The organism is Ruegeria sp. BG8 (genome assembly GCF_056538325.1).
The window spans coordinates 1-113,801 of the sequence record NZ_JBQFSZ010000008.1 but is presented as its reverse complement, the minus strand read 5'-3'; the positions used below and the strand labels follow the sequence as shown (position 1 = coordinate 113,801).

Genomic DNA, 113,801 nt, shown 5'->3' with positions numbered 1-113,801 from the left:
AAGATCAGTAAGGGAACCAGAAAACGCAGTGCCACAAACATCTAACTTCTCCCAACCGCGCCCCAAGGACCAACGCGCGCGATAATGTCGTCGCTGACCCGGTCGCCGCTCATATCGGGTTCATGACCATAAAGAGCCGCGCGCGCACCTGCTTTGTCTACCTGATACTCACGCGCAAGGAAGTCGGCAACATAAGCTTTCTTGCTGTCTGACCAGGTTTTGTACGTACTGTAAAACAGCTCTTTGTGGCAGATGAACATCTGACGCGGGTCAAGCGGAGCAAGCTCGGCCAAAAGCATGTTCACCAAATCGCGGTTCGGTGTATCCGCCGCACGCAATGTATAGAAATAAGCCGGATGATCCGAGGTGATACGCGGCCACGGCCCGCCATCACTTGCCCAGCGCAACAATTCAGCAAGACCCTGGTAAGCCTCTGGCAGTTGATCGGCATGGTTGCGGGCCAGCCGCCGCATATCGCTGCGATCCAGCCCCGTCAGATCGACACCCGCGTCGGCCGCCGCATGGATGGTCAGAAAATCCATCTTTTGCTGTAGAACGGCAGCCGAATTCACACCGCGCGCCTCAATGATCGTTTCAACCAGACCGTTGTCGTTCAGGAAGGCCGCAATTCGGTGCCGTTGCGAAAGGTCAAAAACATGGTCGATCGGCAGTTTTTCTGGCCGATCACTCATACAAATCGCGGCCGGGTAATCCAGATCAGGAAAAAGATAGAGCCCGCCGAAATGCGCCGTCCAGAAATTACACTGTTCAAACGTTGTGTGGCGCAGGCGAACCGGGTTGCGGGTCACGTCGCCCGTTTCCTGCGCCGTTTTGATCATCTTTGCGATCAGCACGTCGTCAAACCAGGCGTCCTCTTCGGTTTTGAAGCGTTCGACCATGCCCGCCAGTTGCTCGGCTTTGCGGAGGGTACCGCCGACGGTGTCCGCCTCAATCTCAATCTTTCGCAAACTCAACAGCTCGGCGGGTGTCGTGAGTTTGAAGACCGAGTTCACCAGCTCTCCGGCAACTGCATCCGTGGCGGTAAGGGCGAACAGTTGCGCCTCGTTCATCTCGATGAATTCGCGCAAAATATCGCGCGAGGTCGAGAATTTGACGTTCAGCAGCGGCGCGCGTTTCTGCTCGGTCGTCAGCAGAATGAACTGCCGGTTGACCCCATTGGGATTGAGGTAGAGCGGATCCTCCAACTCCTGACCGATCTCAGGGGAATAGCCCGAGATATCGACATGAAAATCCGTCAGCTGAGTGGTCTTACCAGCCAGATGCTGCAACGCGCGGTTATACCGCTCGACCAAGGCCGGGCTGGAGATGTGGACGAGGTTTCCGAACATCAGGCCTTTTTCGATGAGGCGGATCATCTTCCCGTTTCCTGTCGTGCGTTCTTTTCCTCAACGCTCCAGAGAAATTCTTCCTGTTGAGCCATTCGGACCAATTGATGTTCTGAGAACAAATCTCCGTTACCAGAATTACGCCGACTGATTGAAAGCGTTGCGAGACAAAACAAGACGCTTAAGAGCAATATTGCCCAAACGAAAACACTTCCGGACAGTGTAATAACAAGAACAATGTATATCGAAAGTGCCCAGATGCTTAGAAAGTAGTCAAAGCTTTTTACACCTCCCGTCAAAACGATTGATACGGCTACTGGAGCGAGGGGGACGAGTGTGAAAAACAAAGCCACAGTAATCAATATTGCGCGAAGCCTAAGTCGTTTTAGTTTTTTTGATGTTATTTTTCCTATATGCCAGCCAACAAGGCAGGACACCGCCATGCTGGATAAGACGAAGATAAGAACTTCCAGACCGCCGCTCACCCCTTCCCCTCCAAATACCGCCGCTTGGTCTCCTTAATTCTACCCATCTCACACGCCACGTTTTCGATATGCGACGCCGTCGCTATCATCGGCATAGCGGAACTCGGCGTCGAGTTGGTTTTTCGTACTTTGCGCCACGTGTTTCATCCACTCCTCTGGAACCGAGCAACAACCACGACCGCCAATACCAACAGCGGCAACGCAAATGCCCGTGCTGTAATCTGCAGGTTGAACCCGATGTAAGACACCACGCTGCCTTCAAACAGGATCAGCGACTCTTCCCACGATGTCCCCTCGAACCCACTGCCTGCGTTCACGCCAAACTGAGTGAGAAACAGTACCGCCACGGCGGCCAAAAATCCGAATACGCCCCAACGCAAAGGCAGAATCAGACCCAAAACAAGGGCCAAACCAGTGATTGCGAGTGTTAATGTCATGTCGTTGCCTCCTTTGACTGACAGAGCGCATCGGTGTGCGCTCTGACGCTCAAAGTCTGCGTGATCACATGCGGTAACAACGACCGACCAAGAAAACGTGAAGGCATATCAGCTAACTGATCTAAACAGTTTGTTTGCAGGACCAGAGCAACCGTCACCCCTTGCCCTCCAGATACCGTCGCTTAGCCTCTTCCATCCGGCCCATCTCACGCACGGCGTTTTCGATGGCGACCTCGTCGCTCTTGTCGGCATAGCGGAATTCGCTGTCGGCGTAGCGGTTGATCTCTTGAATAACCATCTCGACCGTGATCGGCTGGCGCAGGTCCTCGATCAAGGCCTTCTTGGTGTCGTAATCGCGGAACAGGAACAGGTCAGGGTTCTCCATCCATTCGTCGGGCAGTTCGAAATCCATCGCGCGGACCTTGACCGCGTCGGTGATGTTCTTGATCGCGCGGCCGGTGAAACGTTCATCCGCCTGTTGGATCGCCTTGAGGTAGGTACCCAGCTTGGCGATCGTGTCCATCTGGCCGATCTCACCAGAAACACGGTCATAGACCTGCAACAAGGCATCCTCATGCGGGCGGGAATGGCTTTCGAAACTGGCGGCGACGGCCTTCTTGATCTCCTGCGCGGCATAGGCGTCGTGTTCCCCCAAGGGTATGTCGTGGTTGCGGCCCATCAGCAGGTGCAGGATGTCGATGTAATCCTCGCGCGTCTGCGGCCCGTCCACCAGGAACCGCGCGCCCGCCCGTTGGCGCAGGGCGTCGTCCACGTTCTCGGGGTAGTTCGAGAACATGCCAAAGGTGCAGTTGCCGCGCACGACGGTGTTGGCACCCGCAAAGCTCTCCATCAGCACGGCGGTGATTTCCAGTTGCCCGGCTGAGGACTGCCGGTCACCGCGCTTGCCCGCAAGCTGGTCGATATCATCGATGGTGCCGAACCCGATGAGCGAGGGATCAATGATCGTGTTGATAAACGCCTTAGCGTTCTGACCGGACTTGCCCTGATAGCTGTCGATATTGTCGGTGCTCAAGTTCTGATAGCGGAACGGGTAGCCCGCGTTTTGGCAGTAGTCGTTAATCAGCCCCGCCATCATCTGGATCAGTGTGGTCTTGCCGGTGCCCGGTTTGCCGTCGCCCATGAAGGTGAAGATGAACCCGCCGAGTTCCGCAAACGGGTTCAGGCGGCGGTCGAAATCATAGGCCATCAGCATCTTGGCCAGCTTCATCGCCTGATACTTGGCGATATGGTTGCCCACCACTTCTTTCGGTTTCTTGAACGTCATGGTAAGGGTGGTGGATTTGGCCTTTGAGGCCGGTTCAAACCCCCGGATCGTCAGATCGTCGGCCTCGATATGCCAGGCGGCGTTCTGGAACGGGGCCAGACGGCCGGCGGACTGCGCGCGCAGGGCCGCCTTATCCATCAGTTGCTCGGCATAGGCGCTGGTGGCCGCAATCAAATGCGCATCATCGGGGGCGTGCTTGGCCAACATCTGATCCAGTTCCCACAGCGCGCCGTGCAGCGCAAGTTGGCCATTGTCGGTCAGAACCTCCTCAATTTCGCCGATATCGACGGTAGTCTCGCCTAAATGCGAGGACATCAAATAGGCCAATGCGTTGCCGAATGTATGCGAGGTGATCAATGCCTCGGCCGTCAGCAGTTCCGAAAACTCGGTCTTGCGCGCGGCAGGTAAATCTCCGGCCAGATTGGCCCGTTTCAGGTCGGCCAGCGGAGTTTGCTCGGCATAAGCTTCGGCAACAGCAAAGGCGATGGAAATCGCGCGACGCACGGCTTGCTGGGTGACTGCCTGCGGCGGCGAAACCAGCGTATCGCCCTCGTCCGATGCCTCAATCCGATCAACCAGATGCACCCCATCAGCGCGCGCCGTGCGCCGGGTCACCAAGCCCGGCGTTGTCGAGCGAAACCGCCGCCCCGTCGATACTCCGGGTGAACGCTCGACCGCTGCTTCAACCGGTTTCGCAATCCGAGGCGCGTGTTCAAAGCCGTTCAGCAAGGCGGTCGCAGCAGGATAGTGCTTGCGAATATCGTCTTCGCGCAATTCCATTTGGTCTGACGTCAAACTCATTTCAAAATCGCCTTTGATTTGCTCAATACCTCAAAACCTGCCCGGTTTTGCTGACCACAAACTTGCGCACGTCCACGAACCCCGGCGGGTTGCGCTCGGCCAGCACTTGAAACGGGCGTTGGGGCAGAATGATCGACCTTTGGGTCCGGGTTGCCCCCGTCTCGGCCCCTTGTCCTCCGAACGGGTCCAACGCGAATATCTCGCGGTCGACAGTTGAAAACCACCCGGCACGTTCCTGGGTCACGTCTTCGCTTTCTAGCTCCTCCAGGGTCCAGGCCAAGGCCCAGTCCTGCCCCACCGGTGCCTGTGCGTCGCCCAACACCTGCCGCAGCGGGCCGGATTGCTCAGTGTAGGCCGAGGAATACATCGGCCCCACATGGATGCGGCGCAAATGCTTCGGGTGCAGGTCGTCGAAGTCCTGATCGAACCCCTTGGCAATCGTCACCAGCTTTAACCCGCCCAAGGACTGCGCCATAAGATGTGCCTGCACGGCGGGCCAGCGGCGCTGGTCTTTGGGCAGGGCAGTTTTGCCGCTATCCTCCAACTGCATCAGGTAGATGACCGGCAGGTTGATCTGGCTGTCATAGACCGCCCAGTGGATCAGGAATTTGCGCCTTTCCCCTTCGTTGCCGATCCAATGACATTCGGGATCGTTGCGGGCCCAGAACAGTTGCCCTTTCAGCAATTCCTCGTAATAGAGCCGTTGGGACAGCGCGAATTGCAGCTTGGTGGGGATTTCCTGATCCCCGATAATCGTGCGCACCATATCGGTTTTCAGGTCATCGACCGAGGGCATATTCGCCAGATGCACCTGCGCCTGTTGCGCGTCATTGGCCATGGTCAGCAGCTCAGCCGCCACCGGAAACCCGCTGTCGCGCTTGTCCATGGCAAGGCTGCCAAAGAACCGCCCCGTATCACGCCCAACCAGCAGGTATTTCATGGACAGTGCCCGGAACGTATAGAGCAACCCCGAGAGGTAGCGCGACACGATCCGCACCTCTTGCTTGCTGATTGCGCCTTCGGCCTCCATCGTCGCGGCCACGCGCAGGAGGTGGACGGTGATCACCTCAAATTTGCGGAAATAGCGGCGCGAGGCGAAGGTGTCGGTTAGGCCGACATGATCTTGGGTGGGGTTAGTCATTGGCAGATTTATTACACCCGTTTGTGCGGCATTGATGAAGCCGCCAAGGCAAGAGAAGAACTTCCGAGATCAGGTACAATGCGAAGATGATAAGCCCGAAGATTACACTACCCGGCCCGACATATAGAGTGAGGAAGCCGAGCAGCTTATAAGCTCCGCCATCGACACCGATTTCATGCAGAAGGGCCGTTAGGCCATAGACAGGGAACGGCCAAACCACGAAAAAGACGCCAATTCTGAGCAGCCTAAAGTCTTTTTGGCTAAACCGCTTCATCCGCCATACAAATTCTTATCATGCTTCTCGACAATCGAGGCAAAGCGGCGAGCAAAGCGTTCATCCGCCTTGGCCTTTTTCTCCAGCACGTCGCGGGCAAAGACCATGTGGTCCTCATGCGCCTCAAGCATGTCGGCCATTTTCTGGTTGGTCGCGGTGCCGATGGCGGCCATGGCGGTTTGCGCCTCTTGATCCGTTTGCACTCCGATCTCGTTGATGCGGTGGGCGACGTCCTGCTGCTGCGCGGTTTTCAGCGATTTGGTCAGGGCGTCATACAGCACCACGCGCTGTTGCGTGTCTGTCTGCAACTTGTTGATCAGCACCATCTGCGTCGCCGCCTGGTTCTGTAGTGAGTCGACCCAGGTTTTGCCCTTTTCGATATAGCGCTCCAGCGTTTGCGATTTGGCCAGCTTGACCTGTTCTTCCTGAACCTTGGAGTTGTATTGCTTGTTCAGTTCGGCCAATTCAGTCTCTAACTGGGTCCGAGCAGCAGCATCCTGTTCGACGCTGATCTTGTTTTCCAGTGTGATGATTGTCGGATCCATGCCTTGGATCTCGGTACGCAGTGCTTCCAATTCGGCCACTGTCGCCTCACGGTCGTCCAGCGTGCCGGTCAGGTTTTCCTCGACCTTGACGCGCTGTTCTTCCAGCACGGACAGTTGGCCCTCCAGCAGCTTCACGATCACATCGGATTTGGCGATCAGATCCTGCAATTTGTCGTCGATATTGGCGGTGCGCATCCGTTCCTGCCGCATCGACTCGGATTTGCCTTTGGCAAAGATGCCAACAAACGACTCCCACCCGGTTTTCGAGCGCATCTCGTCAAAGTCTTTGGAGAACGCGTTGGTGACGTCGTCCAGCCCCATGATCAGCTCGGCGATATTGGCGTTCATCACCTCGGTATGGGCGTGTACATCTTCGAGGGTGGCGTTTTCAATGTCGATATCAGCTTCGGCGGTGCCGATCTTGGCCCGTGCCGCGTCAATCCGCGAGGTCAGGCTTTCGATCTGCGACTGGCTTTCGCGGACTTTGGTCTGCGTTTCTTCAATCAAGGCGTCAAATTGATGGTTCGACATCTGCACTATCCCCTTTTTTATTCAATTACCCAATAACATAGGGAATGTTACGACTATTTACATCCCCTGAAGCCCAAAATTCCCCAGAACTGTGGCAAACTCTGCTTGAAAAAGATAGGCGCGATCTGCCCGTCAAAGTTGTGGCTTATGATCAAATCTGGATTGATCTGCTGCGAACAGTGGACATAGACATTCCACACCCCACCTGTTTGTGTGCGCGAGATACAATTCCTGCCGGAGGCTGACCCATGCTGGACGCAACAACCGACCTGAAATCCATCCTCAAGAACCCCGACCTGCTGGCGACCAATGCCTATATCGGCGGGCAATGGGTCGAGGGCGAGAATGGCACCTTTGCCGTCACGAACCCGGCACGCGGTGACGTGGTCGCCGAAGTGGCAGACCTGAGCCGCGCTCAGGTTGCCGGCGCGATTGCGCAGGCCGAAACGGCGCAAAAAGAATGGGCCAAGCTGACCGGCAAGGAACGTGCAGCGATCCTGCGCCGCTGGTTTGATCTGATGATGGAAAACGCCGAGGATCTGGGCAAGATCCTGACTGCAGAACAGGGCAAACCGCTGGCCGAGGCGATTGGAGAGATCGGCTATGGCGCATCGTTCATCGAGTTCTTCGGCGAAGAGGCCAAGCGCGTCTATGGTGAGACGATTCCGGGCCATCAGCGGGACAAACGGATCATGGTCCTGAAGCAGCCGATCGGCGTGGCTGCTTCGATCACGCCATGGAATTTTCCCAACGCAATGATTACCCGCAAGGCCGCACCAGCGCTGGCTGCCGGATGTGCCTTCGTGGCCCGTCCGTCCGAGGAAACACCGCTGTCTGCACTGGCACTGGCTGTTCTGGCCGATCAGGCGGGCATCCCGGCTGGTGTTTTCAACGTCCTGCCATCCTTGAATGCCAGCGAAATCGGCAAAGAATTCTGCGAAAACCCCGGCGTTCGAAAACTGACTTTCACCGGGTCAACTCAGGTTGGTCGCATCCTGCTGCGGCAAGCTGCAGATCAGGTCATGAAATGCTCGATGGAGTTGGGGGGCAATGCCCCGTTCATCGTGTTCGACGATGCCGATCTGGATGCCGCGGTCGAAGGCGCGATGATGTGCAAATTCCGCAACAACGGTCAGACCTGCGTCTGTGCAAACCGCATCTATGTTCAGGCGGGGGTTTACGATGCCTTCGCAGCAAAACTGAAAGCCGCGACCGAGGCGCTTTCGGTCGGTGATGGGTTGTCTGACGGAGTCACAACCGGCCCGCTGATCAATGCCAAGGCGGTTGCCAAGGTTCAGGACCACATCGAGGACGCAACAGCCAAGGGCGGGTCTGTTCTGACCGGTGGATTGCCCCATGATTTGGGCGGTACGTTCTTTCAGCCCACGATTGTCACAGGCGTCACACAAGACATGAAAGTCGCGCAGGAAGAAACCTTTGGACCGCTTGCGCCGCTCTTCAAGTTTGAGGACGAAGACGACGTGATCGCAATGGCAAATGACACGATCTTTGGTCTTGCCTCCTATTTCTATGCCAAGGATCTCAGCCGCGTCTACAAAGTGGCCGAGGCGCTGGAATATGGCATCGTCGGCGTGAACACAGGCATTATCTCATCCGAGCTGGGACCGTTTGGTGGCGTTAAGCAATCCGGCCTCGGGCGCGAAGGCAGCCACCACGGAATGGAAGACTATCTTGAGATGAAATACGTCTGTCTCTCGGTCTGATCCGTTTTGGTCCCGGTTTAAAAACCGGGACCTTTTGGTTTGTCACAAAACTGCAAACAAACTGTCACATCCCTGCAATGACCCGCGGTCATCCCCCTTTCATCCAACTGAGAGAGGATAGAACCCGATGTCATTGCGCTTTGTCTGCCTGACATCTGCCCTTGCCCTGACAGCTGGTCAGGCCATGGCAGAGATGAATTTCAACCGAATTGCATCCTTCCCCGTCGTCAAGAACATGGCCGAGGGCGCGGATACCAACCGTGAGACCTCGCCCGAGATCATCGCGGCTACCGCAGATGGCATGACGCTGGTTTACACCGACAGCCCGCTGGGTGTGATTGGCATGATCGACATCACCGACCCCGCAAAACCCGCGCCTCTGGGAGCGATGGAGGTGGGTGGTGAACCGACATCCGTTGGGATCGTTGGCGCGACCGCTTTTGTTGGCGTGAACACCTCGGAAAGCTATACTGCCCCATCGGGTAAGCTGATCTCCGTCGATATCGCGGGCAAGACACAGACCGGTGCCTGTGATCTGGGCGGTCAGCCCGACAGCGTCGCCATCGCCCCTGATGCCAGCTTTGTCGCCGTAGCGATCGAGAATGAGCGCGACGAAGACCTGAACGACGGCATTATCCCGCAACTGCCCGCAGGTGAGCTGGCACTGGTACCGCTGAAAGACGGTGCGCTGGATTGTTCCGGCATGAAGATGGCCTCACTAACCGGCTTGGCCGAGGTTGCTCCGACCGACCCCGAGCCGGAGTTCGTGGATATCAACAGCCTTGGTGAGACCGTCGTTACCCTGCAGGAAAACAACCACATCGCGGTTGTTGCCAAAGACGGCACCGTCATCAGCCATTTCTCGGCAGGTAGCGTGGATCTGGAGGGCATCGATGCCACGGATGAGCGCGGCGCGCTGATCTTCAGCGAAAGCCAGCCGGGCCGCCTGCGCGAGCCTGACGCGGTGAAATGGATCGACGACAACCACTTTGCCACCGCCAACGAAGGCGACTATGAAGGTGGCTCGCGAGGTTGGACGATCTTCCACAAAGACGGCACCGTTGTTTACGAGAACGGCACCGATTTCGAGAAAGCCATCATCCAGATCGGCCACTACCCCGACAAACGCTCGGACAGCAAAGGGGTTGAGCCCGAAAGCGTGACCGCAGCCACCTTCGGCGGCACACCGATGATCTTTGTGGGTGCCGAGCGTGCCTCGGTCGTGGGTGTATACGACGCCACCGACCCGGCGAACCCGGTTCTGAAACAACTGCTACCCTCAGGCGTCGGCCCGGAAGGCTATGTAGCGATCCCCGAGCGGAACCTGCTGATCTCGGCCAATGAAAAAGACCTAATCGAAGATGGCGGCCCGCGGGCGCATGTGTCGATCTTCGCGTATCAGGAGGCCCCCGCCACCTATCCCCACCTGACCTCGGCAGGCGCGGATGAGCTGATCGGATGGGGTGCTCTGTCCGGTCTGGTCGCGGATGAGGACGGCATGATCTATGCGGTCAATGACAGCTTCTACGGCTTCCAGCCCTCGATCTTCAAGATCGACCCCAGCCAGCAACCCGCCCGCATCGTGGACGTGATCCGCATCCACCGTCAGGACGGCAACCCTGCGCAAAAGCTGGACCTTGAGGGCATCACGCTGGACGGCAAAGGTGGTTTCTACGTCGCCTCCGAAGGCCGTACCGACCGTGTGATCCCACACGCGATCTACCATGTCTCCGCCGAGGGCAAGATCAAGGACCGCAAAGGCGAGATCGGCCTGCCTGCCGAGTTGATGGCGGTCGAGAAACGCTTTGGCTTTGAAGGCATCACCAAGGTCGGCGACACCCTATGGATGGCGGTTCAGCGCGAATGGAAGGACGACCCTGAAAACCACGTGAAACTGGTGGCCTATAACCTTGAAACCAAGGAATGGGGTGCAGTGCACTATCCCAAAGCAGACCCGGACACAGGCTGGGTCGGTCTGTCCGAGATTGTGGCCTTCAGTGACCATGTTTACGTGATCGAGCGCGACAACCAGCACGACCACCGTGCGGTGACCAAAAAGGTCTACCGCATCCCTCTGTCAGAAATGACCCCGGCCCCTCTGGGCGGCGACCTGCCCGTGGTCAGCAAGGAAGAGGTCCGCGACCTGCTGCCCGACCTGACCTCGACCGGAGGCTATGTTCTGGACAAGATCGAAGGTCTGGCCATCCTGCCCTCGGGCGAGGCGTTCGTGATGACCGACAATGACGGCGTCGACGATGCCTCGGGCGAGACGATGTTCTGGTCGATCGGATCGGTTTCAGCTGGGAATTAAGCCATTTGCCAAACATTGAACGACCCCGCACGTAATTGTGCGGGGTCTTTGCATTGTAGCTCCTGCTTTGTGCCTATGTTGACCGCATCCTGCAGCCGTTTTCGGCTTAGAAAAAGCCCGCCATACAATTGTCCAAAAACGCATTTTTATTGGCGAATCTTGAGGGACGGTGAAGTCTATTGTGAGACAGGAACAGTTGAAAACATGAAAAAGATGGACGCACTTTTTAAGTACTGGGAAGATCCAAACTACGTGGTCTTAGAGGCTGGGCAGCCTGAAAAAACCATTGATTGGTTATCCCAGCAGACGCCCGATACGTGGCATCGTGTCGTCATGACATGGAACTATGACTATGAGGATATAGTTCTGTCTTGGGTTCTGCAGCAGGAGAACTGCGACAAAGGAACCGCCGCTCGCGTCTTTGATATCGAGGGTATGGGGCACTGGCTTGGGAATGCAGAACTTGCAAAGAACGAAAGTTACTTGTGTTCGATCATTCTAAAGAACTGGAAGCGGTACAAGTCGGGTGATTTCCTTCACACACCCCAAAATAATAATTTACTGCTAGAAAAGGTGCGCATGCACATGGAGAGTGGGTTATATGCCGACACTCCAATTTTGGACGTAGCTCAATACTCAGGTTCTCGCGACGCACAGTCAGAGTTCGAATCTCAAGATGGAAAGATAGTAGTCGCCTTCGACCATTGGTTAAGGACGAATGGCATCGAACTCACAGAATGAGGATCCTTAAAGCGGAGATCATAAAAATTCCAACAAACCTCAGATCTCCGCATAGCTGACATCCCGACAATACAAAAAACAACGCCCCGCGTCTGGAGGAACGCGGGGCGTGCAGTCTGCGATCGTCCTGAGAGGCGGGACTATCGCGATTTATCTTAGGCCTTAGTTCACGGCCTTGGCGTCAACCACGTCTTTCTCGATGGCGTTGGCCGAAGAGATCTCGATCCGGCGCGGTTTCAGGGCCTCGGGGACCTCGCGCTTTAGGTCGATATTCAGCATGCCGTTCTCATGGCTGGCGCCGGTCACGCGGACGTGGTCGGCCAGCGCGAAACGACGCTCGAACGCGCGGGTAGCGATACCGCGGTGCAGGTAGCTGCGTCCTTTGTCTTCGTCGGCTTTCTTGCCAGCGACGACCAGTGAATTCTCTTTTACTTCGACGGAAAGATCCGCCTCAGAGAAACCGGCGACAGCGACCGAAATACGATAGGTATCGGCATCGGTTTTCTCAATGTTATAAGGGGGATAGCTGGGCTGCGCGACGTCGTTAGTCAGAACGCGGTCCATCATGTCGGCGATCTGGTCAAAACCAATAGTGGCGCGGTGCAGCGGTGCAAAATCAAAACTACGCATGTGTCGTATCCTCATGTCAGAGCGATGAACGATTGTGCCCTCCGAACGGACGGGCGGGTTGATTGGTCAGGCCCCATTTGTGGCGACCCGATACAAATCAGATGGGAATGTTTTGGTTGAGTTCAACCCCCGCCGGAGCTGATGAATTTCGCGCCCGAGCTGGACTTGTCTGATCCGACCTGCAATCGGCGAATAGACGCCTTTGGCTTAGGTGCTGCGTTGCGTATGTCGGCCTTGAGTTCCGATACGATCCCTGCCAACTCCATGCCATAGCCGACTTTTCTTTGGCCATCTGTTCCAAGGGCCGAAACAACAGACAAAATCTGCCACCGGGTGCCTTTTCGGGCCAGCAAAGCCGAGCCCGACGATCCAAACGTGATGTCACAGTTGAAGGTGATCAAGCCTTGCCGACGCTCCAGGATTTGGCAGGACCGCTCGCGCGTGATCGCCTCGGATCGGCCGCGCCCGTAGGATGCGATGCTGACCTCATCATTTGTCACGCGCCCACTGTACAGCGCAAACGGATACGCCACCGTGTTCGGGATTGATTGTTCTAGGCGCATCAGCGCGACATCAGCGCGAACCGTGGCCGGGGAAAGGTTCGGGTCGTTGGTGTAATCGGGGTGGACCGCGATTTGGACGACCCGGCGATCGGCCACAGCCTTTCCTTTGATCAGCCCGGCCCGAAAGGTCACGTGCCCGGGCGCATACGGAATTCCAGTGGCACGGTCGACCGCGCAATGCGCTGCCGTCAAAACCAGATCCGGCGCGATCAGGGTTCCCGTGCAAAAAGACCGGTTTCCGATGTCCAGACGTCCGACCGCCTCCCAGCCATAGAGATCCTGTCGGTTGGTCAGCTTGCGTTTCGAGTTCTGCGCAAGGGATGCGGATGCAAGGCCTACAAGGCAAAGGGTGGCTATCACTAAACGGATCATGGCTTGATAAACCGCGCACCCACATTGTTGGTCGCAGCGCCCTGTGGAGTTGTGGCGATCAACCCGCGCCCGGCGGATAGCTCGCGTTGAAGAAGGGTCACTGACTCATCAACCGCCGTACCTACAGCGACGCGCTGACCATTGAACTCGGCCTTGGCGGCCACGACGGACACGATACGGGGGCGCTCGCCCTCAAAGGAAAAGACCGGCGCGCCAGAAGACCCGAACTCGACGTCGCAGGACATGACCAGGACGTCTGACCTGCGGGTCATGACCGAGCACACCTCTTGCAGAGCCGGGGCTTCGGCGCGGTCCTGCGCGTAAGAGACCACGCCCACTTCTTCTCCGCGTGCGGGGCGGGTGCCGGTCTCAAATGGAATAACTGTTGTGTTGCGAATAGGCTGCCAAAGCTCGACCAGAGCAATGTCACTGCCGATACGTGCCGACGAGTCGTCTTCGCCGTACTTGTACTCGGGGTGGATCACGGCCCTGCGCGCGGGCCGATAGGCGGAGGCACGGCCAAGTCGCCACGCGGCCAGAAACTCGACTGTGGACAAATCCACCTGCTTGCCGGTCACTTTATCAAACAGACAATGCGCAGCCGTCAGAACAAGGGTCGGCGAGATCAAAGTGCCTGTGCAAAACCCTGCGCCACCAATATCCAGTCGGCCAACTGCCATCCACGCCCGACCGGCATCGGTCGTGTCCAGACTTTTTAGCCTGGAGTCCTGCGCCATCGCCGTCATTGGCAAAAGCGCCAGTGTCAGTGCCTTAATCCAGTGTCGCAAGCGGTTCTCCGACGTTGCTTTAGACGTATCCTCCTACGCGCCGCATGGGGCGAAAATAGGGCGCTTGCTTGGCGGTCGGTTTCTTTAAGCAACTGCGGTATCGCAGCATCAGAAGCCTACCTTAAGATCGGCACCTCACGGTCCGGCCTGCGGTCCTGCTGCATGGCTCGTGGTAACGGGCCTCCGGTCGCCCAATCCAACAGTTCCACCGTATGCAGAATCGGGACTTCGGTAGCCGACCCAATTTGCATCATACACCCGATATTACCTGCGGCAATAACATCCGGGTTACTGGCCATAAGTGTGCGAACCTTGCGGTTCTTAAGCTGTCCTGAAATCTCTGGCTGCATCAGGTTATACGTACCGGCACTGCCACAACACAGGTGACTGTCCGCGGGCTCGACAACTTTGAACCCAGCCCGTTTCAGCAGATCCTTCGGATATGTCTTGATTTTTTGACCATGCTGAAGCGAACAGGCTGCATGGTATGCGACCGTCATGTCCTTATCATCGCCTTCCGGCACATCCAGCTGCACAAGCAATTCACTGACATCCACCGCCAACGCAGAAACACGCGCGGCGTCCTTGGCCAGCGCATCATTGCGGAACATGTGACCATAGTCTTTGACCGTCGTGCCGCACCCCGAAGTATTGATGACGATCGCATCCAGACCCTGCCCGTCCATCTCAGCGGTCCAGGACCGGATATTGGCTGCAGCCGCCTTGTGGCTTGCGTCGGATTTTCCCATGTGGTGGGTCAAGGCACCGCAACACCCGGCACCTTCGGCCACCACCACCTCACACCCCAGACGGGTCAGCAGACGGATGGTTGCGTCGTTGATATCCGTGTTCAACGCCTTCTGCGCACATCCGGTCATCAGCGCGACGCGCTTCTTGCGCTGTCCGGTCGGGGCGAAACTCTGAGGATCGTCATTCCGACTGACCGGAGGGATATGCCGCGGGGCCATATCCAGCATGGCCTTCAATCTGGCATCTGGCATCAGAAACCGGAACGGACGGCCCAGCTTGGCACCGATCAGCGCCCAGCGAAATCGCATTGGATAGGGTAGAATTTGGGCCAATACCCATCGAAGCACGCGATCCGTGAAAGGTCGTTTGTAGTTCTGCTCGATATACTCACGGGCGTGATCGACCAAATGCATGTAGTGCACACCGGACGGGCACGTGGTCATGCATGCCAAGCACGACAGACACCGGTCGATATGCTTAACTGTCTTTTCATCCGGAACCCGCTCATTCTCGAGCATATCCTTGATCAGATAGATACGACCACGCGGGCTATCCAACTCGTCGCCGAGCACCTGATACGTCGGGCAGGTCGCCGTACAGAATCCGCAATGCACACAGTTGCGCAGGATTTCGTTTGACCGTTGGATGGCCGGATCAGCAAGCTGTTTTTCGGTGAACGTCGTTTGCATGCGCCTACCCCATGAGCCCTGGATTGAGCAAACCGCGTGGGTCGAATTTCTGTCTTATTCCATTTGTTAGAGCCGAAATATTACTGGGCTCAGGTTGGAACCTTCCCAGTGTCTTGATCGTCTCAGTTGATGCACGCACCAAGGTTGCGTGCCCGTCCAAAGCGCCCATTTTCTGTCGCAGATCCGTTCCCTCTGGCACCCGAGCCCAGACCAGACCACCGCCCCAGTCGAACAGCGTCTGCTCGGCTTCTAACTGGGCAGCTAGGGTGGGGGCATCCGAGGGTTTGACCGAAATGCGCCAAACATCGCCATCTTGGCCATGCAAGGCAGACGCATCGCGGATTGCGCGCCAGTGTTCCGTCGGGTTCTCAAGCAGGCTGATATCTCCGTACCCCGAGAGAACGGATTTCAATTGCTCGACACGATATGCGACCGAGTCTGTGAAACCTTCGACACGCAGCAGAGCATGTCCCTCTGACGGGGCGAAGGCCGCCCCGCTTACCTCAAACGGGGATTTCAGCGCGGCGGACAAGGTTTGTATTGCCGATGCAACGTCGGAAACCTGAACGGCCAACGTGGCTGTTGCTTCGGGCTTGGGCAGTACCTTTAGAGACAGCTCTGTCAATATTCCAAGCGTACCCCATGATCCCGCCATCAGCTTGACGAGGTCATAACCAGTGACGTTCTTCATCACCCGTCCGCCATTTTTGATCACCTGCCCGGCACCGTCCACATAGCGCACACCCAGCAGGAAATCCCTGCAAGCCCCGGCCTGAATACGCCGCGGCCCCGAGATATTGGCGGCCACAACACCGCCGATGGTCGGCACACCATTTGTACCCAGCAAGCCCCGATAATCCATCGGCTCAAAGGCCAGTTGCTGCCCTTCGGCCTCCAGCGCGGCCTCAATTTCGGCCAAAGGGGTACCTGCCTGGGCAACAATCGTCAGCGCGCCGGGTTCATAAAGGGAAATACCACTCAGACCACCGGTTTCGATCACGGCCTCAGGGCCATTGATCCCGCGTGTCCCGCCCCCTGCAATACGCACCGGCTGTTCCAGCCCAGCCACCAAGTCGGCCAGTTCGGCTTCACTTTCAGGTTTCATCACAATTCTTCTTTGTTAGAGCCGATTATTCCGCCGCAAGAGGCGTTTCGCGACGTGTCTGCGACGCACTCAATGGGAACACTTTGGCGGGGTTCAGTAGCCATTTGGGATCAAAGACATCTTTGACGGCCATTTGCGCTTCTAGGTCGGCGGGCGCGTATTGATGGGTCATCAGATCCCGCTTTTCGATCCCGACGCCGTGCTCACCGGTCAAACAGCCACCGACATCCACACAAAGCTTCAGGATGTCCGCACCGAACGCCTCACACTTTTCCAGATCGCCCGGTTTGTTTGCGTCGAACAGGATCAAAGGGTGCATATTGCCGTCACCTGCGTGGAATACATTACCAACAGGTAGGCCATATTCCTCGCTCATTTCACCGATCCGGCGCAGCACTTCGGGCAGCGACGAAACCGGGATCGTGCCGTCCAGGCACATATAATCATTCATCTGCCCCATCGCGCCGAAAGCCGATTTGCGACCCAGCCATATCTTGGCGCTTTCCTCGGCTGACTGACTTTCACGCAATTCAACCGGGTTATGACGTTTGGCAATTTCGATGATTTTCGACAACTGATAGTCGATCTCGGCTTCGGACCCCTCGACCTCAACGATCAGCAGCGCATGGCAATCCGGGTATCCTGCCTGGGCAAAGTTCTCACACGCCTTGATACAGAGCGTGTCCATGAACTCGATCGCGACAGGCAGAATACCCGATTTGATAATGTCCGAAACGCATTGGCCCGCAACTTCGTTGTCATCAAACCCCATCAGAACAGGCCGTGCGCCTTCGGGTTTTCGCAGGATGCGCAAGGTTGCCTCGGTCACTACGCCCAACTGGCCTTCGGATCCGCAAACAACACCCAACAGATCCAAACCACCCGCGTCCAGATGCGCACCCCCGATCTCGACCACGCTGCCGTCCATCATAACCATGGTCACACCCATCAGGTTATTCGTGGTTACACCGTATTTCAGACAATGCGCCCCGCCCGAGTTCATCGCGATATTGCCTGCGATCGCGCAAGCCAATTGCGATGACGGGTCGGGAGCGTAGAAAAAGTCATCTTCTTCCACGGCACCGGTCACACTCAGATTTGTTCGCCCGGTCTGCACGCGAATGAAACGGTTGTCATAGTCGACCTCGAGCACCTCGTTCATGCGCGCGATACCCAGAATGACACAGTCAGCCGTAGGCAGAGCACCACCCGCAAGCGATGTACCGGACCCGCGTGGAACGACCGGCACACTCTCTTCGTTGCAGATCCGCAGAACGTCCGAGACTTCTTGCGTGGTTGCGGGCAATACAGCCAGCATCGGTGGACAGCGATAGGCCGTTAGCGCATCGCACTCATAAGCGCGGGTCTCGGCCGGGTCATAGATGACGGCATCCTCAGGCAGGACCTGTAACAAACGGCGTAAAACCGCAGCCTTGCGATTTAAAATATCGGGGTTTGGCTTTGGCATTTCCATGGCGGGCCCTCCGGTTTGGTAAAATAATATTACCAATTTTCCGATCTGGCAAGTTCTCCCGTCACATCATAGGGTCACTTTCATGTCGTGGATTGATCAATCTTTGCCGTTCTCACCCATAGATTTCATTGGCATCGGCCTGCTGATCGCGGCATGGCTGTGGATCGGCTGGCGGATCGAAAACCCAGCACCGCAAAAACCATCCGTGGGCATGATCATGGATGACTACCGCCGCGACTGGATGAAGGAAATGGTGACGCGCCAGCCGCGCATGTTCGATGCGCAGGTCGTTGGCACCATGCGGCAAGGCAGTACATTCTTTGCCTCGACGACGATGATTGCCATCGGGGGCGGGTTGGCCCTGCTGGGCAATACCGAGCGGCTGGCCGGTTTGGCGCAAGACCTTGCTCTGGGCACCGCACCCGCGCTGGTGTGGGAGGTCAAGATTTTGATTATCCTTCTGTTTTTGGCAAATGCATTCCTGAAATACGTCTGGGCGCATCGCTTGTTCGGGTATTGCGCCGTGCTCATGGCCGCCGTTCCGAACGAACCAGAAGATCCCGCTGCGTATCCCCGGGCCGCGCAGGCCGCCGAGATTTGCGTGACCGCCGCACGAAGCTTTAACCGGGGACTGCGCGCGACCTATTTCGCACTGGCCGCCGTAGCATGGATTTTGGGACCCATTGCACTGATATTGGGCACGTTGATTACACTTGCGATGCTATACCGGCGCGAATTCGCGTCACATTCGCGCACCGTACTTTTGAACACCGGATCGTGATGACCAGCCCATGCGCAAAAGGTTAAGTTCAAACCATGAGATATCTTGTTCTGACGGCCCTGCTGGCCACACCCGCCCTCGCCGATGATCCCGTCATCGAAAAGGTAACCGCCAAACCAAGCGGTGAGACCTGGAGATTCGATGTGACTGTCTCGCACCCTGAAACGGGCTGGGACGATTATGCCGATGGGTGGCGCGTACTGGATATGGATGGAAATGAGCTTGGGATGCGCGTACTGCACCACCCGCACGAGAATGAGCAGCCTTTCACACGATCTCTAAGCGGCGTCGCAATACCCGCTGGGACAAGCCAAGTGCAAGTTCAGGCGCGCACCAACGCAGATGGCTGGGCCGAAGAAACTTATGTGGTTCAGCTGAACTGACCTCAGAACACACCCATTTCCAAACCCGCTGCCAATGCTAAGCCAAGTTCGCGGCATTTCTCCAATTGGTCGGCAGGAACGGTTTTTTCGGCCAGAATAGCTTCGGGTGTCTGCGCATGCGTGCACAGGATCAGCGGTGGCTGCACCTCTTTCAATCGCCAACCTGTTGCGATGCGCGCCATCTGGCGGGCGGCGTTCTCTCCGTCGGACCCAGCACATACCATCTGCGCATAGGGGCGGCCTTCGATGCGGCCCAGTACGGGGTAGTAGCTGCGATCGAAAAACTCTTTCATTAAACCCGAAATGGCGGCCAGATTCTCGGGCGCACAAAAAATGTACCCGTCGGCCTGTAGCATATCTTCGGGTCCGGCCTGATCGGCAGTTTTCAGGATGACCTCTGTCTCATCCCGCGCAGCCGCCGCTGCAGCTTCGGCCATCTGCCGGGCCCCGCCGGTGCGCGAGTGGTAAACGATCAAAAGCTGCGCCATGTCAGACCCGGTGATAAGGACCGCCCGACAGGATGGTTGCGGCCCGATAGAGTTGCTCGGCCAGCATCACACGGACCAGCATGTGGGGCCAGACCATCGACCCGAATGAGATGGAAAAATCCGCCTCCGACCGCAGATTAGGGTCTATTCCATCCGCCCCGCCGATGATCAGCGCCAAATCTTGCCGCCCGGCATCGCGCCATCCGCCCAGCTTTTTGGCGAAATCAGGCGAGGACATCACCCGCCCCCGTTCATCCAGCGTACAGATCACTGCGCCCTTGGGCAGCGCTTTGCGCAGCAGCGTGGCCTCAGCCGCCATGCCTGCGTTTTTCTTGTCTTCAACCTCAATCACCCGCGCGGGACCAAGGCCCAGCGCGCGGCCGGTCCGGTCAAATCGGGTCAGGTAATCGTCAAGCAGGGTCTTCTCGGGTCCGGCGCGCAATCGCCCGACCGCAACTATGCTGATACGCATATCTCTCTCGCCTCCGGCCCGTTAGTGCAGGCCGGGATGGCGCCTCAGTTGGCTGAGGCGCTGCCGCCCGCAGGCAGCCACATCTTTTCCAGCTGGTAGAATTCACGCACTTCGGGGCGGAAGATATGGACGATCACGTCGCCCGTATCGATCAACACCCAGTCGCCGGCATCCTTACCTTCGACCTTTGAGGTGAAACCGAATTCCTGCTTGATGCGATCCGTCAGCTTTTCCGCCATAGCCGAGACCTGACGGGTCGACCGACCCGAGGCAATCACCATGTGGTCCGCAACCGAAGATTTGCCCTGCAGATTGATCTGCACAACCTCTTCGGCCTTGTCATCGGAAAGTGAGGAAAGGATACGTTCAAGCAGCTTATCGCTGATTGACTGAGAGTGGGCCATCACGCTGGCCCCGTCATCGGCGGGCAACCCCGCCTGGGTATGTAGAGACAGGACATAGTCCTCCTTTGCTGCGCGCCAATCAATCCCGGCGCCGGGGTACTAATAAGGTAACAAGCGGATTGCAACATTTCAATGAACCGGCACGCAATGGGGGCAACGGCTGCTCACTCTTTGGCGATCTGTTGCGAGTCTGCGTCGGACAGCAGGCGAACCTCGCGCTGCGGGAAGGGCAGCGAAATGTCATCGGCTTTGAACGCGTCCCAAAGGGCCAGATAGACATTGCCGCGGATATTGGTCAGCCCTTTTGTCGGGTCGCTGATCCAGAACCGCAGTACATAGTCCACACTACTGTCGCCAAACCCGATGATGTGACACACGGGTTCATGCGATCCGCCGCTGAGGACACGGGTCACGGATTTGACGGCGCGAATGGCCGTCGCCCGCACCTTGTGCGGGTCATCGCCGTAGCTGGTGCCAAAATTCAGATCCAGCCGCACGAATTTGTCGGAATGCGACCAGTTCACCACCTGATTGGTGATCAGGTCTTCGTTGGGGATCAGGTATTCCCGCCCATCTCGTGTGACAACCGAGACGTAGCGCGCGCCCAGCGCATTGATCCAACCAAACGTATCCCCCAATGAGATCACATCGCCCGGTTTGATCGACCGGTCCATCAGGATAATGATGCCCGAGATCAGGTTGGACACAACTTTTTGCAACCCGAACCCGATGCCTACGCCAATCGCACCTGACAAAAGTGCGATACCCGTAAGGTCAAAGCCAAGCGTTCGGATCGCGGCCAGGAACACCGCGCCGTACAGCAGAACCTGTATGCCCTTGGCCAAAAGCACCTGCATCGACGGCGTGATATCGTCGTTGCGCATCAAACCACGCTCGGCCGCGCGTGTGCCGACACGGGCCAGAGTCAGCAAGATACCGATCAGAAGAACGGCCTGCATGATCCCAAGTGCCGAGATATGAAGATCACCGATCGAAATAGCTACGCCATCCAGGAAACCGGCCACGTCATCCGTCAGATTCAAGGCAACAAGCGTTGCATAGACCCACATAGCCCACTTGAATATCCGCCTGAGTGTTCGGTTGCGCACAAGGCGCGCCACCAACGCAATGGCCAGCCAAGCAGCCGCCAAAGTCGCAACAACACCGATGATATAGCTGCGCGACGGCCACGTCACATGCTGCATGACCAGATAAAGCGACCAGGACAAGGCCACGAAATACACCAGCGTCAGCCGCTGCATCAGCTGCACCAGAACGCGCAGACGCCATTTGGGCCAGCCAGTCCGTGCGCGCGCCCATGCATCCCACCGGTTTTGAGTGAACACGTTCAGGAAATACGCCAGCGCCCAGATCAATACGATGATCACAAGCTGATATTGCCGCCATCCCGGTGTTACGACTAATTCGACAAAGTTCTCAAATTGCGATGAAAAAGCCGCCGTCATATTGGCGTAAAGCTCTGAGATCGTTTCCGGGATAAGGTCTTGGTTCATACACGTCTCCTGACGTTCAGCTTGGACAGCGCGCGCGCTCGATGCAAGCGCAACCTGCCTGCGCCCGGATTGAACCTTGATTGAAGGCAATCCCCGATATATCTGGACGGCATGAGACTCACCGTAGCCCAAATTCAGAACCTTGAAGACCGCGCTCGTCTGCGCGAACGGTTCTATGGGGCTGCCCGCACGGTTCTGGCGCGCCTATCCGCGGCCTGAGCCACCTCGCCAGCCATTTCTCATTACATACGGGAGAGGACCGATGTCCCCCAAAACACTCTATGACAAGATCTGGGATGCCCATGTCGCGCACGAAGCCGACGATGGCACCTGCCTGCTGTATATCGACCGCCATCTGGTTCACGAAGTAACCAGCCCGCAGGCGTTCGAAGGTCTGCGCATGGCGGGCCGCAAGGTGCGCGCGCCGGAAAAGACCATCGCCGTGCCAGATCACAACGTGCCGACCACGCCGGACCGTGTGAACGGGATCGAAAACCCGGAATCGCGCATTCAGGTCGAGGCGCTGGACAAAAACGCCAAGGATTTTGGCATTCACTATTACCCGGTGCATGACGTCCGTCAGGGCATTGTCCACATCGTCGGCCCGGAACAGGGCTGGACCCTACCCGGCATGACCGTTGTCTGCGGCGACAGCCACACCGCCACCCACGGCGCGTTCGGCGCGCTGGCCCACGGCATTGGTACCTCTGAGGTCGAGCATGTTCTGGCCACGCAGACCCTGATCCAGAAGAAATCCAAGAACATGAAGGTGGAAATCACCGGCAAATTGCAGCCGGGCGTGACCGCCAAGGACATCACTCTGGCCGTGATCGGTGAGACCGGTACCGCTGGTGGTACCGGCTATGTCATCGAATATTGCGGCGAAGCGATCCGTGATCTGACGATGGAAGGTCGCATGACCGTCTGCAACATGGCCATCGAAGGCGGCGCCCGCGCGGGTCTGATCGCCCCCGATGAAACCACGTTCGAATATGTCAAAGGCCGCCCCCACGCACCGAAAGGGGCTCAGTGGGAAGCCGCGATGGACTGGTGGAAAACACTCTACACTGACGAAGGCGCGCATTTCGACAAGGTCGTCACCCTGCGCGGCGAAGACATCGCGCCCGTCGTGACATGGGGCACCAGCCCCGAGGACGTCCTGCCGATCACCGCTTCTGTTCCGCACCCCGAGGACTTTGAGGGCGGTAAGGTCGACGCGGCACGCCGTTCGATCGAGTACATGGGTCTTGAAGCTGGTCAGAAACTCAGCGACGTAGAAATCGACACTGTATTTATCGGCTCCTGCACCAATGGCCGGATCGAAGACCTGCGCGCCGCTGCAGAAATCCTCAAGGGCAAAAAGATTAAGGACGGGATGCGTGCCATGGTCGTGCCCGGCTCGGGCCTTGTTCGGGCTCAGGCCGAAGAAGAGGGTTTGGCCGACATCTTCAAAGAGGCTGGTTTCGAATGGCGTCTGGCGGGATGTTCCATGTGTCTGGCGATGAACCCCGACCAGTTGCAACCGGGCGAGCGCTGTGCCGCAACCTCGAACCGCAACTTCGAAGGCCGTCAGGGACGGGGCGGACGCACCCACCTGCTAAGCCCTGCGATGGCTGCCGCCGCGGCGATCACAGGACGGCTGACAGACGTTCGCGAATTAATGTAAGGTGCCCTCATATCTAGATATTTGAGGGATTGATGACATGAGTGACTGGATCAAATGGCTGCTGCTGGGACTTTTGTCCATCGCGTTTGGCATATTCGTGCTGGGCGCGCCGGCTGTGGCGTCTATTGCCGTGACGGTGGTGACAGGGGTGTTTCTGCTGATCTCGGGGGTTCTGCAGATCGCCGGCGGCTTCACCGTTGACGGCACCGGCAACAAGATTCTGTCATTCATCATGGGTGTTGTGATGCTGTTTCTGGGTTGGTCCTTTCTGGATCATCCTTTGCAGGGAACAGTGACCTTGGCGACCGTCTGCCTGATCCTGTTCATGGCAGGTGGTATCGCGCGGGTCATCCTGTCGTTCCAGATGCGCGGAACACAGTATTTCTGGGCGACGCTGATATCGGGCCTGATGTCGATCGTTCTGGCAGTGTTGATCTGGCGCTTTGCCGCGACCGATCCTGCGGTTCTGCTGCAACTGATAGGCATCCTGCTGGGGATCGAAATGCTGTTCAACGGTCTCGGCCTCGTGTTCATGGCGTTCTTCGTCAAGAACGCACCCAAAAGCGAAGCTGCAACACCTGACGAAACAACCGAAGCGAAAGAAGCTTAAACGCGGGGCACGGGCGCGGCCCTCTCCCGCAGGAGTGTAGACATGGAAAAGTTTGACAAAGTCCACGGGGTGGCCGCCCCAATGCCATTGATCAATATCGACACCGATATGATCATCCCGAAAGTGCACCTGAAAACGATCAAACGGTCCGGCCTTGGCGTCGTCCTGTTTGACGAGATGCGCTATCACGACCACGGCGGCGAGAACGAGGATTTCGTTCTGAACAAGCCCGCCTACCGCAACACCGAGATTCTGGTGGCTGGCGACAATTTCGGCTGTGGGTCCTCGCGCGAACACGCGCCCTGGGCGATCAAGGATTTTGGCATCAAGGTTGTGATCTCGACCAGCTTTGCAGACATCTTCTTCAACAACTGCTTCAAGAACGGCATTCTGCCTATCGTCGTCGAAGAAGAACACCATGCGATCCTGATGGAAGACGCGCACAAGGGTGAAAACGCCCGGATGACCGTACACCTGGAAGATCAGCAGATCACCACATCGGATGGTGTCGTGATCGAGTTCGACATCGATCCCCACCGCAAGCACTGCCTGCTGAACGGTCTGGATGACATTGGTCAGACCATGGAAAAGGATCACCACATCGACAAGTTCGAAGAACACGCAAGTCAGGCCCGCCCCTGGGTTTGATTCTGTGGATGATTCTGTGGGTACTCAACTTAATGGGGTCACTTCGGTGGCCCCATTCGCATAATTGGGGTCCGGTTTTCCGCAACCACAACATGTAGGGGCAATTCTAAAGTGCACGCCGAATCTGCGTCAGCAATGATGCAAACCAGCACCAGTTTTGCCATCTTTTTGCCTTAAATGGCGTGTTTTCTGCACCTTGGCTTGAGCGTAATGCCGAAGGGGGCCAGTGTTGCCGCTTAGAGGCATCCGTCAAAATATTGAATGGCGGGCACAAGTTGGAATGAAGTCGGCAAAGAACCGGCCTATCCAGTTTGAAAGGGTTCGGATAGTGATTGCGCGCACAACAGGGGCGGCAATTCGGGGCGTTTTGGTTGCACTTATGGTGTTGACCCCCGCGTTGTATTTGCCCGTATCGTCAACGAATGGGACCGAGATCGTCGTGTTTCTCGCCATTCTCGCGTTTTTCCTGACCTTTGCCGAATACAATTCGGCCTTTCCCAGCTTTATTGAATTCCGCGATGCCCCACCGGTAAATCGCCTGCGCTTTGTAGGTTTGGTCTCAATGGTCACGTTCCTGACGCTGATCTGTAAGAACGCCTACGCCCCCACTGCGGTGACCGAAGTGTTTTATACAATCGGCGTGAGCATCGCGAATATCGTCGATTTTCCCTATTCACCCGTGCGTCTGATTGTGCTGATGTTGCCCGTCGACGCCAGCTTTCCCCTGACCGAGCTGGTACGTATTGCCGCCAGTGTCGCCTATGTCGTGGCCCTGATCACAATCGGCAGCTTCGCGTATGCCGTGAAAATGCGGGGTTGGCCCACGGGCAACGGCGCATTCAACGTTTGGACAAACCTGCCGCTGTTCGACCCCACCAAGGGCGGAGACGTCGTTACCCGTCTGCAGCGGGACGGACGTTTGAACATCTCGATCGGCGTGCTGCTGCCCTTCCTGATCCCGGCGCTGATCAAACTGCTGACCGACTATGCCAACCCGATCTCGTTGAGCAATCCGCAGACCCTGATCTGGACCATGAGCGCCTGGGCGTTCCTGCCCGCAAGCATGATCATGCGCGGAATGGCCACGGTGCGCATCGCAAACCTGATCGTCGAAAAACGCCGCGCATATTCCACGACCGAGTCCACTCAGACCGCATGATCCGCGCAATTCTGCTGCTGCTTCTGCCCGGCTTGGCGCAGGCAGAAACCGTCCGCATCGCCACTTTCAACACCGAACTCAGTCGCGAAGGCCCCGGTCTTTTGCTTCGCGACATTCAGCGTGGCGGCGCACAGGTTGAGGCCGTTGTCGCGGTGTTGGCGCAGGCCCGTCCCGATATCGTTGCGCTGCAAGGGATCGACTGGGACTTAAAACAACAAACCCTATCCGCGCTGGTGGACCGGTTGCGTGTAGACGGGCTGGACTATCCCTATCACTATTCGGCCCAACCTAATGCGGGCCTCGCCACCGACCTGGACATGGACGGTGATGGTCGAACCCACGGCCCCGGAGACGCGCAAGGTTGGGGCAAATTCACCGGGCAAGCCGGGTTGGCCGTCTTGTCACGCTATTCTATCCGAACGGACGAGGTTCAGGATTTTTCGACCCTACTGTGGCGTGACGCACCGGATGCGCTGTTGCCCAGTAAAGACGCTGCACCGTTCCCGTCGGCAGAAGCTCAGGCCCTTCAACGCCTGTCCTCAGTCGCGCATTGGATGGTACCGGTCGATACGCCCATCGGGTCCGTGGACCTGATGACCTTTCATGCCGCGCCGCCCGTTTTTGACGGGCCGGAAGACCGCAATGGCCTGCGCAACCACGACGAAATCAGCCTGTGGGCGCAGGTATTGAATGGCCAAGTGGGTCGGATGCCCAAAGGGCCGTTCGTTATTGCCGCAGACACCAACCTGGACCCAGAGCGTGGCGAGGGGCGCAAACAGGCCATTCAAGCGCTATTGGCGGATCCCCGTCTGCAGGACCCGAAGCCCAGTGACACGTCGGGCGACCAAACCACAGTCGTTTGGAAAGCAGTCGGCGAGATGCGCGTCGACTATGTCCTTCCATCCGCTGACCTGCGGGTCGTGGACGCGGGCATATTCTGGCCACCCGCCGGGTCTGAGTTACGCGATGCTGCCGTACTGGCCAGCAGGCACCGTCTGGTTTGGGTCGACGTCGCCCTTCCTTAAGATCGGCCTCAGGCAGGATCATTTGCCAATACCGACCCCACGGCGATGCGTAGCGCGTCATCCAGCGCGGTTTGTTGAAACTCCGGCAGAAGCGCATCAAAATCTGCGCCATCCAGTCGATGGGGCAAGTCCCAGAGGTAGCGCATCTCAATCAGGTGCTTGGCCATCGGCCAGAAAGGTCGGGCAAGGTAAAGCGACCACCAGTGCATTTGCCTAAGCGTGACGTCCTTACCCGTGACGCGCGTCAATGCTTGCGCGATTTCATGGCCGGTCACAGAATACCCCGAATAAGACAAGTCACAATACCGGGGCAAGCTGTCCCGAATTTCGGCCAACCCAACCGCTGCCTCTGCGAGATCTGGCAAATAGGCCCAACTGTGGACACTGTCCGGGCGGCCGGGATACGTGAACTGGCCCTGAGGCAGGCGTTTTATCATAACGCGGTCAAACCAGTTGCCCGAAGGGCGCGTATCAATGAAGTCACCCGCGCGCAGTAGGATCGTCTTGACCGGTGATGCGCGGTACGCCTCTTCCATCTCGACGCGGATACGCCCTAACGGATTGGTCGCAGCATGAGGTGTGGAACCCGACCACGCATCGGCGGGCTGAGCGCCGAAAACGTAGACATTGCCGGGTATGATCACGGTCGAGCCACTATTTGATGCGGCGGCTATGACCTGCTGGGTCAGTTTCGGCACCTGCTGTACCCAATGGGTATAAGGCGGGTTCCACGCATTGACGATGACCTGCGCCCCGTTGGCTGCGCTGTCTAGGGATTGCGTCCCGCGCTGGAACGTGCGGACGGCCCATCCGGCCTTGTCGAACGCCGCAACAGCATTTCGACCGAACCGACCGGTTGCGCCCAGGATAAGAACAGTTTGCGTCATGATCACCTCGCTGCTTACCGCAATATGGGCCATTCAGAGCGATTCAGGAATTGCAGGATACCGTACAGCGTGTATTCATTTTTGAATGGATAAAACGCTCTCACCCGCTGACTGGTCGCTAATACAAAGCTTTCTGGCAGTTGCCGAAACCGGCTCGCTTTCCGCCGCTGCCCGGCGACTTGACCGCAGCCAACCCACATTGGGCCGTCAAATTCATGCCCTTGAAGAGGAACTGGGCGTGTCCTTGTTTGACCGGCATTCTCGTGGCCTCAAACTCAGCCAGATCGGTGCTCAGCTTTTGCCCATGGCGCAACAAATGCACTCGGCGATGAACGCGCTCAGCCTGACGGCTGCCGGGCAATCTCAGCAACTGGAAGGGTCCGTGCGCATTACGGCCTCGGTCTTTGCATCGCACCACCTGCTACCCCCGATCCTGGCCCAAATTCGCGCCAAAGAACCGGCCATCCAGTTAGAACTGGTGGCGACAGATGCCACTGAAAACCTTTTGTACCGAGAGGCGGATATCGCCGTGCGCATGTATCGGCCCGAGCAGGTAGATATCATTTCCCGTTACCTGGGGGACGTGCGCCTGTGTTTCTGTGCAGCCAAATCGTACCTGAACCGCGCCGGGCGCCCAGATGGGCCTCAGGAGTTGTTCGAACACGATCTTGTCGGCTTTGATGCCAACCCGCATATCATCAGCCGTATGCGGGCTCGGGGGTGGCCTGTCAGCAAAGACAATTTCGCCACCAGATGCGATCTGCAAAGCGCCTATTGGCAATTGGTCCGTGCGGGGTGCGGCATCGGTTTTTCACAGGTTCAGGTAGCCGAAGCAGACCCGGACATCGAAGTTCTCGATCTGGATGTCGAAGTCGAAGCCCTTCCTGTCTGGCTGGCCGCACCGCAGGCCATGCGCCAGACGCCACGCATTCGCCGCGTCTGGGACTTGCTGGCCGATGGCCTGAAAGCCAGCCTCAAGGCCTAAAGCGGGCCGGTATAAGTGCCACGCGCAGGATAATTGTTCCCCAGGGCAAACTTCAGACCGCCAACGATATCGGACATCGCCGGTCTGGCGAATGGGACCGTTTGTTGCCACGCAAAGAACAGTGTCTGATCCGGCGTGATAAAGAAATGTCCGGGCTCGGCGAACATGTCAGGTTCCGCGCTGCCTTCGCGTGCCGTCGAGATGTTCAGACCCCAACCTTCCCGCGCCTCGGCCAGAGGCAAACTATGCCCGACCCGCAAGCGGGATACGCCCGCTTTTTCGACCGTCTCAGCCGCGCGTTCTGCGGTATCCGTTGTGATCATGACCACTTCGACACCCAGCGCTGCGAAATCGTCCAGCGCCGCCTCAACCTCGCCCATCTGGTTGATGCAGATCGGGCAATGCAGGCCGCGGTACTGAATCACCAGTGTTCCGTTTTCGCCTTTGTCAGCGTCCAGATCAAAGGTTCCATGACCCACCGTTTCAATTTTCAGCGCGGGGACGGGGTTTCCCGGTATCAACATGTGTTTTCCTCGTGTTTTGGTGGGTTCGTCTCATTGACCCGATGCCGCGCAGACGCTAGGCCCTTTGCGACAAAACGCAAGGAGACTGTCGATGTCCAACCCCTCGCTCCTCATCCTGCCCGGAGACGGAATTGGCCCGGAAGTTATGGCCGAAGTGCGCAGAGTAATCGATTGGTTCGGTGAAAAACGCGACCTTCACTTTGACGTGAGCGAGGATCTGGTCGGCGGCGCCGCGTATGACGCCCATGGCAAACCCCTGTCGGACGAGACGATGGCCAAGGCGCAAGAGGTCGATGCGGTTCTTCTGGGTGCTGTTGGCGGCCCGAAATACGACAATCTGGACTTCAGCGTAAAACCTGAACGTGGCCTGTTGCGACTGCGTAAGGAAATGGACCTGTATTCCAACCTGCGCCCGGCCCAGTGTTTTGACGCGCTGGCGGATTTCTCGTCGCTGAAACCCGACGTTGTTTCCGGCCTCGACATCATGATTGTGCGCGAGCTGACCTCGGGCGTGTATTTCGGTGAGCCCCGCGGCATCTTCGAAGAAGGCAACGAGCGTGTCGGTATCAACACGCAGCGCTACACCGAGAGTGAAATCGAACGCGCCGCGCGCTCGGCCTTTGAACTGGCGATGCGCCGGAACAAAAAGCTGTGCTCGATGGAAAAAGCCAATGTCATGGAATCTGGCATTCTGTGGCGCGAAGTGGTGGATCAGGTCGCCAAGGACTATCCCGAGGTCGAGCTGATCCATATGTATGCCGACAATGGTGCGATGCAGCTGGTGCGCGCGCCCAAGCAGTTCGACGTTATCGTCACTGATAACCTGTTCGGCGATATCCTGTCGGATTGTGCCGCGATGCTGACAGGTTCGCTGGGCATGCTGCCGTCTGCCAGCCTGGGTGCGCCGATGGCCAATGGTCGACCCAAGGCGATGTATGAACCGGTCCACGGCTCGGCCCCCGACATCGCAGGTCAGGGCAAGGCCAACCCCATTGCCTGTATCCTCAGCTTTGCTATGGCGCTGCGCTACAGCTTTGATCAAGGCGCTGAAGCTGACCGCCTGGAAGCCGCCATTGAGAAAGTTCTGGCAGACGGCGTCCGTACAGCCGATCTGTTGGCCGAAGAAGGGGTCGAGCCCGTTTCGACCACCGAAATGGGCGACGCAATCCTGGCGGCGCTGGACGAAAGCCTCTGATCAGGGACGCAATCGAACGTTTAAGGCGGCGCCAGTTGGTGCCGCCATTTTGTTTGGTTAGTCAGTTTCCGAAAATGTTGTTCAACAGGTTGTTGATCGCCTTTTCGAAACCATTACCGGAATTGCGGCGCTGCTGACGCGGCTGAGCCGTCCGTACGGGCGGGTCCGGTGCGAGCATTGGCAGCGGTGAGGGCGTCATGCCTTCGGTCACGCGCACCATAGTCTCTTTCCAGATTTCAGCCGGCAAACCACCGCCCGTGACACCGGACAGGGGGGTGTTATCGTCATACCCCATCCACACACCTGCCACGTAGTCAGCCGTGAACCCGATGAACCAAGCATCTCGCGCCGCCTGAGTGGTGCCCGTCTTGCCCGCCACCTGCCATCCCGGCAGCTTGGCACGGCCGCCAGTGCCTTCGGAGACAACACGCTCCATCATCCAGGTCAGCTGTTTGGCGGCTTTGTCGTTGATGACACGCTCACCGATACCTGTCGTCGTCACCATGACAGGCGTTTCATCGCCCAGTAACTTCAGCTCGGTCAGGCCATAAGGCTCCACGGCCGATCCACCGTTCAGGATGCCCGCGTACGCGCCGGTCATCTCGATCAGCGTGCTTTCGGACGCACCCAGGGCCAGCGCGGGACCTTCGGCAAGATCGTTGGCGATGCCGAATCCATTGGCCACGGTACGCACGTTCTCTAGCCCTGAAATCTCGGCCACCTTCACCGCTGGAATGTTCAGAGAGTTCTTCAACGCATCCGCCAACGACACGCGACCATAGAACTTGTTTGTGTAGTTCTTGGGGCACCATTGTCCGGAACCGGGAATGTCGATGCAATAGGGCTCGTCCATCACCGTATCCAGCGGGGAATACCCCAGTTCGAGCGCAGTGGCGTAGACAAAGGGTTTAAAGGAAGACCCTGTTTGACGCAGCGCCTGCGTCGCCCGGTTGAATGCACCCGAAACGCGGGTCTTGCGCCCGCCGACCATTGCACGCACGGCCCCGTCAGCCGACATCACAACAATTGCGGCCTGCGCCTTGGACCCTTCGCGTACCTTTTCCTGGAAGATGTATTGCAACGCCTCTTCCGCCGATTTCTGCAGGCGCTGGTCCAAAGTCGTGCGAATGACCACATCTTCGGTCGTATTGCGCGTAAAGAACTCGGGCCCGCTGGCCATGACCCAATCGGCGAAATAACCGCCAGCCCGCGCTGCGGCAGCCTCGGACAGCTCGGCAGGGCGCGCGCGTGCTTCGCTGGCTTGCGCGGATGACAAATAGCCCTGATCTTCCATCAGCCCCACGACAAGCCGCGCCCGGTCCTGAGACCGTTGCAGGTTGTTCGTCGGTGCATACCGGGTCGGTGCCACCAGCAAGCCCGCCAGCATCGCCGCCTCGGACGGAGAAACCTCGGCCGCTGAAATACCAAAGTAACGCTGACTGGCCGCCTCGAATCCACGTGCGCCTGCGCCCAGAAATGCGCGGTTCAGATAGATGGTCAGGATTTCGTCCTTGGAGTATTTGACCTCCATCGCCATCGCATAAACGGCCTCTTTGGCCTTGCGCCAAAGCGAGCCCTGACGGCAATCGGCCTCATAAGCGGCTTCAGACTCCCACTCGTTCGGCACATAAGGCACGCCCAGACACAACAACTTGGCCGTCTGCTGCGTAATCGTCGACCCGCCATGGCCTGACAGCGGGCCCCGCCCCTCGCTCAGGTTAATACGGACGGCGCTGGCCACACCCCGCGGGCTGACACCGAAATGGCGATAGAACCGCTTGTCCTCGGTTGCGACGACCGCGTTCTTAAGATGCGGTGACACGGTATCTGCCGTAATCACGCCACCAAACTGATCACCGCGCCAGGCAAAGACCTTGCCGTCCCGGTCCAGCATCGTCACCGAACCGCGCGCGCGACCGTCCAGCAGAGAATCAACATCCGGCAAGGTCGAATAGACCACCCCGATTGCCAGTGCCAACAACAACGCGCCAACCGCACCCACGCGCCAGGTCACACCCCAGATCAGACGCCACAGCCAGCGGAACATACGGCGGAAAATCCCGCCGCCGCCTCCGCCGGATTTCTTGCGTGTTTTCTTTCTACTTGTCCGGCGAGTGGTTGTTTTGCGCGCAACTGCTTTCTTGCCTGCAGGCTTTGCCGCACGCTTGGTCGCCTTGGGCTTGCGCCCTTTCGACGGGTATCTTTTATCCGCGACAAGAGGTGTCTTGCGGCGCCTGGACTCAGTCATTTCCAAACTCTGCCCGGTTATCGTTTTCAGGCACCATACCCTGCCACATCCTTGAAGTAGAGGTCAGAATTTCCGGAAATTGGCTTACTTTTTCTGCACATTTTTTAGGCATTGTTATTATTTTGTGCAAAAATTGTGCACCTTGCCACCATTTCCCGCATCTTTTCGGTGAGTTGAACGTTCCTAAAGGCGCACAGTCGCGCTTTTTTGCTGCGAGTGCAAACAGACCGGACAGACCGGGGAAACAAAGGGGACCAACGTGAAACTGATCATTGCGACAATCAAGCCGTTCAAGCTCGAGGAGGTGCGCGAGGCACTGACCGCGGCTGGCGTGCGCGGCATGATGGTGACCGAAATCAAGGGCTTCGGCTCGCAATCCGGTCACACGGAAATCTATCGCGGCGCGGAATACGCCGTGAACTTTGTGCCCAAGATCAAACTGGAAATCGTGGTACCCGCCACGATGGCCGACCAGATCGTCGAAACCATCACAAACACAGCCAAGACCGGCAAGATCGGTGACGGCAAGATTTTCGTCCTCGACGTCGAGCAGGCCCTGCGCGTGCGGACCGGGGAAACCAACGAAGAGGCGCTGTAAGGCGTCCCCACTCATCACTACTCGAGGACACACAATGAACCTGATGAAATCTCTCATCCCTGCCGCCGCGATCGTCGCGCTGCCGCAGATGGGTCTGGCGCAGGAAGCCGCCGCCGGCGAAGCCGCGCTACACACCCAGTATATCTTTACCACGCTGTTGTTCCTGATGGCGGGATTCCTTGTCTTCTTCATGGCGGCAGGCTTTGCCATGCTGGAAGGCGGTCTGGTGCGTTCCAAGAACGTTGCCATGCAGATGATCAAGAACGTGGCTCTGTTTTCTCTTGCCGCAATCATGTACTGGCTGGTTGGCTTCAACACGATGTATCCGGGCGACTTCAATGGTTTCTTTGCCATTGGCGGCCCAACCGTGCTGGACCCGGTTGGTGTTGACCCTGCCGAGGCTGCCTTGGACTATGCCTCGATCGGGTCGGACTTCTTCTTCCAGCTGGTCTTTGTGGCTGCAACCGCGTCCATCGTGTCGGGTGCTGTGGCCGAGCGGATCAAGCTGTTCCCCTTCCTGATCTTCGTGGTCGTGCTGACCGGTATCCTGTACCCGATCTCAGGCTCCTGGCAGTGGGGCGGCGGCTGGTTGTCTGAAGCTGGCTTCTCGGACTTCGCTGGTTCGACCGTTGTACACTCGGTCGGTGGCTGGGCAGCTCTGGCAGGTGTGATCGTGCTTGGCCCGCGTATCGGCAAATACAAGGACGGCAAAGTGCATCCTATGCCCGGTTCGAACCTGGCGCTGGCAACTTTGGGTACGTTCATCCTGTGGCTGGGCTGGTTCGGCTTCAACGGCGGCTCGCAGCTGGCAATGGGCACCGTGGGTGACGTATCTGACGTTTCGCGCATCTTTGCCAACACCAACATGGCAGCCGCTTCGGGTGCAGTTACAGCGCTGATCCTGACACAGGTTCTTTATAAAAAGCCTGACCTGACCATGGTTCTGAACGGCGCGCTGGCCGGTCTGGTTTCGATCACTGCTGAACCGCTGGCTCCGACACTGTTTGGCGCTCTGTGGATTGGTGCAGTTGGCGGCATCATCGTGGTCTTCACCGTTCCGATGCTGGACAAGTTCAAGTTGGACGACGTTGTCGGTGCAATCCCGGTTCACCTGTTCGCCGGTATCTGGGGCACCATCGCCGTTATCTTCTACGGTGAGGCAAGCCTGGGCACACAGCTGCTGGGTATCGCAGCATACGGTGTGTTCACCTTTGTCGGCGCATTGATCCTGTGGACCATCCTGAAAACCGTCATGGGTATCCGCGTCAGCGAAGAGGACGAGATCAACGGCCTCGACATGGCGGAACTGGGTATGGAAGCCTATCCGGAATTCTCGAAAGGCTAAGCCCTTTCCAACTCAATCTAAAGCCGGGCGTTCGCGCCCGGCTTTTCTGTTGGTCGCATACAAAAAAAGCCGCGCTGGGTTGCGCGGCTTTTTCTAATGAATGGTTAGATATCAGACGCCGACGTCGATGATCGCCTTGGCTAAAATCGGTACCGTCGCCGCGTTCAGGCCCGCAATGTTCAGGCGGCTGTCGCCTACCATGTAAATACCATGATCTGCGCGCAGCTTCTCGACCAGCTCCGGCGCTGCTCCGAGGCGCGAGAACATACCGCGGTGCTGGGCTACAAACCCAAACCGATCCGAACCGCTGAGGCGTTGCAGCTCATCGGCCAGTTGCTGACGCAGGCCCAGCATAGACAGGCGCACCTCTTCCAGCTCTGCGGCCCAATCTGCGCGCAACGCTTCGTCGTTCAGGATCGTCGTCACAACGCGCGCGCCGTGGTCGGGCGGGAAGGAATAGTTCTGACGGTTCAAAAACGCGAGCGTCGATTGGTTCAACGCGGTTTGCGAGGCATCATCGCTGATTGCCATCAACAGCCCGGTGCGTTCCCGGTACACGCCAAAGTTCTTCGAACAGGACGCCGCGATCAGGCAGCGCTTGACGGACGAGGCCACCAGCCGTGTCGCCTGCGCGTCTTCCTCAAGACCGTCGCCGAACCCTTGATAAGCAATGTCGATCATCGCCACGAGGCCAAGCTCGTTGATGATGTTCACGACCTCTTGCCATTGCACCATATTCAGGTTGGCGCCGGTCGGGTTATGACAGCAACCATGCAGCAGGACCACGTCGCCCGCTTTGGCGGTTTTCAGATCCTCGACCATGCCGTCGAAGTCTACGCCACGGGTTTCACCATCGAAGTAACGGTACTGGACCGTCTCCATCCCCAGATAGTTCAGGATCGACAGGTGGTTCGGCCATGTCGGATTCGACACGAAAACCCGTGCCGAGTGGTTGGCCATACGGATCATCTCAAACGCCTGACGGCACGCGCCGGTGCCGCCCGGTGTTGCCACGGCAGCGATGTTTCCACGTGGAACCGCGTTGCCAAGGATCAGCCCGATCATCGCATTCGAATAGGCCGGATCGCCCGCCAGACCCGTGTAGGCTTTGGTTTCCTGTTCCTCCAGAATGCGCTTTTCGGCAGCTTTCACTGCGCGCATCACAGGGGTGATACCTTCGGCATTCTTGTAGACACCCACACCCAGGTCGATCTTTTGATCGCGCGGATCTTCGCGGTACATCTGCATCAGCGCCAGAATCTTATCGGCAGGCTGCGGTTTGAGGTTCTCGAACATCAGTTCTCTCCGGTTGCGACGGGCAGGGTCGGGAAAGCACCCCATTCAGCCCAGGACCCGTCATAAAGCGAGTGGTCTTTCTTGCCCATGCGTTCAAGCGCAAGGCTGAGGATCGCGGCCGTGACGCCTGAACCGCACGACGTGATGGCAGGTTTGGACAAGTCCACCCCTGCCGCTTCGAACACGGCGCGGCAGTCATCGGGCGACTTCATTGTGTTGTTCTTGTTCAGCAGCTCGGTAAACGGCACGTTGCGCGACCCCGGAATATGGCCCGAGCGCAACCCTTCGCGCGGTTCGGGCGCGGTGCCTGCGAAACGCGCGGCAGCGCGGGCATCGATGATTTCGTGATCGGCCAGCTTTGCAGCGGCAGAGACTTGCGTCACATCCCGCACCAGATGGTTCTGAACCCGCACTGTCATGTGGCGGTCGCGGATAACCGGAGGCAGGTCTTCGACCTCGCGCCCCTCGGCTTGCCATTTGGGAAACCCGCCATCCAGAACAGCCACGTTTTCCTGCCCCATCAGGCGGAATAACCACCAGACACGCGCGGCAGACATCAGACCCGCCCCATCATAGACGACAACCTGATGGCCATCGCCAACGCCCATCGCCCGAAGCCGCGACATGAACTTCTCGACCGGTGGTGCCATATGCGGCAGGTCAGAACGCAGGTCCGAAATCTCATCGATATCAAAGAAGCGCGCGCCCGGGATATGAGCCGCGTCATATTCAGCCTTGGCATCGCGCCCCTGCTGGGGCAAGTACCACGACCCGTCCAGAACCCGCAGGTCCGGGTCCTTCATATGGGCTGCAAGCCATTCGGTGGAAACGAGGGTTTTCGGATCGTCCTGCATCTGAGCCTCCGCTGAGCGAGCTTGCGTTTTCCCTATACGCGCAAGGATGCAGGTTCAAGGCTGGATGGGCGTCTTAGGACTGTCTATCCAACTGGTGCCGCCTGCCCGTAATGATGCATGTTCAGAAACGCGGCCCCTTCGGCACCAGCGCGATAGCCATGCGGCAGATCCGCGGCAAAGCGCAGCCCCTGCCCGGCTTGCAGCGGCACCCAGTCCGCGTCGCGCAGAATTTCGAGCGATCCGTTCAACACGAACACTTCTTCGGTCACGCCCGCAGCATGCGCGGGGGATTCGTGGCTCTGGTTGGGGGCAAGATCGACATGAAAGGTCTCGGCACCCAGGGTGGGGTCAAATGGAAAGACGATTTTGACCTCGATACTGCCGGGAAAGGTTACCGTGCGAAACAGGCTTGCGTCGGCAGGGTCACGCAACGCCGACGCGCCGATTAGGGCGCTCAGAGGCAGTTGGAAACCCTTTGCGATCTTCCACAGCGTCGCGATGGTGGGGCTGGATTCGCCGCGCTCGATCTGGCCCAGCATGGCTTTGCTGACGCCGGTCATTTCGGCCACTTTCGACAGACTCAGCCCCGAGGCCGCCCGCACATCCCGTAATTTCAGCGTAATCTCGTCCGGTGCCATATCGTCGTCTTCCGAATCCTCTTGTGCGTTATAGCGCACATGTGATACGTGCGCTATAACGCACAAATCCCCCTACAGCAATCGGGGCATAAGGGAAACAGCATCATGCCATTGTACCGATCCAGAACCTCAACCCATGGCCGTAACATGGCCGGTGCCCGCGGCCTGTGGCGCGCGACCGGCATGGGCGACGATGATTTCGGCAAACCGATCATCGCGATCGTCAATTCGTTCACTCAGTTCGTGCCCGGCCACGTCCACCTGAAGGACCTGGGCCAAATGGTTGCGCGCGAGGTTGAGGCGGCTGGCGGCGTTGCCAAAGAGTTCAACACCATCGCCGTGGATGACGGCATCGCCATGGGCCATGACGGGATGCTGTATTCCCTGCCCTCGCGTGAGGTGATCGCGGACTCGGTGGAATATATGGTCAACGCGCACTGTGCGGATGCGATGGTCTGTATCTCGAATTGCGACAAGATCACGCCGGGCATGCTGATGGCCGCGATGCGCCTGAACATCCCGGCGATCTTTGTCTCGGGCGGGCCGATGGAGGCAGGCAAGATCGACATCGCCGATCTGGACGCCAAAAAGATCGACCTTGTCGACGCCATGGTTGCCGCCGCTGATGACCGGTTTACTGATGAGCAGGTCCAGCATATCGAGGAAAACGCCTGTCCCACATGCGGGTCGTGTTCGGGCATGTTCACCGCGAACTCGATGAACTGTCTGGCCGAGGCGCTGGGTCTGGCCCTTCCGGGCAATGGCTCCACGCTGGCGACCCATTCCGACCGTAAAGAGCTGTTCCTTGAAGCTGGTCGCCGCATCGTGGAGATCACCAAGCGGCACTACGATTTGGACGAGAAAGGCTTCCTACCGCGCGAGATCGCCACGTTTGATGCCTTTGAAAACGCCATGTCGCTGGATATCGCCATGGGCGGATCGACCAATACCGTTCTGCACCTGTTGGCCATCGCGCATGAAGGCGAGGTCGATTTCACCATGAAGGACATGGATCGCCTCAGCCGTAAAGTGCCGTGCCTGTGCAAGGTCGCGCCCAACACCGAAAACGTGCACATGGAAGACGTGCACCGGGCCGGGGGTATTTTCTCGATCCTTGGCGAGCTTAGCCGCGCAGGGCTGTTCCACGAACATTGCAACACGGTCCACTCCGGCACGATGGGCGAAGCGATTGCCAATTGGGACATCAAGGTTGCCAACAACCCAAAGGCGCAGGACCTGTTCAAGGCGGCCCCCGGCGGCGTGCGCACCACGCAGGCGTTCAGCCAGTCGAACCGGTACAAGGAACTGGACACGGACCGCGAAGGCGGCGTGATCCGGTCCAAGGACCATGCCTTCAGCCAAGACGGCGGTCTGGCCGTTCTATTTGGCAACATTGCCCGCGACGGCTGTATTGTGAAGACAGCCGGTGTCGATCCGACCAGCCTGACCTTTACCGGCAAGGCCTATGTCTGCGAAAGCCAGGATCAGGCAGTGAACGACATCCTGACCGGCAAGGTAAAAGAGGGCGACGTGGTGGTCATCCGCTATGAAGGCCCACGCGGCGGTCCGGGGATGCAAGAGATGCTGTACCCGACCTCGTATCTCAAATCCAAAGGTCTGGGTAAAGCCTGTGCCCTGCTGACCGATGGTCGATTCTCGGGTGGTACCTCGGGCCTGTCGATTGGCCATGTGTCCCCCGAAGCGGCAGAAGGCGGCGAGATTGGCTTGGTTCAGGATGGTGACCGGATCGAAATCGACATTCCGAACCGCTCAATTCATCTGGCCGTGTCGGATGAGGAATTAGCAGAGCGCCGCAGTGTCCAAAACGAAAAAGGATGGGAACCCGTAAAGCCGCGCAAACGCAAGGTTTCAACAGCGCTAAAAGCATATGCCAAGCTGACGACAAGTGCCGCCAAGGGTGCGGTTCGCCAGCTCTGACAAGCGAATGCCCGGTCGCGAATGTCGGAAGACCGAGCCCCAAACACTCCCGCGCCCGAAGCGCACTATCGGCTTCGCCGATACCACGTTCGGCCTTGGGCCCGGCGCCGCGCCTTGCGCGGCGCCGGGCCCAACCAGAGGAAATGTCTCGCAAGAGACATTGACGATGGGCGGGAGAAATGCCCGTCCGGTTCAATCGCCTAGTTTCGCGTGAACCTCGTCCAGATCTATTTCACCGACAGGCATTTTGTTTCCCGGGTTTTCGAAATCGTATTTGAACAGTTCGAAATCCTGCTTGTAGATTTCATAGACCAAATGCATGGACAAATCGTCAAAATACTCTTCGACCGGATGCGCCCGCTTTGGTCCGTGACCCTCGGACTCGTTGAACCGTGGGATTTCTGACAGGTCTACAGTATGAGGTGTCTGAAGGTGGTTCAGCACATCCTGCATGCCGTCATTGAATTCCTCGGTCCAGAAGATGCGATCGTACCGCCCGCCGTTGACAATGAATGTCGACACGTGGCCAGACATCGCCGACCAGTGAATATCCGGGTCCATGGGCCGTCGCCATCGGATGGTATCCCGCGCAAACAAAAGAAACCTTCGGAAGCTGGCAATCTGGTCGAATTCACCCTTCCCATCTTCCCCGCCTACTTCGATCCCGTAATTGTAGATCAGGGTCGGCACCAGATTACCGCGGTATCGTTTCCCGTTTCGCTGAATTCCGCAGATCTTGTCAAAAAACGAGCTCAAGATTCGCGTGTATGGGTTGCGAACACAGGTAAACGCATAAGAAGAATGGCTTCGCACATTGTTGGTAATAGGGTCCTGACTGGCGTCAAAAGCCCATTTGTGCATCCCTTCTTTCGCGTCATGAATATCGCCGTCAAAAAAGCGCCCATGATCCGAGTAATACATGATCTGCCCGATGGTCGAGCACGCACATTTGGGAACCACGCGATAGACCATGCTCTCGCTCTCGGTCATCCATGTACCGGGAAAACCCATCTGCCGTGCCTCCTATGCGGTTTTGTGCCTTGAACCTGCGCCCGCATTTGAAATCAAAAAACCAAAAATATTGTGTTTATTCAATCGTTCATCCTCAGTATCACGGTTGGCAACGGGCAGAAACGGAAATCGTGAAATCAAGATGGCCAAAGTCGCCTATATTTTGCTGTGCCATAAAGACCCTGACGCGATTGTTGCACAGGCCGAACAACTGACGGCAACAGGGGATTGCATGGCGATCCATTTTGATGCCCGCGCCAGCTCTGAGGCGTTCCAACGCATTCAAACTGCTCTGAAAGACAACCCCAATGTTACCTTTGCGACTAAACGCATAAAGTGTGGTTGGGGCGAATGGTCTCTTGTTCAGGCAACGCTCTACGCATTGCAAGCCGCAGTGGCAGCCTTTCCGCGAGCGACGCATTTTTACATGCTGTCCGGCGATTGCATGGCGATAAAAACAGCCGAGTATACCCACCGTTTTCTGGCTGAGCGGGACAAAGACATCATTGAAAGCCACGATTTCTTTGAAAGCAACTGGATCAAGACCGGAATGAAGGAAGACCGGCTGATCTATCGCCATTTCTTCAACGAGCGGACCCAAAGCAAGCTGTTTTACGCGTCCTACGAGCTGCAAAAGCGATTGAAAGCTGAACGCGATATTCCCGCGGACATCAGGGTCATGATCGGCAGCCAGTGGTGGTGCCTGCGCCGCCGGACCGTTGAGATGATCCTGGAGCTGCTGAAACAGCGCCCGGACATAAAGCGGTTCTTTGCAACCACGTGGATACCGGACGAAACCTTCTTTCAAACGCTGGTGCGCCACCTTGTTCCCAAACAAGAGATCGACAACCGTACGCCGACGTTCCTGATGTTCTCGGATTACGGGATGCCGGTGACATTCTACAATGATCACTACGACATGCTGCTGGGGCAGGATTACCTGTTTGCGCGTAAGATCAGCCCCGAAGCGTATGAGCTGAAAAAACGTCTGGGCAAGTTATATGCAGCCAAGAATGTCGACTTTCAGATTTCAGACGAAGGACGGAACCTCTACGGGTTTCTTACCACCCGTGGTCGGGTTGGGCGCCGACACGGGCAGCGCTTTTGGGAGGCCAGCAATACCCTGGGCCCTGAATGCGACGTATACATGATCGTTTGCAAAAAGTGGCATGTTGCGAAACGACTCGTTAGCCAGATCGCGGCAGAAACAGGCATTCCCTGTGTCGAGTATCTGTTCAACGAAGAAGAAACAGCGCTGCCGGATTTGGGTGGGATCGAAACAACCTTGATCAAGCGATCTCGCCACCGTCGCGCCGTGGTACGTATGCTGTTTGAAGCTTTCGATACGAATAAATTGGTTCTGTGTGTCGATCCCGCCAATATCGACATCATTCAAGACTTCTGCGCGGATCAGGCCAACACCCATGTGCTTGAGGTCGAGTGCGAGTATTCAGATGAATACCTAATCGGGCACGCGCGCCGGGTTGGCTTGGCAGGTGAACACAGCCCCGCCGACACTGTGGCTCACCTTGTACCTACGCTTCGCAACGCATTGTCATACGAGTCGGAATTGATCCGGGCTGCCAAGCTGGACGGGTATTCGTTGATCCGAGAAAACGAAACACGCACGCATAACGAAGCTCAGATCGCCCGGTTTCTTGGGGTACCAGCAGACAAGGCGCATGCCGTTATGCGCCTTGACTACCTGTTTGCAGACTGATCCGCGCTTTTCCGGTACGGATCAGATATCGAATTTGACGCCCTGTGCCAGCGGTAATTCGGCCGAGTAATTCACCGTGTTCGTTTGGCGGCGCATGTAGGATTTCCACGCGTCAGAGCCGCTTTCGCGCCCACCACCGGTTTCCTTTTCGCCGCCAAAGGCACCGCCGATTTCAGCCCCCGATGGTCCGATATTGACGTTGGCGATGCCACAATCGGACCCGGCTGCGGTCAGGAATTGCTCGGCCTCACGCATGTTAAGGGTAAAGACGCAGGACGACAGGCCCTGCGGCACATCGTTTTGCAGTTCGATGGCGTCGTCGAACTCATCATAGCCCATGACATACAGGATCGGCGCGAAAGTCTCAGTTTTTACGGTCGCGGTCTGGCTCGGCATTTCAACGATTGCAGGCTGCATGTAGACACCATCGGGAACACCTTCGGTCACGCGCGCGCCACCGAATACGGCGCCGCCTTCGGCCTCAGCCGCCTGCAGCGCGGCGGTCATGGCCGCGCCCGATGCCTCATCGACTAGCGGGCCGATCAACGTGCCCTCGGTCAGCGGGTTGCCGATCGGTAGACCGGCATAGGCTTTCTTGAGGCGACCCACCAGTTCCTCACGGATAGAGTTATGCACGATCAGGCGGCGCAGGGTAGTGCAGCGTTGGCCCGCTGTGCCCACGGCCGAAAATACAATCGCGCGCACCGCCATCTCCAGATCTGCCGAGGGGCCAACGATCATCGCGTTATTCCCGCCCAGCTCCAGAATGCACTTGCCGAACCGCTGCGCCACGACGGGGGCCACGGCGCGGCCCATGCGGGTGGAACCCGTGGCCGAGATCACAGGCACATCCTCGCTGGCCACCAGAGCCTCACCCAGAGCGGCACCACCGATCAGGGTTTGCAGCAGGTGGTCAGGTGCGTCACCAAACCGGGCCAGTGCACGTTCGAAAATCTTCTGACAGGCCATCGCGGTCAAAGGCGTCTTTTCAGACGGTTTCCAGATCACCGTATCGCCGCAGACCAGCGCAATCGCCGCGTTCCACGACCAGACCGCAACCGGGAAGTTGAAGGCCGAGATTACGCCGACCGGCCCCGCCGGGTGCCATGTCTCCATCATCCGGTGACCGGGACGTTCCGAGGCGATGGTCAGGCCATACAACTGCCGCGACAGACCTACGGCAAAGTCGCAGATGTCGATCATCTCTTGCACTTCGCCCAAGCCTTCGGATGTGATCTTGCCTGCCTCCCAACTGACCAAAGCTCCCAGATCTTCTTTGGCGGCGCGCAGTTCCTCGCCCAGCAGGCGGATCAGCTCACCCCGGCGCGGGGCGGGCACGGTACGCCATGTCTTGAACGCGGCCCGGGACCTGGCAAGGACCGCATCCATTTCTGAAGCAGGAGTTTCATGCACCTCTGCCAACAAGCTGCCGTCGATCGGGGATCGCACGGCCAGCGAACCGCCGGTCAGATCGGCGGCTGTCAGGTCCAGATTGGCAAGGGTGGATTGCGCAGTCATCACGATGTCTTTCATATCTCAGGCCGCCTTGTTCTGTTCGGTTACATCGCCGGCGCGATAGAGCCGGCCAAATTCGGTGTTCAGGAAATCGGACAGGTTCACCTGCTCTTGTCGCACAAAACCACTTGTGGGCAGCGCGCCCGATCGCATCAGGTCAACGACGCCTAAAACACCCGCTGCGGTGGTCACCTGAATTGCGCTCCAGACCTGCCCTTTGATGGTTCGGGCAAAGCTCTTGTTGATCAGTGATTTCTCGCGCAATGCGCCGTCAATCATGCCTTTGGCCGTGCAATAGACCAGAACCACATCCTGATCCGTACGCGGCAGGGCGGTTTCAAAGATGTCCTTCATTAGATCGCGGCGACGTTCCAGCCCCAGATCTTTGAGAAGCAGTTTCAGAATATCGCAATGACCCGGATACCGGATCGACCGATACGACACCGCCCGCGCCTTGCCTTCCAGCGTTTCGGGTAACGTCCCCAATCCGCCCGAGGTGTTGAAGCACTCATATTCCACCCCGTCATGACCCAGAACTTCGTAGTCTTCCAGCGGCGCGGTTTTGACACGCTCACCATTCACAATGGCATCGCAAGGGTTGCAGTATTCGTTGATCAAACCGTCGGTAGACCATGTCAGATTGTATTTCAGAGCATTGGTCGGATAGAGCGGCAGAGCCCCGACACGCATATGCAGACTATCCAGCTGGTCAAATTCGGCGGCCAGTGCCGCGCCTGCGATACCAACAAAACCGGGTGCCAATCCACATTGCGGCATAAAGGCTGTGGTGCTGTTTTCTGCCAGAGCGCGCACAGCCTCGGTTGCGGCGACATCTTCGGTCAGATCAAAGTAGTGGGCCCCGACGGTCTTGGCCGCCTTGGCAATTTTCGGGGTCAGAAAAAACGGAGCCGCCGAAATAACGGCGTCAAAGCCGGCCAAGCCTCGCGTCAATTGGCCTTCGTCGCCGACATCAATCTGTCTGGTCGAAAGACCCTGCCGGTTTAAACCGGACAAAGCCGCAAGATCGCGGTCGGCGACCGTTACAGTGTAATTGGGTGAAGATTGCAGCAAGGCCGCGATCATCTGACCGATCTTGCCTGCTCCGATAACACAGATATTCCAGCTCAAAACGCGCCTCCTCTTTCGTTTTTAGAAAGTATGAGGGCGCGTTTGTCCGTTCTGCAGGGGCAATCTTGACGATTATGACGAAATTTCCGTCATTATGACGGTATATTCGTCATAAAGTATAATCAAGCCGTCTGCATCATGCGCGAGTTAATGGCAGCTTCAGGTGGTGCCGCGCTATGAACTCCCATTTCCGTCAGAGCATGCTTGGCTGCATCGACAACCGCGCGCATAACGTCTGCGTCCATGCGTCCAATGCACCCGATGCGGAAACTATCCACTTCGGTCAGTTTTCCCGGATAGATGATAAAGCCCTGTTCCTTCATCAGCTCGTAAAAGCGTCCGAATTCGAAATTCGGATCAGACGGGCAGAAAAATGTCACGATAATCGGGGAAAGCCATTCATCCGATAGCAATGTCTCGAACCCCAACGCGCGCATGCCCGACACCATCACATCGCGGTTCTGCGTGTACCGCGCGCCGCGCCCGGCAACTCCGCCTTCGGCTTCGTGCTCTGTCAGGGCCTGAAGGAACGCAGCAACAACATGCGTCGGAGGGGTAAAGCGCCATTGACCCGTTTTCTCCATCGCATCCCATTGCGCGTGCAGATCAAGGCTGAGCGACGGACAATTTCCTTTTGCAGCTATCAGGGCTGACTTTCGGGCCAGTACAAACCCAAATCCCGGAACACCTTCGATACATTTGTTGGCCGACGACACCATCGCTTCGAATGTGAATTCGCTGGGCTGCAAGGGGATTGCGCCAAATGCGGACATGCTGTCGATCAAAAGCTTGCGGCCTGCCGCTGCGGTGGCGTCAGAAATCTCGCGCAGAGGGTTCAGAATGCCCGAACTGGTCTCGCAGTGGATCGCTACGACATGAGTGATCTCCGGATCATCAGCCAATATCTGCGCCACTTCTGACCCGCGCGGCGGCAGGTAATCGCCCTTATCCAGCAGCACATAAGCACGGCCAGCATATGCCAATGTCTGAGCCGCGCGTTTTCCGTATGCACCATTGGCCAGCACCAACGCCTTACCAGACGGCGGGATCATCGACGTCAGCATAGCCTCGACTGCAAAACTGCCGGAACCTTGCATCGGCACGCAATCGTAGTCCTCGGACCCGTCACCCAGCAGTTTCAAAAGCCGTGCGCGCAGTTCAGCAGTCATGGTGCGAAAATCGCCGTCCCAGCTTCCCCAATCTCTCAGCATGGCTTGTTTGACGGAATAAGAGGTCGTTAGCGGACCTGGTGTCAGAAGATAGGGTTCGCCAAGTTCCGGACGGGGGACGAGTGACATAGAGAATGCGCCTTGTTCGCAGCAGGATTTCGCCGTTAGGGTATTTACGATACCCCTCTTTTTCCACCGCCCATAGCTTTTCTGTATGAGATTGCCTCTGTCAGAAAACTGACACTAAAAGCACAGGCTGGCCGCCCCCTCTGGATTCCGCGCCTTGGGACAGGAGCCGAGCGCAGCAAACCCGAACGACTCCGCAATACTTAACGAATTTAATGCTTATGTACGTCCATATGCACGGACTGCGGGCATTAACCTTCGGGGCTTAGCCCCTCGGTGGATAGATCGTCCAATTTTGGCATTAGTCTGAGCAATTCCCGCGCGTAATCAGTCTGTGGATTTGCGAACAGGTCGTTGGTGTCTTGCAGTTCAACAACTTTACCCTGTTTCATCACCGCGACCCTGTCGCACATCTGGCGTACCACTGGAAGGTCATGGCTGATGAACAGCAGCGTCAGGCCCAGATGTTCTTGCAGATCCTTCAGGATGTTCAGGATTTGGGCCTGAATAGACACGTCCAGCGCACTTGTGGGTTCATCACAGATCAGAAAGCGCGGCTGTGTAGCCAGGGCGCGCGCGATGGAAATGCGCTGACGCTGACCGCCCGAGAATTCATGCGGGTATTTCAGCCCGGCCTCATGACCCAGCCCAACCTGATCCAGCAACTCATCCACACGGCGCTTGATGTCAGCACCTTCCATCAGCTTGTGATGGCGGATCGGCTCGGCCACGATTTCGTCCACTCGCATACGGGGGTTGAGCGAGGAATAGGGATCCTGAAAGATCATCTGGATGTTTTTGCGGTAGGCGTCCAGTGCAGCTTTGTTGGTCAGGTCGCTGACAACCTGCCCCTGAAACGAGATCGTGCCGCCATCGACCGGATAGAGCCCCGCGATCATCCGCGCGACCGTGGACTTGCCCGATCCGGATTCGCCCACAACGCCAAACACCTCACCCGCGCGGATGTCAAAGCTGACATCATCCACAGCAGTGAAATAGGTGCGATCCCAAGGCAGCAGGCCCTTCTTTTGCAGGAACTTCTTGGTCAGGTTGCGTATCTCGAACACCGGTTTGGTGGTGTCATTGTCGACCTTGGGCCAATGGCGCGCCATATCCTCGATGGCGAACCGGGTCTCGCGCCCGCCATAGCTGATCTGCGGAAAGCGGTGCAGTTTCAGCGTAGGACGGGGCACGGCGGCGATCAGCGATTTGGTGTATTCATGGCTGGGCTGGCCCATGACTTGCGATGTCGGGCCGGTCTCAACCACTTTGCCCGCATACATCACCGTCACCTTATCCGTGGTGTCGGCAATCACGCCCATATCGTGGGTGATCAGGATGACGCCCACCTGACGTTCGGTCGCCAGTTCCTTGATCAGGTCCAGAATCTGCGCCTGAACCGACACGTCCAGCGCCGTTGTCGGTTCATCCGCGATGATCACGTCCGGTTCCGTGCACAGCGCCAGGGCAATCACCACGCGCTGCCGCATCCCGCCCGAGAACTGGTGCGGGTATTGATCCAGCCGCGTGTCGGGGTCAGGGATGCCAACGCGGTCGATCAGATCGCGAGCGCGTTTGTTGGCCTCGGCGTCCGAGCCGCCCAGATGGGCCTGAATCGTCTCGACCAATTGCTCGCGCACAGTGAACAGAGGGTTCAGCGAAGTCAGCGGGTCCTGAAAGATCATCGAGATCTTTTTGCCGCGCAGACCACGCATCGCCTCGGCGTCCAGACCGCTGATCTGATCACCGCTCAGCTTAATTGTACCGCTGGCAATACGGCCGGGGCGGTCCAACAACCCCATGATGGCCGCGCCAATGGTGGATTTACCGGCCCCGGATTCGCCCACCAGACCGTGGATTTCGCCCGGCTCCACCGACAGGTCCACATGGTCCACGGCAGTGAACAGTTTGCGGCGGGTCGGGAATTCGACCGTCAGGTCATTGATCGTCAGAAGGCTCATGAAATCACCGCAGCTTGGGGTTCAGCGCATCGCGCAGCCAGTCGCCCAGCAGGTTCACAGACAGGGCCAGCGCCAGAAGGGTGCAGGCCGGGAAGAACAGGATCCACCACTCACCCGAGAACAGGAAGCCCTGCCCGATGCGGATCAGCGTGCCCAGCGACGGCTGGGTCGGGGGCGCGCCCACGCCAAGGAAGCTGAGCGTTGCCTCGGCAATGATGGCCAGCGCCAGCGAGATGGTGGCAATCACCAGAACCGGGCTGAGGACATTGGGCAGGATATGGCGGAACATGATCGGGAACGATCCGCGACCGATCAGGCGGGCGGCCTGAACGTATTCCTTGTTCTTTTCCACCAGCGCCGCGCCACGCACGACGCGGGCAAATTGCACCCAGTCCGACAGGGCAATCGCGACGATCAGCACATAGATCGCCATCGCATTGCGATATTCCGGCGGGGTCACGCCCTTGGCGATACCAAAGATCAGCATGGCCACCAGAATGGCCGGAAAGGTCAGCTGCACATCCGCAACCCGCATGATCACAGTCTCGATCCAGCCGCCGTAATAAGCCGCCATCAGGCCGAGGATCACGCCGATGATCATCGCCAGCACCACGGCCGAGACCCCGACGAACAGCGAAACCCGCAATCCATACAGGATGGTCGAGAACACATCGCGGCCCTGATCATCGGTGCCCAGAAAGAAGGTTTCCTGCGTGAAGGCGTTGGGCGTGCCGGGCGGCGTGAACCCGTTCATCAGGTTCAGCGAGGCCGGATCGAACGGGTTATACGGCGCAATCAGCGGCGCAAAGATCGCTGACAGCACCAGAATGACCACGACCAGCGTCGCGATGATCGCCACGGGAGAATGCCGGAAGGACCATGCAAAATCGCTGTCCCAGAACTTGGCAAACCGCGTCTTTTCGGGGGCTTTGGGTGTATCGAGAATATCGGTCATGTGGCCCTCGCGTCGACACGCAGGCGCGGGTCAATAGCATAGTAAAGAAGATCGACAATCAGGTTGATCGTCACGAACATGACCGAAATCAGCATCAGATAAGCGGCCATGACGGGAATATCGACAAACTGGATCGCGTTGATGAACAGCAGGCCAACACCCGGCCACTGGAACACCGTCTCGGTGATGATGGCAAAGGCGATGATTGATCCGAGCTGCAGGCCCGTGATGGTGATCACCGGCACCAGCGTGTTTTTCAGCGCATGGCGGAAATTGATCACCCGATCCGACAACCCGCGCGCACGGGCAAAACGGACATAGTCGGCGCGCATCACCTCAAGCATCTCGGATCGGACCAGCCGCATGATCAGCGTCATCTGATACAGACCCAGCGTGATCGCCGGCAGGATCAGCGCCTTTAGACCCGAGGCCGTCAGGAACCCCGTGGACCAATTGCCAATCATAGCGGTTTCGCCCCTCCCGAAGCTGGGCAGAAGGTCCAGTTCGACCGAGAAGATATAGATAAGTAAGATCCCGATCAGAAAGGTTGGCAGGGAAACCCCAATCAGCGAAACCGTCATGATCACATTCGCCGCGATCCCTTGTCTTCGGATCGCAGTAAAAACGCCCAGCGCAATACCCATAGTGATCGCCAGAAAACCGGACACGAAAGCCAGCTCTAACGTGGCAGGAGCGCGCTCTAACAGGATCGTCGAGACCGGCCGGCCCTGACGGAAGGAAACACCGAAATTCCCTTGCGCCGCGCCTTGCAGATACTTGAAATACTGCACCGGGAAAGGCTGATCCAACCCAAGCTCGGCGCGCAGCCTGTCAATATCGGCCTGTGTCCGTTCTTGCCCCAGCATGTTGTCGATCGGATCGCCGACAAAACGAAACATCGAAAACGCGACCAGACCCACGACCAGCAAAACGATCACGGATTGGAACATCCTTCGGACGATATATGCGAACATTCATTTTCCCCGTTGATTTCCGTGTCTACGCACGGGTCGGCCGAATGGTCAAGATGTCGCGGGACCCAGTGCCGCCCGGTCATGTGGCGCAAGCCAATCCACTTTTGGACCGAGTGGAACGATACCCAGAGGGTTGCGAAGCTCGGATGGAGAGAAATAGCCCGTCTTGTATATCTCGGGCTTCACGGTTTGCGCGATTTCAGGACGTGTGTACAGATCCCGCGCATATCCCCAAAGGTTTGGGTAGTCGATCAGCCGCTGCAGGTTGCAGCGGAACGCATAGTGATAGGCCACATCAAACCGTGCGAGTGTTGGAAAAAGACGCAAATCAGCTTCGGTCAGCTCATCGCCGCATAGATATCTGTTTGTCGCCAAATGCGCCTCGATCTCGTCCAACATGGCGAACACGTCGTGAAACCCAGCCTCATAGGCATCTTGCGTGCGTGCAAAGCCAGTACGGTAGACGCCATTGTTCAGGCGTGGATAGATTTTCTCATTCCAGTCGTCGATCTGCTCCAATTTATCCGCAGGTGCCAGATCAGGGCCATACCCGTCGAGCGTACCCAGCATTCGAACCAGATCGGCGGACTCATTCGACACCGCACGGTTTTCAACACGATCCCATAGCAACGGAACGGTGATCCGACCGGTATAGGCCGGGTCAACCTTGGCGTAGACCTGATGCAAAGCGGTGACGCCGAACAGGGGATCGGCATATTCACCCTCTGCGTCATAAACCCACCCATCCGGAGTTCGGCGCGGACGGGCATAGGACACGGTTATGATGTCATCCAACCCTTTGACTGCACGGGTCAACAGAACCCGATGCGCCCAAGGGCAATTCCATGCGGCATACAGGTGGAACCTGCCGGGCGAATAAGGTCCGTCCGGCAGATCATTGCGTATGGTAGACGCCTGCCGGCGGTAAGCACCGTCTAGGCTTGTCTCAGGGGCCGGGTCCTCTGGGTGATAGAGCCCATCAATCATGACACCCATCGGGTTAGTTCACCGTAACCCAGCGCAACAGAAAGAAATTGTCCGGGCGCTGCGTCAGATCAATATTGCTGCCAGTCCCCCAGACCAAGGGCTGCACGTACATCGGAATATAGACGTGGTCGTCCTGATATATCTGGGTGACCTCATCCAGCATGGCCTGACGCTTGGCTGCGTCCAGTTCCGACTGGATCATCGGCAGCAGCTCATCCACTCGCGCGTTCGAATAGCCACCAAAGTTCCAGCTACCCAGTTTTTTCTCTTCGTTCGGAGTAGCAACAAGGAACCGCACAGGGTGTTCCGCATCAAACGTACCCGGGCTCCAGCCTAACAGGTACATGTCGTAATTATCCTCGCGCAGCTCTGGCCAATAGTTACGAACCGGCATTGCATCCAGTTCGGCAGAAACTCCGATCTGCGCCAACATGCTGACAACCGCCTGGCAGACGGCCTCATCATTCAGATAGCGATCGTTGGGGCATTTCAGCCCGAATGAGAACCCGTCGGCATAGCCCGCTTCGGCCAGCAACGCCTTGGCGCCGTCGACATCAAAGGCAGGGCGGTCTGCGTGGGCAGCAGAATAGCCGCTCATGGCGGGGCTGACCAGTTGCGAGGCGGCCTCGGCATTGCCCCGCATGATCGTGGCCAGGATCGCGTCGACATTGACGGCCTGTGCCACCGCCTGACGGACCCGCGCATCGCGGAACGGGTTCGGCTTGCCCGCATCGTCGGTGTATTTCAGCGTCTCAGCCTCGTGGTCAAAGCCCAGCATGATCACGCGCGCCTCGATACCCTGAATAACATCCACATCCCCGTTTTCCTTCAGGCGCGCGACGTCCTGAATGGGCACGGGGTTGATCATGTCCACATCACCCGACAGCAGGGCCGCAACGGCAGTCGCTGGGTTCTGGATCGGGTTGAACTCGGCGCGGGTAATGTTGTGCTCAACCTTGTCCCACCAGCCTTGATGTGGCTCTAATACGGTCTTTAACCCCGGCTCGCGGGCAGCCACTTTGAAAGCGCCCGTACCATTGGCATTGATCGTGGCGTAATTGCCGGTCTCTTTGTCTGGCACAACGGCATCGTTGGCCTCGGCCCAACCTTGATCCATGATCATCCAGTTGGCGATCGAGGACGGGAACAACGGGTTTGGTGCTGTGGTCATGATATCAACGGTGTAGTCGTCGACGACGATCACCTCACTGACCGGCGCGAACCAGCTGCGGGTATCTGCGGCCTCGCCGGATGCACGCTGATAGCTGAACAGGACATCCTGTGCATCAAAGGTGCTACCATCATGGAACGTCACGCCCTCACGCAGCTTGAAACGCCACCCTTCGCCTTCGCCGATCGGCTCCCAACTGACGGCCAACGCGGGCTCGACGGTCATGTCTTTGTCACGGCGTACCAACCCCTCATAGACGTTGTTGAGAAAGCCCAGAACGGGGGCCGAGTTGACGGCGTGCGGATCCATGGTCTGAGGATCGGTAGTCGAGGCCCATTTGAACTCGGCCGCCTGAACACTGGTCGCAGCTAAAAAGGCCAGGCCAATGGCACTGTTTCTGAGGATCATCACAATGTCTCCCTGTTTCTGGGATCGAGTTTTCTTGGTTTTTCCTGCATGCGCAAGGAAATCTCAGGTCGAAACGAAAACAGGGCGCGAAATCCGCGCCCTGTCTGATTAAGCAATAGAACTGACTTAGTTCATGGTGAAGTATTTGACCTTCGGCTGGTCTTCGGCATCCACTTCGATGCCCACACCGTCAGCCATACCCCAGTTCAGAACCTGATGGTGGATGGGGATGTACAGCGCCTCGTCCTGCACCACCCGCCAGATGTCGGCGATGTCAGCGTTCCGCGCGTCCAGATCGGTGTTCGAGGCAAGCGACTTGATCTTGGCATCCAGCGCATCGTCCTGATATCCGGTTCCGTTCCACGTGCCGATATCGTCCTCGCGACCATGCACAAGGAAGTTGAAGATGTATTCCGAGTCATATGTCGGCACACCCCAACCCAGCATGTAGAAGTCGGTCTTGCTGTCGGTGATCAGCGGGAAGTGCTGCGCCTTGGGCTTGGCGTCCAGATTCACGGTCACGCCAATCTGACCCAGCATCCCGACAGCCGCCTGACAGATCGCCTCATCGTTGATGTAGCGGTCATTCGGGCAGTCCAGCCGCAGCGAGAAGCCATCGCCATAGCCTGCTTCGGCCATCAGCGCCTTGGCTTTTTCCAGATCGGTCGAGGATTCGCCGTCCATGTCAGCGGTCCAGCCGTTCACGAAGGGAGGTGCGATCATGCCCGCAGGCTGCGACTGGCCGCGCATTACGACCTGCTTGATCGCATCGCGGTTGATCGCCATCGACATCGCCTGACGCACACGCACATCGGCCAGAGGATTCTTGCCGTCCACGTTATCCGCTTCGATATCATCCGAGCCCTGGTTCATACCAAAGAAGATGACGCGGTTCTGCGGGGCCTGCTTGACCATCAGGCCATCTGCGCCGTTAACGCGGTCAATATCCTGCACCGGCATATCCTGCAGGAAGTTCACCTCACCCGACAGCATCGCCGCAACGCGGGTCGCCGCGTTCTGGATGGGTGTATAGATGATCTCGGTCACTTCCATCGGGAACTGGTCGATACCCCAATAGTTGTCGTTGCGCACCATCACGGTTTTGACGTCAGGCTCGCGACTTTGCAGAACATATGGGCCCGTGCCATTGGCATTGGTGGTGGCATAGGTGATCTCACCACCCTCAAAATCCTGCACATTGACGGTGTTGTTCGCCTCGGACCAGCCCTTATCCATGATGAACAGGTTGGTCAGGTTCGACGGCAGGATCGGGTTCGGGCCGTCGGTGACGATCTCGACGGTGTAGTCATCAACCGCGCGAACTTCGGTGATTGAGCCGATCAGCTCCTTCATGTCGGAATTCGGCTGCTTGGCGCGCTCAAAGCTGAACACCACGTCTTCGGCGTTGAAATCCGCGCTATCGTGGAATTTCACACCCTCGCGCAGCTTGAAAACCCAAACATTCGGATCATCGGCCTTGGGTCCCCACTCGGTCGCAAGCGCAGGTTCAAACGCGCCGGTCACGTCGCGGATGATCAGCGGCTCATACATCTGGTGCCGGATGGTGTGAGAAGGACCCTCGTTTTGCGAGTGCGGGTCCAGCGTCAGCGCGTCGCCCGCCCGCGCCCAGCGCAGGGTTTCAGCCGATGCGCCTGCAGCCATCAGCGCGGTCGCGCTGGCCGCGATCATCAGATTTCTTAAGATCATTACAAACTCCCCGTTTTTTGTTCACGCCGCCATTCACGACGGCTGACCGCTTTTCGCGGTCATGGTGCCCTGATCATCCAGATCATTTTGACAGTTGCAACACTAGAATGTGATGCAACTGAAATGATAAATCTGAAACTCTCATTTAAGCTTGATTAGACTCTAAGTAACCACCAGTTCAGCGTAAAATGATCGAGCGGCGATGTTCATCATCCGGGAAAACACGCCCAGACTTGACGCAACGGAATATGTGTTCAAACACCTTGCCTGCGTCTCCTCCCGGGGCCACTGGTCCAAAATAGTTGTGCCCGGTTGGCGTGTCATAGCGCGTATTTACGTCATCACAATCGACCTGAAATACATTGCGCGGGGTGCGATCGATGTTTTCGGGGCCTGTATGTCCAAGACGTCGCGATGCGACCTTGTTCTTGAGGTTTGCCGCTTTGCTGGCCCGCAACGCCAAATCATCGGAGGCAAAATACACCACAACATTGCGCGAGGCATGGCTGACCAAAACCCCGGGTTCATTTTCATGGACGGTTTCGTTCACCACATCAGCCGCGACCATGAACGTGTTGCGAAACAACAATGGCACGCCCGATGCCAGATCATAGCGGTCCCATTCCATCAATGTCTGCCGCAAGACGCGATTGCCCATCGAATGCGCAAGCAGGTTCATCCGTTTCAGGCACGGCGCAACATCGGGTTCATTGTCGTCGCTATTGCGCCACTCCAGGAACCGCTCAAGCACGCGGGCAAAGGAATACCCGCTTTGGTCCGCAGACTTCTGATCGTCCCAGTATTTCTGAACGATGCCGTGCTCATTATCGCTGGGCCAGATCAGAGGCAGCACCATCACCTCGCCCGGGTCGGCCTGATCGCAAAGGCGCTGCAACTCGGACGCTGTTCTAAAGACGTCCTCGGGCAAATTGTTGAAACCGTGCAAATACAACAATATCTGGCGGCAGTCACTGTCGCGCACACGGCGCAACAACTCTTTGCTTGTGATTTCTGTATGGTGCTCTCCCTCACCTTTTTCGCAATAAAACACGGAATTGGACGGCGCGTTATTGTCCAGATCAAACGTAAACCTGCGCCCTTTGCGGGTGCGGATACTCTGAGTTGGAAATCTGTTTGTTATGAAAAGCATGCAATGAACTCCGACAATAGTGTCTGATCAACGTGTCATGATAGTACCAACCGGCACACAGCCTGTCAGCTTGCGGAAATCACACGGTTCCAAATAGTCAGGTATTCCGCCGGTTGCATTCGTTCACCAAGCAATCAACTATTCCCAAGATGCGCGTGCTTTTAAGAGTTTGTTTTGCGGGCCTTATGCTCGTGTCGCTTGTGCTGATTGGCTTTCGGCTGGCCGCAGGCGCGCGTGAGTCTTTGGCCCTGGGTCAAGAGCTTCCGCCCGGCGGCCAACTGATAGAAACCGCGGATGGCGCTGTGTTTCTGCTGGAAAAAGGCCAATCTGATAATCAGGCGGTGTTATTTGCCCATGGGACGGCAGCCTGGTCTGCGCTTTGGCTTCCAACGCTTGAAGCTGTTGCTTTAGAGGGGTTCTATGCGCAGGCATTCGACATGCCACCCTTTGGCTGGTCCGAACACCCAGAAGGGGACTATAGCCGTGACCGGCAAAGCGATCGTGTGATTGCACTGCTTGAAGCGCTGAACAACCGGCCGATTGTCGTCGCACATTCTTTTGGCGCAGGTCCCGTGGCCGAGGCTGTCATGAAACGCCCCGATCTGGTGTCAGGATTGGTGATCGTCAGCGGTGCCATCGCGCTGGGACGACACGATCCGCCCAGTGAGGTCCCGTTTTACCTCGACAACCGGGCCTCTCGCCAATTCATCGCGTCGGCAACTATTTCGAACCCGCTGTTAACGCGGGCTTTCCTGCGCAGTTTTCTGCATGTGAAATCCGCAGCCTCTGTCGAAACTACGGAGTTGCTGCAAGAACCGATGCGCCGGGTCGGCTATACGCAAGCGGTCGCTGACTGGTTGCCCACCCTGTTGGTTCCCCCACAGACCGCCCTGAGCACACGTCCTGAAAACTGGCGCAGGCTTGAAGTTCCAATCGGTCTGATCTGGGGCGCTGAGGATACCGTGACCCCATTGGCCCAGGTACAAGATTTGCACAACCTGGTTCCTCAGGCTCATTTCCACGTTTTGAAGGACGTGGGTCACATACCGCAGATCGAAGACCCGGCATCATTTCAAGCCGTATTAGGGTCTATTCTTAAATCCATTTCTGATCCTTTATTGGATGAGGCAGAGTCATGAGAAATTTCACCAGAAGAGCCGCGCTCGTCGCGGCGGGCGGTTTGGCCGGTTGGGGCGTATCGCGCTGGTTGGGCCCGGACTTACCCGTATACGCCGGTACGAGCCGGACATTTGCGCCGCAGGACCCGATGGTCATGAATGACGCCAGCGGTCTGTCACCGACCCCGGTCCACAAGCATCTGGTCATGTCCGAGGATGCCGGTGAAGCCCTGATCGCGGCCATCAGACGCGAATTGGCGCAAGCAAGCGCCGAAGGGCGGCCGCTCAATGTTGGCGCCGCGCGGCATTCGATGGGGGGTCAGGCTATTCCCCGCGACGGAACGGCGATCACCTTTGACAACGGCTGGGTAGAAATTGACAGCGCCGCCCAAACGTATTCGACGCATGCCGGCGCGCGCTGGTCTCAGGTCATAGCGGCGCTGGACCCAGTCGGGTGGTCGCCTAAGGTGATGCAATCGAACCACGACTTCGGCGTTGCCGCCACATATTCGGTTAACGCCCATGGCTGGCCCGTTCCCTTTGGGCCGATGGGGGCCACGATACGCTCATTGCGAATGGTTTTACCGTCGGGCGATCTTGTGACCTGCTCACCGACCGAGAACGCGGACTTGTTCAATCTGGGAATGGGCGGGTACGGGTTGATCGGTGTCATCGTGGACCTTGAGGTCGAGATGGTTCCCAACACCCGCCTCACACCGTCCTTTGACGTTATGGAAGCCAGCGCATTTGCTTCTGCCTTTCGCAAAGCGGTCGATGACCCGGCTGTCACGATGGCCTATGGCAGGCTGAATGTCGAAAGGGCGTCTTTCTTCGAAGACGCTTTGCTGATCACCTATCGCGAAACGGTTGATCAGTCTGAACTGCCAGCCGCGTCAGGCTCGGGCTGGATGTCACATGCTGCCAGCCGCCTGTACCGTGCGCAGCTCGGAAGTGAGGCATTCAAATCCTTCCGCTGGTGGAATGAAACAATACTTGGCCCCGCCCTCGGGGGTGGCGACGCAACCCGGAACTCATTGATCAATGAACCCGTCATCACGCTGGACGATCGCAACCCAGACCGGACCGACATATTGCATGAGTATTTCGTGGGGTTTGACGCCTTCGATGATTTTCTTATCGCCTGCCGTGAGGTGATCCCCGCCTCGTATCAGGAGTTTCTGAACGTTACGCTTCGATACGTGGCGCAAGACGATCAGGCGGTTTTATCCTTTGCGTCTGAACCCAGGATCGCCGCCGTCATGTCCTTTAGCCAGGAAATGACCCAACGTGGCGAAGCAGACATGGCCCGTATGACACAGGCACTTATCGACAAAATTGTTGAAATTGGCGGGGCCTATTATCTGCCCTACCGTCCACACGCGCGGCTGGATCAATTGACGGCGGCCTATCCACGTGCTGCAGAATTCGCGCAGGCCAAACGCAGCCTGGACCCGCAGCTTGTTCTTAGAAATAACCTTTGGGACAGTTATCTGGGGCTTTTATGACCAACCTTCAAAACCTTTGCATCATCTATTTCTTCGTGCTGATGATCGCTGCTTTGTTGAATTACATCCCCGGCGTAACCGACGAGGACGGGCTGGCTTTTGGGATTTTCGCGCTGGACCTCTATGACGATGCCTTGCACGTTGCGTCGGCCTTTTGGGCCTTGATCGCGGGGTTATGGTCACACAAGGCCGCCCGCATCTTTCTGATCCTTTTCGGCCTGGCCTATCTTGGCGATGGGGTGTTCGGGTTCTATACCGGCTACGGGTATCTGGACCTTGGGATATTCACCAACCCCTCTGCCGGTATCGACCTGTCGCTGGGGCGTTTTCTGGCAAATCTTCCTCATCTGGCGCTTGGCGGGCTGGCCGCCTGGGCTGGTCTGCGGGACGCGAGGCGCACAGCATGAGGTTTCTGTTGCGCTGGATGCGGCGGATCGTGTTTCTGCTGCTGGTCGTGGTCATCGGATTGGCCGCCCCAATTGTGTATGTTGAAACCAGTTGCAAGGGCCCCGCGCAACCGCAAACCTATGCTGCCTTGCTGCCCACGGAACATCACCGCCCCGAAACCCGCACATTGATGACCTATCCCGAGTGGCACATCGTTCACGCATACGCAGATTATGCCGAGGTGCTGGATCAGGGCGATCCCCACGACTACGGTTTTTGGCGCGGTATCACCGGATTCTGGAGCTCTCTCTGCGCCCTGACGGAAAACGCCTCAGCCCATGGTGAGATTGATGGCGCGACGAAACAGATGGTTTACGTCATCGGCGCGAGTTTTACCGCGGAATTGGCGATGAAAGCCGCTTATGAAGAAACGATTGGCCGCCTATTTACGGCGCTTCGAGGGCCAGAAAAAGCAACATTAGACACTGTTTCGGCGCAGCAGGCTGCCGCCTATGCCGAGTTCCTGCAACAGGTCCCCTGGTATAAATGGCCTTTTGCGCAAGATGCGCAGGACCTGCTGGAACAGTCCACCGGCTCGTTGCGCGACAGCGAACGCGCTATTGCGCTGGGGTTGGAATACACCGCCAAGGACGCTTATGCCGGTGTGATTGAACAAGCCGTGGAACAGGTTGGACCGGACGAGCTGACGCTGCGCATGATTGCAACCGGCGCCGAGGATTTTTCGACATACCCTGACGTTCAGGTCATTGGCACCCGACCCGAAGGCACCGAGATCGAAACCCCTCGTTATCGCGAACTGACCAATCTTTTGACCGAAATGGCGCGCAACGGTGTGGATATCATCGAGATCGCCGGAAATGACGATATCATGTTCACCGCTTTGTCTTCGCGACCGTCCGAGCCCGGAGCCGTTTTCAGCGCGCCTCGACAGGGTTTTGACGACTATCGCCATCTGATCGTCGTCAAGGTTGCCGATCTGGCCGACCAGCTACGGCAGACCGAGAGATCAGGTCTGACCCTAGAACATATCCATGACTATTAGGTCCATCCTGATCGCCCTGCCATTACTGGTATTGGGCTGGTTATCGACCCTGGTGGTGGTTGCGTTGCTGACGGATGAGGCCCCCGCCTACGTGGTTCTTCTGCCTCAGGAAAGACTGTTGGATGCGTTGTCGGATGATACTGCGATCCTCGCGGCCTCAAGGCTCAGCGTGACGGTTGCCTCGGACATGCCGGGCTTTGCCAAATCCCTGTACGCCAATGGCGCGCGTTTGGTACTGCCCGCAGGCTTGCCCGGCTGCTTGCCCTTACCCAAGGCCTAGCAATCATCCCTCAAACGGGACACGCGACTCGTCCAGTGTTTTTTGGCTCGATGGTAGGTTCAGTTCGTGGGTTACCGGAGCTGAACGAGAAATTACCCGGCCCTTGCGTACAACCGCCAAACGATGGGCTCGCAGGCGGATCGCTTCGATCGGGTCGGCGGCTTGCAGCAATACGAAATTCGCATCGCACCCTTTGGCCACGCCATATCCCTGCAAACCCATGATCCGGGCCGAGTTCCGGGTCACCGCATCAAAACACCAGGCCATGTCCGCGCGGCTAGAGAGTTGCCCCACATGTAACCCCATGAAGGCCACATCCAGCATGTCGGCTTTACCCAGCGAATACCAAGGGTCCATCATACAATCAGAACCGAAACCGACGGTGATCCCGGCATCGCGCAGCTCACGCACACGGGTCTGGCCGCGGCGTTTGGGATAGGTGTCATGCCGCCCCTGCAACATAATGTTGATCAACGGGTTCGGGATCGCATGAACACCGGATTCGACCATCAGCGGGATCAGCTTCGAGACATAGTAGTTGTCCATCGAATGCATCGAGGTCAGATGCGAACCCGTAACTCTTCCATTCAACCCCAATCGCTGCGTTTCATAGGCCAGTGTTTCAATATGACGGCTCAGCGGGTCATCGCTTTCGTCGCAATGCATATCAACCATCAGACCCCGATCAGCCGCCAGCTGACACAGAATCCGAACGGACTCCGCCCCGTCCGCCATGGTCCGTTCGAAATGCGGAATACCTCCGACCACGTCTACGCCCATATCCAGCGCACGGATCGTGTTCTGCATGGCGCTTGGGCTGCGCAATACACCGTCTTGCGGGAAAGCGACCAGCTGCAGGTCAAGATAGTCCTTAACTTGCTCGCGCACCTGCAACAGCGCCTGCACGCCCTTCAATTCGTCATCGCAGGTGTCCACATGACTGCGGATCGCACCAATCCCCTTGGACACCGCCAGTTCGCAATAGCGCAAAGCGCGGGCAACGATGTCATCAACGGACTGGATCGGTTTAAGCTCGCCCCACAAAGCAATACCCTCAAGCAACGTGCCCGAGACATTCATGCGAGGATTCCCCAATGATAAAGTCGCATCCATGTGGAAATGCGGATCGACAAAGGGTGCAGACACCAATTGACCCGCAGCGTCGATGATCTCGGCGGCCTCGGCGGTAATGCCGGCCTCAACCGCAGTGATTTTGCCATCCTGACAGGCGATATCCATTCCGGTTTGACCATCGGTCAGGGTGGCGTTTTTGATAAGCAGATCGACCATAATCAACGTTGACCTTTGAACCAAGGGGTGAGCAATGCCCGCGGATAATCCGCCGAGCGCGCGGCGATCACAAGGGCGATGATGGACAGGACATATGGCACCATCAGAAACACCTGTCCGGGCACCAAGGCGCCAACCTCGGTCTGTAGACGAACTTGCAACGCGTCAAAGGCGCCGAATAGCAACGCGCCCAAAAGGGCTTTGCCCGGTCGCCAGCTTGCAAAAATCACCAGTGCGATACAAACCCATCCGCGTCCGTTGACCATGCCAAAAAAGAAAGCGTCAAAGGCGCTCATGGTCAGGAACGCGCCGCCCAATGCCATAAGCGCGGATCCGACCACAATGGCCCCGATGCGCAAACCATATACGGACAAACCTTGCGCATCCACGCTGTCCGGGTTGTCGCCCACGGCCTTGATCGCCACGCCCAGCGCCGTGCGGTTCAGCACATACCAAACCATCGCAACCAGTACCAAAGCCAGCCACGTCAGCGCTGTTTGCTGAAACAGAACAGAGCCTAAAAAGGGCAAATCAGACAAAATGGGCAGGTCCAAGGGCTGAAATGGTTCGATCCTTGGTGGCGAAGATACATTCGGCAACGCCGTACGGTAGGTATAGTAACTGACCGATGTCGCAAACAGCGTGATCCCTAATCCAGAGACATGCTGGGACAGCCCCAAAGGCACCGTGAGGATCGCATGAAGAAGGCCGAAGAACGCACCGGCTAAGGCCGCCACGAGAACACCGCCCCAAAGTCCTGCGCCCAACCAGACGGCCATCCAGCCACACATTGCACCGACGACAAAGATACCTTCGATCCCAAGGTTCAGAACGCCAGCCCTTTCGCAGATCAGCGCGCCCAGAACGCCAAAGATCAACGGTGTCGCGATGCGCAAGGAAGCGGCCCAAAAGCTTTCAGACAGCAGGATGTTGAGGATATCCATCATGACGCGGTCCTCGTCGCGCTGGCCCTTACGATCCGGTATCGCGCGACGAACCCTCCGACGAGGACGCAGAGAAGCGACATCGAAACAACCAGATCCGCAAGGAAGGACGACACGCCCATGGCGCGGCTCATGCTGTCGGCACCGACAAAAACGGATGCAATGAAAAGGGCCGCAATCACCACACCCATCGGTGACAGCCCTGCCAACATCGCCACAACGATGCCGGTATAGCCAAACCCCGGCGACAGATCTGCGGTCAGGTACCCTTTGAGGCCGGCAACCTCACTCACACCTGCCAAACCGGCCAGACCACCCGACAGGATGGCCACGCCGAACAAAGATCTGTTCACGTTGATACCAGCATGTCGCGCGGCGGCAGCGTTTTCGCCCACGGCCCGCAAACGGAACCCCCAAACGGATCGCGCCAGCATAAATTGCGCCAACCCAGCCAGTATTAGAGCCAAAATTAGCCCTGAATGCACACGCATCCGATCCATCAGCGGAGGTAGCATGCCCTGATCCAAAACCGGCTCGGACTGCGGCCATCCCAAACTCAGCGGGTCTTGCAATGGCCCTTCAAGCATCATCTGCACAAAGATCAGGATGATGAAGTTCAAAAGCAGCGTCGTGACCACCTCATCCGCGCCAAACCGGGTTTTCAGATAGGTCGGCGCGACCATCCCGGCCGCTCCGGCCGCGGCACCGGTCAGGATAATCAGCGGGACCAGAAGAATGCCCGAGATATCAAACAGCCCCGAGCCGACCGCCACAGCGGCCATTGCGCCCAAATACAGCTGACCTTCGGCCCCGATGTTCCATAACTTCGCGCGAAAGGCCAAAGCCGCGGCCAGTCCGGTGAATATCAGCGGTGTGGCGCGGGTCAGAACTTCGGAAAACGCAAAGACCGATCCGAACACGCCGCGGAACATCTCGGCATAGGCGGTGATCGGGTGAGCGCCTGCCGCCAACAATGGGATCGCAGCAAGACCCAACGCAATCACCGCGGATAAGATCGGCACGCCCAAGGTAAAGGCCCGCGATTGCGTTTGACGTGGTTCGATGCGGATCATGCGGGTTCTCCTGCCATCATCAGCCCGATTTGTTCACGGTCGCGGCCCGGCGCTTCGTGCAGCTCTCCGTCGCGAATAACGAATATCCTGTCTGCCAAGCTTAGTAATTCATCCAGATCTTCTGAGATCAGAACCACGCCTGCACCGCGCGCCCGCGCGTTCAACAGGCGCTTGCCGACGTCAGCCGCTGCGCCCATGTCCAAGCCACGCGTCGGCTGGTTGGCCAGAATAAGACGTGGGGCACGGTCGAAAACCCGCGCCAGTATAAGCTTTTGTATGTTCCCGCCGGACAGCAACCTTGCCGGCGCATCGACGCCGGGTCCGCGTACATCATACGCTTTGGCCAGACGCTCAGCATTGTCCTGAATGTCTTCGCGTCTTAACAAACCGAACGTCTGGACCTCTGGATCGCGTAACCGTTCGATAACCATGTTTTCAGATACGCTCATCGCGCCCACGATACCTTCATGGTGGCGATCTTCCGGAATGCGGCCAACCCCGGCATCCACCATCCTGGCCGGGGTCGGGGACGTTATTTTTACGCCATCAACCTTAATTAGACCCTTTTCAAGCCGCGCGAGCCCCGCAATTGCATTAGCCAACCCTTTTTGACCGTTCCCCGAAACCCCGGCGATTCCCAGGATTTCATATGCGTGCACCGTCAGGTTCACATCGGTCAGCGTATCGCGATTGGACCGACCCGCGACCGAGACATCGGACAGTGTCAGAATTGGCTCGCCCGGTGTCAGTTCCGACCCTGCCAACTGGGGCGTTTCGGCACCAACCATCATGCGGGCAATTGATTTCTCGTCTGCATCTGCCGTCGCCATTTCCCCCACTTTTTGTCCGTGGCGCAAAACGGCGATACGGTCCGAGAATGCCAGAACCTCGCGCAGTTTATGGCTGATGAATATGACGGACAGTCCTTCGCGCGTCATGTTCCGGATGTTTTCAAAAAGCGTGTCGGCCTCTTGCGGCGTCAGAACCGCGGTCGGTTCGTCAAGGACCAAAATGCGAGCATCCCTGTAAAGCGCCTTGAGGATCTCGACGCGTTGACGCTCGCCCACTGAAAGGCGCCCAACCGGAGTGTCCAGCGGGGCGGTCAGGCCGCTTTGGGCCATGATCGCCTCAATCTTGCGACGCGCTTCGCCACGCTTGCGGCGCAGCGCGAACAGAGGTTCGGCCCCAAGCGTGATGTTGTCTAGGGCCGAGATATTCTCGGCCAATGTGAAATGCTGGTGCACCATTCCTACGCCCGAGGCCAGCGCCACCTGTGGATGGCCCAGCGGTAGTGGGTGCATCAACCCTGCTTCATCAGCGACTTCTATAGACCCTGAATCGGGTAAATAATGCCCAAACAGCATATTCATCAGCGTGGTCTTGCCCGCGCCGTTTTCGCCCAGCAGCGCAAGAACCTCACCCTTTTTGAGGATGAGGCTGACATTGTCATTAGCGATGACCGGACCGAATTGTTTGCTCAGCCCGTTGAGTTTCAGAACCGTGGAATCTGTCATTGGGAAAACGAGCCGGTGTGCAGACCGGCCCGGGAATGATTACTGGTCTGAAACCGGACGATCGTCGTTCACATTGACCCGGAACAGGCCATCAAGGATCTCGGTCTGCCGCGCATTCACGGCTTCGACAACTTCGGCGGGGACCAGTTCTTCGTCCAAAACCATCGAGCCGCCGCCATAGCCCATAAAGCTGTACTGACCATAATCTGCAGCCTCGAACGATCCGTTCGCCACATTGGCGACGGCCTTGTCGATGGTCGGCTCCATATGCCACAGGGCCGACGCCATTATCGTTCCCGGATAATCGCCTGACGTGTCGATCACATTGCCCACGGCCTTGACCCCGCGCTCTACCGCGGCGTCTGACACACCAAAGCGTTCGGCATACATGACGTCAGCACCCGCATCCATCATCGCGATAGCGCTTTCCTTGGCTTTTGGCGGGTCGTACCAGCTGTCGATAAAGGTCACGAGGAATTTGACATCAGGGTTAACCTCACGTGCCCCGTCCATGAAGGCATTCATCAGGCGGTTTACCTCGGGGATCGCATATCCGCCAACCATTCCGATGACATTCGATTCTGTCGCGGCCCCGGCGACCATGCCGGTCAGATAAGACGGCTCGTGGATCCAGTTATCAAAGACCGAGAAATTTGGCCCGACCGGCCCAAACGACGACCCCATAAGAAAGGCGGTGTCCGGGTAATCTTTGGCCACCTTACGCGCCGCGCGCTCCAGGCCGAACACCTCGCCCACAATCAGTTGCGATCCCTGTTCTGCATATTCGCGCATCACGCGTTCATAATCTGTATTGGCCACATTTTCCGAGAATACATATTCGATATCCCCGCGTTCGGCCGCGGCATTCAGTGCTTTGTGGATACGGCTGATCCACTGTTGTTCAACCGGCAGCGTATAGATTGCTGCGACTTTTACGGTTTCTGCTGCCGCAAGCCCTGCTGAATACAACGTTGAAGCCGCTGCAACAGCGGCCAACAACACGCGTCGGGAAAATTTTTGATTGGCCATGACACCCTCCTGTTTTGGGTGATGCGAACATTATTTTACTGTTCAGTCAATTTTTTACTCGGCTTACTTGATCATCCGCCAGTTTTTCACAGCGGTTCCGAGTAAATACCAGGCGTCCTCGAATAGATAAGACATGCGAAAACGCAGCTTTATGTTGAAAAATTCAATGAAGAAAGCGAGCATGTATTGGCACAGTTCTCGAATAATTCCTTGTCATTCAAACCCTCAGCTTGTCAAAGGAAAGGGCATTCACTAGGACCAATAGAACCTAGATTTTACCGAATGGATTCATCATGCGGATTACTCCTGTTCTTCTTTGCGGCGGTTCCGGAACTCGTTTGTGGCCTTTGTCGCGGAAAAGTTACCCTAAACAGTTCGCTTCCCTCGTGGGCGACAATACTCTGTTCCAAACCTCGGCTTTGCGTGTGACCGCTGAAACTCCGTCATTAAGTTTTGCGGCTCCAATGGTTCTGACCAACGCGGATTTCCGTTTTATAGTCACGGAACAACTGCAGGCAGTGGGAATTGATCCGGGACCAATACTGATCGAACCAGAAGGCCGCAACACCGCGCCTGCGGTATTGGCCGCAGCCCTGCGTGCAAGCGAAGAGGACAAAAACGCTGTTTTGTTGGTCGCGCCTTCTGACCATGTCGTTCCTGATGTTAACGCCTTTCATGCAGCGATCATTCGCGGACTGGATGCTGTCGCGAGAAGGCAGCTAGTCACCTTTGGGATTACACCCACCCATGCGGAAACAGCCTATGGTTATCTTGAGCTGGCCGAAAAGCCCGACAATGGTGGCGCGACCGTTCCGCTAAAACAGTTTATAGAAAAACCTGATGTTGAGCGTGCAGCAGAAATGCTGGCAGCCGGTAATTTCAAATGGAATGCAGGTATATTCCTGTTCCGGGCCGTCGACATCATTGCCGCCTTCCGTGCCCATGCGCCCGAATTGCTGGAACCCGTCCAGCGCGCGCTGGACGATGCAAAGCCTGACCTTGGGTTCTTGCGACTAGCCCCCGAGCCTTGGGCGGGTGCCCAAGATATCTCGATCGACTATGCGGTGATGGAAAAGGCTGAAAACCTGTCGGTCGTACCTTTTGACGCGGCGTGGTCAGACTTGGGCGGCTGGGATGCCGTCTGGCGCGAGAGTGGCCCTGATGCAGACGGCGTCGTGACAAGCGGTGATGCAACCGCAATTGATTGTCAGGACACATTACTGCGCTCGGACAGCGAGCGCCTTGAGGTTGTCGGGATAGGCCTGAACAATATCATGGCTGTCGCGATGAATGACGCGGTATTGGTTGCCGATAAGTCGCGCGCGCAAGACGTCAAAAAGGCCGTTGCCGCGCTGAAGGAAAAAGGGGCTGATCAGGCCACCCAATTCCCCAAGGACCATCGCCCGTGGGGATGGTTCGAAAGCCTCGTGGTCGGTGATCGGTTTCAGGTGAAACGCATTCAAGTGCACCCTGGCGCGGCCCTGTCTCTGCAAAGCCACGTCCACAGGTCCGAACATTGGATCGTGGTAGAAGGCACCGCGAAAGTGACAATAGATGGACAAGAGACACTGGTAACCGAGAACCAGAGCGTCTACATCCCACTGGGCGCAGTCCACCGGATGGAAAACCCAGGCAAGGTGCCAATGGTCCTGATCGAAGTTCAAACGGGCGCGTATGTCGGAGAAGACGATATCATCCGGTACGAGGATGTCTATGCGCGCGACTAACACCTCCTTCATCGGCACAGGCCGGTCGTGAACCAACATTGAGTTCTGGGTTTCTGAAATGACTGAAGCAGAGGCAATTCCGCCCCTGAGCCCCTCGAGCGCCGGGTATGATTTTTCAGGTCTCAGGGTAGCAATCGTTCACTATTGGCTTGTCGGCATGCGCGGCGGTGAAAAAGTTGTCGAAAGCCTGCTTGATCTGTTTCCGGATGCGGTGATCATCACACATGTTTATGACGCGGAGCAGGTTAGCGAGAAAATCCGCAATCAGGATGTGCGTGAAACCTTCATCTCAAAGCTTCCGGGTGCCAGAAAGCACTATCAAAAATACCTTCCGCTGATGCCACTTGCGCTGGAGCTGGTGGATATGACCGAATTCGACGTCATCCTGTCCAGCGAAAGTGGCCCCGCCAAGGGTATAATCCCGCGCCCTGACGCCGTGCATCTTTGCTATTGCCACTCGCCGATGCGCTATATCTGGGACCACTATCACATCTACCGCGCCTCTGCCGGACGGCTTGCCCGGCTCGCGATGCCAACCGTGGCGCATAAGTTGCGGATATGGGATGTCACAAGTTCAGCGCGGGTGGATCGTTTCGTTGCCAATTCAAGCTTTGTGGCGCAGCGTATCGGGAAATACTATCGACGGACGGCGGACGTCGTTTATCCGCCCGTCGCGGTGAACGACTTCGATATATCAGATGAGATCGGAGACCACTACCTGCTGGCGGGCGAGATGGTCTCCTACAAGCGTGCGGATCTGGCGATTGATGCGTTCAACGCCTCAGGTCGTAAACTGATCGTTGTTGGCGATGGTGAGATGCGAGATGCACTGTCGCAAAAAGCCAATCCCAACATAACCTTTCTGGGGCGCGTCGGCTTTGCCGAGCTTAAACGGCAGTTTGCCACCTGCAAGGCGTTGATCTTTCCAGGTGAGGAGGATTTTGGGATCATCCCCGTCGAGGTTATGGCATCCGGTCGCCCTGTTGTCGCCTATGGTCGGGGCGGGGCTTTGGATACAGTCCTTCCCGGCGTTTCAGGAGTGCATTTTTACGAACAAACAGTAGAGGCCCTGAACGCCGCGATTGACGCGCTTGAGGCAGATGTCACTTTGATGAACGCGCCATCCAGAATCCGAGAACATGCTGCGCGTTTTGACCAACAGGTCTTCAAATCCAGAATTGCCGACCTGTTAGCGCATGATCTGCAGCTGACGGCGTCGAACGCGCGCCGCGCATAGTAAACTGGGCGGTATGAGCACTGGCGTCGTGCAACAATCTGGAAAAAGGTTTGCGCTGAAAAGCCTGTCTGCGCTGTTCATTAAGTGCGCCGCAGCAGGGCTTTCATTTCTGATGTTCGTTGCACTGTCCCGCGGGCTGGGCGACCAAGGGTTCGGTCAATTCAGTTTTGCCTTTTCACTCGCCACGCTTCTTGCCGTAATTGGCTCATGCGGACAGCGTAATCTGGTCCTGCGCTTTGCATCTTTTTACATCCATGCCCGGGATTTTGCCAAAGCAAGGGCAGTGGTGCGGTTCAGCTATCTGACCGTTTTGTTGGGATGTGGGTTCACCGCGATTGCGCTAAGTATATCGGCTGCGGTCTTGCAGATATTTGAAGACCAGAAAAGCCTGTTATGGGCAACGGCCCAGTTCACGGTCGTTTTAGCAATTGCCGAATTTCAACCCATTCCGCAACGTGCTGCGGGGTCTGTCTGGCGAGCGCTATTGCCACGGGATGTCGTCTTCCGCGCTTGTATGATCGCGACCGCAGGGCTCAGCGTGTCGGGGGCAATCCCAGCGATTGATCCGGTTTCCACGCTTCGCATTATGACAGTTACGCTGGGGGCTATTGTTCTGATCCAGTGCTTTCTCGTCCCGCTGACCAACCCAGCCCGCCACGTGGCTGGAAAGGTGGATTTCAGCCCAAAACGCAACTGGATCTCGTCCTCGTGGGGGATGTGGGGCAATTCGGTTGTGGATGCGTCCGGACGCAACCTTGCCATCGTCATCATGGGTGGTTTGCTACCGGCTGCGGCCGTTGGGGGCGTATTTGCGGCGTTACGTACGGCCATGGTTCTGGAACTGTTCCTGATGGCGATCAATATTGTGGCGGCACCGTTGCTGGCCGCCCAATTGGGGCATGGTGACGTCAGCGGCGCGCGCAATACCTGCCGCCGCATCAGCCTGATGCTAGGGTTGCCCACGCTTGTCAGTTTTGTTGTGTTTGTTCTCTGGGGCGGCTGGGTGCTGGAACTCTTCGGTGCGGGTTTTGCAGCCGCGCATCCCGAGTTGATTATCATCAGCTTTGGATATCTGGTCAGCGCCTTGGCAGGCCCCACAGCACAGATCATGGAAATGTCCGGGTATGAGCGTGTGCATTTCAAAATATTGTCTCTAACTACGGCTGTTTCGCTTGCTGCCTTGCCCGCTGCCGTCGCGCTGTGGGGCACCATAGGGGCCGCCATGTGCATCAGCTTGAACCTGATCGCACTGAACGTCGCGGCCTATATCTTCATCTTCAGAGCAACCGGTATTTCCGCTGGCATCGTCGATCTATCCCTACTGAGAAAAGAGGGCACACCGTGACCCAAACGCCCTTGCCCGTGAACTTTTTATATCTAGGCGGTGACAAATGTGGCTCGACCTGGATTTGGCATATCCTCAACCAGCATCCGGACGTCACGTTGGCGAACGCCAAAGAACTTTTCTACTTTGACCGCTTTTACGACAAGGGTGCTGCATGGTATCTGCGTCAGTTCCCAAGACAAACCGCCACAAAGCGGGTGGGCGAAATCTGTCACGACTATCTGTACTCACAAACAGCCCTGAAACGGATTGCGACGGACCTGCCCCATGACAGCCGGTTTTTGGTGACAGTGCGTTCCCCGATTGCCCGCAGTATCTCGCACTGGAAATACATGCTGAAGATCGGGCGGACGCGGCTGAGTTTTGAAGACGCCATCCAGGAGTTTCCTGAAATCATCGAGAATTCGCTGTTCGGGAAACACATCGAAAATGCTGTCACTTACTTGGGCGCAGAGCGCGTATTCGTGCTTGATTTCGACCAGCTCGGGGCGGACCCCGTTGGTTTTGGTAGGTCACTGTCTAACGCTCTGGACATCCCATTCATCGACTCGCTGCCCTACGACGATCGCATTCTAGAGGCCCAATCTGCGCGCAACCCCGCGCTTGTTTCAGCGTTACGCAACACGGGTTGGATGTTGCGTCGACTGGGGCTGCCCAGCATCGTTTCAAAGGTCAAAAGTAGTCGGCATGTATCGCGGATGCTTTACACATCATCTGCCGAAAAAACCTGCGGGGAACCTACAAACGAGGTCTTGAAACAACTCACTAATCAGTTCGCCTCTGACCAAGCCAGATTGGCCAAATTCTTGCGTCCTCAGTCTTGCGACATGTCTGTTGGCTGAGGTGTCCGGGATAACCGCTGCAACCCGGCGCCCGGAGCGGCATGTGACAGTTCACAAGACCACCCTGATTACCGGGTTACTGATGTTGAGCGGTGTTTTACTGGGCCTCTCGTCCCTACCTGCGGCGCTAGTAATTTCGTTTTGCGCCCTTGCGTCCATCCTGTCCATCGTTCTGACGCGCAGCCTGACGAAACCCGCGGCATGGATTTTGGCGTTTGTCCTTTATTGTGTTGTCAGCGGCCTTGTCTTTAACGGTTTCGCCTCGATCCAAGAGACTTCACTTGCCAGTTGGATCGGGAAGGAAGGCCGAGTTTTTCTGTACTATTGGCCCGCCCTATACGTGCTAAGCACCAGTGTTCCACCAGAAAAGCAAATCAGCCTACTGATGCGCGGCCTGACAGTGATTGTGTTGGCCAACGTCACCGCCACGGCAGTGGGCAATTTTTCAACATTCGGCTCACATCACGCAGCCGGAGCCTTTGCGGTGACGGCCACGCTTTATCATTTCTATCGGTACAGTTATTCACGGGCGGTGGTGGATCTGTTGTTTCTGGGAATGTCAGTTGTTGCACTCTTGGGAACAGATTCTCGTACTTCTCTGCTTGCTGCGGTTTTGGCGATTGTCGCAACAAACCTAAGCTCGGGCAAACTGCGAGCAGGTCTTGCGGTGGTGGTTCTTGCGCCGGCAGGTGTTTTCCTGATGGCCAGTGTCTTTCCCAGCCAGTTTGAACGCCTGAACGACGCCGCCAACGCGCGCACCTTTCATGCAATGCAGCGCAATTTCCTTGTCGCGTATCACGCCGATCACCCGCTGGAGGTCGGAAAGGCGTGGGAGTTGGCGGACGACATTGACCTGTCTGGAAACGCGAACCTGGCCATCCGTGGGTATCTGTTTGGACGCACAACAGGAGAGTTCATGCGTTCTCCCATCGTTGGGATCGGTTTCGGTCGGATCAACGACATCGGGCGGGTGTTTTCAGGCACGCCATACGCGCTCTATGTCGTAACAGAAGCCTCTGTCGCCTCGCCAACGGAACAGACGGCGCATAATTCCTACCTTCAGCTTTTGGCCGAGCTCGGGATTTTGGGTAGTGTGCTGCTGTTCCTTGCCTATCGCTCCATGTGGATTGGATTGAGCGGCACAATACCCCACCAATGGATGTGGTCTCAGATCGGTAAGGCCAGTCTGGTGAGCCTTCTTTTCATAGCGCTGACGCAGCACTCATTCGGGGCACCGATTTACGGATTGTCCCTGTTTTTGATGGCGTCCCTCGCATACAGAAAATGCCAGCCTGCGTAAGGCTGGCATGCAGTTGTTCTGCAATTATGAAGTCGCGCCAGATTTCATGGCGTAAAACTGCGTGATCATGGCTTCTTCCGCCGAGTTTGGAACCCGATTCATATGCAGGCCACCGTAGTCCCTGATATGCGCAGGGTTCGGGCCCGAAACGCGATAGGGCTCAGAACCGCCATCCTCAAGCGGTGCGCCGGATTGGGCCAAAGTATTGCCATTCACGTTTGTCAAAATACCGGCCGCGCTGTTGGACGTTGTGACAAGCGTATCGACACCAACCAAAGATGCCCCTGTATCAACGGCGCTTTGAATCCCGCCGAATGAGCATACGACACGCCCCGGATCCGATTGCAGGGTAAAGATCAGCGGATGACGTTGTTTAAGGTCCCCGCCCCCGCTACCTCGGTTGCTAACGATATGAGCGAAAGCACGGCTGAAGCCAAGCGTCCGAAACGCGACCGCCTCAAACACCTCGGCCGAAAACGGCACCGCTCCTTGAAACACCAGCGTGTCGTCAACGCCGTCGCTTTCCAGCCAATGACGCGTGCCATCGGTTTGATACACCGGTGCCGAGGTGCCGCTGGGCGCAAGGTAATACCCGCCCAGAGTTCCTTTGTTGCTTACGCGTCGAACCGGATCACCGGCCAACGTGACTGGTACTAAACCAGCCGCATCCTGGAATAGGGTCGCCCGATCCGAAGGATCGCGCCACAATTGTGGTTCCAGACCTGAAATACTTTGATGCGCTTTGCGCAAAGCAAGCGAAGAAATCGAAAGGCTGACATCAATCATCGTGCACCTCCGATCTTTGTTGCCTGCCGCACGCGGCGTTCAGTTCTTTCCTACGGGCCATGACAGTCCGGATGTCGCATTCCACTTGGGACAATTTCATTGGTCTCCACCATTTTGACGAATTGATCTGCGCACAAACCCAAGGGGGCGTGTGCGTTCGCCGAAATGGTTTCCGAACAGTTTTTACGTTGGCTTAGACGACCGTTCGGTGTGGTGATAAACGGCAGATTTGCGCTGCACATGGCTTCGGTTTTAAAAATACTCTTCTTAAAGTTGTTATTCTTAAAGTTCTAAACTTCACCTTAAGCACAGCAATCCGGCAGGAAGCGCCACCTCTGTCTGGGGTTTTGCGGTACCGGAATTAAGTCTTTGTTTACCAGTTCAACCTATCACGCAAGGAGCCATACAGTGGAAATACCACAAGCTGTATCGGCGCGTTGAATTGTGCTTGCGGCAGAAGGGATTTCTGGATGTTGGACTTTGCCTCTACGGCGCGAACACCCGACAGGTCAGCCGCGGTTACCTACCCGCACCCTCCCACAGCCGGTCTCTATTCGAAGTATGGAAAGCGGCTGCTTGATCTTGGCTTGGCGCTTGTTTTGTTGCCTGCCTTAGCACCGGTCATCTCCGTTTTATGGATACTGGCGCGGCGCGACGGGGGGCCAGGCTTTTTTGGTCATGTCCGCATTGGAAGAGACTCTAAAGCGTTCAAATGTTGGAAAATACGGACTATGGTCGTCGACGCAGAACAGCGGCTTCAGTCACACTTGGCAGCCAATCTCGAAGCAGCAGAAGAATGGGAGCGCGATCACAAACTGACCAATGATCCGCGTATTAATCGGATCGGGCACTTCTTGCGCCGAACCAGTTTGGACGAGTTACCTCAGATCTGGAACGTGTTGAAGGGTGAAATGAGCTTTGTTGGCCCGCGCCCTGTCGTTGCCATCGAACTTGTTAAATACGGAAAGGCGGCGCCTGCTTACCTTGCGCAAAAACCGGGTATAACCGGGCTTTGGCAAGTCTCGGGTCGAAACGAAATCAGCTATGGTGACAGGGTGGCGATGGACGTGGCTTACCTTGACCGGCGCAGCCTGATCAACGACTTGAAAATCATCGTCCTGACGGTTTCTGCCGTCCTGACCGGCACGGGTCGATGAAGAGTTTCGTTATTTGTTGATATTGGCAGACCACATCTTATACGTGTGCTTTGAATTCTCCAAAAAGGTTCGGAATGAAGCAGACTCCGATACACAACACGCAGTTCACAGCGGCCGGACGTCCCGCAGAGCAAGAGCTCGCAAGCGATACAATTGATCTGAGCGCGTTGGTCGCAACGTTGTGGCGCGGTAAATGGGTGATCGGGTTATCTACTTTGGCAACTGTACTGCTGGGCGCCTACTATACATTCTTCGTCGCTGTTCCGCAGTACAAGTCCACAGCCGTAGTTATGCTGGAAACGGATCAAGCCAGCGTTGTCGACCTGCAAAGCGTTGTGGGTGGCTTGGCCGGGGACACCGCCGAAGTGAACTCAGAACTGGAAGTTATGAAATCCCGCGGCCTGATGGAAAAAGTAGTGAGCAAGCTGGAGCTGATCTCTGATCCGGAGTTCAACACCAATCTGCTGCCACCGAACGCTCTGGACCGTGCATTGCAGTTTCTGAGGCCTAATCCCGGCGTCACTACACCTGACAATTTGGCAGAACAGTTAACCCGGGACGATGTGATTACGGCTTTGCTTGGCAAGATCTCTATCCGGAATGTGCCGCAAAGCCTTGTATTTGAAATCACGGTTCATACTGAGTCCGCCCGCAAGTCGGCCCTGATCGCCGATACCATTGTTGACCTCTACATTCTGAACCAGATCGAAGTGAAATTCGACGCGACAGAACAAGCCACTACGTGGCTAACAGGCCGTGTGGCAGAGTTGCAAGCGGAACTGGAAACTGCCGAGGCAAAGGTCAACGCGTTCAATTCCGACACCACTCTTGTGTCACCCGAAGCTCTGCAGCTTCAAGAAGTTCAGCTGAAAGACCTGCGCGAGCATCTGGAAACGGCAGACGCGACCCGTAACGCCGCACAGATCCGATACGAAAGCCTTATCGCGGCAAAGGATCGTGCTGCGCAGAGGGAAGCCAGCCAAGACTCACAACTGGCACGTCTATTTGACAGTTTGAACGGCTCAGGAACCAGCCAGGACGCCTTTGACACGGCGTTTCAACGGGTGGTCGCTCGCAATGCATTGGAAGTTCGGCGCGCGGCGCAACAAGCGCAAGCCTTGAGGCAATCCACGGAAGAGTTGGCCCAACAGATAGACCAGCAAAGCGCGGATCTGATCACGCTGCAGCAAATCGGTCGCGAAGCAGAAGCCGTGCGCTTGTTGTATGAGTATTTTCTGGCGCGGTTAAAAGAAACCTCGGCGCAGGAGGGAATTCAAAAAGCGGATAGTCGACAATTGTCCAGAGCGGTCGTTCCAAGCGATCCGTCTAGGCCGCGGAAACCGATGATACTGGGAATGTCTTTGATTCTGGGTCTCCTTTTAGGCAGCGCAATCGTCCTGATGAATGAACTCAGACGCAAAGGCTTTCGATCCGCGCCAGAGCTAGAACGCATGACAGGATACAGCGTGCTGGGCCAAATTCCCGCCTTTCCAACACGGGGACGTCGCACGGTTTTGGAATATCTCGCTGCAAAACCGTCATCCGCGACGGCTGAAGCGGTTCGAAACCTTCGAACATCGTTGATGCTGTCTAACGTAGATCGGCCCCCGCAGGTAATCGTGATGACATCTTCGCTGCCCGGCGAAGGCAAAACCACCAACGCCCTAGCACTGGCGCAGAATTTTGTGGGCATCGGAAAGAAAGTACTGCTTGTCGAAGGTGACATACGAAGGCTGACAATGACGGCGCAGTTGGAAAATGTGCCCAAGCAAGGCATCGTGTCCGTTCTGGCCGGAGACATTTCCGCACAAGACGCCGTTTTTCGGGACCCTTTGCTTGGATGTGACGTTCTCGCGGGCGAGGAAACCTCGGCCAACGCAGCGGACTTGTTTGCGTCGGACCGATTCCGGCAGTTTCTAAGCGGCATGCGCGAACACTACGACATCATATTAATCGATACGCCGCCAACTTTGCTGGTGTCAGATGCACGGTTGATCGCACGCAATGCGGACGCGGTACTTTTGACCGTGAAATGGAATGACACATCCGAGCAAGATGTCAGCGAAGCGCTACGCCTGTTCCATACCGATAGTCAGCACCTGACGGGCATTGTGATGGGGCAGATCAGCCCGCGTGGTGCAAAGGCGTATGGCTATACCTACGGCGGCTACGCGAACAGCTATTACAGCAACTGATCGCCAAATCGTGCCTAGCCTGGAATTATGAGTGCGCCCTTCGTACAGAAGGCCAGTCCAATCAGTTCGTCGTACCAACCGTGCTCGTTGTACTGTTGGTCGATCCACCGCCGCCCGCTGCCGCGACACCAATGGCCGCCGCCGCAACCCCAAGCGCAGGAGCGACAAGCGGCACAAAGCCTGTCACACCCGCGGCTTCAGCGGCCTTGGCAGCATCTTCTGCGCCCCTCGATATCTCGGCATTTGGTGCGGTTGGCGCGCCGTTCTGTGAAGCGGGCGAGCCATCTTGAGCCAGTACCGCAGTGGTTGAAAATGCCAAAGCAAAAATCGAAAGCTTGATCATGCTAATTCCCCTCAATCACAACTCGATCTCAGAATAAACTGATGGTCGAGTGCGAAAATTCGTTATGGCTGGGCAGTTTTGAAACTGAAAAGTAGCAAAAACTACATTTATTATGAACTACTTGGATATGAAAAGTGTTAAAATTCGGTTAACTTCTCGGCCCGATGAACACTCCTCCGAAGAGAGTTGCATAGAATCCTGATTGCAGTTTTGACACACGTTTAACGAAAGTTAAATGCAGGGTTAGTCGCTTGAGACGACCCCAATAAAAGCGGTTAAGGAGAGGCAAAAAAGGCAACTCCCCCGCGTGAAGATCAAAGCGTCATTCCTTAGGTGCACAAGCGTCGCAGCATGGTTCTGCGTCACCACTGCGACCATTTCACAGGCGCAGCCTGTCTCGACCTATGGAACGCCTGGGCTGATCGATATTCCCACGGCCGAAATGTTCAAAGATGGCACTCTGACCTTCACGGCGTCGGGTTTTCGGAACACCGGACGGGCAACAATGACATTCCAATTGTTGCCCTGGATACATGGCAGTTTTAGATATGCCGTTCTTGATCGCTTGGATGGCCCCGGAACAACCCGCTTTGACCGCAGTTTCGATGTCCATTTCCGACTGCGCGAGGAAGATCGAAATGGGCCCGCGATTGCGATGGGCTTGCGAGACTTCGGTGGAACTGGTATTTACGCGGCAGAGTATATTGTTGCGACGAAAACTCTGAATGACCGGTTTAAGCTAACAGGCGGCATCGGGTGGGGCCGGATGGCTGGCCGGGGCGTGTTCTCAAATCCACTAAGCGTTTTCGGAAACCGTTTTGACGAGCGGAACAACACAAATGCAGGCGACATTTCGGAAACCGGACAATTGGATTTCGGCAACTGGTTCCGCGGCGATGCTGCGGTATTCGGCGGGGCAAGCTGGCAATATAATGACCGCCTGACGTTTTTGGCTGAGTATTCACCCGACCTGTACGCCCAAGAAAGCATCAACGACAATTTACAGGTCAAGTCCCCCATCAACTTTGGGCTTCAGTACCGTTTTCAGAACGGATCTCAGCTGACGACTTCGGTTCTTTACGGAACGACACTGGGGCTGAGTTACAGCTATTTCGTTGATCCGCGCAAATCCGTCGCGCCCGGAGGTCAAGGCGCGGCGCCGCCGCCTTTGCGACCGGAAAACCCGTCGCAGAAACGTTCATCCACGGACAAGGGTGATATTCGCACCCAGATGAAAGCGGCCCTGAAACAAGAAGGGCTGCGGCTGGTCTATATGTCGGAAACCCCTGATACTGTCCGCGTCGGGGTCGAAAACACATCGTATGGGCAGGCCGCTCAGGCACTTGGCCGGGCAGCCCGCGTTCTGGCCAACGAACAGCCAAAGCAAACAAAGCATTTCGATATTGCACTGATGTCCAGCGGCGTGCCGCTCAGCGCTGTTCGAATAAACCGCGACGATCTCTATGCGCTGGAGAACGATCCAGACAACACGTGGCGCAGCTTTGCGCGCGCACAGATTTCAGACACGATACCTGTGGCTCAAGGTGGGGTCCTGAAAGACGCTTACCCGCATTTTTCCTATCGTTTCGGCCCTTATCTGAACTTTTCTTTCTTTGATCCTGACGATCCGCTGCGGTACGAGCTTGGGGCCGCTCTGGGCGCCGATTTCACTTTGTCCCCCGGATTTACGCTGTCAGCCGAGCTGCGGCAGCCGGTTCTTAGCACATTGGATGACAGTAGCCGTGTATCGGATTCCACCTTACCCAGAGTACGCTCGGACTGGGCAATCTATGCCCGCGAGTCAAACCTGCGGGTCGAACACATGACTGCAGAGTATCTATGGCGTCCGTCAACCAACCTGTTTGCACGCACGACACTTGGGTATTTGGAAACCATGTTTGGCGGCTTGTCGACCGAATTGCTGTGGTACCCTGTAGACAGTCGCCTCGCGCTGGGGGTCGAGGCGAATTACGTCGCCCAGCGTGATTTTGACGTCTTGTTTGGCTTTCAGGACTACAACGTCGCCACAGGCCACATCTCGGCCTACTACGATCTGCCCGGCGAGTTTCATGCACAGGTCGATCTGGGCCGCTACCTCGCCGGAGATTATGGCGCCACCTTCAGCCTTGACCGCGAATTCACCAACGGTTTCAAAGTTGGGGCTTTCTTTACACTGACCGATGTCAGTTTCGAAGAGTTTGGCGAGGGGTCTTTCGACAAAGGAATCCGTCTGGAAATCCCCGTGTCCTGGCTGACGGGACGGCCATCGCGAAACAAGATCGCGCAGACCATTCGACCTGTCTTGCGCGATGGCGGGGCAAGGCTGAACGTGCGTAACCGTCTATACGGAGTGACCCGCGAAGCACGCGCACAGCAGCTTTTCCGCGGCTGGGGAAGGTTTTGGCGATGAGGTCCCTGTGCGCCCTATTGCTTGGCCTGTTGTTGATCTCTTGCGGTGAGGCGCAAGAGGATTTTGACTTGCTCAAGGGCGCGCTGCAGCCTAACGCGCCTCGTTTTCATCCGCGCGCCAACGCGCTTGCGGCACGCCGCCCTATCCCACCACGGCTGGAGGTCAGCTTTCCCACCCGTGACCTAAGCGGTGTCATGCTTCTGGAAACCGAACGCGCAGGTGTACAATCCTGGCTGTCCGCCGACGGCGCTGCAATCACGCTGTCACAGGGTATGCTGACCTCGACCAAGGGTTTTGGTGGGGGGCTTGTCGCCTCGGACGCCAGTCAAAGTGCGGCGATTGTTCTTGGCGACGGAAACGCGCGCGTTGAGCGGTTCCACAGCTTCCTGAACGGCAATGATGAAATCGAACTGCATGCCTATGTCTGCCAGATCTCAGTGGCGGGGCCGGACATCGTCCTGCTGCGTGGCAACCCAGTTAACACGTCCAAACGCGAAGAACGTTGTTATGGGGTCAGGGGCAGCTTTTTGAACACGTACTGGGTGCAGAACGCTCCGCGCCGGGTCGTTCAATCATCGCAATGGACGGGCAATTTCCTGGGCAACATCTTCATCAAATCAGTGCCCGATGACACGTAACTCTTTGAACGGCGAAGGATACCTCGTGCGCAACATTTCACTTTTGATCAACCTCGTTGCGGTTTGTGCCGTGACAGTTGGATGCTCAACGATTTACCGCAGCCCTTCGGTGACTGCAGGCGTATCTGACAGCGGCAAAGTCCGCGTGGTACCCCTGACGCCTGAAACCGTCCTTGTGGCAAACCGAACTGTTTTTGCACCAAAGACTTTGCCTGCAGTATTTCAACTGTCCGCCGGATCTACAGCGGGTGCCAACCGGCAAAGTGCGGCGTCTTTACCGGATGCACCCTCTACACAAGATGGGACAAGAGCAGGTCTTCAATTGAACCCGCCCCAGCAGATCGTGCCGGGTCCCTACACTATCGGTGTTGGTGACGTTTTGGTATTGTCTACCCCGTCGACACAAGGCTCTGCGGGCGAGCTGTCTGGTCTGCTTGCCGCTCAGAACAGCCGAAACGGCTACACAGTTCAAGACGATGGCGCGATTAACATTCCCGATGTCGGCCGCGTCAGGCTTGCGGGTCTAACCGTGGACGAAGCCGAAGCGAGCCTGTTCCAACGTTTGGTGGAAAACCAGATTGACCCCACCTTCAGTCTTGAAATTGCCGAGTTCAACTCTCGCCGTGTATCCGTTGGAGGAGCGGTTGGACAACCCGGCGTACAGCCTATTACGCTGACCCGACTAACTCTGGGCGAAGCACTGACTGCAGCCGGTTCCGTTTCAGTTCGCGATATCGACAACGGCTCGGTCCGCCTTTACCGCGACGGGGAAATGTACCAGATCCCGCTGGAAGATCTTTATGCGCAAACCGCGTTACAGGATCTGAACCTGATCGCAAATGACTCAGTCTTCGTCGATACAGACTATGACCTGGATCGCGCGGAACGGTATTTTGCACAGCAGATCCAGCTGCGTGAAACAGCTCTGGAAGAGCGTCAAACCGCCCTTCAGGAACTGGATACCGTGGTTAATTTGCGCCGTGACGACCTGAATGAACGTCGTGAGACCTTTATACAGTCTATCGAATTGGATGCTGTTGATCGCGACTATGTCTATCTCAGCGGCGAAGTGCGTACGCAGGGCCGTTACGCATTGCCTTTCAACCACAATGCCACACTTGCGGACGCTCTGTTCGACACTGGCGGCGGGATTGCCAAGGAAACCGGAGACGCATCAGAAGTTTACGTTCTGCGCGCCGCGTCAGATGCCCCAGAATTCGGGGCCGTAACGGCCTGGCATCTGGACACCAGAAATGCTGCGCATCTGACACTTGCCGCGCAATTCATCCTGCGGAGCAACGATATCATTTTTGTTGCTGAAAACCCGGTCACGCGTTGGGGTCGGACAATCAGTCAGATCACGCCATCTCTGATTACGACACCAATCGTCGCGGCCGTGAACTAAGGCGTCACACAGACCGGGCCCGGCGCGGCGGCCCGGTCAACGTTTGCGATAGGCCGATAAGCCATACGTCAATTCGGCTTTGGCCAGGTTCTGGTCTAAACCAATAGCATCGCGTGGATGCCGGACGCTGTTGTACCAGTTGCGTGAATTCGACGAACGCCGACTGGCAGAATGGAATAATCCGACACTTTTACGGTTCGAACTTCGTCCTGCACAGTGGTCAGGACCAACGTCCCACCGGTTTCTACGTAAAGGCCGATAGCGACAGCCGTCAAATCTGAAGTGTCAGAGGGCGTTACGGGTGCAATATCCCGAGCAGGTCCAGCCAGGCTGGAGGCGCGATTGGTGAATGGGTTCGTCGTCATGGGTTTTGCCTCGCTGAATGTTTAATCGGCAGAACCGTAGAAAAACCCGGTTAACGCGCTTCAAGCAGGGCGCGCGTTGCGTAAACTGTTTTATGGCGCTTGAAGCTAGGATCAGGTGCAGCAGTTACAGCGATAACCCGATCGACCAAATATCAGTTCTTATAAGAATTTGGGCGTGGAACCATCCAGACACACCGCACTCAGGACACCAGTCGCATAAGCTCCGGTGTCGATGGCGATGCGACCACGCAGAGCATGTGCCTCTGGTACAATGGTATGCCCATGCACAACCCAATAGCCATCTCGTCGATCCTTGGATTGAAACCTCGGGTGGCCCCAGATCAACACCTCGTCTGTTTGCCCATCAGGCGGACATGCGGGATCCGCTCCGGCATGCGCGACAAGTACGTTTCCTGATAAATAATGGCTTGGCAGGTCGGCCAGCCACGCCAACAGCCACTCGCCCATGGCCTCCAGCAATTTGTCACGGCAATCGATCAGATCGCCGGAGTTCCTTTCCAATCCAACCCCTTGGACACCGAAGGATGCCAACGTCTGCAAACCGCCGTGATGTATCCACCGGGCTGCTGGACCCGTGGGATCCGCCAGGAATCGAAGCAACATGTGTTCATGGTTACCCATCAGGCAAACATAGTCGGGACGTGCAGCAAGCAATCGCAACGCGTCTGCACTGTTTTCACCCCGGTCAACGTAGTCACCGACCAGAACGACGCGATATCCAGTTGGGACTCTGGCCAATAGTTCTTCCAACAGATCGATGCTGCCGTGCACATCACCGATCACGCATAAGGGCTCGTCCGGCTTCGGAGGTTCAAAGCGCGCAGAACGGCGGAACCCACGGGTTAGAAATGAAAGCATACTCAAGAACTTCTCGATGGTATCGCCAATGTCAAAACAGAACTGGTTCCTACCAGTTCTGCAGGCGATTTACACAGTGATAACCCCTGCAAGAAACCCTCTCAACGCTAATCAAGCCGCACGGCAAGCAGGTATACCCATCTGGATTAGCTCAGCACCCCTGATCCTGTGGATACCAGCGATGCGATTCCGACCTTTGAGCATGAACCAGGTTTTCAACGGTTCAGGATAATGATCCGCCATGATTTGACTAAAGTAATCAAAATCTTTTTGCGGCAGGCGCCGACCGCTTCGGGACGGTCCGTGAAACCCGAATACCGTTTTCGCATCTACACAAGTGTCAGGCAGACCCAGAAACATTGTACATGTGGAATAACAAACCCGCCCGCGGATTTCGATCCGAACTTCGTTACGTCGAAGGTTTTCTAACTCAATGATCCGGTCATGCAAATATCCACCTCGGTCGTTCTGAACGATGTAGGTCTTTTTCGTCTCTGCCCACGTGCTTGAGGCAACAAGCATCAGGCAAGACGCTGCGCCCACTGCAATCAGCCATACAGACAGGCAAGTTTGCTTTATGCATCGCTCTGCAAAAACTTCGAAGCCACGTAAGTGCGCCTGACACATCCCTTTTCTCCAATCCAGTTGAACCTGGGATCAGCGCTAAAGAAGAGACGCGTTTCGGCTATGTGTGTGTGGTGGCAGAATTATGTTTTAAATTAACAATTTAATGCCAATTTCAGTTAATTCTAAAAGGCCAAATGAGAAGGACCGCGAGATAGACAGTCAAACTGTCTCGCGGCCCCAAACTAAATGTCTGAACATCCAGACACCTTGGATAGAAAGTCGGTCAATTGTTAAAGCAATCCCTTATGATCGGATTGCCATCGACATCTATAGCGCCTGTGTCGAACTTGATCTGAGGCGCAAGACGGGGGCGCGTGAAAGCGATCGCTTCATTTGTTCTAGCGGACAGAATGAAGTCACCGAAAACAGGTGTGTAATCGAGAAATGCTTCCGTCATCAGAAGCGTATCACCTTCCGCAAACAGTGGGATTCGACCCGCATAAAAGGCCATGTCGGCATTTGTCAGGTCCGTCAATCCAGCGGTCGACTCAGACCAACAGAACTCTAAAACACGTTGTGTGGCATCTTCGCAATTGGCCGTGCATTCAACCGTAGAAAGCCTCATTTCCGTGGGATAGTCATTATCCGTCAGAAACCCCAACACGCTGTTCACACCATTAAAATAAGCCGCATCTATGAAATTATCTTCACGGCTAACCATATCCGACACCGTGTAAGTCGCCTTGGATTGTAAGTATGATACTCTGATTGAGTCTTGAACAACGACTCCCCCAAATATCAAAATGACCAAAAAGGGTAAAACCATCCCAGCTTCGACAAGTGCCGCACCGCTTGTATCCTCTTTGAAGCGGACGATTGCTTGGTTCAGCTTGGAGGCCATCTGTTTGTAACGTGTTTTCATATCATGTCGGCTCGTTAACAAATGCTGATTTAGAAACGATTGCAAAATTCCCAAACGCATCGTAGCGCGGCAGGGATCTCAGAGCATTTATGTAAGGAAACAGAGATGCCTGGATGAGACAGGCCCGCGCGATCATCAATTGATTTTCGTCACCCGCCGCGAATTCAATTGGTGGCACATACCCGTCTTCTGGGGTGGTATCCAAGCAATTTGTGTCGCCCAAGTCTAAGGTCCATACGCCCTTTTCCACTTCGCGAACTTGAAGCAATAGGTTCTCCGAGCAATCCCATAGGATGAACCGAGCGTACGGCTTTGCGCACATCGCATCCTTGACTTTTTCATGATCGGGATCAGGGATAAGCCCCAAACGAAGCTCTCGGAACGTCTCATCAGTCACACGGTCTAAGGCCACCTGCCTGATCTGCACATAACTATATTCCATGGACAGATAGGACATCAGCAGTAGCAGCGGTAGAACCATTGAAAACTCAACCAAAACCGCGCCGTTTTCGTCTCTCGTCCATGTAATAAAGCTGTTCATCAAGTTTCTGGCGAAACCGGTCTGCTTGCCATTAGACGATTCTACAGAATTGTTTTTGATAGATTTTACAAACATAACAACACTCCAGCCCAATCACTGCGTCAGACGCAGCCGGTTGATTTCGCGGGCGATTGAATCGAACGCCGAGTCGATATCCAGGCTGTTTACATCGTAGAAAAAGGAAGGAGAGGACGCGCAATCCAGCAACGTAGCGTCGCCTTGACCGTAAGTGTCCATTCCAATTGTGAAAATCGTGACACCTGTGGCTTTTACTGTGTCACAGATATTCGTTGTACGGGTGTTTTTCGTGTCATTGAAAGTTGATGCCACGACGCGGTTATAATGACCATTAGCGGTTCTTGACGTATCGGCCCGAGATAAGATGTCGTTTACAAAGGTGCGAACCGGAAGCTCTGCCCACACTTCTTGCCAGGTTAGACGCACAGCGCCCGTTCCTGGCGATGTGCTCCAGAAATTTCCCGGCACTCGGTAGTAGTCAAACGGACCGAACCGGTTCCTAAAATACGCAAAGTTATCCGTGCCGGGCCGATGGAACACGGGCGAATTGCCACTGCGGAACGGGGCGCGAATATCGTAGCTCGATGTATTTTCTCCATCTGACATCACGATCAGGTATTTAACGGATTCTACACTCGTGTAGTCGTCCGGTACTCCCCGACTTGCAGGTCCGGAAAGATATTCAAAGCCAGCCGTGCCAGACAAAGATGACAACACAGGCCGCAACGAAGGGTCCAGCATTGCCGCGCCCCATTTCGTGGCCATTTCGATCGACGTAAACCCGTAAGGTTGCATCGCACGAATGCGGGCCTTAAGCGCATCGGGATTTTGTGACCACGGCACGATATCTCGAACTGCTGAATCCGTTGGGCAGACAACACCGAACTGATCTACATCGTCGCCCAATCCGCGCGCATCGTGATGCGCAGTTCTGGTTAGCTGGGTGTCTGTCGGAATGACGGTCGTTTGATAATCGGCATTGTCGCTGAATGTGACGCAATTGGAATCCGAATGCTCGGCACTCACAGTAAAATTGCTTAGCAATGCCTCACCGACAGATACTTGGGTCGCAAAGGGAACCAGTGAAATTACGGTATTGCCCGGCTGACCTGGGTCGGGCTGAACCTCATCGACAAACGCCTGAGCCGCCGGGATCAACAAGTCCATGCGCGACGGCGTCGCCGGCGGTCCGCTGATTGCACCCGGCGCCCAAGACATTGAACCCGAGTTGTCCAGCGCAAGGGCGATTTCAATATCCTGTCTGGACTCTGTTGCAGCACCTACGACGGACACGTCCCAATTTTCCCACCCGATAATTCTGGTGAGATACGATGCAAATTGATCAGATGCGTCGATCGTAACGGTTCGCTCTGCAAGTGAATCAACAACCGTTACGTTATCAAGGTTGTCAGCCAAGCCAGCCTTCCCGAAGAAATCCTGAACAACCAATTCGGGGTCCAAGGTTTGTTCGAGGTCAGCAGCTGCCAGGCTTGCTGAATCTGTCGTGTTCTGCAGCCGCACCCTTACACTTTCAGCCAAGGCGGATTCAAAGGCAAAGCCAATGAGCGCCATCAAAGGCACAAGCAATAAAGCAACCAGAACCAGTACCGCGCCTTCATCCTGATCTCTGTATCGGGAAAGAAAGTTGCTCTTTTGACTTTTAAAATCGCGTTTAGCCTCACCCGGCGTGTGGATCAAACCACGTTCGGCTGTCTCTGAAAACTCAATACGCATTTACACAACTCTTGACCACTTGGACCATTAAACATCGAAAACTAGATCATCATTACACCAAGATTAACAAAAAATGAACTCAAAATGAATGAATGTTGTGCTTAACGAGGCAATACTGTGTCAGCTAGTCAAGGTTTCGTATGAAGAATATCAATTTAAGGACGCAAAACTTGGTGACGAGTCCGTGGTCAAACATAGGCGAGCCAGCTTTGTAGGGTACGTTAGTTTCGACTTTGCGGAAAGGAAAACAATTAGGGGTGGATTAAAAAAAATATTTAATCACAATATCTTAAGAATAGTCTCTCTTTCCCATATTTGATAATTTCAACTAAAAACACAAAAAATACGTCATTCAGAAAAAAGGCGCACGAGGCGTTTTCAAAAGAGCAAACTTGGTTATTTTTCCGAAACGCGACGAACAGGTAACTCATCAGGACGACAAGACGTCCTTGTCAACAGTTCTCTAACTTCTCTTGTATTGTATACTATTCTGCGGCGTGAGTTTTCTTGAACCACCTTAAAGCACACGTAAAATTTCATTGGATTCTTGGTTTACAGAAGATTGCGCGACTCGATCGACCGACCGTCAATTGTTTCTAGTTTCAGCGGCTTTGATTTACTGCGTCCCAAACGTCTCACCAACTGTCAGTAAGCTTACCGGCGTCCGTCATATGCCGTGCGGCGCCATTGTAACCCAATATACACACTTCAATCTTTGCCACAGTGGTTCCGTGTTGTTTCCGGCAAGCTAAACGCGACCTAGCTTGTCTAGTACAATACTGCGTAACACTTTTTGCTGTTTAAAAAGGTGGTGAGCCGTGCAGGATTCGAACCTGCGACCCACTGATTAAAAGAACGGCCAGAGCCATTTCTCTGTATTTCTCCAGATTTCGCCATACCAACAAAAATGAAGCAAAAACAATATTTTACGTTGACCTTTGTTGCGCCTTGAATTCATGACTTACTCCAGAATTCGCCGCCAATTGCTTCCGTATAGCTTCCGGAAGCTGGCCGGAAGCAAGGAGTGTTCTGGATATGTTCAAATTGACCAAACGCGCAGTTGAGGGGCTGGCCGTTGAGACCAAGGAATACCTTGTCTGGGACCGGGACATGCGCGGCTTTGGGCTGAGGGTTTATCCAAGCGGCAAGAAAACCTATCTGGTCCAGTATCGGGCCGGACGCCGGACGCGCCGGATCACCATCGGCCAGCACGGCGTCCTGACAGCCGAGGAAGCGCGAACCTAACCCAGACTATTTTGATCAGTTGATCGACGAAAAAGCAGCGGCAGACTATCTTTGTTACTCTGTCCGGGCTTTACAAAATTGGCGCGTGCGTGGCGGCGGCCCCTTGTTCATTAAAGTGTCCGGTCGATCCGTTCGATACACCCGCCGCGACCTTCAAAAATGGATTGCTGAAAAGCGCGTGGCCAATACCAGCGCGGCACCTTCCAACTAGTCGAGTTTTGCCCGCGTAGAGTTGGCAGCGCTGCGCGGGATTTTGGGGCCGGATGGTTCCTGAGGGGCGCGAGGTCAAACGCCACCTCGCGCCCTTCTTATGTCTGCCAACTGAAAATTCTCAACACAACGGAACAAACCAAATGAGCAATCAACCCGCCCACAAGCTCAAGCTGGGTCTCATCACCGCAACAATCTGGGACAATGACGGCTTCTACTCTGTCGATGTAACCCGCTCTTACCGGGACAAAGATGGCGACTGGAAATCTACCACCAGCTTTTCTCACAGCGACTTATTGAATGTCGCGAAATGTGCAGAGCGTGCAGAAATTTGGATTGGACGACAGATCAATAGCCGCCAATAACATCCGCCGGGCGTCCAGCCCGGCCCCAAAACAATAGCTGCCCCGCCGGAGGCACTATTGAAGGGCGCGAAAGCGCCCGCCCCTTTCCCAACCTCAAACATAGCAGCGCGGCGTTCGCCGAAAGGGGGGGGTGATTGTAGCACCCCCCTCTGGAAATACCGGAACCCAAGGAGACCCAAAAATGCAAGTTGTTCATCGTGGATTCGACACCATCGCACTTTCGATTCAGGCGAATATCTCTCAAGAGCTATTCGACCTACTGAGTACCGAACGTGACAGAGCCGAAGAAGAACGGCATCCCGTTCCGTTCAGCTACGGCGGCGCAGACTTTGACTTGTTGCCCCATGGTGGCAACGGGTATCGCTTCATCCTAAAAGGGGGGCCTTTGGATGTGTATTGGTCCTTCAAAAAACCAAACGCACGCGACCCTTGGGGCATTCGGGTTTCTGTAGGGTCAACTCTTCTAGCGACACAAGGGCTTGGATACGCGCGCTCCTACATAGATAAGACCCTAACTATGCTTGGTGTTCGCTTTGAGTCACATCAGGTCAGTATTAGTCGCGCCGATTTCTGCGTTGATATTCTCGCGCCGGAATTCGAGTTGGTTCCAGAAAACTTCGTCATTCACAGTCATACAAACCGCGCTGACTATCTCTCGGCTCAAGATGATATGCGCAGCAATGGTAAGTCTGGTCAGTTCACATCCGTTACGGTCGGTAAAATGCCGGGGCGGCAGGTCATCATCTATGACAAACGTCGCGAAGTGATCGACAAGAAAAAGCCGATCTGGTGGGATATCTGGAACGCCAACTTAGACCGGGATGGTTTGCCGCGTTTGGACCATTCTGATGCGTCTCAGAGCCGCGTGTGGCGCGTTGAGATACGCGCGGGGAAAGACTTGCTCAAGGATCGTTGGCAGATCAGGACGTGGCCTCAGTTCGATGCTATGATCGGCGATGTCATCGCTGAGGCACTAAAGAAGATACGGTACTGCGAACCTGATCTTGACGATGGAAACCGCGCACGCTGGTCTAACCACAAAATGTGGGACTTAGTTGCTGGATCATCAGAGGATGACCTGTTGGAAATGCGCAGCCACGTCGATGCAATAACCATCAAACACGTACATCGTAATGAGCAAATTAGGTTAATAACGGCGCAATTGGCAGGCCTTGGAATTACACTGGCCGCACTTGAAGACATTCAGGAAAGCGAGCTGAGTGACTTCATGGAAAGAGTTGGAGGCAGGCTCGCAGAAAATGTACAGGCCGATCCTGATCGTGCTGTAAACAAGCTGGATGAAGCTAAGAACAGATATAGGTTCATTGCGTAATTGAAAGCTGAACGCTTGCCCGGTGTTCATAGACCGAATTCCGTGTGACTCCTGCATGCACATTAAGTAGGAAAGCGCGGCTAGAAGCTAACAACAGGCCTAATCCTCACTGGAGCGATTTAACTACTGCAGAATAGACCGGTTTTGGCTGATGGGATTTGGTAAATAGTCCAGGTCGGGCGTCTTTGTATGCTGGAAGTCCAAGCGTTCCACGTTCGAGGATATTGTCGTCATCAATCGGCGCAAAAAACGAAATCTCTCTTGTGTTTGGGCGTTTGGCCATGAACTTTACCACACGAGAATAGTCTTTGATTACTCGCCGATCATGCTCTTCCTGAGTACGCGGGCGATATGTTTTTGAAACACCCTTCTTTCCATAGATCATGCTCAACTCGTTCCAATGAAAATCAAGGCCAAGTTGGCTGATGCGGCGAAAGTAACCTGAATTCAGAGTTGGCTGGTTGTTGCTTGGAGGAAAAACGAAGCCCCCGACTGCTGCACCGGTTATTGGGACGCCCCTTTTCTTCAATCTCTTGAGTAGCTTCAAGTGGTCCGAAGTCTTTCGCTTGAAGTAATAATTTGGATCACCGACCGGACCAAATTCTTGGTATGTCAACCTCGCTCGAGGCATTCGTTCTCGCGTCGCAAAAAAGAGCAGGTCCACCATCTCTTCTCCGAGAGCATTCATGAAAGGGTCATTTCGGAGTCCACCCCCCGCAGGGGCTAGAATTTCATCCATAACTTGGATTGTCATTGTGGAGGATGGGTTAAGACGGCTACACACTTGATCAACGCGCTGAAGGAGTGTGCGCTCGAGCTCTGCTTTATTCTTTGGCGTTCCATCGGATCGCAAATGAGCCCGTTTCGGCAGTGCTTCCCACGAATAAATTTGCCGCAGCCGTGGACGTACTTTTGCCTTGTTACAAGTAGACAGAAAGGTATTTAAACCGGCAAATCGTGGAGAGTTTCCATAGTTTCGGTCCCACTCTATCTCTTCGCCAAGGTTGGCTGCCAACGTAAAGTGTTGAGACAGAAGATTGCGAATTTCCGGTCGCTTGAGTTGCCCCGGCGATAGCATCGCACCAATATCAATCCCTTTCTTTTGCGCAGCGTCACGCAAGTTCTGAGTGGACCCCGCAGCGAATGCATCACTAATTCCCAAAATTGCCTGTTGCAGGGTCAAGGCGGACGAAAGCACGATGAAATTCCGGCGATTTAGGCTCAAAACGTTTCTCCTACACTCATACTCACTTAAACAAAGTCGCAGTTTTTCGATCAGGGAGCGTCCAAAATAGTAAGCAACTATCCAGCCGCCCTGCGACATCCTAGCACGATGCTATCCAAATTTGAATTTGCTTAGTATTATTTTGGCACCTCTATGACCACTGAGTTATGTATGACTGGGGAGTCACCCCATTTTGGCGAGGGTGCCTGAACTCGAGGATTGGCAAATGTTGCGAGGTTTTGATTTCCTCGGTAATTGTCAGGGCTTCCCGGTGCCCAGTTACTGAAATTCACAGGATCTCCGTTTTCCCAACGCCAGCCTCCATCCGGTTCATCTGCGTCTTCATCCTGTATTAGTCCGATCAAAGGACCTTCATGCGCTGTCCCGTATCTCTTCCAGTGTCCTTCGTCCTTTAGTGAGAGCTCAAACAAAAATGCATTTTCCTCAGGAGTTCCAATTGCGACAGGATACCCGCGCAAAGCGCTCGCGAGCGCCTGAACATCAGCCCATGTTCCACCCCATGTACGAATGATGTGATATGTGTGACCCTCAAAAGTACCCGTCGTAACAAGGTCAAATGACTGGAGAAGTTCCTTGGGCGTCGGATCAGTGGCGAGAATCTGGTCCAATGAGTCCGGGGTCACTTCCTGATCTGGGTTTGTACCGAATGACCAGATCGCCAACCCACCTATGATGGCGACGACGCCTGTGAACCCGAACTGATAGATCGGAGCTGACGGATGCTTCATAAGCCGCATTATTTGGCTCAAGAGGCTGGGGGCGGCCTTCTCCCCAACAGCATAGACTTTGATTGGTTGTCGAAGGTTCTTGACGCCGTACTCGCCTATCTTGGTAAATTCGAATTCTACCTTTCCTTCAACTTGGGACATGAAACCCTCGGAAAGACAGATGCCGCCCGGCTCAGAAATAGCTTCCAGTCTTGCCGCGATGTTAACGCCATGACCCAGAATGTCTCCGCTTTCTTGGAGCGTGACCTCCCCAACATTCAAACCGATGCGAAACCACAGCTGGTTCGCGGGATTGACCTCCAAGTTGTGCTTGCTGTGGGCTTGCTGAATCTCTGATGCCGCTTGCAGAGCGTCTACGGCACTTTCGAATCGTGCTACTACGCTGTCTCCAGCAGTGTTGGAAATGGCTCCGCGATTAGCGATTATGATCGCATCCATGATCGCTCGCAAAGCGTGTAACTCTAGGAGCGTGTCACTTTCGTTTCGCTCAATGTGTGCGCTGTAGTTGGCAACGTCTGCCGCAAGTATTGCAAGGAGCTTACGCATGTCGCAGAACCTCACGGCTTACGGCAGTTGGTAGGCAGGTACATTTCACTTTAACCGAGCCCTCCGAAAAGATATGTCATAGTAAAGCATGTGCACCGAATATTTTCCAAGTTTGAAGAATAATAACTCGGATTGAAAGTAGTACCTGTCGCTTGGGAAACTATGGTTTCGCTCGGCACAAGTTTGGTTATTCATCCAAACGGCTGCGCTAAAGTCTTGGACCTCATCAAACTCGACAAGAATATTGACCTGTCCTGTTTGTTGTGTACCCGCGTCCCAAACGTCGCGCCAACGGTCAGCGACCTTATTGGCGTCTGTCGAAATCTGTACGACGCAATTGTAATCCAATAGACACACTTCAATCTTTGTCACACTGCTTCCGTATTGCTTCCGGCAAGCTAAACGCGACATAGCGCGTCACGCGCAATATCGCGCAAAATATTGTTTTCATTGATAAAAGTGGTGAGCCGTGCAGGATTCGAACCTGCGACCCACTGATTAAAAGTCAGTTGCTCTACCAACTGAGCTAACGGCCCACTCTTTTGTTGGATCTGTGCGATCCGTGGCGCTCTCTAAGGCATTTCCCGTGCAGGGTTCAAGACCTTATTTGCGCTTCGTTCCGCTTGAATTTATTTGACTTCCAGCGTCCCGATAGGCGGCCTAATTAGGCAGGTGGCGCAGGGGGGTCAACCCCTTTTTTCATGAATCTTCGCGATAGGGTGGATTCATTCAAAGCACAGGGTTATATGCCCGCAATGCAACGAAGACTGAACACCGGTTTGCCCTTCATGAAGATGCACGGGCTGGGCAATGACTTTGTCATTGTGGATGCGCGCGCGCAATCTGTTGACGTGACACCTGCACTCGCAAAGGGAATTGGCCACAGACAGTTCGGCGTTGGTTTCGACCAGTTGGCCGTAATCGTAAATGGCACGTCAGATGCGCATCTGGTGTTTTACAATGCCGACGGGTCGACCTCGGCGGCGTGCGGGAACGCAACAAGGTGTATCGCCCGTTTTCTTATGGAAGAGAGCGGTAAATCAGATCTGACCCTGACGACAGAGCGTGGTACGCTTTACGCATGTGACCTGGGCGACGGGATGACGTCGGTCAACATGGGCCAGCCCCAGTTGTTTTGGAATGAAATTCCGCTGGCCGAAGACCTGGATACGCTTGAACTACCAATCGAAGGCGCTCCGACCGCAACTGGTATGGGGAATCCGCATTGTACGTTTTTCGTTGAAGACGCCGAGCTCATTCCCTTGGCCGAATTTGGTGCGCGTTATGAGCACCACCCGCTGTACCCGGAACGAACCAATGTACAGGTGGCCCATGTCATTGGGCCTGGTCACATCCGGATGCGGGTCTGGGAACGCGGCGTTGGCATTACTCTAGCGTCCGGGTCGTCCTCTTGCGCGACAGCCGTTGCTGCCGCTCGGCGCGGTTTGACAGGGCGCAAGGTACAGATTGAACTGGATGGGGGAACGATCTGGGTTGATTGGCGCGAAGACGGTGTCTGGATGACCGGTCCGACATGTCACGTATTCTCAGGTGTACTCACGCCGGAATTCCTGAGGACACTGGGATGAGCGCGCCAAAATTCACCACGCTTGGATGCCGCCTGAACGCTTATGAAACCGAAGCGATGAAAGAGTTGTCGCAAAACGCCGGCCTGACAAACGCCGTGGTGGTGAACACTTGCGCAGTGACGGCGGAAGCTGTGCGAAAGGCGCGGCAAGAAATCCGTAAACTGCGCCGTGAAAACCCTGATGCGCGCCTGATTGTGACCGGATGCGCCGCCCAGACCGAGCCCGACACTTTCGCGCAAATGGAAGAGGTGGATGCCGTTATCGGCAATACCGAAAAGATGCAGCCCGACACATGGAAGGGTATGGCGGCTGACTTCATTGGCGAAACTGAAGCCGTGCAGGTCGACGACATCATGTCCGTTACTGAAACGGCGGGTCATCTGATTGACGGATTTGGGACCCGGTCGCGGGCGTATGTTCAGGTGCAAAACGGGTGTGACCATCGCTGTACCTTTTGCATTATCCCTTACGGCCGTGGAAACTCGCGCAGCGTGCCTGCCGGTGTGGTCGTTGATCAGATCAAACGGCTTGTGGACCGGGGGTATAACGAGGTCGTTCTGACGGGCGTAGATCTGACCTCCTGGGGTGCGGATCTGCCAGCGCAGCCGAAACTGGGCGATCTGGTGATGCGAATCCTGAAACTGGTGCCGGATCTGCCGCGCCTACGGATCAGCTCGATCGATTCGATCGAGGTCGATGACAACCTGATGCAAGCAATTGCGACCGAGCCGCGTCTGATGCCGCACCTGCATCTGTCACTGCAACATGGCGACGACCTGATCCTGAAACGCATGAAGCGCCGCCACCTGCGCGACGACGCCATTCGGTTTACCGAAGAGGCCCGAAAACTGCGCCCTCAGATGACCTTTGGCGCCGACATCATCGCCGGTTTTCCAACCGAGTCCGAGGCGCATTTTGAAAACTCAATGAAGCTGGTGAAAGACTGCGACCTGACATGGCTGCATGTCTTCCCTTACTCCAAGCGCGAGGGCACGCCCGCCGCCCGCATCCCACAGCAGGTCAACGGAAACGTCATCAAAGAACGGGCGGCACGTCTGCGTGCCGCAGGGGCAGCGCAAGTTGACAAGCATCTGAGCGCGCAGGTCGGTGAAACCCATCAAATCCTGATGGAAAACGCCCATATGGGACGGACGGAGCAATTCACCGAAGTGACCTTTGGCGCTCCGCAGATCGAAGGTCAGATCGTAAAGGCCAAGGTTTCAGGTCGCACAGAGACGCAATTGAACGCGTGATCGGCGCAGGCTCAGGCCATAGCTGCTGACACAGCCGCGGTGTCGTAGAACTCCTCATATTCGCAGACCAATCCGTCCCGGAACCGGCAGATAATGACGATCGGCGTTTCTACCGTCTTTCCGCTACTCTTGTGTGTCCACGCGCATTCACCGATGCCGACGACACGATCATCTTGGGCGATCGTGTCTTTCAGGGTCCAATGTTGCATCGTGAAGGCGTTGGTTAGGTCCTCAAGATAGGCCTGCATTTCTGTGCGCCCGTCGCGCGCGCAGCTGAAATCCAGCCCGTACTGCCCACGACCCAGCGATCGCATACACAGATCTTCGGTCGTGTACTTTTCCCACATTTTAATGTCCGAGGCCTTGCATTCATTCCACTCTGCGAAGGCTTGCTGCATCCTTTTGACATTGCCCTGCGTGTCCATAATCCGTTCTCCTGAATGAAATTCGCTGAATATCGTCGGCCACCGAAAAAGGCGGCTGAGGAATTATAGCACCGAGCGACCACGCGAACAAAAAAGCCCGGCGCGATGCACCGGGCTTTACAAATTTCATTTAGTACCGATCAGACGGTCTTTTTGCCTTTTACACCAGCCCACAGGCGCTTGTTGACCAGATACAACAGCACCGACAGAACGGACAGGAACAGCACGCCGACAAAACCGGAATACTTCCGCTCCATCATTTTCGGCTCGGCCGTCCACATCAGGAAGGCTGCGATGTCTTCGGACATGGCTTCGACAGTGGCCGGATGGCCATCCGCGAATTCCACCTGATCCTCGGACAGCGGTGGCCCCATCGAGATCCAGCCTCCGGGGAAGGCTTTGTTCTCATACAGGATGGTTCCCGCTTCTTCCTTTTCCTCGCCGGTATAACCATCCATCAGCGAGGCGATGTATTCAGCGCCACCCATGCCTTTGAACAGTTGGTTGATCCCCAGACCGTACGGTCCGTGGAAACCAGCGCGGGCCTTCGCCATCAGGCTCAGGTCCGGTGCGCCAACACCGTTATTGGCCGGGAAGTGGTCAGTCGGGATGGCCGGGCGGAAATCGTCCAGCTCAGGATCGAACACTTCGAAGTTCTCTGCCGAGTAGGCGATAACCTCTTCCTCAGAATAGCCCAGCGCTTCGAGATCACGCAGAGGGACATATTGCAGACCGTGGCAAGCCGCGCATACCTCAGTGTAGATCTGAAGACCGCGCTGCAGCTGGTTTTTATCCCAGGTGCCGAAAGGCCCTTCGAAGGAAAAGCTAAAGTCCTCGATATGCTGGTCGCCGCCACCTGCTGCGAAGGACGCAGCAGGGGTAAGAGCGATGGCAAACGCGGCACCGATTGCAAGTTTCTTGAACATGTTTCCGGTCCCTCTTCTTACTCGGCCGGCGTGGCTTCGGCGTCAGCCTTGCCATAATGCGCGTTGAAGTCTTCTTCGATGGTTTCCGGCTGGGCATCGGGTTTTTCGATGACACCCAGGATCGGCAGGATCACGAAGAAATAGGCGAACCAGTAGGCCGAAGCGATCAGCGAGAAGGTCGCATAGGGCTCTTCAGCTGGCATCGCACCCAGCCACATCAGGGCAAAGAAGTCGACGATCAGCAGGTAGAACCACCATTTGAACATCGGGCGGTATTTACCCGAACGCACGCTGGATGTGTCCAACCAAGGTGCCAGCGCCATGGCCAGAATCGCGCCGAACATCGCCAGAACACCAAAGAACTTGGCGTCGATGATGCCGCCGGTGATGAAGCTGGCGAATTGCACAACCCAGACCTCGCCAGTGAAGGCACGCAGGATCGCGTAGAACGGCAGGAAGTACCATTCAGGCACGATGTGTGCCGGCGTGACCAGCGGGTTGGCTTCGATATAGTTATCGGGGTGGCCCAGATAGTTCGGCATGAAGCCTACAACCGCCCAGAACACGACCAGAATAACGGCCAGCGCGAACAGGTCCTTGATCACGAAGTAAGGCCAGAAGGGCAGTGTGTCTTTCTCGGCATCCGCCTTCGACGTGCGGCGAACCTCAACACCCGTGGGGTTGTTGTTGCCGGTGGTGTGGAACGCCCAGATATGCACGATCACCAGCGCCGCAATCACGAACGGCAGCAGGTAGTGCAGCGAGAAGAAGCGGTTCAGCGTGGCGTTGTCCACCGCGGGTCCGCCCAGCAGCCAGGTCTGGATGGCGTCACCAACAAAGGGGATCGCACCAAACAGGCCGGTGATCACGGTTGCACCCCAGAAGGACATCTGACCCCAAGGCAGAACGTAGCCCATAAAGGCGGTGCCCATCATCATCAGATAGATAAGCATCCCGATGATCCACGTGATCTCACGCGGGGCTTTGTACGAGCCATAGAACAGGCCGCGGAAGATGTGGATGTAGACCGCAACAAAGAACAGCGATGCGCCGTTCATGTGCAGGTAACGCAGCATATAGCCGCCATTCACGTTGCGCATAATGTGTTCGATGCTAGCAAAGGCCAGATCAACATGCGGGGTGTAGTGCATCACCAGAACGATACCGGTGACAATTTGCAGCGCCAGGCAGAACGCCAGAACGATGCCCCAGATCCACCACCAGTTCAGGTTCTTGGGGGTGGGGATCATGATGGTGTCGTAAATCAGGCCGACGATGGGCAGGCGGCTGTTCAGCCACTTCTCGCCGTTTGTCTTCGGCTCGTAATGATCGTGGGGAATTCCGGACATCTGGGTCTCCCTTAGCCGAGTTTGATGGTGCTGTTATCCACCCATTCAGCGGGCGGAACGGGCAGGTTTTCAGGCGCGGGGCCCTTTCGGATACGACCTGCAAGGTCATAGTGCGAGCCGTGGCAAGGGCAGAACCAGCCACCAAAATCACCGGCATCGCCTAGTGGAACGCAGCCCAGGTGCGTACAGACGCCCATCTGAACAATCCATGCGCCCGCCGCTTCGCCTTCTGGCGAGGGCATCACGCGGTTTTCGTCGGTTGCCGGCGCATCTGCGCTCAGGTTGAAGTTGCGGGCCAGCGGATCGGGCAGATCGCCAACGGCTTCTTCATCCTGTTGCTTGGCGTCCTGAATTTCGGCACCGGTACGGTGACGAACAAACACGGGCTTGCCCAACCATTTCACGGTCAGCTGCGTACCCGGCTCAACGCCGCTTACGTCCACACGGATCGAGGACAGCGCCTGAACGTCTGCCGATGGGTTCATTTGGTTGATCAGGGGCCATACGGCTGCACCCGTCGCAACGACACCTGCGCCGCCTGCGACGTAGTAGAGGAAATCTCTGCGGGTGCCTTCGTGGTCTTCTGCGTGGGACACGAGGTTTTCTCCGATTCCGGCGCCCGGAGGATACCGGGCAAACATGCATCAGCACCGCATCAAAGCGGCGTCTCATCGCGGCTATCTAGCCGGGAGAAATCGGTTCGTCCAGCGGTCATAGGCGCGCACTACGCCGCATCTGGGCATTCATGACACAACGAAAGCTGAAAAAAAGCCGTTTCAGCCGCGAACCTGCGGCTCAATGACCGTATTTGCGCGAATCGGTAAGCAACTGATTCGCAACACTCCGGGTCCTGTGCACTGTCAGCAGAACAGCCGCGCGTCGGGCCACGAAAACGCCGGAAAGCCACCTGAATTTGGCCGCGAATTTGCCGCAGGAATTTCAATCTTCACACGTTTTCGAGCCGCCTAAATTACATGTCTGAAATAGATATTCGCTGATGGCCCCGTTCGATCAGATTTCGATTGCACTTCCCCGACACGTGTTCTTACCCAGCGCCTATTCATTCCCCCTATGCACGAGAATAGCCATGTCAAAGATCACAGCCGCCGCCACAGTCTTCCTGCTCGCAACTTCAACAAACGCTCTGGCCGCAGGTGACCCGGTCAAAGGCGAGCAACTTTATAACCGCTGTTCATCGTGTCATGCGATCATCAAGGACGGTGAGGTTCTCGTCAAAGGTGGCATTACCGGGCCGAATCTGTACGGGGTCGTTGGCCGCGTTGCCGGTGTGGAAAACGACTATCGCTATGGCAGTGAGCGTTTGCCCATTGGCATGTTTACCGACGACATGATCCGCGCCGGCGAAGAAGGGTTGGTCTGGACCCAAGAAAACATCGTTGCCTATTCGCAGGATCCGATCGGGTTCATCCAAGAGTTCTTACAGGATGAAACGGCCCGTCCGAACATGAACATCAAGCTCAAGAAAGGTGCCGAAGACATCGCAGCCTACCTTGTCACATTCAGTGATCAATAAAATCGCAAGCCTTATGGTCACGCTTTTCGCATAAGCGTGGCCAGATGGGCGGTCTCACTGCCCAACCCTACCTGTTCAACCTGGTCCGCGGCAGCAAACCGCGCGGCATCAGGTTTGTTCTGATTCAGCTTCCACGTGCCTTCGATGTCACTGATATGCAGATGACAGGGCACGATCATCCGAAGAAACCGCGCCAGCACCTCATCGCTCATCTTTTCGATCATCCACGGCGGCTTTAGATGTAAACGCCCCTCAAAAAAGGCAGATTGCCGATCCAGCATGTCGCGCAATTCGTCCTGTGGACGCAGCTCGAGCCGCCCGGTCAGATGCACGGCCACGTAATTCCAAGTCGGTACCTGATCTTCGGTCTGATACCAGTCGGGCGAAATATAACCGTCCGCCCCGGATACAGCGATCCGGGCAGGCTGACCGCTTTCCAGTCGCCGAACGATCGGGTTTGACCGCACAAGATGCAATTCCGCTAGGCCCCCGTCTTCGTGCAGCAAGAACGGAACATGGCTAAGAAGGGGCGCGTCCTCGGTCGACAAGGCCAGCACACCAAAGGCCCGCTCGCGGGCAAAGGCGATATGTCGATCCCGCGACTCGGCACGGAAGGCGGGGTTGGGGTGCATGATAGTCCTCCTGCCAATTTCTCTTGCAGAACGAGCCGGTCCTTGGCAAGTTCCGCGTCGTTCTCAGGGCGGGGCGGAATTCCCCACCGGCGGTATGCGGACAACGATCCGTAAGCCCGCGAGCGGCCCCGGCCCAACCGGGGTGACAAGCAGATCTGGTGAGAAGCCAGAGCCGACGGTTACAGTCCGGATGAAAGAGAACGTGCAGCGTGCCGGTAATACGGCGCGCCTGCCCGTGATCGCCTTGGGTGAAGTGTCTGTTTTGCTAAGGAGATCATGATGACACACACCCGCTATGCTTTCGTCAAAGCCAATTGGCATTCCGATATCGTCGACCGCGCGCTGGACGGGTTCCAACAGCTCATCCCAGCCGACCAGATCGATGTCTACGATGTACCCGGCGCATTCGAAATGCCCCTGCTAGCCCGTGACCTCGCGCAGACCGGGCGCTATGCGGCCGTCGCCTGCGCCGCCTTTGTGGTCGATGGTGGCATTTACCGTCACGATTTCGTAGCCCAGGCGGTGGTCGATGGCCTGATGCGCGCCGGGATGGACACAGGCGTGCCCGTCCTGTCGGTCTCGCTGACCCCGCACCAGTATCAGGAAACCGACCATCACAACGCGATCTACCGCGCCCATTTCGTCGAAAAAGGCCGCGAGGCCGCGCAAGCTGCGTTGAAAGTCACCGAAACTCGCCAATCCCTGAAGATCGGGACTTGATCCGCCCTTCATCTGGCCAGAAATATCCCGGGGGTGAATTGAGCCGTAGGCTCAAGAGGGGGCTGGCCCCCTCCCCGCCTTACCGAAATCCGCTTGAGGCCGCGGGCCTTGCCCGCTAATCACGACCCTCAAAGGAGCATGCCCCATGTCGATGAACAGCTTTGGACACCTTTTCCGCGTCACCACCTGGGGTGAAAGCCACGGACCCGCATTGGGCGCCACTGTTGACGGCTGCCCGCCGGGCGTCTCGATCGACGAGGGCATGATCCAGCACTGGCTGGACAAGCGTAAACCGGGCCAGAACAAGTTCACAACGCAAAGGCGTGAGCCTGATCAGGTGAAAATCCTCTCTGGCGTGTTCGAGGGTCAAACGACCGGCACGCCCGTTCAGTTGATGATTGAGAACACGGATCAACGCTCGAAAGACTACGGCGACATCATGGACAAGTTCCGTCCGGGTCACGCCGATATCACCTACTGGCAAAAATACGGTATTCGCGACTATCGCGGTGGCGGGCGCAGTTCTGCCCGCGAAACTGCATCGCGTGTGGCAGCTGGTGGGCTGGCGCGTGAAGCGATCAAACAGATAGCGCCAAACTTACAAATCACCGGCTACATGACCCAGATCGGCCCACAAAAGATAGATCGCGCCAATTTCGACTGGTCACAGATCGAACAAAACCCGTTCTGGACCCCTGACGCCCAAGCCGCCGAGGACTGGGCCGCCTATCTGGACGATCTACGCAAATCCGGCAACTCGGTCGGTGCCGTGGTCGAGGTCGTTGCGCGCGGTGTGCCAGCCGGACTGGGCGCGCCGATTTATGCCAAGTTAGACACTGATCTGGCTGCAGCGATGATGTCGATCAACGCGGTCAAAGGCGTTGAGATCGGCGAAGGCATGGCCGCCGCTGAACTGACCGGCGAGGCGAATGCCGATGAGATCTTCATGGGTCAGAACGGCCCGCAATATAGCAGTAACCATTCTGGTGGCATTCTGGGTGGAATCTCTACCGGGCAGGATATCGTGGTGCGCTTTGCGGTGAAACCGACCTCGTCGATCCTGACAACGCGCAAAACCATTACCAAATCCGGTGAAGAGACAGAGATCATCACCAAAGGACGTCACGACCCTTGCGTGGGTATCCGCGCGGTTCCCGTGGGCGAGGCGATGATGGCTTGCGTGCTTCTGGATCACCTGCTGCTGCATCGCGGTCAGATTGGCGAAAATCGTGGACGGATCGGCTGACCTGCGGGCGCGCCTGCGCGGTGTTGTCCTCCAACGGATGGAGACGGACCCGGCGCATGATCTGGCGCATCTGGATCGTGTCTGGGTAAATGCACAAGCTATTGCAGATGCTGCGACCGACCTACGCGTTCTGCTGGCGGCCAGTTACCTACATGATCTGGTCAACCTTCCCAAAAACGACCCGAACCGGCATCTGGCCTCTCGCCAATCCGCTCTGGAATCAGAGCCTATTCTGCGGTTTTTCGGCTATTCCAAGACCGAGATTGCCGCCATTCAGCATGCGATCGCAGCACATAGTTTTTCGGCAAATATCGCACCAGAGACCGCTGAGGCATGTATTTTGCGGGACGCCGATCGGCTGGATGCGTTGGGGGCTATTGGGATTGCGCGCAATTTCTCGGTTTCCGGTGCCTTGGGCCGGGCGCTTTATGATCCGGCGGATCCATTCGCCCGAGATCGGACGCTGGATGATCTGCACTTCTCGCTGGATCATTGGAAGGTCAAACTATTGCACCTGCCCCAGGACATGTTGACCGCACGTGGCAAAACTCTGGCTCAGGAACGCGTGACCCGCATGGTTCGTTTCCTGAACGAGTTTGCCGATGAAATAAACGAAGCTTTGCCGGCAGAATGGTTAAATCTGAATTCCTCGCATTGATCTGACCCGGCAAAAAGCGCAGGTTCGCGCCAATGACAAAGCCGTTAACATCGCAAAAGCCAGTATTGGCCGTATCGCTGAAGCTCAGCGCGTTGGTCCTGTTCACGGTGATGCAGGCCATCGTAAAGGCGCTGTCGGAGGATTTCCCTCCCGGAGAAATGGTTTTCTTCCGGTCACTTTTTGCCGTGCCCGTGATCATCGCCTGGCTCAGCTGGCGAGGCGAGCTGTCCAAAGGCCTCGTCGTTAAGAAGCCGATGGGTCACTTCTGGCGTGGCGTCTTAGGGACAAGTGCGATGGGCCTGACGTTCACCGGCCTTAGCCTGCTACCGTTGCCCGAAGTGACGGCCATCGGCTACGCAACGCCGATTTTCACCCTGATTCTGGCGGCTGTCATGTTGGGTGAGCGTATCCGCATGATCCGGATCGGAGCCGTCGCGCTGGGGCTATTGGGTGTTCTCATCATGATCTGGCCCAGACTTGGCGGAAACAACATGGACACCGCTGCCACCGTCGGCGCTTTGTGCGTGCTAGCGGCGACCATTGCCAGGGGGTTTGTTCAAATCCACATCAGACAGTTGGTTCAGGTCGACCATCCTGCGGCTGTGGTCTTTTACTTTTCCATCACGGCAACGCTGTTGTCTTCCCTGACGGTGTTCTGGGGTTGGACCATGCCAACGTTAGAACAGGCTCTAATATTAGTTATTACAGGCCTCATCGGCGGGGTCGCGCAGATTCTGGTGACGACGTCTTACAAGTTCGGACAGGCGTCGATGCTGGCACCTTATGACTACACAACGATGCTGTTTGCGGTCGTCATTGGATATGTCTGGTTTGACGAGCTACCCACTGCCGTGATGTTGGGTGGTGCCGCGCTGGTGATTGCGGGCAACGTGGTCGTCATCCTTCGCGAACGTCAGTTGGGGTTGGAACGTGGCAAAGCCCGTTCTGCGACGGACCCCAAAGCGTGATCTTTACCTTTGGCGAACTTCACCTAGGTTGGACGCAACATCATGAAAGGTTCCGCAATGAGCGACGCACAAGACCACAAGGAAAAAATGCAAAAGGTGCAGGCCAAGCACCGTAAGAAAGTGTCTGAGGCCGTCGATCCTGATCGTGGCCTGGTTCTGGTTAATACCGGCAAAGGCAAAGGCAAATCTTCGGCTGCGTTCGGTGTGGTGATCCGTGCGTTGGGCTGGGGGCAAAAAGTCGCTGTGGTTCAGTTCATCAAAGGTAAGTGGAAAACAGGAGAGCGCCGTTTCTTCGAAGAACGGGAGCTGGTGACGTGGCACACCATGGGCGAAGGGTTTACCTGGGACACACAGGACCGCGAACGGGATATCGCCGCGGCAAACGCAGCTTTTGACAAGGCGCGCGCTTTGATGAACAGCGGAGAATATGATCTTGTCGTCTTGGACGAGATAAATATCGCGCTGCGCTATGAATATTTGACGGTTGATCAGGTGATCGACGGGCTGAACGCACGGTCAGACAAGACAAGCGTGTTCCTGACAGGACGTGACGCACCACAAGCCCTGCGTGACTACGCCGATCTTGTCACCGAGATGACCGAAGAGAAACACCCGTTTCAAGCCGGTATCAAAGCGCAGCGCGGCGTAGATTTCTAATTCCAGAAAGATTGCGCCCCGGAAAACTCACCGGGGCGCGGATCTTTGCGTCAGATTGCCCGCGACTTGGGTTCCAGCGTGATTGACCACAGTTCTGTGTCTGCCCGGTCCATAAGACGAACCGTCATCTGCTCGGTCGCGCCATCGATATCAACCAAACCAAAGAACTGAAGCCCTGCACTTGGTGGTAGGTTTGCGCCTTGCTCGGCGGTTGGGGCTTTGACGAATTTCACTTCGGGACCAAACGTGCCATCCAGCGCATTCGGGCCAAATGTCCCGGCATGCAACGGCCCTGACACAAATTCCCAGAAAGGTTCGAATTCCTGAAATTGCGCTTTGTTAGGGTCGTAATAGTGCGCGGCGGTGTAATGAACATCAGCGGTGAACCAGACCGTGTTGGTAATCTGCGCGGTCTTGATAAACTGCAAGAGGTCGGCGATCTCCAACTCTCGTCCCTTTGCAGATCCGTTGTCACCATTCGAAATCGCCTCGGCCCCGGCCTGGTCTTTCCAACGGTCCCAGACAATCAAGCCAATTGGCATATCTGACGCAATGACTTTCCAGGTTGCTTCAGAAGATGCCAGTTCACGCTTGAGCCAGGCCAACTGCTCAGCCCCCAGAATGCGCGATTTATCTGTGATTTCATCTTCCATCGAAGCGCCGTTCGGGCCGCGATAGCTGCGCAGATCCAGGAAAAATACGTCCAGCATCGGCCCGTAGGAAATCTTACGATAAACACGCCCCGGTTCTGTCGGGGTAAAGCGCAATGGTGTCATTTCGTGGAACGCACGCCCAGCGCGTGATTGCAGAACGTGCACCGATTTTTCGGTATACCTGTCATCCGAGATCAGGTCTTTGGCATCTGACCAGTTGTTGACGACCTCATGATCGTCCCATTGGAAAAAGGTGGGACACACGGCATTCATGGCGCGCACGTGGTCGTCCATCATGTTGTATTTCCACTGCGCGCGAAATTCGTCCAGCGTTTCTGCCACCTTGCGTTTTTCGTCGATCAGGGTGGTGTTTTTCCAGATCAGCTGGCCATCTTTCTCGACTTCATCCCGCATGGGACCATCGGCATAGACTGTGTCGCCCGAATGGATAAAAAAGTCCGGTTTGTGCTGGGCCATCGTTGCGTAAGTGCGCATCCCCTCGTCGTCAATTCCCCAACCCTGACCTGCTGTATCGCCCGACCATGCGAACCGAATATTCCTGCGGGATGTTGGTGCTGTACGGAATTGGCCAATAATAGGCTCTGATTTGACGTTAATGTCACTCAGATCGGATGCGACAAAACGGTAGAAGATATCCTGATCCGAGGGCAGTCCATCAACCAACCGCTTCACAGCGAAATCACTGTTGGGCAGCGCATCCAAAGAAGCCAACTGACGGGCATCTGCGAAACTCTCCGTGGTCGAAACTTCCATCGTCACACGCGCTGGACGATCAGTGCGGGTCCAGATCATACCGGATGATGTATCGACATCTCCTGATTGAACGCCATGCGTGAAAATTGGGCGTGACGACGCGCGGCTGATGGCTGGCATCGACAAGGACGCGGCAAATGCAGTGCTGCCTGCCAGAAAGGCGCGGCGGTTGGGGCGTAAAACTCGGTTCATCGGGCTCTCCTGTCTGGTGGTCGACTCGTCGACCACGCGATTGGTGAGCGTCACTAAGCCGCCCATTTGTAAAACAGGCGGCTCAGATTCTTGAAACTATCACGATGATATTGTGACAGACGGTGCTTTGATGCTCAAGCAGTGGCCGCCTGTTCCGGCGCACTCAGCGCGATCACAACCACCACTGCCGCCCCGTTCAGCCAGTAAAATGCGGCATCCAGACCAGTGAAACCCAATAGGCTGGGCGCGGCCAGAAAGGTCAGGCCAACCATCAGATCGACGGTCAGGTGAAACTTGTAGGGCAGCACCCGCCAAATTCCCAGATGATGATCGGTCAATACGGTCAGAACAAAAGCTGCGACCCCGGTGACAACAGACAGCCACAAGGCCAGCGGGTTTGATTGCCCAAGACCCAGCAAGAAGGGCAGCGTCATCAGGGCGAAGGCGACAGGATAGTCGAGATAGGCGTGGATATTTCGGGTGACGAAACGGACAGACATTGGGGGTTCCTTTTCTAGCTTGGGATATCCTTAAGCTAGGAGACAGAGCCCGAACGTATCAGCCCGGATCGTCCGGAAAGATTTGCAGATCGTCCGGAACTGCGGCGTATCAGTGCATTGCCCGATACGCGGCCGGAGATAGCCCAACCTGTTTCTTGAATACGCGCGAAAACGCGGCCTCGGATGCATATCCCACTTCGGCAGCGGCGTCCGCCACGTTCCATCGGCTTTCCGTCAGGCCGTGACAGGCGATTTGCATGCGCCAATCCGTCAGGTATTGCATCGGGGTCGTTCCCATCTTTTCGGTAAAAAGCTGGGCAAAGGCGGTACGGGACATACCCGCTTCGCGCGCCAGAGATTCCACGCTCCAGTCCTGTGCCGGTGCCTGATGAAACGCGGTCAGCGCGCGTGACACGCGCGGATCAGCGAAGCCTGCCAAGGCAGATTGACTAGGGCTTTGATGTTCCAGATGCGCGCGAATAGCCTGCGCAAAAAGAACTTCGGACAGTTTCAAGGCAATCAGATCGCCGCCAATGCGTGCGCCACTGACCTCAGACCCGATCATGCGTAACGTGGATTCAATCCATGCGCCGGCTTCTTCGCCGTAATTCTCAATCAAAATGTAGGGCGGCAAACGGTCAATCAGCATATGACCCGTCCCTTTGCGGCCCGGCGGGCCCGTGAAGGAAAAATGACCGCAGATCAATTGTGTATCTCGGCTTTTGTCCTCTCCGCCATAAACCAGAACGCCATCGCCCTTGTATCCGGCATCCTGTAACACCTGCTCTAACGGCAACGCATCCAGCGGCTTGACCTCGTTGCACAACAGCGCATGCGCAGAGCCGTGGGGTATCAGGATAAGATCGCCCTGCTTCAAACGAAGCGTCTCGCCCGTATGCGAGACATGCACTTTCAATTCACCACGTTGCACAAAGTGGAAACGGGCCACGTTTTCAAACGCGGGCACCTGTATGCCAAAGGGCGGCGTAAACGATGTACGAAAGTAAAACGTCCCGCGCAGGGACAGGCGGGTCAGGATATCACTGAGAAGGTCTAACATAGCAGTAAACTATGTCATTGTGCGCGTACGTCCAGCCAGTTGAACGATCTGCAATAAATTCTGCACGAACGGCAAAGAAAAACCCTCGCCACAGGGCGAGGGTTGAACATCCGACCTAGCCGATTGTCAGGCGCGCACCAGCGCCTCGTAATCCGCCGCAATCTCGCGGGTCAGGTCGCCGACCTCGAAGGTGTAGTCGCCAATTTGCCCGACCGGAGTGACCTCGGCCGCAGTGCCCGTCAGCCAGCATTGCTCAAAGTCAGCCATTTCTTCGGGTTTGATGCGGCGCTCATGAACAGTGATGCCCTTGTCTTTCAACATCTGGATCACCGTCTGGCGCGTGATACCGTTCAGAAAGCAATCCGCCAGCGGGGTATGCACCTCGCCATCCTTGACAAAGAAGACGTTCGCGCCGGTCGCCTCGGCCACGTATCCATTGTAATCCATGAATAGGGCGTCTGAGCATCCCTTGGCCTCGGCCTTGTGCTTGGAAATGGTACAGATCATGTAAAGACCCGCCGCCTTGGCGTGCACCGGGATCGTTTCCGGGCTGGGGCGCTTCCATTCCGCGATATCCAACTTGGCGCCCTGCATCTTGGCATCGCCGTAATAGGCACCCCACGGCCAGACCGCCACGGCCATACGGACCGGGTTTTTGGCCGAAGCCACGCCCATGTCATCACCCGAGCCGCGCCAGACCAAAACACGCACGTAAGCATCCTGCAGACCACTGGCCTTCAGAGTTTCTTCTTTGGCCGCTTCGATCTCGTCCACGGAATACGGCATTGGCATATCCAGCGCATCAGCCGAAGCGATCAGACGCTCGGAATGCTCGCGGCTTTTGAAGATTTTGCCGCCATAAGCGCGCTCACCCTCAAAGACCGAAGACGCATAGTGCATCGCATGAGTCAGGATGTGCACATTGGCATCCCGCCATGGCACCAGCTTGCCATCCAACCAGATGACGCCGTCACGATCATCATACCCCGCCATGCGAACCCTCCTGACTTGGGCTAAGTTTTTCGAATGTTGCGTAATTTAAATCCGAACCGGACATAAAGTTGCGCGAAAACTGCGATTCGATACCTGTCCGCTCTTGGAATGTCAATAACGCTGACATAAAGTCGATCAGGTGTAACGAATGAGGCGTGATATGTCGGATACCCGCCCCGCCCAGGTGTTTGGCGGTGAGAGCCTGCTGTTTCTGACGGACGAACAGCTCAGGCAAGGGATTGAGGCGATGTTTTTCGCCTATCGCGGTTTTACCGCAGACCCCGATCGCATCCTGTCAGAGCTTGCCTATGGACGTGCGCACCACAGGGCGATCCATTTCATCAACCGCGCGCCCGGTACAACGGTCAACAACCTGCTTGCTATTCTCGGGGTCACAAAACAGTCGCTGAACCGCGTGTTGCGCACGTTGATCGAGGATGGCCTTGTCGAAAGTCGGGTGGGTACTGTGGACAAACGGGAAAGACACCTATTTTTGACGGGTGAGGGGAAGGCACTTGAAGGTAGACTGTCTGAAGCCCAGCGCGTCAGAATGCGCGCGGCCTATAAGGATGCAGGCCCCGAGGCTGTATCGGGGTTTCGTAAAGTGCTTGAAGCGATGATGGATGCTGATATGCGTCATGCCTATACTAAACTGCGGGATACCACCTCATGAGCGATATGGACGCCCATCTGCTGATCGTTGACGATGACGAGCGAATTCGGGATCTGCTCAAGAAATTCCTGATGCGGAATGGCTTTCTGGTGACAGCCGCCAGGGATGCCGCTCATGCGCGCCGGGTTTTGTCGGGGCTGGATTTCGACATGATCGTTTTGGACGTCATGATGCCCGGCGAGGATGGTGTAAGCCTGACAAAGGCGCTGCGCGAAACACATGCAACACCCATTCTTCTGCTGACCGCCCGCGGCGAAACCGAACATCGGATCGCGGGGTTAGAGGCAGGCGCAGACGACTATCTGGCCAAACCGTTTGAGCCGAAAGAGTTGTTACTACGCATCAACGCAATCCTGCGTCGCATGCCGGAAACACCTGCGCAGGAAACGGTGTCGAAAATCCTGAACCTCGGGCCCATTCGATATGACGTCGAAAAAGGCGAGATGTGGCAGGGCGAAGACCCTGTTCGGTTGACGGCGACGGAAAGCCAGTTGATGAAAATCTTTTCGGCTCAGCCGGGTGAACCGATCAGCCGCGCCAAACTGGTTGAGGATCTGGGGCGCGACAAAGGTCAGGCGCAGGAACGTGCAGTCGACGTTCAGATCACGCGTCTGCGACGTAAGATCGAGCAGGATCCGAAACAGCCACGGTATCTTCAGACCGTTCGAGGCGCCGGTTATATGCTCGCGCCCGATTGATCTAGCCGCTACGCGGCGATTTTATGCCTTCGGCGAGGATATTTTTAGCCAGATGAACAGGGGACCCCGATGAAGACCGCCCTTTTGACTCATGCCGATTGTCTTGAACATGTGACACCGGACGGGCATCCCGAGCGTGTAGCACGGTTGGAACACATCCTGCATGCTTTGGAAGATCTGGACCTGAACCGCAAGACGGCTCCGATGGCGGCGGATGATGACCTGCTGCGTATCCATCCCCAAAGTCATATTGACGATCTTCGTCGCGCGCGGCCAACGGAAGGGTATCGTCAGATCGACGGAGATACGTTTTTGTCACCGGGGTCAATCGATGCTGCCTATCGCGCAGCCGGTGCAGCCGTAAAAGCGGTGGATTTGGTGTTGAACGGTGACGTACAAAACGCGTTTTGTGCGATCCGCCCGCCAGGACATCATGCAGAAACAGATACAGCCATGGGGTTTTGCCTGTTTGGCAATGCGGCTTTGGCTGCGAAACACGCGCTGGATCATCATGGCCTGAGCCGGGTGGCAGTGGTGGATTTTGATGTGCACCACGGCAACGGCACGCAGGATTTGCTGTGGGACGAGCCGCGCGCCTTGGTGATCACCAGCCAACAGATGCCGCTATGGCCGGGATCGGGACGCGCGGATGAGACCGGAGCATTTGATACCGTTCTGAATATACCCCTGGCCCCTGGAACCGGCGGGGCCGAAATGCGCACAGCCTACGAAGCGCAGGCTTTTCCCCGTCTTCGTGCCTTCAACCCCGAACTCATTATTATCTCGGCCGGGTTTGATGCGCATCAGGACGACCCGCTGGCCAATCTGAACTGGTCGACAGGCGATTTTGCGTGGATCACCTCCCAGCTTTGTCAGATCGCGGATGAGGTCTGCGCGGGCCGTATCGTCTCGACTCTGGAAGGCGGGTATGATCTGAAAGCCTTGGCCAACGCCACCCGCGCCCATGTGGAAGAACTTATGAAAGCAGCCCGATGACCGAAACACCCGTTGATCAGATGACATTTGAACAGGCGATGGAAGAGCTGGAAGCCGTTGTTGGACAGCTTGAACGCGGCGACGTTGCTTTGGATCAGTCTATCGCGCTGTATGAGCGGGGCGCGGCCCTGAAAAAGCGCTGCGAGGATGAATTGAAACGGGCCGAGGAAAAGGTTGCGGCGATCACTTTGGATGCGGATGGCCAACCGACCGGGACGACACCTGTCGAAGGGCTGTAAATGTTTCTGGACGTATTGGCGCAGGATGCAGCTTGGATTCAGCGCCATTTCGATAAGGTTCTGGGCACTTTCGACGAAATGAACGTGACTCGGGCCATGGGCTACGCGACAAAGGGTGGCAAGCGCCTGCGTGGGTTTCTTGTGATGGAAAGCGCCCGCTTGCATGGCATCGACCCACACTGCGCGATTTGGCCAGCAACGGGGATTGAGGCCCTGCACGCCTATTCGCTTGTTCACGATGATTTGCCCTGCATGGATGATGATGACCTGCGCCGGGGTCGTCCCACAGTGCATGTGAAGTGGAATGAGGGTACCGCAGTTCTGGCCGGGGATGCCCTGCAGACTCTGGCGTTTGAAATGTGTGCCCGGCCCGAAGTTGGCGATGCGGAAACACGCGCGGAATTGGCCCTAACACTGGCAAAAGCCAGTGGTGCGCAAGGAATGGTTCTGGGTCAGGCACTGGACATCGCGGCGGAAACGGCGGCGGCGCCGTTGACGTTGGATGAAATTACACGGTTACAAGCCGGAAAAACCGGTGCCCTGATTGAATGGTCCGCTGTCGCTGGTGCGATCATGGCTAAGGCCGATCAGGCACCCCTGCGCCGTTATGCCCAAGCCTTGGGTCTTGCCTTTCAGATCGCCGACGACATCTTGGATATTGAGGGCGATGCCGAAAAGGCGGGAAAGCGTCTGCAAAAGGACGCCGAAGCAGGTAAAGCGACCTTTGTCTCACTGCTTGGGCTGGAGCACGCCAAAAGCCGTGCTGCGGAACTGGTAGACCAGGCTTGCGATGCGCTCGACGGTTACGGCCCTGATGCGGAAACCTTGAAGGACGCCGCGCGCTTCGTTATTGCCCGGGACAGCTAAGTCAGGAAAGACCCATGTCTGATCGCCCCAAAACGCCTCTGCTGGATCTTGTGAACCGCCCTGCGGACCTCAAGCAGTTTTCGGATGCGCAACTTCGGCAGATTGCGGATGAATTGCGGGCTGAAACAATTTCGGCTGTGTCGGTTACAGGCGGTCATTTGGGCGCAGGACTTGGCGTGGTCGAACTGACCACGGCCCTGCACGCGGTTTTTGACACTCCGCGTGACAAGATCATCTGGGATGTGGGCCATCAGTGTTACCCCCACAAGATTCTGACCGAACGGCGCGACCGTATTCGCACCCTGCGTCAGAAAGGTGGTCTAAGCGGTTTTACCAAGCGCAGCGAAAGCCCGTATGACCCCTTTGGTGCCGCGCATTCCAGCACGTCGATCAGTGCGGCGCTCGGGTTCTCGGTTGCGCGTGATCTGGGTGGTGTAACGCCCGAAGGCCTGGGTGACGCAATCGCGGTGATCGGTGACGGTTCGATGTCCGCAGGCATGGCCTTTGAGGCGATGAACAACGCCGGCCACCTGAAAAAGCGCCTTGTTGTGATCCTCAACGACAATGAGATGAGCATCGCACCACCCGTCGGGGCCTTATCGAGCTATTTGTCCCGGATCTATACCGAAGAACCGTTCCATGACCTGAAAGCCGCCGCAAAAGGCGCTGTGTCATTGCTGCCCGAACCCTTCCGCGAAGGGGCCAAACGCGCCAAAGAAATGCTCAAGGGTATGGCAATGGGTGGAACCTTCTTTGAAGAGCTGGGTTTCTCTTACATTGGTCCGATCGACGGCCACGATATGGATCAGCTGCTACCGGTGCTTCGTACGGTCAGGGCAAAGGCGACAGGTCCAATTCTGATCCACGTGCTGACGAAAAAGGGCAAGGGCTATGCCCCGGCCGAGCAGGCCCGCGACAAGGGGCATGCGACGGCGAAGTTCGACGTGGTGACGGGCAAACAGCAAAAGGCGCCGTCTAACGCGCCGTCTTACACCTCGGTTTTCGGCAAGACACTGGTTGAGGAAGCAGGCCGCGACGACAAGATCGTTGCTGTAACCGCGGCCATGCCTGATGGCACCGGCTTAAACCTGTTTGCTGAACGCTACCCCTCGCGCTGTTTCGACGTGGCAATTGCGGAACAACACGGCGTCACCTTTGCCGCGGCCCTGGCCGCTGGGGGGATGAAGCCGTTTTGCGCGATGTATTCAACGTTTCTGCAACGTGGTTACGATCAGGTCGTGCATGATGTGGCGATTCAGCGCCTGCCCGTGCGTTTTGCCATCGATCGCGCCGGTCTGGTGGGTGCGGATGGCGCAACCCATGCGGGATCCTTTGACATTGCCTATTTGTCAAATCTGCCGGGAATGGTTGTGATGGCTGCGGCTGACGAGGCAGAGCTGATGCACATGGTTGCCACCGCGGCCGCCCATAACGACGGTCCTATCGCCTTTCGCTACCCGCGCGGCGAAGGTGTCGGGATAGACCTGCCCGAACGGGGTGAAATTCTGGAAATCGGCAAGGGCCGTATTATCCAAAGAGGCGCGCGCGTTGCCCTTTTGTCTTTTGGTACGCGATTGTCCGAAGTCCAGAAAGCAGCCGAGGCTCTGGCTGCTCGTGGGATCACGCCAACCATCGCCGACGCGCGGTTTGCCAAACCGCTGGACCGCGATCTTGTTTTGGATCTTGCGACCAATCACGAGGCCCTGATCACCATAGAAGAGGGGGCAATCGGCGGCTTTGGCAGCCATGTCGCCCAACTCTTGGCGGAAGAAGGTGTTTTCGACCAAGGACTGAAATACCGCTCGATGGTGCTTCCGGATATCTTCATCGACCAGGCCAACCCCGCAGACATGTACGCTACAGCCGGAATGAACTCTGAGCATATCGAGGCCAAGGTATTGTCGGTTCTTGGGGTCACCACTATTGGTGAAAAACGCGCGTGATCGCGTGATAATTCTGCCAAAAACGATCAAACTGGTGCGTCAAGAGGGACTCGACCCCCGACCTTGTCCTTACCAAGGACCTGCTCTACCAGCTAGGCTACAGCGGCGTATTGGACCCTACTTTGGCCCTAATAATTCTACTCCCATTGACCTGCCCCCGAAACTTCGCTCGTTGTGATGTAGAGTTTGCTCAATCTTTTGAAGGAGCAAACGAATGCGAAAGAGCCGTTTCATGGAAGCCCAGATCATTGGGATGATCAAAGAACAGGAAGCCGGGATGCCGACTGCGGAGGTGTGCCGCAAGCACGGTCTCAGCTAGGGCACGTTCTACAAATAC

Annotated in this window: 107 protein-coding genes, 1 tRNA gene, 1 pseudogene and 1 riboswitch (1 of these 110 running past the window's edge); of the genes and pseudogenes, 51 read left to right on the top strand and 58 right to left on the bottom strand. The window is 56.4% G+C overall.

Going from position 1 to position 113,801, the window contains the following annotated elements; translation table 11 throughout:
- From ACR0DG_RS15695 to ACR0DG_RS15665, 7 genes are all read right to left on the bottom strand, one after another.
- Positions 1-41, bottom strand: partial view of a hypothetical protein gene (locus ACR0DG_RS15695; RefSeq protein WP_480698294.1) — the start only. Its footprint begins 226 nt before the window's first position; only the first 41 of its 267 coding nucleotides appear in the window; it begins with the start codon at positions 39-41; the stop codon falls past the left edge of the window.
- Positions 42-1,376, bottom strand: coding sequence for a DUF6638 family protein (locus ACR0DG_RS15690; protein ID WP_480698296.1), 1,335 nt, complete (start codon positions 1,374-1,376; stop codon positions 42-44). It abuts the gene before it with no gap.
- Positions 1,373-1,831 (bottom strand): hypothetical protein, encoded by a 459-nt coding sequence (locus ACR0DG_RS15685; RefSeq protein ID WP_480698298.1) that lies wholly within the window; start codon positions 1,829-1,831, stop codon positions 1,373-1,375. Before ACR0DG_RS15685 ends, ACR0DG_RS15690 begins: the two co-directional genes overlap by 4 nt.
- 143 nt (positions 1,832-1,974) lie before the next feature.
- On the bottom strand, positions 1,975-2,268 hold the full coding sequence (locus ACR0DG_RS15680; protein WP_480698300.1) for a hypothetical protein: 294 nt from the start codon (positions 2,266-2,268) through the stop codon (positions 1,975-1,977).
- A gap of 154 nt (positions 2,269-2,422) precedes the next feature.
- The gene (locus tag ACR0DG_RS15675; protein ID WP_480698302.1) at positions 2,423-4,354 is read right to left on the bottom strand and encodes an AAA family ATPase; all 1,932 of its coding nucleotides are present in this window, start codon (positions 4,352-4,354) and stop codon (positions 2,423-2,425) included.
- A gap of 22 nt (positions 4,355-4,376) precedes the next feature.
- On the bottom strand, positions 4,377-5,495 hold the full coding sequence (locus ACR0DG_RS15670) for a hypothetical protein (protein WP_480698304.1): 1,119 nt from the start codon (positions 5,493-5,495) through the stop codon (positions 4,377-4,379).
- Between the two features lie 270 nt (positions 5,496-5,765).
- On the bottom strand, positions 5,766-6,845 hold the full coding sequence (locus ACR0DG_RS15665) for a hypothetical protein (RefSeq protein WP_480698306.1): 1,080 nt from the start codon (positions 6,843-6,845) through the stop codon (positions 5,766-5,768).
- A gap of 248 nt (positions 6,846-7,093) precedes the next feature.
- Here ACR0DG_RS15665 and ACR0DG_RS15660 point away from each other — a divergent pair, with 248 nt between their 5' ends.
- From ACR0DG_RS15660 to ACR0DG_RS15650, 3 genes are all read left to right on the top strand, one after another.
- Complete coding sequence (locus ACR0DG_RS15660) at positions 7,094-8,569, top strand: NAD-dependent succinate-semialdehyde dehydrogenase (RefSeq protein ID WP_480698308.1); 1,476 nt, start codon at positions 7,094-7,096, stop codon at positions 8,567-8,569.
- A gap of 127 nt (positions 8,570-8,696) precedes the next feature.
- Positions 8,697-10,880 (top strand): esterase-like activity of phytase family protein, encoded by a 2,184-nt coding sequence (locus ACR0DG_RS15655; protein ID WP_480698310.1) that lies wholly within the window; start codon positions 8,697-8,699, stop codon positions 10,878-10,880.
- 204 nt (positions 10,881-11,084) lie between these two features.
- On the top strand, positions 11,085-11,621 hold the full coding sequence (locus ACR0DG_RS15650) for a DUF4274 domain-containing protein (protein WP_480698312.1): 537 nt from the start codon (positions 11,085-11,087) through the stop codon (positions 11,619-11,621).
- 162 nt (positions 11,622-11,783) lie between these two features.
- Here ACR0DG_RS15650 and ACR0DG_RS15645 read toward each other — a convergent pair whose 3' ends face one another.
- From ACR0DG_RS15645 to ACR0DG_RS15620, 6 genes are all read right to left on the bottom strand, one after another.
- The gene (locus ACR0DG_RS15645) at positions 11,784-12,251 is read right to left on the bottom strand and encodes an Hsp20 family protein (protein ID WP_480698314.1); all 468 of its coding nucleotides are present in this window, start codon (positions 12,249-12,251) and stop codon (positions 11,784-11,786) included.
- Positions 12,252-12,373: 122 nt separating this feature from the next.
- Positions 12,374-13,186: a trypsin-like serine peptidase gene (locus tag ACR0DG_RS15640; protein ID WP_480698316.1), complete on the bottom strand. Its 813-nt coding sequence runs from the start codon at positions 13,184-13,186 to the stop codon at positions 12,374-12,376.
- Complete coding sequence (locus ACR0DG_RS15635) at positions 13,183-13,974, bottom strand: trypsin-like serine peptidase (RefSeq protein WP_480698318.1); 792 nt, start codon at positions 13,972-13,974, stop codon at positions 13,183-13,185. Before ACR0DG_RS15635 ends, ACR0DG_RS15640 begins: the two co-directional genes overlap by 4 nt.
- A gap of 116 nt (positions 13,975-14,090) precedes the next feature.
- Positions 14,091-15,413 carry a glycolate oxidase subunit GlcF gene (gene glcF / locus ACR0DG_RS15630; RefSeq protein WP_480698320.1) on the bottom strand — a complete coding sequence of 441 codons (1,323 nt, stop codon included), beginning with the start codon at positions 15,411-15,413 and terminating at the stop codon, positions 14,091-14,093.
- 4 nt (positions 15,414-15,417) lie between these two features.
- Positions 15,418-16,518 carry an FAD-binding protein gene (locus tag ACR0DG_RS15625; RefSeq protein WP_480698322.1) on the bottom strand — a complete coding sequence of 367 codons (1,101 nt, stop codon included), beginning with the start codon at positions 16,516-16,518 and terminating at the stop codon, positions 15,418-15,420.
- Between the two features lie 25 nt (positions 16,519-16,543).
- Positions 16,544-17,992 carry an FAD-linked oxidase C-terminal domain-containing protein gene (locus ACR0DG_RS15620; RefSeq protein WP_480698324.1) on the bottom strand — a complete coding sequence of 483 codons (1,449 nt, stop codon included), beginning with the start codon at positions 17,990-17,992 and terminating at the stop codon, positions 16,544-16,546.
- 82 nt (positions 17,993-18,074) lie between these two features.
- Here ACR0DG_RS15620 and ACR0DG_RS15615 point away from each other — a divergent pair, with 82 nt between their 5' ends.
- Both ACR0DG_RS15615 and ACR0DG_RS15610 read left to right on the top strand, forming a co-directional pair.
- Positions 18,075-18,773: a DUF599 domain-containing protein gene (locus ACR0DG_RS15615; RefSeq protein WP_480698326.1), complete on the top strand. Its 699-nt coding sequence runs from the start codon at positions 18,075-18,077 to the stop codon at positions 18,771-18,773.
- Between the two features lie 35 nt (positions 18,774-18,808).
- On the top strand, positions 18,809-19,156 hold the full coding sequence (locus ACR0DG_RS15610; RefSeq protein ID WP_480698328.1) for a hypothetical protein: 348 nt from the start codon (positions 18,809-18,811) through the stop codon (positions 19,154-19,156).
- Between the two features lie 2 nt (positions 19,157-19,158).
- Here ACR0DG_RS15610 and ACR0DG_RS15605 read toward each other — a convergent pair whose 3' ends face one another.
- From ACR0DG_RS15605 to ACR0DG_RS15590, 4 genes are all read right to left on the bottom strand, one after another.
- Positions 19,159-19,644, bottom strand: coding sequence for a flavodoxin family protein (locus ACR0DG_RS15605; protein WP_480698330.1), 486 nt, complete (start codon positions 19,642-19,644; stop codon positions 19,159-19,161).
- Between the two features lies 1 nt (position 19,645).
- Positions 19,646-20,116: a 23S rRNA (pseudouridine(1915)-N(3))-methyltransferase RlmH gene (gene rlmH / locus ACR0DG_RS15600; protein WP_480698332.1), complete on the bottom strand. Its 471-nt coding sequence runs from the start codon at positions 20,114-20,116 to the stop codon at positions 19,646-19,648.
- A 44-nt stretch (positions 20,117-20,160) separates the two neighbouring features.
- A complete protein-coding gene (rsfS, locus tag ACR0DG_RS15595) occupies positions 20,161-20,520 on the bottom strand; it encodes a ribosome silencing factor (RefSeq protein WP_480698334.1) in 360 nt (119 codons plus the stop codon).
- A gap of 164 nt (positions 20,521-20,684) precedes the next feature.
- Positions 20,685-22,034 carry a mechanosensitive ion channel family protein gene (locus tag ACR0DG_RS15590; protein WP_480698336.1) on the bottom strand — a complete coding sequence of 450 codons (1,350 nt, stop codon included), beginning with the start codon at positions 22,032-22,034 and terminating at the stop codon, positions 20,685-20,687.
- A gap of 111 nt (positions 22,035-22,145) precedes the next feature.
- On the opposite strand from ACR0DG_RS15590, the gene ACR0DG_RS15585 reads away from it, so the two are divergent.
- The 6 genes from ACR0DG_RS15585 to ACR0DG_RS15560 all read left to right on the top strand — a co-directional run bounded on the left by ACR0DG_RS15585 (position 22,146) and on the right by ACR0DG_RS15560 (position 27,142).
- On the top strand, positions 22,146-22,253 hold the full coding sequence (locus tag ACR0DG_RS15585; RefSeq protein WP_174819376.1) for an isopropylmalate isomerase: 108 nt from the start codon (positions 22,146-22,148) through the stop codon (positions 22,251-22,253).
- Between the two features lie 43 nt (positions 22,254-22,296).
- Positions 22,297-23,700, top strand: coding sequence for a 3-isopropylmalate dehydratase large subunit (gene leuC / locus ACR0DG_RS15580; RefSeq protein ID WP_480698338.1), 1,404 nt, complete (start codon positions 22,297-22,299; stop codon positions 23,698-23,700).
- Between the two features lie 37 nt (positions 23,701-23,737).
- Positions 23,738-24,310 carry an HdeD family acid-resistance protein gene (locus tag ACR0DG_RS15575; protein ID WP_480698340.1) on the top strand — a complete coding sequence of 191 codons (573 nt, stop codon included), beginning with the start codon at positions 23,738-23,740 and terminating at the stop codon, positions 24,308-24,310.
- Positions 24,311-24,352: 42 nt separating this feature from the next.
- On the top strand, positions 24,353-24,958 hold the full coding sequence (leuD, locus tag ACR0DG_RS15570; RefSeq protein ID WP_480698342.1) for a 3-isopropylmalate dehydratase small subunit: 606 nt from the start codon (positions 24,353-24,355) through the stop codon (positions 24,956-24,958).
- 328 nt (positions 24,959-25,286) lie between these two features.
- Positions 25,287-26,117 carry a hypothetical protein gene (locus ACR0DG_RS15565; RefSeq protein WP_480698344.1) on the top strand — a complete coding sequence of 277 codons (831 nt, stop codon included), beginning with the start codon at positions 25,287-25,289 and terminating at the stop codon, positions 26,115-26,117.
- The gene (locus ACR0DG_RS15560) at positions 26,114-27,142 is read left to right on the top strand and encodes an endonuclease/exonuclease/phosphatase family protein (protein ID WP_480698346.1); all 1,029 of its coding nucleotides are present in this window, start codon (positions 26,114-26,116) and stop codon (positions 27,140-27,142) included. Before ACR0DG_RS15565 ends, ACR0DG_RS15560 begins: the two co-directional genes overlap by 4 nt.
- 8 nt (positions 27,143-27,150) lie before the next feature.
- Here the strand turns inward: ACR0DG_RS15560 and ACR0DG_RS15555 are convergent, their stop codons facing one another.
- Positions 27,151-28,029: a Rossmann-fold NAD(P)-binding domain-containing protein gene (locus ACR0DG_RS15555; RefSeq protein ID WP_480698348.1), complete on the bottom strand. Its 879-nt coding sequence runs from the start codon at positions 28,027-28,029 to the stop codon at positions 27,151-27,153.
- 85 nt (positions 28,030-28,114) lie between these two features.
- Between ACR0DG_RS15555 and ACR0DG_RS15550 the strand changes: the two genes are divergently transcribed.
- Positions 28,115-29,014 (top strand): LysR family transcriptional regulator, encoded by a 900-nt coding sequence (locus ACR0DG_RS15550; RefSeq protein ID WP_480698350.1) that lies wholly within the window; start codon positions 28,115-28,117, stop codon positions 29,012-29,014.
- Here ACR0DG_RS15550 and ACR0DG_RS15545 read toward each other — a convergent pair.
- Positions 29,011-29,538 carry a redoxin domain-containing protein gene (locus ACR0DG_RS15545; RefSeq protein WP_480698352.1) on the bottom strand — a complete coding sequence of 176 codons (528 nt, stop codon included), beginning with the start codon at positions 29,536-29,538 and terminating at the stop codon, positions 29,011-29,013. The two genes, ACR0DG_RS15550 and ACR0DG_RS15545, sit on opposite strands and share 4 nt — an antisense overlap.
- A gap of 91 nt (positions 29,539-29,629) precedes the next feature.
- Between ACR0DG_RS15545 and leuB the strand changes: the two genes are divergently transcribed.
- Positions 29,630-30,733, top strand: coding sequence for a 3-isopropylmalate dehydrogenase (leuB, locus tag ACR0DG_RS15540; RefSeq protein ID WP_480698354.1), 1,104 nt, complete (start codon positions 29,630-29,632; stop codon positions 30,731-30,733).
- 61 nt (positions 30,734-30,794) lie between these two features.
- Here leuB and ACR0DG_RS15535 read toward each other — a convergent pair whose 3' ends face one another.
- Entirely contained in the window at positions 30,795-32,981 is a 2,187-nt protein-coding gene (locus ACR0DG_RS15535) for a transglycosylase domain-containing protein (RefSeq protein ID WP_480698356.1), read from the bottom strand.
- A gap of 259 nt (positions 32,982-33,240) precedes the next feature.
- Between ACR0DG_RS15535 and ACR0DG_RS15530 the strand changes: the two genes are divergently transcribed.
- Positions 33,241-33,579 carry a P-II family nitrogen regulator gene (locus tag ACR0DG_RS15530; RefSeq protein ID WP_480698358.1) on the top strand — a complete coding sequence of 113 codons (339 nt, stop codon included), beginning with the start codon at positions 33,241-33,243 and terminating at the stop codon, positions 33,577-33,579.
- A gap of 34 nt (positions 33,580-33,613) precedes the next feature.
- Positions 33,614-34,924: an ammonium transporter gene (locus ACR0DG_RS15525; protein WP_480698360.1), complete on the top strand. Its 1,311-nt coding sequence runs from the start codon at positions 33,614-33,616 to the stop codon at positions 34,922-34,924.
- Between the two features lie 111 nt (positions 34,925-35,035).
- On the opposite strand, the gene ACR0DG_RS15520 is transcribed toward ACR0DG_RS15525, so the two are convergent.
- The 3 genes from ACR0DG_RS15520 to ACR0DG_RS15510 form a co-directional block, all read right to left on the bottom strand.
- Entirely contained in the window at positions 35,036-36,220 is a 1,185-nt protein-coding gene (locus tag ACR0DG_RS15520) for an amino acid aminotransferase (protein WP_480698362.1), read from the bottom strand.
- The gene (sseA, locus tag ACR0DG_RS15515; RefSeq protein WP_480698364.1) at positions 36,220-37,074 is read right to left on the bottom strand and encodes a 3-mercaptopyruvate sulfurtransferase; all 855 of its coding nucleotides are present in this window, start codon (positions 37,072-37,074) and stop codon (positions 36,220-36,222) included. Before sseA ends, ACR0DG_RS15520 begins: the two co-directional genes overlap by 1 nt.
- 83 nt (positions 37,075-37,157) lie before the next feature.
- Positions 37,158-37,712, bottom strand: a complete 555-nt coding sequence (locus tag ACR0DG_RS15510) for a helix-turn-helix domain-containing protein (protein ID WP_480698498.1) — start codon at positions 37,710-37,712, stop codon at positions 37,158-37,160.
- 105 nt (positions 37,713-37,817) lie between these two features.
- Between ACR0DG_RS15510 and ilvD the strand changes: the two genes are divergently transcribed.
- Entirely contained in the window at positions 37,818-39,650 is a 1,833-nt protein-coding gene (gene ilvD / locus ACR0DG_RS15505) for a dihydroxy-acid dehydratase (RefSeq protein ID WP_480698366.1), read from the top strand.
- A gap of 192 nt (positions 39,651-39,842) precedes the next feature.
- On the opposite strand, the gene ACR0DG_RS15500 is transcribed toward ilvD, so the two are convergent.
- The gene (locus ACR0DG_RS15500; RefSeq protein ID WP_480698368.1) at positions 39,843-40,661 is read right to left on the bottom strand and encodes a sulfotransferase family protein; all 819 of its coding nucleotides are present in this window, start codon (positions 40,659-40,661) and stop codon (positions 39,843-39,845) included.
- Positions 40,662-40,803: 142 nt separating this feature from the next.
- Between ACR0DG_RS15500 and ACR0DG_RS15495 the strand changes: the two genes are divergently transcribed.
- Positions 40,804-42,381 carry a DUF5928 domain-containing protein gene (locus ACR0DG_RS15495; protein WP_480698370.1) on the top strand — a complete coding sequence of 526 codons (1,578 nt, stop codon included), beginning with the start codon at positions 40,804-40,806 and terminating at the stop codon, positions 42,379-42,381.
- Between the two features lie 21 nt (positions 42,382-42,402).
- Here the strand turns inward: ACR0DG_RS15495 and amaB are convergent, their stop codons facing one another.
- From amaB to ACR0DG_RS15445, 10 genes are all read right to left on the bottom strand, one after another.
- Positions 42,403-43,914, bottom strand: a complete 1,512-nt coding sequence (amaB, locus tag ACR0DG_RS15490; protein ID WP_480698372.1) for an L-piperidine-6-carboxylate dehydrogenase — start codon at positions 43,912-43,914, stop codon at positions 42,403-42,405.
- Between the two features lie 3 nt (positions 43,915-43,917).
- Complete coding sequence (locus ACR0DG_RS15485; RefSeq protein WP_480698374.1) at positions 43,918-45,024, bottom strand: saccharopine dehydrogenase family protein; 1,107 nt, start codon at positions 45,022-45,024, stop codon at positions 43,918-43,920.
- Positions 45,025-45,146: 122 nt separating this feature from the next.
- Positions 45,147-46,322: a 2-aminoethylphosphonate--pyruvate transaminase gene (locus tag ACR0DG_RS15480; RefSeq protein WP_480698376.1), complete on the bottom strand. Its 1,176-nt coding sequence runs from the start codon at positions 46,320-46,322 to the stop codon at positions 45,147-45,149.
- A gap of 248 nt (positions 46,323-46,570) precedes the next feature.
- Positions 46,571-48,280 carry an ABC transporter ATP-binding protein gene (locus ACR0DG_RS15475; protein WP_480698378.1) on the bottom strand — a complete coding sequence of 570 codons (1,710 nt, stop codon included), beginning with the start codon at positions 48,278-48,280 and terminating at the stop codon, positions 46,571-46,573.
- 4 nt (positions 48,281-48,284) lie between these two features.
- Complete coding sequence (locus tag ACR0DG_RS15470) at positions 48,285-49,235, bottom strand: ABC transporter permease (protein WP_480698379.1); 951 nt, start codon at positions 49,233-49,235, stop codon at positions 48,285-48,287.
- Positions 49,232-50,209 (bottom strand): ABC transporter permease, encoded by a 978-nt coding sequence (locus ACR0DG_RS15465; protein ID WP_480698381.1) that lies wholly within the window; start codon positions 50,207-50,209, stop codon positions 49,232-49,234. The genes ACR0DG_RS15470 and ACR0DG_RS15465 overlap by 4 nt, the downstream gene beginning before the upstream one ends.
- 48 nt (positions 50,210-50,257) lie before the next feature.
- Complete coding sequence (locus ACR0DG_RS15460; protein ID WP_480698383.1) at positions 50,258-51,205, bottom strand: glutathione S-transferase family protein; 948 nt, start codon at positions 51,203-51,205, stop codon at positions 50,258-50,260.
- A gap of 4 nt (positions 51,206-51,209) precedes the next feature.
- Positions 51,210-52,775: an ABC transporter substrate-binding protein gene (locus ACR0DG_RS15455; protein WP_480698385.1), complete on the bottom strand. Its 1,566-nt coding sequence runs from the start codon at positions 52,773-52,775 to the stop codon at positions 51,210-51,212.
- A 126-nt stretch (positions 52,776-52,901) separates the two neighbouring features.
- Complete coding sequence (locus ACR0DG_RS15450) at positions 52,902-54,482, bottom strand: ABC transporter substrate-binding protein (protein WP_480698387.1); 1,581 nt, start codon at positions 54,480-54,482, stop codon at positions 52,902-52,904.
- 178 nt (positions 54,483-54,660) lie between these two features.
- On the bottom strand, positions 54,661-55,632 hold the full coding sequence (locus ACR0DG_RS15445) for an alpha/beta hydrolase (RefSeq protein ID WP_480698389.1): 972 nt from the start codon (positions 55,630-55,632) through the stop codon (positions 54,661-54,663).
- A gap of 185 nt (positions 55,633-55,817) precedes the next feature.
- Here ACR0DG_RS15445 and ACR0DG_RS15440 point away from each other — a divergent pair, with 185 nt between their 5' ends.
- The 5 genes from ACR0DG_RS15440 to ACR0DG_RS15420 are packed head-to-tail and all read left to right on the top strand — an operon-like array spanning position 55,818 to position 59,985.
- A complete protein-coding gene (locus ACR0DG_RS15440) occupies positions 55,818-56,771 on the top strand; it encodes an alpha/beta fold hydrolase (protein ID WP_480698391.1) in 954 nt (317 codons plus the stop codon).
- A complete protein-coding gene (locus ACR0DG_RS15435) occupies positions 56,768-58,255 on the top strand; it encodes an FAD-binding oxidoreductase (RefSeq protein WP_480698393.1) in 1,488 nt (495 codons plus the stop codon). Before ACR0DG_RS15440 ends, ACR0DG_RS15435 begins: the two co-directional genes overlap by 4 nt.
- The gene (locus ACR0DG_RS15430; protein ID WP_480698395.1) at positions 58,252-58,662 is read left to right on the top strand and encodes a hypothetical protein; all 411 of its coding nucleotides are present in this window, start codon (positions 58,252-58,254) and stop codon (positions 58,660-58,662) included. The genes ACR0DG_RS15435 and ACR0DG_RS15430 overlap by 4 nt, the downstream gene beginning before the upstream one ends.
- Positions 58,659-59,705: a hypothetical protein gene (locus tag ACR0DG_RS15425; RefSeq protein WP_480698397.1), complete on the top strand. Its 1,047-nt coding sequence runs from the start codon at positions 58,659-58,661 to the stop codon at positions 59,703-59,705. The genes ACR0DG_RS15430 and ACR0DG_RS15425 overlap by 4 nt, the downstream gene beginning before the upstream one ends.
- On the top strand, positions 59,695-59,985 hold the full coding sequence (locus tag ACR0DG_RS15420; RefSeq protein WP_480698398.1) for a hypothetical protein: 291 nt from the start codon (positions 59,695-59,697) through the stop codon (positions 59,983-59,985). The genes ACR0DG_RS15425 and ACR0DG_RS15420 overlap by 11 nt, the downstream gene beginning before the upstream one ends.
- 3 nt (positions 59,986-59,988) lie before the next feature.
- Here the strand turns inward: ACR0DG_RS15420 and ACR0DG_RS15415 are convergent, their stop codons facing one another.
- From ACR0DG_RS15415 to ACR0DG_RS15395, 5 genes are read right to left on the bottom strand one after another with little or no spacing between them, the layout of a single operon-like run.
- Positions 59,989-61,275, bottom strand: a complete 1,287-nt coding sequence (locus tag ACR0DG_RS15415) for an amidohydrolase family protein (RefSeq protein ID WP_480698400.1) — start codon at positions 61,273-61,275, stop codon at positions 59,989-59,991.
- Positions 61,276-61,277: 2 nt separating this feature from the next.
- Positions 61,278-62,219 carry an ABC transporter permease gene (locus tag ACR0DG_RS15410; protein ID WP_480698500.1) on the bottom strand — a complete coding sequence of 314 codons (942 nt, stop codon included), beginning with the start codon at positions 62,217-62,219 and terminating at the stop codon, positions 61,278-61,280.
- On the bottom strand, positions 62,219-63,289 hold the full coding sequence (locus tag ACR0DG_RS15405; RefSeq protein ID WP_480698502.1) for an ABC transporter permease: 1,071 nt from the start codon (positions 63,287-63,289) through the stop codon (positions 62,219-62,221). Before ACR0DG_RS15405 ends, ACR0DG_RS15410 begins: the two co-directional genes overlap by 1 nt.
- The gene (locus ACR0DG_RS15400; RefSeq protein ID WP_480698402.1) at positions 63,289-64,806 is read right to left on the bottom strand and encodes an ABC transporter ATP-binding protein; all 1,518 of its coding nucleotides are present in this window, start codon (positions 64,804-64,806) and stop codon (positions 63,289-63,291) included. Before ACR0DG_RS15400 ends, ACR0DG_RS15405 begins: the two co-directional genes overlap by 1 nt.
- Positions 64,807-64,845: 39 nt before the next feature.
- Entirely contained in the window at positions 64,846-65,835 is a 990-nt protein-coding gene (locus ACR0DG_RS15395) for a BMP family protein (RefSeq protein ID WP_480698404.1), read from the bottom strand.
- A gap of 293 nt (positions 65,836-66,128) precedes the next feature.
- Between ACR0DG_RS15395 and ACR0DG_RS15390 the strand changes: the two genes are divergently transcribed.
- From ACR0DG_RS15390 to ACR0DG_RS15370, 5 genes are read left to right on the top strand one after another with little or no spacing between them, the layout of a single operon-like run.
- Positions 66,129-67,562 carry a mannose-1-phosphate guanylyltransferase/mannose-6-phosphate isomerase gene (locus ACR0DG_RS15390; RefSeq protein ID WP_480698406.1) on the top strand — a complete coding sequence of 478 codons (1,434 nt, stop codon included), beginning with the start codon at positions 66,129-66,131 and terminating at the stop codon, positions 67,560-67,562.
- A gap of 58 nt (positions 67,563-67,620) precedes the next feature.
- Positions 67,621-68,799 carry a glycosyltransferase gene (locus ACR0DG_RS15385; RefSeq protein WP_480698408.1) on the top strand — a complete coding sequence of 393 codons (1,179 nt, stop codon included), beginning with the start codon at positions 67,621-67,623 and terminating at the stop codon, positions 68,797-68,799.
- 13 nt (positions 68,800-68,812) lie between these two features.
- Positions 68,813-70,144, top strand: a complete 1,332-nt coding sequence (locus tag ACR0DG_RS15380) for a lipopolysaccharide biosynthesis protein (protein WP_480698410.1) — start codon at positions 68,813-68,815, stop codon at positions 70,142-70,144.
- The gene (locus ACR0DG_RS15375) at positions 70,141-70,986 is read left to right on the top strand and encodes a sulfotransferase domain-containing protein (RefSeq protein ID WP_480698412.1); all 846 of its coding nucleotides are present in this window, start codon (positions 70,141-70,143) and stop codon (positions 70,984-70,986) included. The genes ACR0DG_RS15380 and ACR0DG_RS15375 overlap by 4 nt, the downstream gene beginning before the upstream one ends.
- A gap of 43 nt (positions 70,987-71,029) precedes the next feature.
- Positions 71,030-72,286 carry an O-antigen ligase family protein gene (locus ACR0DG_RS15370; RefSeq protein ID WP_480698414.1) on the top strand — a complete coding sequence of 419 codons (1,257 nt, stop codon included), beginning with the start codon at positions 71,030-71,032 and terminating at the stop codon, positions 72,284-72,286.
- Positions 72,287-72,310: 24 nt separating this feature from the next.
- Here the strand turns inward: ACR0DG_RS15370 and ACR0DG_RS15365 are convergent, their stop codons facing one another.
- Entirely contained in the window at positions 72,311-73,072 is a 762-nt protein-coding gene (locus ACR0DG_RS15365; protein WP_480698416.1) for a hypothetical protein, read from the bottom strand.
- 470 nt (positions 73,073-73,542) lie between these two features.
- Between ACR0DG_RS15365 and ACR0DG_RS15360 the strand changes: the two genes are divergently transcribed.
- Positions 73,543-74,229: a sugar transferase gene (locus tag ACR0DG_RS15360; protein ID WP_480698418.1), complete on the top strand. Its 687-nt coding sequence runs from the start codon at positions 73,543-73,545 to the stop codon at positions 74,227-74,229.
- 74 nt (positions 74,230-74,303) lie between these two features.
- Positions 74,304-76,424, top strand: coding sequence for a GumC family protein (locus ACR0DG_RS15355; protein ID WP_480698420.1), 2,121 nt, complete (start codon positions 74,304-74,306; stop codon positions 76,422-76,424).
- Between the two features lie 61 nt (positions 76,425-76,485).
- Here the strand turns inward: ACR0DG_RS15355 and ACR0DG_RS15350 are convergent, their stop codons facing one another.
- On the bottom strand, positions 76,486-76,767 hold the full coding sequence (locus ACR0DG_RS15350) for a hypothetical protein (RefSeq protein ID WP_480698422.1): 282 nt from the start codon (positions 76,765-76,767) through the stop codon (positions 76,486-76,488).
- 442 nt (positions 76,768-77,209) lie between these two features.
- Between ACR0DG_RS15350 and ACR0DG_RS15345 the strand changes: the two genes are divergently transcribed.
- Genes ACR0DG_RS15345 through ACR0DG_RS15335 form a run of 3 tightly spaced genes read left to right on the top strand, consistent with a single transcriptional unit; the run spans position 77,210 to position 81,220 of the window.
- Positions 77,210-79,177 carry a YjbH domain-containing protein gene (locus ACR0DG_RS15345; protein ID WP_480707223.1) on the top strand — a complete coding sequence of 656 codons (1,968 nt, stop codon included), beginning with the start codon at positions 77,210-77,212 and terminating at the stop codon, positions 79,175-79,177.
- The gene (locus tag ACR0DG_RS15340) at positions 79,174-79,815 is read left to right on the top strand and encodes a YjbF family lipoprotein (RefSeq protein ID WP_480698425.1); all 642 of its coding nucleotides are present in this window, start codon (positions 79,174-79,176) and stop codon (positions 79,813-79,815) included. Before ACR0DG_RS15345 ends, ACR0DG_RS15340 begins: the two co-directional genes overlap by 4 nt.
- Positions 79,805-81,220, top strand: a complete 1,416-nt coding sequence (locus tag ACR0DG_RS15335; RefSeq protein ID WP_480698427.1) for a polysaccharide biosynthesis/export family protein — start codon at positions 79,805-79,807, stop codon at positions 81,218-81,220. The genes ACR0DG_RS15340 and ACR0DG_RS15335 overlap by 11 nt, the downstream gene beginning before the upstream one ends.
- A 95-nt stretch (positions 81,221-81,315) precedes the next feature.
- Here ACR0DG_RS15335 and ACR0DG_RS15330 read toward each other — a convergent pair whose 3' ends face one another.
- The 5 genes from ACR0DG_RS15330 to ACR0DG_RS15310 form a co-directional block, all read right to left on the bottom strand.
- Positions 81,316-81,585, bottom strand: coding sequence for a spike base protein, RCAP_Rcc01079 family (locus tag ACR0DG_RS15330; protein ID WP_480698429.1), 270 nt, complete (start codon positions 81,583-81,585; stop codon positions 81,316-81,318).
- 159 nt (positions 81,586-81,744) lie between these two features.
- A complete protein-coding gene (locus ACR0DG_RS15325) occupies positions 81,745-82,464 on the bottom strand; it encodes a metallophosphoesterase family protein (RefSeq protein ID WP_480698431.1) in 720 nt (239 codons plus the stop codon).
- An 850-nt stretch (positions 82,465-83,314) separates the two neighbouring features.
- Positions 83,315-83,932, bottom strand: coding sequence for a TadE/TadG family type IV pilus assembly protein (locus ACR0DG_RS15320; RefSeq protein ID WP_480707217.1), 618 nt, complete (start codon positions 83,930-83,932; stop codon positions 83,315-83,317).
- Positions 83,933-83,954: 22 nt separating this feature from the next.
- Complete coding sequence (locus ACR0DG_RS15315; RefSeq protein WP_480698435.1) at positions 83,955-84,569, bottom strand: TadE/TadG family type IV pilus assembly protein; 615 nt, start codon at positions 84,567-84,569, stop codon at positions 83,955-83,957.
- An 18-nt stretch (positions 84,570-84,587) separates the two neighbouring features.
- Positions 84,588-86,246, bottom strand: a complete 1,659-nt coding sequence (locus ACR0DG_RS15310; RefSeq protein ID WP_480698437.1) for a pilus assembly protein TadG-related protein — start codon at positions 86,244-86,246, stop codon at positions 84,588-84,590.
- 1,035 nt (positions 86,247-87,281) lie between these two features.
- On the opposite strand from ACR0DG_RS15310, the gene ACR0DG_RS15305 reads away from it, so the two are divergent.
- The 4 genes from ACR0DG_RS15305 to ACR0DG_RS15290 all read left to right on the top strand — a co-directional run bounded on the left by ACR0DG_RS15305 (position 87,282) and on the right by ACR0DG_RS15290 (position 89,399).
- The gene (locus ACR0DG_RS15305; RefSeq protein ID WP_480698438.1) at positions 87,282-87,491 is read left to right on the top strand and encodes an Arm DNA-binding domain-containing protein; all 210 of its coding nucleotides are present in this window, start codon (positions 87,282-87,284) and stop codon (positions 87,489-87,491) included.
- Positions 87,492-87,510: 19 nt separating this feature from the next.
- Positions 87,511-87,702: a helix-turn-helix transcriptional regulator gene (locus ACR0DG_RS15300; protein ID WP_480698440.1), complete on the top strand. Its 192-nt coding sequence runs from the start codon at positions 87,511-87,513 to the stop codon at positions 87,700-87,702.
- Between the two features lie 142 nt (positions 87,703-87,844).
- Positions 87,845-88,066, top strand: a complete 222-nt coding sequence (locus ACR0DG_RS15295; RefSeq protein ID WP_480698442.1) for a PB1 domain-containing protein — start codon at positions 87,845-87,847, stop codon at positions 88,064-88,066.
- A gap of 181 nt (positions 88,067-88,247) precedes the next feature.
- Positions 88,248-89,399: a hypothetical protein gene (locus ACR0DG_RS15290; protein WP_480698444.1), complete on the top strand. Its 1,152-nt coding sequence runs from the start codon at positions 88,248-88,250 to the stop codon at positions 89,397-89,399.
- Positions 89,400-89,505: 106 nt separating this feature from the next.
- Here the strand turns inward: ACR0DG_RS15290 and ACR0DG_RS15285 are convergent, their stop codons facing one another.
- The 3 genes from ACR0DG_RS15285 to ACR0DG_RS15275 all read right to left on the bottom strand — a co-directional run bounded on the left by ACR0DG_RS15285 (position 89,506) and on the right by ACR0DG_RS15275 (position 92,455).
- A complete protein-coding gene (locus ACR0DG_RS15285) occupies positions 89,506-90,624 on the bottom strand; it encodes an endo-1,4-beta-xylanase (RefSeq protein WP_480698446.1) in 1,119 nt (372 codons plus the stop codon).
- A 137-nt stretch (positions 90,625-90,761) separates the two neighbouring features.
- Positions 90,762-91,919: an adenylate/guanylate cyclase domain-containing protein gene (locus tag ACR0DG_RS15280; RefSeq protein ID WP_480698448.1), complete on the bottom strand. Its 1,158-nt coding sequence runs from the start codon at positions 91,917-91,919 to the stop codon at positions 90,762-90,764.
- A 460-nt stretch (positions 91,920-92,379) separates the two neighbouring features.
- A tRNA-Lys gene (locus ACR0DG_RS15275) sits at positions 92,380-92,455 on the bottom strand.
- A gap of 210 nt (positions 92,456-92,665) precedes the next feature.
- On the opposite strand from ACR0DG_RS15275, the gene dapF reads away from it, so the two are divergent.
- Together dapF and mtaB are read left to right on the top strand one after the other, a co-directional pair.
- Complete coding sequence (gene dapF, locus ACR0DG_RS15270; protein WP_480698450.1) at positions 92,666-93,508, top strand: diaminopimelate epimerase; 843 nt, start codon at positions 92,666-92,668, stop codon at positions 93,506-93,508.
- The gene (gene mtaB / locus ACR0DG_RS15265; RefSeq protein ID WP_480698452.1) at positions 93,505-94,761 is read left to right on the top strand and encodes a tRNA (N(6)-L-threonylcarbamoyladenosine(37)-C(2))-methylthiotransferase MtaB; all 1,257 of its coding nucleotides are present in this window, start codon (positions 93,505-93,507) and stop codon (positions 94,759-94,761) included. The genes dapF and mtaB overlap by 4 nt, the downstream gene beginning before the upstream one ends.
- 11 nt (positions 94,762-94,772) lie before the next feature.
- Here mtaB and ACR0DG_RS15260 read toward each other — a convergent pair whose 3' ends face one another.
- The 4 genes from ACR0DG_RS15260 to petA form a co-directional block, all read right to left on the bottom strand.
- Positions 94,773-95,186 carry a nuclear transport factor 2 family protein gene (locus ACR0DG_RS15260; RefSeq protein ID WP_480698454.1) on the bottom strand — a complete coding sequence of 138 codons (414 nt, stop codon included), beginning with the start codon at positions 95,184-95,186 and terminating at the stop codon, positions 94,773-94,775.
- Between the two features lie 140 nt (positions 95,187-95,326).
- Complete coding sequence (locus ACR0DG_RS15255; RefSeq protein ID WP_480698456.1) at positions 95,327-96,112, bottom strand: cytochrome c1; 786 nt, start codon at positions 96,110-96,112, stop codon at positions 95,327-95,329.
- A 17-nt stretch (positions 96,113-96,129) separates the two neighbouring features.
- A complete protein-coding gene (gene petB / locus ACR0DG_RS15250; RefSeq protein WP_480698458.1) occupies positions 96,130-97,461 on the bottom strand; it encodes a cytochrome b in 1,332 nt (443 codons plus the stop codon).
- Positions 97,462-97,472: 11 nt separating this feature from the next.
- The gene (gene petA, locus ACR0DG_RS15245; protein ID WP_480698460.1) at positions 97,473-98,057 is read right to left on the bottom strand and encodes a ubiquinol-cytochrome c reductase iron-sulfur subunit; all 585 of its coding nucleotides are present in this window, start codon (positions 98,055-98,057) and stop codon (positions 97,473-97,475) included.
- A 491-nt stretch (positions 98,058-98,548) separates the two neighbouring features.
- Here petA and ACR0DG_RS15240 point away from each other — a divergent pair, with 491 nt between their 5' ends.
- Positions 98,549-98,995: a c-type cytochrome gene (locus tag ACR0DG_RS15240; RefSeq protein WP_480698462.1), complete on the top strand. Its 447-nt coding sequence runs from the start codon at positions 98,549-98,551 to the stop codon at positions 98,993-98,995.
- Between the two features lie 17 nt (positions 98,996-99,012).
- On the opposite strand, the gene ACR0DG_RS15235 is transcribed toward ACR0DG_RS15240, so the two are convergent.
- Complete coding sequence (locus ACR0DG_RS15235; protein ID WP_480698464.1) at positions 99,013-99,627, bottom strand: FMN-binding negative transcriptional regulator; 615 nt, start codon at positions 99,625-99,627, stop codon at positions 99,013-99,015.
- Positions 99,628-99,682: 55 nt separating this feature from the next.
- Positions 99,683-99,833, top strand: a riboswitch (FMN riboswitch).
- A gap of 73 nt (positions 99,834-99,906) precedes the next feature.
- On the opposite strand from ACR0DG_RS15235, the gene ACR0DG_RS15230 reads away from it, so the two are divergent.
- From ACR0DG_RS15230 to cobO, 5 genes are all read left to right on the top strand, one after another.
- Positions 99,907-100,347, top strand: a complete 441-nt coding sequence (locus ACR0DG_RS15230) for a 6,7-dimethyl-8-ribityllumazine synthase (protein ID WP_480698504.1) — start codon at positions 99,907-99,909, stop codon at positions 100,345-100,347.
- 145 nt (positions 100,348-100,492) lie between these two features.
- The gene (gene aroC / locus ACR0DG_RS15225; protein WP_480698466.1) at positions 100,493-101,593 is read left to right on the top strand and encodes a chorismate synthase; all 1,101 of its coding nucleotides are present in this window, start codon (positions 100,493-100,495) and stop codon (positions 101,591-101,593) included.
- Positions 101,577-102,251, top strand: a complete 675-nt coding sequence (locus ACR0DG_RS15220) for an HD domain-containing protein (RefSeq protein WP_480698468.1) — start codon at positions 101,577-101,579, stop codon at positions 102,249-102,251. Before aroC ends, ACR0DG_RS15220 begins: the two co-directional genes overlap by 17 nt.
- Before the next feature lie 32 nt (positions 102,252-102,283).
- A complete protein-coding gene (locus tag ACR0DG_RS15215; protein WP_480698470.1) occupies positions 102,284-103,219 on the top strand; it encodes a DMT family transporter in 936 nt (311 codons plus the stop codon).
- Between the two features lie 57 nt (positions 103,220-103,276).
- Positions 103,277-103,876 carry a cob(I)yrinic acid a,c-diamide adenosyltransferase gene (gene cobO / locus ACR0DG_RS15210; protein WP_480698506.1) on the top strand — a complete coding sequence of 200 codons (600 nt, stop codon included), beginning with the start codon at positions 103,277-103,279 and terminating at the stop codon, positions 103,874-103,876.
- 50 nt (positions 103,877-103,926) lie between these two features.
- Here the strand turns inward: cobO and ACR0DG_RS15205 are convergent, their stop codons facing one another.
- The 4 genes from ACR0DG_RS15205 to ACR0DG_RS15190 form a co-directional block, all read right to left on the bottom strand.
- Complete coding sequence (locus tag ACR0DG_RS15205) at positions 103,927-105,495, bottom strand: alkaline phosphatase D family protein (protein ID WP_480698472.1); 1,569 nt, start codon at positions 105,493-105,495, stop codon at positions 103,927-103,929.
- A gap of 134 nt (positions 105,496-105,629) precedes the next feature.
- Positions 105,630-105,995: an SPW repeat domain-containing protein gene (locus tag ACR0DG_RS15200; protein ID WP_480698474.1), complete on the bottom strand. Its 366-nt coding sequence runs from the start codon at positions 105,993-105,995 to the stop codon at positions 105,630-105,632.
- 109 nt (positions 105,996-106,104) lie between these two features.
- Entirely contained in the window at positions 106,105-107,055 is a 951-nt protein-coding gene (locus tag ACR0DG_RS15195; protein WP_480698476.1) for an AraC family transcriptional regulator, read from the bottom strand.
- Positions 107,056-107,181: 126 nt separating this feature from the next.
- A complete protein-coding gene (locus tag ACR0DG_RS15190) occupies positions 107,182-108,048 on the bottom strand; it encodes a branched-chain amino acid aminotransferase (protein WP_480698478.1) in 867 nt (288 codons plus the stop codon).
- A gap of 160 nt (positions 108,049-108,208) precedes the next feature.
- Between ACR0DG_RS15190 and ACR0DG_RS15185 the strand changes: the two genes are divergently transcribed.
- The 7 genes and pseudogenes from ACR0DG_RS15185 to ACR0DG_RS15155 all read left to right on the top strand — a co-directional run.
- Positions 108,209-108,721, top strand: coding sequence for a MarR family winged helix-turn-helix transcriptional regulator (locus ACR0DG_RS15185; protein ID WP_480698480.1), 513 nt, complete (start codon positions 108,209-108,211; stop codon positions 108,719-108,721).
- On the top strand, positions 108,718-109,419 hold the full coding sequence (locus tag ACR0DG_RS15180) for a response regulator (RefSeq protein ID WP_480698482.1): 702 nt from the start codon (positions 108,718-108,720) through the stop codon (positions 109,417-109,419). The genes ACR0DG_RS15185 and ACR0DG_RS15180 overlap by 4 nt, the downstream gene beginning before the upstream one ends.
- A gap of 69 nt (positions 109,420-109,488) precedes the next feature.
- Complete coding sequence (locus ACR0DG_RS15175) at positions 109,489-110,415, top strand: histone deacetylase family protein (RefSeq protein ID WP_480698484.1); 927 nt, start codon at positions 109,489-109,491, stop codon at positions 110,413-110,415.
- On the top strand, positions 110,412-110,654 hold the full coding sequence (locus ACR0DG_RS15170) for an exodeoxyribonuclease VII small subunit (RefSeq protein ID WP_480698486.1): 243 nt from the start codon (positions 110,412-110,414) through the stop codon (positions 110,652-110,654). The genes ACR0DG_RS15175 and ACR0DG_RS15170 overlap by 4 nt, the downstream gene beginning before the upstream one ends.
- Positions 110,655-111,521: a polyprenyl synthetase family protein gene (locus ACR0DG_RS15165; protein ID WP_480698488.1), complete on the top strand. Its 867-nt coding sequence runs from the start codon at positions 110,655-110,657 to the stop codon at positions 111,519-111,521.
- Positions 111,522-111,535: 14 nt separating this feature from the next.
- Positions 111,536-113,464, top strand: a complete 1,929-nt coding sequence (dxs, locus tag ACR0DG_RS15160; protein ID WP_480698489.1) for a 1-deoxy-D-xylulose-5-phosphate synthase — start codon at positions 111,536-111,538, stop codon at positions 113,462-113,464.
- 214 nt (positions 113,465-113,678) lie between these two features.
- Positions 113,679-113,780 (top strand): annotated as a pseudogene (locus ACR0DG_RS15155) (transposase); the annotation flags it as partial.
- Positions 113,781-113,801 lie beyond the last annotated feature (21 nt).

What these genes read in the sequence shown, in the direction of transcription:
- ACR0DG_RS15690 (WP_480698296.1), bottom strand. Translation starts at nt 1,376, where the DNA reads ATGATCCGCCTCATCGAAAAAGGCCTGATGTTCGGAAACCTCGTCCAC.
- ACR0DG_RS15680 (WP_480698300.1), bottom strand. Translation starts at nt 2,268, where the DNA reads ATGACATTAACACTCGCAATCACTGGTTTGGCCCTTGTTTTGGGTCTG.
- ACR0DG_RS15675 (WP_480698302.1), bottom strand. Translation starts at nt 4,354, where the DNA reads ATGAGTTTGACGTCAGACCAAATGGAATTGCGCGAAGACGATATTCGC.
- ACR0DG_RS15670 (WP_480698304.1), bottom strand. Translation starts at nt 5,495, where the DNA reads ATGACTAACCCCACCCAAGATCATGTCGGCCTAACCGACACCTTCGCC.
- ACR0DG_RS15665 (WP_480698306.1), bottom strand. Translation starts at nt 6,845, where the DNA reads ATGTCGAACCATCAATTTGACGCCTTGATTGAAGAAACGCAGACCAAA.
- ACR0DG_RS15660 (WP_480698308.1), top strand. Translation starts at nt 7,094, where the DNA reads ATGCTGGACGCAACAACCGACCTGAAATCCATCCTCAAGAACCCCGAC.
- ACR0DG_RS15655 (WP_480698310.1), top strand. Translation starts at nt 8,697, where the DNA reads ATGTCATTGCGCTTTGTCTGCCTGACATCTGCCCTTGCCCTGACAGCT.
- ACR0DG_RS15650 (WP_480698312.1), top strand. Translation starts at nt 11,085, where the DNA reads ATGAAAAAGATGGACGCACTTTTTAAGTACTGGGAAGATCCAAACTAC.
- ACR0DG_RS15645 (WP_480698314.1), bottom strand. Translation starts at nt 12,251, where the DNA reads ATGCGTAGTTTTGATTTTGCACCGCTGCACCGCGCCACTATTGGTTTT.
- ACR0DG_RS15640 (WP_480698316.1), bottom strand. Translation starts at nt 13,186, where the DNA reads ATGATCCGTTTAGTGATAGCCACCCTTTGCCTTGTAGGCCTTGCATCC.
- glcF (WP_480698320.1), bottom strand. Translation starts at nt 15,413, where the DNA reads ATGCAAACGACGTTCACCGAAAAACAGCTTGCTGATCCGGCCATCCAA.
- ACR0DG_RS15625 (WP_480698322.1), bottom strand. Translation starts at nt 16,518, where the DNA reads ATGAAACCTGAAAGTGAAGCCGAACTGGCCGACTTGGTGGCTGGGCTG.
- ACR0DG_RS15620 (WP_480698324.1), bottom strand. Translation starts at nt 17,992, where the DNA reads ATGGAAATGCCAAAGCCAAACCCCGATATTTTAAATCGCAAGGCTGCG.
- ACR0DG_RS15615 (WP_480698326.1), top strand. Translation starts at nt 18,075, where the DNA reads ATGTCGTGGATTGATCAATCTTTGCCGTTCTCACCCATAGATTTCATT.
- ACR0DG_RS15610 (WP_480698328.1), top strand. Translation starts at nt 18,809, where the DNA reads ATGAGATATCTTGTTCTGACGGCCCTGCTGGCCACACCCGCCCTCGCC.
- ACR0DG_RS15605 (WP_480698330.1), bottom strand. Translation starts at nt 19,644, where the DNA reads ATGGCGCAGCTTTTGATCGTTTACCACTCGCGCACCGGCGGGGCCCGG.
- rlmH (WP_480698332.1), bottom strand. Translation starts at nt 20,116, where the DNA reads ATGCGTATCAGCATAGTTGCGGTCGGGCGATTGCGCGCCGGACCCGAG.
- rsfS (WP_480698334.1), bottom strand. Translation starts at nt 20,520, where the DNA reads ATGGCCCACTCTCAGTCAATCAGCGATAAGCTGCTTGAACGTATCCTT.
- ACR0DG_RS15590 (WP_480698336.1), bottom strand. Translation starts at nt 22,034, where the DNA reads ATGAACCAAGACCTTATCCCGGAAACGATCTCAGAGCTTTACGCCAAT.
- ACR0DG_RS15585 (WP_174819376.1), top strand. Translation starts at nt 22,146, where the DNA reads ATGAGACTCACCGTAGCCCAAATTCAGAACCTTGAAGACCGCGCTCGT.
- leuC (WP_480698338.1), top strand. Translation starts at nt 22,297, where the DNA reads ATGTCCCCCAAAACACTCTATGACAAGATCTGGGATGCCCATGTCGCG.
- ACR0DG_RS15575 (WP_480698340.1), top strand. Translation starts at nt 23,738, where the DNA reads ATGAGTGACTGGATCAAATGGCTGCTGCTGGGACTTTTGTCCATCGCG.
- leuD (WP_480698342.1), top strand. Translation starts at nt 24,353, where the DNA reads ATGGAAAAGTTTGACAAAGTCCACGGGGTGGCCGCCCCAATGCCATTG.
- ACR0DG_RS15560 (WP_480698346.1), top strand. Translation starts at nt 26,114, where the DNA reads ATGATCCGCGCAATTCTGCTGCTGCTTCTGCCCGGCTTGGCGCAGGCA.
- ACR0DG_RS15555 (WP_480698348.1), bottom strand. Translation starts at nt 28,029, where the DNA reads ATGACGCAAACTGTTCTTATCCTGGGCGCAACCGGTCGGTTCGGTCGA.
- ACR0DG_RS15550 (WP_480698350.1), top strand. Translation starts at nt 28,115, where the DNA reads ATGGATAAAACGCTCTCACCCGCTGACTGGTCGCTAATACAAAGCTTT.
- ACR0DG_RS15545 (WP_480698352.1), bottom strand. Translation starts at nt 29,538, where the DNA reads ATGTTGATACCGGGAAACCCCGTCCCCGCGCTGAAAATTGAAACGGTG.
- leuB (WP_480698354.1), top strand. Translation starts at nt 29,630, where the DNA reads ATGTCCAACCCCTCGCTCCTCATCCTGCCCGGAGACGGAATTGGCCCG.
- ACR0DG_RS15535 (WP_480698356.1), bottom strand. Translation starts at nt 32,981, where the DNA reads ATGACTGAGTCCAGGCGCCGCAAGACACCTCTTGTCGCGGATAAAAGA.
- ACR0DG_RS15525 (WP_480698360.1), top strand. Translation starts at nt 33,614, where the DNA reads ATGAACCTGATGAAATCTCTCATCCCTGCCGCCGCGATCGTCGCGCTG.
- ACR0DG_RS15520 (WP_480698362.1), bottom strand. Translation starts at nt 36,220, where the DNA reads ATGTTCGAGAACCTCAAACCGCAGCCTGCCGATAAGATTCTGGCGCTG.
- sseA (WP_480698364.1), bottom strand. Translation starts at nt 37,074, where the DNA reads ATGCAGGACGATCCGAAAACCCTCGTTTCCACCGAATGGCTTGCAGCC.
- ACR0DG_RS15510 (WP_480698498.1), bottom strand. Translation starts at nt 37,712, where the DNA reads ATGGCACCGGACGAGATTACGCTGAAATTACGGGATGTGCGGGCGGCC.
- ilvD (WP_480698366.1), top strand. Translation starts at nt 37,818, where the DNA reads ATGCCATTGTACCGATCCAGAACCTCAACCCATGGCCGTAACATGGCC.
- ACR0DG_RS15500 (WP_480698368.1), bottom strand. Translation starts at nt 40,661, where the DNA reads ATGGGTTTTCCCGGTACATGGATGACCGAGAGCGAGAGCATGGTCTAT.
- ACR0DG_RS15495 (WP_480698370.1), top strand. Translation starts at nt 40,804, where the DNA reads ATGGCCAAAGTCGCCTATATTTTGCTGTGCCATAAAGACCCTGACGCG.
- amaB (WP_480698372.1), bottom strand. Translation starts at nt 43,914, where the DNA reads ATGAAAGACATCGTGATGACTGCGCAATCCACCCTTGCCAATCTGGAC.
- ACR0DG_RS15480 (WP_480698376.1), bottom strand. Translation starts at nt 46,322, where the DNA reads ATGTCACTCGTCCCCCGTCCGGAACTTGGCGAACCCTATCTTCTGACA.
- ACR0DG_RS15475 (WP_480698378.1), bottom strand. Translation starts at nt 48,280, where the DNA reads ATGAGCCTTCTGACGATCAATGACCTGACGGTCGAATTCCCGACCCGC.
- ACR0DG_RS15470 (WP_480698379.1), bottom strand. Translation starts at nt 49,235, where the DNA reads ATGACCGATATTCTCGATACACCCAAAGCCCCCGAAAAGACGCGGTTT.
- ACR0DG_RS15465 (WP_480698381.1), bottom strand. Translation starts at nt 50,209, where the DNA reads ATGTTCGCATATATCGTCCGAAGGATGTTCCAATCCGTGATCGTTTTG.
- ACR0DG_RS15460 (WP_480698383.1), bottom strand. Translation starts at nt 51,205, where the DNA reads ATGGGTGTCATGATTGATGGGCTCTATCACCCAGAGGACCCGGCCCCT.
- ACR0DG_RS15455 (WP_480698385.1), bottom strand. Translation starts at nt 52,775, where the DNA reads ATGATCCTCAGAAACAGTGCCATTGGCCTGGCCTTTTTAGCTGCGACC.
- ACR0DG_RS15450 (WP_480698387.1), bottom strand. Translation starts at nt 54,482, where the DNA reads ATGATCTTAAGAAATCTGATGATCGCGGCCAGCGCGACCGCGCTGATG.
- ACR0DG_RS15445 (WP_480698389.1), bottom strand. Translation starts at nt 55,632, where the DNA reads ATGCTTTTCATAACAAACAGATTTCCAACTCAGAGTATCCGCACCCGC.
- ACR0DG_RS15440 (WP_480698391.1), top strand. Translation starts at nt 55,818, where the DNA reads ATGCTCGTGTCGCTTGTGCTGATTGGCTTTCGGCTGGCCGCAGGCGCG.
- ACR0DG_RS15435 (WP_480698393.1), top strand. Translation starts at nt 56,768, where the DNA reads ATGAGAAATTTCACCAGAAGAGCCGCGCTCGTCGCGGCGGGCGGTTTG.
- ACR0DG_RS15430 (WP_480698395.1), top strand. Translation starts at nt 58,252, where the DNA reads ATGACCAACCTTCAAAACCTTTGCATCATCTATTTCTTCGTGCTGATG.
- ACR0DG_RS15425 (WP_480698397.1), top strand. Translation starts at nt 58,659, where the DNA reads ATGAGGTTTCTGTTGCGCTGGATGCGGCGGATCGTGTTTCTGCTGCTG.
- ACR0DG_RS15420 (WP_480698398.1), top strand. Translation starts at nt 59,695, where the DNA reads ATGACTATTAGGTCCATCCTGATCGCCCTGCCATTACTGGTATTGGGC.
- ACR0DG_RS15415 (WP_480698400.1), bottom strand. Translation starts at nt 61,275, where the DNA reads ATGGTCGATCTGCTTATCAAAAACGCCACCCTGACCGATGGTCAAACC.
- ACR0DG_RS15410 (WP_480698500.1), bottom strand. Translation starts at nt 62,219, where the DNA reads ATGGATATCCTCAACATCCTGCTGTCTGAAAGCTTTTGGGCCGCTTCC.
- ACR0DG_RS15400 (WP_480698402.1), bottom strand. Translation starts at nt 64,806, where the DNA reads ATGACAGATTCCACGGTTCTGAAACTCAACGGGCTGAGCAAACAATTC.
- ACR0DG_RS15395 (WP_480698404.1), bottom strand. Translation starts at nt 65,835, where the DNA reads ATGGCCAATCAAAAATTTTCCCGACGCGTGTTGTTGGCCGCTGTTGCA.
- ACR0DG_RS15390 (WP_480698406.1), top strand. Translation starts at nt 66,129, where the DNA reads ATGCGGATTACTCCTGTTCTTCTTTGCGGCGGTTCCGGAACTCGTTTG.
- ACR0DG_RS15385 (WP_480698408.1), top strand. Translation starts at nt 67,621, where the DNA reads ATGACTGAAGCAGAGGCAATTCCGCCCCTGAGCCCCTCGAGCGCCGGG.
- ACR0DG_RS15380 (WP_480698410.1), top strand. Translation starts at nt 68,813, where the DNA reads ATGAGCACTGGCGTCGTGCAACAATCTGGAAAAAGGTTTGCGCTGAAA.
- ACR0DG_RS15365 (WP_480698416.1), bottom strand. Translation starts at nt 73,072, where the DNA reads ATGATTGATGTCAGCCTTTCGATTTCTTCGCTTGCTTTGCGCAAAGCG.
- ACR0DG_RS15360 (WP_480698418.1), top strand. Translation starts at nt 73,543, where the DNA reads ATGTTGGACTTTGCCTCTACGGCGCGAACACCCGACAGGTCAGCCGCG.
- ACR0DG_RS15355 (WP_480698420.1), top strand. Translation starts at nt 74,304, where the DNA reads ATGAAGCAGACTCCGATACACAACACGCAGTTCACAGCGGCCGGACGT.
- ACR0DG_RS15350 (WP_480698422.1), bottom strand. Translation starts at nt 76,767, where the DNA reads ATGATCAAGCTTTCGATTTTTGCTTTGGCATTTTCAACCACTGCGGTA.
- ACR0DG_RS15345 (WP_480707223.1), top strand. Translation starts at nt 77,210, where the DNA reads ATGTTCAAAGATGGCACTCTGACCTTCACGGCGTCGGGTTTTCGGAAC.
- ACR0DG_RS15340 (WP_480698425.1), top strand. Translation starts at nt 79,174, where the DNA reads ATGAGGTCCCTGTGCGCCCTATTGCTTGGCCTGTTGTTGATCTCTTGC.
- ACR0DG_RS15335 (WP_480698427.1), top strand. Translation starts at nt 79,805, where the DNA reads ATGACACGTAACTCTTTGAACGGCGAAGGATACCTCGTGCGCAACATT.
- ACR0DG_RS15330 (WP_480698429.1), bottom strand. Translation starts at nt 81,585, where the DNA reads ATGACGACGAACCCATTCACCAATCGCGCCTCCAGCCTGGCTGGACCT.
- ACR0DG_RS15325 (WP_480698431.1), bottom strand. Translation starts at nt 82,464, where the DNA reads ATGCTTTCATTTCTAACCCGTGGGTTCCGCCGTTCTGCGCGCTTTGAA.
- ACR0DG_RS15320 (WP_480707217.1), bottom strand. Translation starts at nt 83,932, where the DNA reads ATGGCCTCCAAGCTGAACCAAGCAATCGTCCGCTTCAAAGAGGATACA.
- ACR0DG_RS15315 (WP_480698435.1), bottom strand. Translation starts at nt 84,569, where the DNA reads ATGTTTGTAAAATCTATCAAAAACAATTCTGTAGAATCGTCTAATGGC.
- ACR0DG_RS15310 (WP_480698437.1), bottom strand. Translation starts at nt 86,246, where the DNA reads ATGCGTATTGAGTTTTCAGAGACAGCCGAACGTGGTTTGATCCACACG.
- ACR0DG_RS15305 (WP_480698438.1), top strand. Translation starts at nt 87,282, where the DNA reads ATGTTCAAATTGACCAAACGCGCAGTTGAGGGGCTGGCCGTTGAGACC.
- ACR0DG_RS15295 (WP_480698442.1), top strand. Translation starts at nt 87,845, where the DNA reads ATGAGCAATCAACCCGCCCACAAGCTCAAGCTGGGTCTCATCACCGCA.
- ACR0DG_RS15290 (WP_480698444.1), top strand. Translation starts at nt 88,248, where the DNA reads ATGCAAGTTGTTCATCGTGGATTCGACACCATCGCACTTTCGATTCAG.
- ACR0DG_RS15280 (WP_480698448.1), bottom strand. Translation starts at nt 91,919, where the DNA reads ATGCGTAAGCTCCTTGCAATACTTGCGGCAGACGTTGCCAACTACAGC.
- dapF (WP_480698450.1), top strand. Translation starts at nt 92,666, where the DNA reads ATGCCCGCAATGCAACGAAGACTGAACACCGGTTTGCCCTTCATGAAG.
- mtaB (WP_480698452.1), top strand. Translation starts at nt 93,505, where the DNA reads ATGAGCGCGCCAAAATTCACCACGCTTGGATGCCGCCTGAACGCTTAT.
- ACR0DG_RS15260 (WP_480698454.1), bottom strand. Translation starts at nt 95,186, where the DNA reads ATGGACACGCAGGGCAATGTCAAAAGGATGCAGCAAGCCTTCGCAGAG.
- ACR0DG_RS15255 (WP_480698456.1), bottom strand. Translation starts at nt 96,112, where the DNA reads ATGTTCAAGAAACTTGCAATCGGTGCCGCGTTTGCCATCGCTCTTACC.
- petB (WP_480698458.1), bottom strand. Translation starts at nt 97,461, where the DNA reads ATGTCCGGAATTCCCCACGATCATTACGAGCCGAAGACAAACGGCGAG.
- ACR0DG_RS15240 (WP_480698462.1), top strand. Translation starts at nt 98,549, where the DNA reads ATGTCAAAGATCACAGCCGCCGCCACAGTCTTCCTGCTCGCAACTTCA.
- ACR0DG_RS15235 (WP_480698464.1), bottom strand. Translation starts at nt 99,627, where the DNA reads ATGCACCCCAACCCCGCCTTCCGTGCCGAGTCGCGGGATCGACATATC.
- ACR0DG_RS15230 (WP_480698504.1), top strand. Translation starts at nt 99,907, where the DNA reads ATGACACACACCCGCTATGCTTTCGTCAAAGCCAATTGGCATTCCGAT.
- aroC (WP_480698466.1), top strand. Translation starts at nt 100,493, where the DNA reads ATGTCGATGAACAGCTTTGGACACCTTTTCCGCGTCACCACCTGGGGT.
- ACR0DG_RS15215 (WP_480698470.1), top strand. Translation starts at nt 102,284, where the DNA reads ATGACAAAGCCGTTAACATCGCAAAAGCCAGTATTGGCCGTATCGCTG.
- cobO (WP_480698506.1), top strand. Translation starts at nt 103,277, where the DNA reads ATGAGCGACGCACAAGACCACAAGGAAAAAATGCAAAAGGTGCAGGCC.
- ACR0DG_RS15205 (WP_480698472.1), bottom strand. Translation starts at nt 105,495, where the DNA reads ATGAACCGAGTTTTACGCCCCAACCGCCGCGCCTTTCTGGCAGGCAGC.
- ACR0DG_RS15200 (WP_480698474.1), bottom strand. Translation starts at nt 105,995, where the DNA reads ATGTCTGTCCGTTTCGTCACCCGAAATATCCACGCCTATCTCGACTAT.
- ACR0DG_RS15195 (WP_480698476.1), bottom strand. Translation starts at nt 107,055, where the DNA reads ATGTTAGACCTTCTCAGTGATATCCTGACCCGCCTGTCCCTGCGCGGG.
- ACR0DG_RS15190 (WP_480698478.1), bottom strand. Translation starts at nt 108,048, where the DNA reads ATGGCGGGGTATGATGATCGTGACGGCGTCATCTGGTTGGATGGCAAG.
- ACR0DG_RS15185 (WP_480698480.1), top strand. Translation starts at nt 108,209, where the DNA reads ATGTCGGATACCCGCCCCGCCCAGGTGTTTGGCGGTGAGAGCCTGCTG.
- ACR0DG_RS15180 (WP_480698482.1), top strand. Translation starts at nt 108,718, where the DNA reads ATGAGCGATATGGACGCCCATCTGCTGATCGTTGACGATGACGAGCGA.
- ACR0DG_RS15175 (WP_480698484.1), top strand. Translation starts at nt 109,489, where the DNA reads ATGAAGACCGCCCTTTTGACTCATGCCGATTGTCTTGAACATGTGACA.
- ACR0DG_RS15170 (WP_480698486.1), top strand. Translation starts at nt 110,412, where the DNA reads ATGACCGAAACACCCGTTGATCAGATGACATTTGAACAGGCGATGGAA.
- ACR0DG_RS15165 (WP_480698488.1), top strand. Translation starts at nt 110,655, where the DNA reads ATGTTTCTGGACGTATTGGCGCAGGATGCAGCTTGGATTCAGCGCCAT.
- dxs (WP_480698489.1), top strand. Translation starts at nt 111,536, where the DNA reads ATGTCTGATCGCCCCAAAACGCCTCTGCTGGATCTTGTGAACCGCCCT.